The organism is Thalassobacterium sedimentorum (genome assembly GCF_031127905.1).
GTDB lineage: Bacteria > Verrucomicrobiota > Verrucomicrobiia > Opitutales > Coraliomargaritaceae > Thalassobacterium > Thalassobacterium sedimentorum.
This window is the reverse complement of sequence record NZ_JARXIC010000013.1, coordinates 1-115,343: the sequence shown is the minus strand read 5'-3', so window position 1 is coordinate 115,343 and position 115,343 is coordinate 1. Positions and strand designations below refer to the sequence as shown.

Below are 115,343 nucleotides of genomic sequence, written 5' to 3'. Positions count from 1 at the left end.
ATGGCTTGACACAAATTGTTATGTGAATGAAATTTTATTAATCATGAGATTAATAAATATCTGCATATCCCTATCACTCACATTACTATGCCTGACATTATCTGCCGAAACGGTACGTATTCTAGGTATTGGCAATAGTTTTACCTATAACTCGACACGCTACCTCCCCGGCATCATCCAATCAAATCCGAGACTCTCCGCAGAAGTCGGGCTGGTTGACATCGGCGGAAGCTCAATGCAACAGCATGCAACTTGGGCAAAAGAGCACGAAATGGATCCCTCGCAAGGTAGTTCCTATCGTTACGCAATCAACGGCGAAACACTGACACGGACCGCATCACTAAGAGATGTGCTACTAGATAAAGATTGGGACTACATCACAATCCAACAAGTCAGCACACAAAGCTATAAAATAGAAACTTACTACCCCTACGCCGAGGAATTGATCCACTACATCCAGAAATATGCGCCGGAAGCAGAAATTCACTTACATGAAACATGGGCGCATAATCCAGACAGTCATCGCAATATCAAATGGGGATTAGATCCAGATGAAACCTACGAGAAAATTCACGCGGCATATCATCAAATCGCTCGAGAATTTGGCTTAAAAACCGTCCCAGTAGGCACTGCATTTCAAAATGCCAAACAAGACCCACTCTGGGATTATCAACCGACAACTATCGATGTCTCAAAGCTCACCTACCCAGAAGACAAAGACAACTTACCTGACGAAAGCAAAAGCTTACACAAGATCTTCCAGTGGAAGAAAAATAAAGAGGGCGAGATGGAAGTGCGTAATGACGGGTTCCACGCCCGCGACCACGGTCAATACCTAGGCGCACTAGTCTGGTATGAAAGCTTCCTAGGAGCAGACGCACGCACAGTGACCTATATCCCGGAAGGAGTCACCACGGAACAGGCGAAATCACTTCAAGAGATTGCCCACGCCACTGTGCAAGCAAACCAGTCCGTAGAAAGAAAATAAAACTCACAGGTTCTTAAATCTATAGAAAAATAAAGCCCCCTGCAGGTCAGCAATGACCCACAGGGGGCTTTTTTGGATTCACGTATTATGCTAAAGTGATCGCGGTCGTAAACAACTTACAGCCATACCGACTGAATTTTCAATATCACTAAGCATCAGGATGCCGGGCGCAAAAGCCAAATGTTGCAAGCTTCGTCACTTGCAACATCCGCGGATTAGTCCCTGGAGAAACCACAAAATCTACGCCAGCATCTTGGCACCTGTTGCGTCTGCTCTGGGTAGCACCGTACCAGCGCCCAACAATAGAAACGCCGGTTGCTTTATGTTAATTGAAAGGAACGAGCAACTCGGTACGCATTAATGCCTTCTCGATCAACGCCTCCCTTAAAGCCAGGGCCTCCAGCCGCATTGTACCCCTGACTCGCCCCCGACTTGTCAGGACTCACCCAAAAAGAGTACAGCTTGCCTTTCTTAACATAAAACTTAAAGCGAACTTCTTTACCGATCAGAGAAGAAAGATCCTGAGCGCCTCTCCAGCCAATTTCAACAAGTGTACTATCCTTAGAAACACCGACACAATTACTCACCGAAAATGGCTCCAAAACTACACCGTTCTGATCCAAGACTTCCGCCCGGAACTCCCCCAGTGGACAGTCCACGTTCACAAACAAGTGCCTTCCCCTAAAGGTAACCGGTCGAGTCGTCAACGTGCCATATTCACCAACAGAGGACATAGAAGCAAAACCATCGCGTCGCAGCGTCGCGATGCCGGTACTTCCATTATGATACATCCCGTTCGCTCGATGCCCGCCTTGGGTCTTCTCAGTATCTCCGGCAAAGCCAGAATAATAGAACCACAATTCATCGCCCACAATAGAACAAATACCACCGACAGATTGGACATAGCCACGATCCCAATTCCCATCCACACGCGCGGCAGGAATAAATGCCTCACGATGCGAACGATCCCAATGAAAACCGTCGCGGCTAAATGAAACCTTTAGCTCCGTAATTTTGGGAATACCTTGCTTCGCACATTCATTGTTCCCCGGCCCTAAATGTATCTGATGCAGTCCAAGCATTAAACTCTCATAACCAACAGCCGATAAATTATAGAGCTGGGCATTATCGCCGATATCAGGATCCGGCAAATCCAAATGATCTGCGCCCGCCCAGAAAACTGCAGACTCGGCATCCCACTTTGCACCTTCAAAAAAATCATCATGCTCTCGATAGAATCGCGCACGCCCAGAAGGCACACGTGGCAAAGCCGATGAAGCAAAAGAACGAATACTGTAGACCCATTTCTTGCGAAATGGATTGTAAAACATAGTACTGCGGTCTCCACACGGCCCCGTTTCAACCGGCGTACTCCAGTGAATCCCATCCGGCGAGGTCATACTAAACCCACTCGGCAAGGTATTGCCCGGAGCGCGTGTAAACATTTTGAAGCGCTCCTGCGGATTCGTAGTAAAGTGATCCAAAAAAACGGTGGATGAATCAGGAACCAAATATGGCAAGATACGATTGGTGCCAGGAATAATCCCAAGGTCGGGACGTTCCCAGTGGATACCATCCCGACTGATCGCATACCCACTGGTAAGCAACCAACCGCACTCATACCACATCTTAAACACCTCATCTTTCGGATCCCACCAAACTCCACCGTCTTTGGGCGCAGCCACTGGATTACTTGCCTGCGTTCCATAAATCAGCCCTTTCTCAAAATCAGTTTCAGGCTGCAATATTGGATTATTTTCCAGCTTCTTTGCATTATGAAAGGTACGTTTTAAAGTCGTTTGCTCTATCAAAAAATCATCTACAAACATCTGCCGCCCGACATCAATAGGAACCACTGCAGGTGGCCGCTCCAAATAAGGCACTGGCATCGGAGCGTATGAACTCGGACTCATATCCTGCGGAGGCCAGACCTCTGGGAGCCGAATACCATTATACAAAAACTTACTCGAACTTAAATCCAAGTTCTGAGAAAAAGCGACTCGCGGGGTCAAGACAGCAGCAAGGCCACTTAATGCTGTTTTTTCAATAAAATCACGTCGATTCATAATAATTAAAGCAGGAACAATTGATACTAAAGTAGTTCATGCTTAACAATTAGTCGCATGCGTCAAGATTTCTTTACTATAAGAGGCAAAACTCACGACGAAGATTTTCCACAAAGCAACAAATAGCTTCAATACTCAAAATAAAAGTAAACAAGCCCCTCAATGATCACAAAAAGCAATCACCAATTGCGGTTCACAGACTAGTCATGACAATGAAAACCCTTGACCAAGTCTACTTAGAATTAAAAATTCACTCACAATTAATCATTTATTCCTAAATATATAAAATGAGCCCACTTCCTATCATGCGACACAAGTATCCCCAGCTCCTCATTCTCTCAATCACTTTATTATGCGCCAGTGCTCAAGCAACCCTGGAACAACTCGTCTACGACGATTTTGAATTCAGAGGCTCCATCAGCACTGGCGACACCTTATTTGGCCGTAGCACTGCGGTTGGACAAACGCTCTATGACTACCCTTCACGCCTCCCATTTCAATACTCTGAAATTAACGGAGATGAAGTCGCCAGCGCCAAACCACGGACACGAAACAGCGCCACATCTTTCGCAATCCCCAACATGCCTCAAACAGGCACCATTCGCATCGACGCAACAGTCAATTTGAACCAGAATAATTTCGATGGCATTGCGGGCGCCTGGATCGGCTTCACTGGGGACGACAGCATGGGCTTACTTTACGGAACCTCAAGCGAACATGTGGCACTACGCTTTCTGCCCACCACCAAAGATGCAGGGCGCATTCAACTGCGCTCTACAGTCAATTCTAAAAAGAATGCCTCACTCTCAACACAGGCCTTGGAGATTCACAATAATCACGACTACCAACTATCGCTGGAGTATGACCTCGATACAAACATAGCCACTGCCACAGTAACTAACACACACACTTCGCAATCCATATCCACCTCAAGCACGCCGCTACATTCGATCGTCCTAAGTAAGGGACAATTCGATTTCACCGCGATTAAAGCCAAAACCCCGCTGGAAGGCTTACCTTACTTCAAGGAAATTGCAGTTGCCCACAGCCCCCGATAAGCCACCCAACAGCACCCGCCCTCAATCACTTGGCAGGCCGGCAAAACTTATAATTATAGAGGTAGCGAGATGGTTTCCTGCCCTTAAAGGACCTCCATCAAGAGCAGGAAATAAAATCTCAGCCGATTTACAAGAACTCACAAAGACTGCTACTGCAGAACCCCCCCCCCCTACCAATCGTCAGTTCGGAACGGTGTTACTTGCAAACCATTACGATCTTCTAAATTCGCAACCGGATTAATGGCCCACGCATAACGCACGGCGACAGGTTCGGCAACCTGATCACTCGAAACCACCACCTGGTCTTTACCGACAATTTTAGCATCGGCCCAAACGAATTTTTGATCCGCACCTGCGATACTAAAGCCTTTAACCTCTGTCACATCAAAAGCGCGCAGTCCCCCATCACTGACGTGATCGAAGCGAAGCGTCACAGTGTTTCCCTCAACCTCCATCGATGCGTAACGCGGACTATCACTGGCGACATCAAAGCCATAATCCTTCGCCAACGCATGTCGCACCAAGCGATCGGCCACAGTTTGCTTATCACGAGGATGAATATCACGCCCCTCGCCCGCATCAATGATCACTGCCTCTCCTGTATTGGGCAATGAGAGTGTCATGGTCTGTGCCTCACGTAACTTCGCCCAAGAATGATCACTGGGTTCAGTTGTCTCTTTTTGGTAATCTGCCAATTGCACCCAGTAGAACGGAAAGTCTCCCTGCTGCCAAAGTTCACGCCAAGTCGTAATCATCAGCGGAAAGAGCTCGCGGTATTGCTGCGCGCGACCGGCATTACTTTCCCCTTGGTACCAAATTGTTCCACGTATGCCATAGCCGGCCAGGGGATAAACCATACCATTGTATATATTCCCCGGCCGATGCTGATTCGTGCGCGGATCGCTAGGCCAGCGTTTACGGGGATCGGGCTTACCAGCAGCCTCCCAGGCGCGATATTCCGCAACCTTTTCTGCGTGTATTTCATCACTATAAGCAGCGGCACGCTCAGCCCATAATTGTATATAATCACTAAAAGTATCGGATTGCTTCAGAACATCACGCGGAACCCAAGCTTCGGCAGAAGAGCCGCCCCACGAATTATCGATCAAGCCGATCGGCACATCCAATGCATGCTGCAAGCGTTTACCATAAAAATACCCAACGGCTGAAAAATCTGCAACCGTCTCCGAAGTAGCCAGCTGCCACTCGCCTTTAAAATCGTCTTGCAACTGCTGGGTTCCATTCTTCGAAACCGTGATCAGACGAATCTGTGGATTGTTTGCTGTCGCCAGCTCAACATCCGCGTGGTTGGAATTACGCACGCTCCACTCCATATTCGACTGACCGGAGCAAAACCAAACTTCCCCCACCAACACATCTACAAAGCTTAGGACATTATTCCCAGTCACACTCAAAGTATAGGGGCCTCCAACTTCCAGAGGACTCAAATTGACGCGCCATTTACCCTCCTCATCAGCAACAGCCTGATGCGACTGCCCACCGATTTCAACAGTGACCGCCTCCCCCGCATCGGCAGTTCCCCAGACGGGGTTGGCCTGCTCACGCTGGAGCACCATATGATCACCAAATATACTCGGCAGGCTCACGTCAGCTTGCGCCGTCAAGCACAAGCCAAGAATTGATAAATATGCGGGAAGAAGGGGTTTCATTTTTTGCATAAGATTGCTAGTCTTATGTAAAAAATTACGATGTGAAGCTTAATACAAAAAAAAGTTCTGTCGACCGCTGCCAAAGATCGCCCACAATACAGCGCTCAATAAGCATAGACTAATCCCAAAGAGCCTAGGCATAAGATTCGCTTATCAATAAGTTTGCTTCTTCTAAATCATAAAGATTACTTATTCACGAATCATTGACAGTTAAAGCAGGAGCTGCAAAACAACAGCCTTGTTGTCCAATTATTCGACTGCGTACGCAGGTGAAGGCAACAATTTCATCTCACATAGAAACCAAATCGCTTTTACTATGAGCACTATCATCACAGATATCCGCGCCCGCGAAGTCATCGATTCTCGGGGCAATCCAACCGTCGAAGTCGACGTCGAGCTTGACTCTGGCATCATCGGCCGGGCTGCAGTTCCATCCGGAGCCAGCACAGGTGAACACGAAGCTGTTGAGCTTCGCGATGGCGACAAGGCTCGTTACCTAGGTAAGGGCGTCTTGAAGGCCGTCGACAATGTCGATAACGTCATCGCTCCGGAACTAGTGGGCTTGGATGCTTGCGACCAACTCACCATTGACAAAACAATGCTGGCCCTCGACGGCACAGCCAACAAAGGAAAACTCGGTGCAAACGCGATGCTCGGTGTTTCGCTGGCAGTGGCTCACGCAGCAGCCGACGCACTCGGCCTACCACTTTACAAGTACATCGGCGGTCCCAATGCCAAGGTGCTTCCAGTGCCTATGATGAACGTTATCAACGGTGGCTCTCACTCCGACGCACCGATCGCATTCCAAGAGTTCATGATCCGTCCAATCGGCGCCAAGACATTCAGCGAAGCGATCCGCATGGGTGCTGAGTGCTTCCACAGCCTCAAGAAGGTGCTTCATGATCGTGGCCTCAGCACAGCTGTAGGTGACGAAGGTGGTTTCGCTCCTACATTCGAAGGCACTGAAGATGCGCTCGACACATTGAGCAAAGCTGTTGAAGCGGCTGGTTATAAGGTTGGCAGCGACATCACCTTCGCACTCGACTGTGCATCCTCAGAGTTCTTCAGCGACGGTGTTTACGACTACACCAAGTTTGAAGGCGAAGGCGGTGCAAAGCGCAACTCCGAAGAGCAAGCTGCTTACCTCAAGGAGCTCACCGAAAAATATCCAATCGATTCTATCGAAGACGGTTGCGACGAAAACGACTGGGATGGCTGGAAAGCGCTCACAGACGCGATCGGTGACAAAGTCCAACTCGTCGGCGACGACCTTTTCGTCACCAACGTGAAATTCCTACAAAAGGGCATCGATCTAGGCGTCGCCAACTCGATCCTCGTGAAGGTCAACCAAATCGGCACTCTCACCGAAACACTCGAAGCCATCGAACTGGGTAAGGTCAACGGCTACAACTCCGTCATCTCTCACCGTTCCGGTGAGACAGAAGACACTACAATCGCCGACATTGCTGTCGCGACGAATGCAGGTCAAATCAAGACTGGTTCGATGAGTCGCTCCGACCGTATCGCAAAATATAACCAACTTCTACGCATCGAAGAAGAGCTAGGTGAAAACGCGATCTACGCTGGAACACTCAAGTAATCTTTTCGATTCCATTTAAGCAAAGCCCTGCCGTGCCAACGGCAGGGCTTTTTTATGCAAGACAGGCGTCCTCCCTGTCACTCCAGCGCGACGCAGACGACAGACTTGAGTGTCTGTCTTACATAACCCTCTCATTTTTGACTTCTAAATTCCTCTGGCTAGCTTCTAACTCTGAAACACTATGAATTTAGAAGAAAAGAAAAACGCACTGGTCGAGGAGATCACCCTCATTCCCGATCCCTACGAACGGCTGGGCTATATCGTGGACCGTGGCAAGAAAGCCAAAGGTCTGCCCGAGGACTTACGGATCGATAGCTTTAAGATCGAGGGCTGCATGTCACAACTCTGGGTGGTACCTTGCTATCAAAACGGACTCTGCGAGTTTCAATCGGAGTCGGATTCTGCCATCGTCAAGGGTATCGCCAGCCTACTCTGTGATTTCTACAGCGATGCAACACCAGAGGATATCATTAAGACTGATGCCGACTTTCTAGCCGAGGTGGGCATCACCCAGCACCTGTCTCCCAATCGCCGCAACGGACTGAGCCGTATCGTGGAATCCATCCAACGCTTTGCTCAGTCCTGCCTAGCAGAATCCTAATTCGTTGGGGCTGCACCATGGCACTCAAGTTCGTATGGTCTTCACTAGTGTAGCCTCCGCTGATCAAATAGATGGCACCGAACCGAGCGACACAACCCAATGAAACTCTACGACGCTCATAGCCATCCACACGCAGCACTCAGTCATCCGGTCGTACTCAATGGAACATGTCCAGCAGATTGGCCGCAACTACTGAAGCTCGCGCATCAAGAGCCACAAATCATTCCCGCAATCGGTCTGCACCCTTGGCAGGTGAATGAGGCACCAAGCGATTGGCAAGCTAGCTTTCTCAAACACATCACTGCAGCCAGAGCAATCGGCGAAATCGGCCTCGACCAATGGGTAGACGGCTACGATATCCAACGGCAGCAATACGCGTTCATCTGGCAACTCAGGCAAGCCGCCACGCATAATTTACCAGTATCGATCCACTGCTTGAAAGCTCTTGACCCACTACTCGGCATCTTAAAAGCGCAACCCTGCCCCTCACGCGGCATTCACCTTCACGCGTATAGCGGCTCGGCCGAACAAGTGGCACAGTTGGCCCAACTCGGAGCCTATTTCTCATTTCACGCAGCTCAACTGAGTAACAATGCAAAGAAAGCGTCCGCCGCCGTTCGAGCCGTGCCCGCAGATCGGCTCTTGATTGAAACCGATGCACCGGACACGTTGAAAACTTCGACCAGTCCCACGGAATTCCTCTTAAATGGCTACCAACGTATCGCCAAACTGCGAGAAGTCGCAGTGGAAGCTCTCGCACAGCAAGTCGCCGACAATTTTACCCGCTATTTTATAGATGATTGACCACACACTCAAGCCTCTGCCCAAAGTTCGCCGCAGCGATATTGTAGATCGCGGCTTACGCTGCCAGTGTCCCAACTGTGGACAAGCTAAAATCTTTCGGTCGACTTTAAAGATCAACCATCGCTGCCCCTACTGCGGTATGACTTTAGAACGCGGCGATGGTTACTATCTCGGCCCACTCTGTATCAATTACGGAATCGCAGTTTTTGGCGTCGTCGCGCCGCTACTACTGGCGGGGTTTGCAGGCTGGATACCTTTTAGGCCAGCAATGATAGCAGCCGGAATCGCAGCGCTACTATTACCGCTGCTATTCTACCGTCTCTCTTGGAGTTTGTGGCTGATGAGCTACTATTTCTGCTTACCCGACGAATTGCATGCCAACCGCCCTGAAGACTGTGATGAATTATTATTCGAAGAAGAACAGAGGAACTTCGAACATTGAACGTCCGACATCCAATGGTGAATTGGAGATACGCGGGCTTGCATACACGACACGAGGGAGAATGGGGCGAACACTCGATTGTGAATTATTGATCATTCGACCTTCACCTATGACGTAGCCGAGTGCTTTAGCCTCGGTTCGAGCGTTCGACTAGCCGCAGCCGGCCCAACGCCAACGGGGTTAGAGTCCCCCGCTACAAGTTCACATTCAGAATTGGACGTTCGACGTTGGACGTTGGACGTTCTACATTCTAAACTTCGTTAGCCCAGATCTCTGCGAGCGTTTGACGACGGCGAATCAAGCGCGGCGCGTTCGATGTATCTAACATGACTTCCGCAGCTTCTGGATATGAATTGTAGTGCTTAGGCGTCATCGCCGAAGCATAGGCCCCGGAGCCATCGATCACGCAGTAGTCACCAATCGTGGCCTCGGGCAGCTCACGCGTCGCCAACAGTTCCGGATCGCCTGGCGCAGGTGTCAAAATATCCCCCGACTCACAGCAGTGGCCCACCACCACGTATTCTTTAGAGCTGGCGGATTCTTCACTCTGCAAAAGACAGATCGGATGTTGCGCCCCGTAAATGGAGGGACGCAGCAACTCAGTCATACCAGTGTTGAGTTTAATAAAATCATAGCCCGCCTCTCCGGTAGAGACCACGTCTTGCACCTTAGAAAGCAAAGCACAGGCATTGGCAACTAAGAAGGTGCCCGGCTCGACTTCGAGACGAATCTTGCGACCAGTCTCCGCTGCGAACTCCTCAAATTTCTCCTTAATCGGCTGCCCCACGATTTGCAGGTCGGTCGACTTCTCATCGGGCATACGCCCCACTTTAAAGCCTCCACCGAGGTTGAGTGTCACCACATCAGGAAATTGACGCACCATCTCAAAATTCATCTTCGACACTTTGAGCCAAACCTCGGGATCGCTGCCAGAGCCGATATGCGTATGAATGCGCACCGCGGTGAGCGAATACTTAGCCAAGAGCTCTTTGATCTGAGGAATCCACTCATACCAGATACCGAAACTGGAAGATGGGCCGCCCACATTGGTGCGATTGTTACCACCCGAGCCAGCACCAGGATTGATGCGAATGCCCACTTCGCCGCCGGGCTTAAGTTGACCAAAGCGCTCCAGCTGAGCCAACGAGCAAGCGTTCAGTTGAATACCTGCGTCCAAGAGCTCGCCCAAGTCCTCTGGCAATTCTTGCGCACTCAGACTGATTTTCTCTGCGGCAATACCTGCCGCCATCGCACGGTGCACCTCATGGCCGGACGACGCATCAATGTGCAAACCAGCCTGAGCAAAGAGCTTCAAGATCGCGGCATTCGGAGACGCTTTCATCGCATAACGAGCCGTCAAGCCGAAGGCATTAGGAAAAGCAAGCACCGCGGCCGCATTGGCCTCTAAAGTCTTTTGGTCATAGACATAGACGGGCGTGCCGAAGTCTTCGGCAACTGCATGAGCGGTCGTGAAATCGAGAAAACGGGGCTGTATTTTTTGCGCCATGAGTGAGAGCAAATGCGCTTCATCCGCTCAGGCAAGCGCGAAACCATGCAGCTTCGAACTTCCTCCACTCCTAATTCCTCCCCTGATTCGAGCATCAAACTTTTGTCCGTGGCTCTGCGCGTTCACAACCATAGCTCTCCAACATATCCGCAACCAAAGTCGGCAAATGTGTCAAATTCGCACCTGCACCAGCGGCCTCGCCCGCACAACACACATAGCCCAACTCATCCTCCAGCGACATCTCGAGCCCACGCGCATCCAACCACGCCCGCACCGTGCGCAAGGATTCCACCCATTGCCGCAGCGAGTAAGCGCTCTCATCCGTAGAATTAAAGAGCTGCTGGCGTACAGCAGCCCTCTCAGCTCCAGTAAAATTCGCCTCTAAAAACGCAAGTAACTGCGGCGAATCCGCAAACTGCTGCTTAAAAACTTCTGCACCTAAACTATCAATGATTTCAACCATGAGAGAGTCCTGACATAGAGAGCTACAAACCGCAAGCGACTCTAACGGCCTTAGCACAAATTTCACAGTATCTATGTTGAGTCTTGCTCCTGAGGTAATCTGCATTTGGCTGTATCCTACAACCATGCGTCATATTCGAACAGCGGCACGAGCTCTCATAATTTTAAACAAAAAAGTCCTTGCGATTAAAATGCGCGATCGGACGGGGGAATTCTACATCCTCCCGGGCGGCGGCCAACGCCACGGAGAGACCCTGCGCCAGGGGCTCAAGCGCGAGTGCCTGGAAGAAATCGGCACAGATGTCGAGGTTGGTGAGCTCCTATACGTCAGAGAATACATCGGCAGGAACCATGAATTTCGCGATTCACACCGTGCCTTTCACCAAGTCGAAAATGTTTTTCGCTGCTCACTGCCGAACCCCGACGGGATCGGCCCTGGCACGGAGCATGATAAAAAGCAAGTGGGCGTCGAATGGATCCCACTGGACGATTTGAATAATCGCCGTTTCCTACCAGAGGTCATCAAAGCTTTTTTCAAAGATGACGATTTTATCCCGGCCGGTAATTACCTTGGCGATGTGAATTAGTTGCCTCATTCGCAGTGCCTACTTTTTAATTTACCCACGTGTCCGTCTATCGCCGTATCTTTAGTAAAAAGTACCAGAACCTGATGTATCCAGGGGAGCGGCTACGCTTCGACATCATCAATCCACTGTGTATTTTCTTACTTTGTAGCATTGGACTGCTCTTTATCTATTCCGCGCAAATCTCTTACGACGGCGGACATTGGAAGCGGCAGCTATTCTTTATTCTAGTTGGTGTAGGCAGCTACACCACAATTTCAGCGGTCAATTACAAATTAATCCTACAATATGCTCATTTCATCTATATTGCGGGAATTTTTGGATTATTACTGACTATGCCCTTCAGTCCAATCAGCGTCGATCAAATGGGTGCCCGACGCTGGATTGACGTCGGTATAAGAATCCAACCGACCGAAGGCGCCAAAATCGGCACTCTGATTATGGCGGCCAGTATCCTAGCCCGATCCGAGATCGGAACCGTCAAAGATTCGCTGCTGGTGCTGACCAAAGTGGCCGCTGTCTTTTTACTTCCAATGTTGTTGATTTTCCTACAACCCGACCTAGGTTCCTCGCTTGTCTTTCCACCAATGATTTTCGCTCTGCTATATGTTTCCCGCTTGTCGGAGAAATTTTTCTTAAGTGCATTCGCCGCATTCGCGATCGCACTGGCAGTGTTGGGAGTCGATCTTTACGGTTATAGCCAGCATTTAGAAGCTCAGCGCGAAGCGAAAAATACTGGTAGTTCAGAGGTGATCAGCGACTACCAATCGTTGCTCCCCATTCACAATTATCAAAGAAACCGGATCCTCACCTTCGTCGCTCCCGACGTAGTGGATCCCACTGGCACCGGTGCAAGCTGGAATGCCAATCAAGCAAAAATTTCTGCCGCAACTGGTGGATGGTCGGGCAAAGGGTACCTCAAAGGTACTCAAGCGCAGCTCGGCTACCTCCCACAAGCGGTGGCACACAATGACTTTATTTTCTCCGTTATCGCGGAGGAAACAGGCTTTCTTGGAAGCGCGTTCGTCGTCGGGCTATTTTGCCTGATGGTCGCCAACGGCATACGTATTGCCGGACTCGCAAGAGATCGATTTGGAATGCAACTGGCCATCGGTGTCAGTATTCTATTCCTCGTCCACTTCTTCATCAACATTGGCATGACTATCGGCATCACCCCGATTACCGGACTACCGCTTCCGTTTTTAAGTTACGGAGGCTCCTTTGTTCTGAGCTGTTTTATTCTACAAGGTCTTGTACAAAGTGTATATCGGTATCGAAAGGATTTTTCATGATGCAGATGCACCCACACACATACAGATTCGATAGTCAAAACAGCCAGAACTTGGGATCCCCACCTCACCCACGGGAAACCAAGACCAATGAACGACGAATCAACTACTCAAAACACTTCTAACAGCGAAGCGAACAGCGACGATCAATATACTGAAGAGCTCACATCTGCTCCCAAGGAAAAAAAGACAGAACGCATCGACACCCGCGCACTCAAAGATGACGCTGCGAAACGCGAGAAAACACAACCGCTGATCACACGCATCGTCAAAGCAATCAAAGCTGAAAAGAAATCTTACACCGAACTCATCATCAATTCCGAACCCTTGGAAAAGCGCGTAGCCCTACTACAGGACGGCGTACTAGAAAAGTTCGAAGTCGAGCGTACTGGTGAAGCTCGCGAAGTCGGTGCAATCTTCAAAGGGCGCATTCAAAATTTGGAGCCGGGACTCAAAGCAGCCTTCGTCGACATCGGTGAAGATAAAAACGCCTTCCTGCACTATTGGGACATTCTGCCCGCTGCCAAAGACAATACGATCGAGATTGTCCGCGATAATAAATCGGAAAAGCAACGTAAGCGCGAAGCCGAAAAAATCACTGTTAAAGACATTCCAAAACTCTACCCCATCGGTAGTGAAATCGTACTGCAGATCACCAAGGGGCAAATTGGCACCAAAGGTCCACGCACAACCACTAATATTGCGCTCCCCGGCCGCTTCTTGGTATTGATGCCTTACACAGGCACGCTGGGCATTTCTCGCAAAATCGAAGATAAAAAGGAGCGCTCACGCCTCAAAGGTATCTTACGCGACCTCACCTTGCCCGAAGGTATGGGCATCATCGTGCGCACTGCAGGCGAAGGTAAAAAAGCCCGCTACTTCATACGTGACCTCCACATTCTACTCAAACGCTGGGAAGTTATCAACCAACGCATGGAGGCCACCAAGAAACCAGCTTGCCTCTATGTCGAGCCCGACATCGTCGGCCGTACTGTGCGCGACTTCCTGACAGAGGAAATCGACCGCGTGATGGTGGACAAGAAAGAAGACTACGACAATATCATCGAGGAAGTGACGAAGATTTCCCCGCGTTCGAAGTCGAAGATCCATCTGTTTAAAGACGACATTCCGGTATTCGAGCGCTTCAACATCGAACGCCAGATTGAACAGACTTACATGCGCTGCGTGCCACTCCCCGGCGGCGGTGAAATTGTGATCGAAGAAACGGAAGCACTCATCTCGATCGACGTGAATACTGGCTCCCACAAGAACAAGAATAAGGACGGCAAGGACTTTATACTTCAAGTCAACCTGGAAGCGGCCACAGAGATCTGCCGTCAAGTGCGTCTGCGCAATATTGGTGGTCTCATCATCCTCGATTTCATCGATATGAAGGCGAAAAAAGATCGCAACGCCGTGCTCGCACGCATGCGTCGCGAAATGGCGAGCGATAAGGCCAAAAACCACATTCTGCCAATTTCCACGCTCGGCATCATGCAAATGACTCGCCAGCGCCACTCCGAGAGTCACTCCAGTGGGATCTACACCGACTGCCCGTATTGCCACGGTCGCGGTTCGGTCAAGAGCTCCCGCACCATGAGCGTCGAAGTGCAACGTCGCCTAATCAGTGTCATCCGCCACATCCGTGCACGCGATGGCCACGATAAAGAGGTCGCCCTACGCGTGCTACTCCACCCGACCAACCTCGAACGCCTGCGCCAAGAGGATGAGGATCTGCTACTGGAGATCGAGCAATCCTACGGCGCACGCCTCTCCTTCCGTGCCGATCCGATCTATCACGTCGAGAATTTCAAGATCATCGACATCGAGAGCGGACAAGAACAGCGCTAAGCGGATAGGCCGAAACGAGCCATACGACACATTCTTCAATGGATCTAGGTGCACGCCACCTAGGTCCATTTTTTTTGAATGGGTATAAGCAGAAAAAATCACAATTCGCGCGCATAAGGCTGCTGCAAGGCATACCCTTCGCCGTCTTCCAACTTGCCCGGCCAATCGATCAGATTATATCCGGCCAATTTCGCGGCGCGAAGCACCACCGCATTGAGAAAGCGCTCGTAATAAAAAATCGCATAAGGCTCCGGCACCGGCGATTGGATGATCACGGGCGGGTTCACTCGCTCCAATAAAGGACTTAAACGCGCGACCAGATCCAGTGCCGCCGGCTGCTCACTGGTAAAAATCCAACGATGCCCGGGCTGCGCGCGTTCGGCTTGAAAGGGACCATGCGAATAATCAAACAAATCTCGAATACGTGGCGGTGCACAAAACACGGTCTCCAGCACCTTGGCCGCTAAATTTTGCGCATAGAGCGAGCTGCAATCACTAAAATAAAAATCAACACCCGCCAAAAGCTCGTGAGCGCAGCGCTCCAGCAGCTCGGTGTCGGGCAAGTCGACCGCCCAGACGGCATCCAGCATATCGGAGATCCTGGCCTGAGCTACAGTAGACTGAGCCTCCGCAACTGAGGCCGCGACCTTCCACGCCGCCAATAAAGCACAGGCAGGCCCGATGATGCGCGGCAAAATTTCAAATTCATCCTCCATCGGGTGCGTCACAATGGAAGCGCCCTCAGCTTCCAAATCCTGCAAGAGCTGCGCACGGTCAGTCTTGCCGGCTTGGCGCTGTCCCTCCAAGGTGGACGAAGTCACCAGCGTCAAACCCGCAAACTGTGATCGCCGCGCCAGCACGATCTGCGCGTTGGGCGAGAGCCCTTGGGTAAAAACGACCAAATGCTTACGCGCGCTGGCGGCCGGCAGCTCGCCATAAAATGCACAGGTCGGCAAAAATTCCGCATGTTGCTGCGGGATACGGTTCAGTTGCGCCTGCAAATACTTAGCGGCCGCCTCCGAACTCCCAATCCCAGTAGTGATCACCTCGCGGGCCGCACCGGCAAAGACAGGCGTCGGCAATGACGGAGCCAAAGTTTGCCGTAAACACTCCGGAACTTGTTCAATCCGTTGTGCCAAAATATCAAGTCCGCGTTGCAAGCTCATAGCCTCAAGTCTCAGACTCTAGAAAGATCCAATCAACTACATTTAAACCACTGCGGTGCAGCGCCTGTGCATACTCGTTTTTCTCTATCAAACTATTGGGCGAGTTCATGACCATCTGAATGTTCATGCTCGGGAGATGGCTTTTCAAAATTTGAAAGACACACTCGTAGTCACGCTGATCAAAAGGAACGCCGAGCTTACGGTAGGACTCGCGAGTATCATAGCTACGGTTTTGCTCGCGAAACATACGATCCAGCGAGAAAGCACCGAAACCTGCCCCACGCCCATCCTGATACACCAGCACCACCGCACCACTGCCATAACGCACGATGTGTTGAATCGCGCGGTTATACTTCGCCTTATTCTCGTCCACTTTTACAGGAAAACGATTCAGGATAGACTCACTCTGAATGCGCACGATTGGTCGATCATAAGACTTGGGGTTACCATGGGTCAGCACCACAAAGTCATCACCACTCACGATATCGTAATACACATGCACGCGAAACCAGTATGGCTCAAAGAGCAGGCGTGCGAATGGGTTCTCCTTAGGATCCTTGCCCCTGGCTTCGATCGCCTTGGAATCAATTTTCAAGATCAAGCGATTCCCTCGAATCGATTTAAATTCGCGAATCATCGGCTCGGGTCCCATGGTATACGGCTCCAGCTCCTCATCGCCCAAGATCTCACGCACCAGATCGTACGAGACCACGATCTCATCGTCGATCGGTCGAATCGGCAGCAGGTAACTCGCCATATATATAAAGCGCTCCGCGTGCTCTAAGCGCACAGGCTTAAAAGGCACTACGGCTTCGGGAAGGCGAATGTCCGCCAGCGGCAGCTCATTGGGCCGCGAGAGCACATGCCCGGACTCCTGCTTCGATTTCAAATAAAATAAATTAAAAGGCCCCGGCTCATACTCAATCGATTCGGTGCGCTCGACCGTCAATCCATTGCGTTGCATCGCCTCCACTTTGTCGGGATTATTCGTCAACACCACCCACTTGGCATCAATGTCCAAAATGTGCACGATATCGGCGATGTTGAGATACTGACGATAATCCTTCTTCAGCCCCAAAGTCTTATAAGCATCAAAGGTCGATAAGGTGTCGCCACTCGCCTGCACCAACATCCGGTCGCGTGCCTTCGCCGAGTAACCAACGCCGCGCCCCTCTTGCAGTAAATAGAACAAAATACCATGCCCACTCTCGGCAATCTTCTCCATCGCGCCCTCAAGTTGCTGCACACAATCGCAATCACATCCACCCAGTGTTTCACTGGTCACACAGCTCGAGTGCATGCGCGTATGCAAGAGGTCGGCCTCTTTAATGTCACCATAGGTCAGTGCGATGATATAGCCCTTATGGATAATATCCTGAAAGATACAGGCACAAAAATCGCCGTAGCGCGTAGGCACCTGAGTATGTGCTAGATAAACAGTCGTCCCATGCACGGGATGCCGATCAATTTCTGACTCATCCAAAACCGACGCATCTACCGAATAAGCACGTAGCCAGTCTGGCAAATTATGAATATCGATATGCGTTGGGTGCTGTTGAGTGGAAGATTCGGCGCTGGACGAAGGAAGAGTGCTCATAACGATAAATGGTTCTCAAAACCATTAGCATGCTTTATGCCAGCTAGCGAAGAAGCGGCACTCCAATTCCGTACGAGGTAATTTCAAATTATTCCACGAACAATGTTGGACCTTCGCCATTCGATGTTCATATTCGCGCCCATATGCACATCCTAGCCGCCTTCGATAAATTCAAAGATGCCATGCCAGCCGACTGTGCTTGCGATGCCGCACTGAGCGGCGCACGCGCAGCGCTGGGCGACCAACACACCTTCACTCGCGCCCCATTGACAGATGGCGGCGAAGGATTTTGCCCTATATTAACTCAGGCCGCCAATGGCTATATGGAGCACCATACGGTCTGCGGCCCACTCGGGGAAGAAGTCGAAGCCCCACTTGGCTGGGTTGCGATTGAAGCCATTCCCGCAAGTGCACGTCAATTTTTGGCAGTCAAGACAGGTCAATTAGCGATCATAGAAATGGCCTCCGTCGCTGGACTAGAGCAAGTGCCGCACGCCCAACGCCACCCCAAGCATTGCACCACACGCGGCGTAGGTGACCTGATTCGTATCGCGGTGGCCGAAGAGGCCAGTGCCATTCTGCTCGGCATCGGCGGCAGTGCCACCAGTGATCTCGGTCTCGGCGCTCTTGAAAGCCTCGGACTGAAATTTTGCCCCAGCGGCCAGATCACCCCAGCACAATGGGACGAAATCCAACAAATAACGGGTCAAATCGATATTGAAGTGCCTCCGATCTACATCGCCTGCGATGTAGACAACCCGCTGCTGGGCCCACAAGGTGCTGCCGCGATTTATGGCCCACAAAAAGGACTTAGCCCAGATGCAATCGAAGCGTTCGACGATGCCTCAGAACGTGTCGCCAAGCAACTTTGCCAATTTTTCAAACAGGACAATAGCCGCCTCAAAGTGCCCGGCAGCGGTGCCGCCGGTGGTTTAGGCTTCGGGCTCAACGTCGCTTTTGGCGCTAGCTATGTGCCAGGCTTCGAACTGGTCACCGCATGGCTAGACCTCGCCAATAAAATAAAGCACGCCGATCTCGTGCTCACAGGCGAAGGTAAATTTGACCAGAGTTCGCTCGCAGGCAAGGGCCCCTACGCGCTACTCGCAGCCGCCTACTCCAGCGACACAGCCGCCATTTTACTGGCAGGTTTGGCCGAAGATGACGCCGCCCAAAGCGTACGTGAGAGGTTTCCAGGCACCGCAGTGTATAGTATCACACCTGCAGGCACCCCCCTACCAGAAGCACTCAAAGGTGCCGCTCAATTTTTAACGCAAAAAGTGACCGAAGTCTTGCAGACCCAATACCGTAATGACGGCTGAGGAATCAGAATTCAACAAGACCAAATGGCGCCGCATACGAAGAGTTAAAAAATGGCTACGACCGCTCCCGCGGCGCGCCAACATACACCGCTATCCGATCTTAAAATTTTTCTCCGAAGCAGCCCGTAAGCGCATCTATATTTGGAGCTTTCGTGTCGAAAATGCAGTGCCTGCAATCTATGCAGGCAGCATACTCACACTCATGCCAATTTATGGCATACAGGTGCCGCTAGCATTTCTACTCGCACTCGTGCTCCGCGCAAACCTACCGATTCTAGTTGGACTACAAGTGGTATCCAATCCACTCACAGTCTTACCCATCTGGTATGCCGCCTACCAGATCGGACGCATCTTCCTAGGTTTTGTTGGCATACAAGTCGATCCACTGAACCATCAAGAGGTGCGCCTGCTACTAGACAATTTCATCCACGGAGCCTGGGGGAACAAATTTGACAATATCGCGATGGTATTCGGTGTCACCAATTTAGGCGCCTTGGTAATGGGCACCTTCTTCGGCTTGATCGGTAGTGTCATTTATCGCATCGTTGCCAACCGCACTGCCGCTAGCTATGCACTCTTACGTGCAAAAATGAACGACCACAAATCAAAGCCCGGCGCCTCAGCGTCCTCTAAAGACTCCATCAATGATTAAAAAGCTCTGCCTCTCATTACTCCCACTCTTTCTGTGGACTGGCCTCATCCGCGCAGAAACGATTTACCTAGGCATCGATGTGCTGGAACAAAGCGGCTTCCGTGCAATCGATGGCAAACGAATCGGCCTACTCACCCACCCCGCCGGACTCAACCGACGCGGAGAAAGTAGTATCGATGTGCTGCGCCGTGCCCCCAACATTCGACTCATGGCGCTCTTCGGACCGGAGCACGGTATTTACGGCGACGAACAAGCTAATGTCCCCGTCGACGATAAAATTGATCCTCGAACCGGGCTCCCCGTATACTCTCTGTATGGTCAGTATCGCAAGCCCACCGCAAAAATGCTTGCAGGTTTGGATGCACTGGTAGTCGACTTACAAGATATCGGCGTGCGCTCCTACACCTATGTCAGCTGCATGCGCTATGCAATGGAAGCCTGTTTTGAAAATGGCGTCGAAGTCGTGATACTGGACCGCCCCAACCCGCTCGGTGGTCTCAAAGTTGACGGCCCTCCACTCGATACCCAATGGCGCAGCTATGTAGGCGCCTTTCACGTACCCTATGTGCATGGCCTAACCATTGCCGAGTTGGCACGAATCGCCAAGAACTCTCCCGGTTGGATGGAAACCCCCAAAACAACACGCGAGCAAGGCAAATTAACTATAGTCCCCATGCAAGGCTGGAGTCGTGACATGCTCTGGACACAAACAGGACTGCGCTGGGTGCCCACCTCGCCTTATATTCCCGACCTCTCCGCCGTGCTCGGCTACGCGATGACTGGCCTCGGCGCACAAGAAGGTGGCTTTAGCCACGGCATTGGCACCCCTTATCCTTTTCGACTCTTACGCTATAAAGGCAAATCTCCAGCCCAACTGAAAGCCGCCCTAGAAGCCAAGCGCATTTCGGGACTCAATTACCGAATCGTACATACCAAGAGCGCCGCCGGAGCCTCACTCAGCGGACTTTACGTCAGTGTGGTGGATTGGAAGCGTGTACGCCCCACCGAACTCAGCTTCCACATGATGCAACTCTCAGCGGCATGGTCGACTAGCAATCCCTTCGCCGCGTCCAAGAACCCCACTCTATTCAATAAACATGTCGGTAGCACCGCATGGTGGAACGAAATCACTCAACGTGGCGCACAAGCTCGAGTCGCAGATTTCATGAATCAATGGACCCAACAAGCACAGAGTTTCCAAAATGAAGCCAAACGCTTCTGGCTCTATCGCTAATACGATGAAGTATATCTATTCACAAAAAGTGTGAACCTAATAGAGATGTTTCTCGTAGCCTCGCTTCTGAGAACAGGGAAGATCATGTCAAGAAGGCATCATAATGGTGGAGATCCATGTACAGTTTGAAACTAAGATTTGAGGGCTTATCTCTTCAAGCATGCCTTCCCCGCAAATGACGATGCCCCCCCCAAAAAAGCCCTCGGCTTACTGCATCCAGCAAACCGAGGGCGAAGTATAATGAACCACGCTCAATCGGCGTGGATTCAAAAAGCTAAACTAAAGCGGACGTGCCATGAAATTAACGCGACGCACAAAGACATCTCCGTGCTCACGAACGACGTCATCAACATCATCGTAACCACTACCAGCCATATTCTCTAAAATCTCTAAACCTTGGTCGGAGAGCACCGTCAATCGAATTTCTGCAAATAACAGAGGATTTGTAATCAAATCTTGGCTGGTACCACCAAAAGCAAATGCACCTCCAGCTCCTGCAACTAAACGCCCCTGAGCGGGATCCCAATTAATCGGTTCAGGCTCACCGCTGCCATCGTCTTCATAGAGAATCACTTTGAAATCTACAATATTACCCGCCAGATAATTCTTTTCGTCAGTAACTGCATCATCCCCCCAGAAGCCTGCAATCGCTCCGGTACTTGGTCCGACTAACTGAGACTGGGGGCTTTCGGTCATCGAAGAACTCCCCATCAAATGATTAAAAGTATCGTCGGGACGAGCGATGCTTCGATACAGCGCATAGACGTTATCCGTAGCTCCATCATAAGCAGGTTGATAAAACAGACGGTAAGCAATGCCACAGATATCACCAGCGGATGACTCATCACGATCCAAAGCAGGGGAAAATAGCTTTAAGGCCACCGTTTGATCCTCATAGGGTCCTCCTGGATTCTGTGGAGATTCCACGCGCAACCACTGCTGATCATTATTACGCAAGACAGCGGTTTCCAAATCCTGGGTGAGTAGTTCCATCGCAATACGGGCCTCGGCATTGGCCGACAGCTTACCGGAAGAACGATTCCAAACCTTGAGCACTTCGCTTGTAATCTGAATAACCAAGCCCACGAGCACCACCATGATGACCGTAGCCACCATGATTTCGATAAGTGTAAAGCCACGTGCCGATTTGTTTACCTTTAAATTTTTCATAGGAAATAATTAGCGAACGATTGCAGTGTTATAGGTAAAGATAGGATCCTTATCCTTGATGTTCACTAAGGTCGCATCCTTGGGGTCCTCTCCAGCGTTAGGCGGCAATTTCATAATGTCGTAGTTCGGAGAGGGATCCTCAACATAGATACGCACCTCCATCGCGAAGTATCCTTCTAAATAATTATCGAGTGTCTTATTTGAAAGGGTGTAGACTCCACTCGTAGTATTACGGTCAGGTGCGCCCGTGAGGTAGCTCTCAGGTGTCACCGAAGATGCTGACAAAACCACACGATAAATCGGCCCCGCGGCATAAACCTCTGTGCCATTAGTGATGTCGGCGTCCGTAACTGTAGCATTGGTCTCACCAATAAAACCGATTTTGAAGCCAATATTCTCCCCTTGTTCATACTGACGAAAGGCTAGAATTTGCGCGTAGTCATCGCCAACCACCGCATTAAAAATCGTCGCGAATTTAGACTCACCGGCATTAGCGATCTCAGGAGAATTCTGTAAAAACGCGTTCACCGAATTCACGATCGACGAAATTTCATCGGTCTTCTCCACATCATCTACTGATTTAAGAGTCGGTGCTAACAGTCCCACCAATGCCAGAACTGTAATCAGGAAGATTCCGATGGCCAAAACCACCTCAATGAGACTAAAGCCAGCTGAACGACTACGGTTGACCGACCGATGGAATGAATATTTTTTCACGTGCATGTTAAACTGAAATCAAAGGATTAAATTTTAGTGGGATCGTCGACCAGTGTTGTCGTGCCTACTTTGCGGAAGATGAGTGCAGCTTTCAGGCCAGCTTCCTCGCTTTCAGAATTATAAGCTTGCAGTTCACCATCCGCATTTAATTGGCCTGCTCGAATGACCAACCACTCATTGGCATTCTCCGAATTACCGTTCGACTTAAAAGTGTATTTATAATAAGGAACGGGATCGTCCGAAGAACCTGCCACAGTTCGACGCGGAAAATTCACACTCTCAGTCTCACCTCCATAATCCTTACTCAAGCTTGGATCAAAATAGATCCCTTCAGGCAGATAGACGCCTTGAGTTGCCGCGATCCAGCCCTCAGTGCCAACCTCATTGCCACTGCTGTCTGTATCATACCCCCTATAAATAATACCAATAAATCTACGATATTTCTCAAGGTCGGTAGGATCATTATTAATAATCAAGCAGGTCTTTGCATTTTTTAAAATGGCCTGTCCACGTGCGCCTTGTGCCACACCGGCAATGATACGCTGCGCCGAGCTTAGCTTAGCTCCAGCCCCTCCGTTCCCACCGATGAAAATAATCGATGACGCAATCAATATGATACTTATGACAACGAGGAGTTCAATCAGCGTAAATGCTGATTTCGAGCGCATAAGACTAGATTCTGTTCGTAGCATCATTTAATCGTTCAGGTAATAATCAGGTTCTTCCTCTTCTGTGCTAGGATCATCCAACACATAGGCGGTGGCACCAGCTTTGATTTGGCCCAAAACAGGAACGGTAAGTCGGCCGTCACCGTTCGCATCAATAAGGATCTTAATATTTGTATTATTAAAACGATCCGCCAATTGATTGGAGCTCACAACTTCCGTATCATTGTCGTAATAGAACTCTGAATCACTAAAACTGTGAAAGGCAATCATGCGGCGGTTGCCACCAAAGGCGACCTTCGCATTGGTAGAGCTATCGGGGTCACGCCCAGATAGCGTTTTAATAAAATCAACGCTGTCAGTGGACAACTCCACAGTTACATCCGTTGTCCCCGAACCAGTCACAAAGGGATAATAACCATATTCCCCCTTGAACATAGTGATCGCCGTCACGTAATTGGATAGTTGCGACTTAGAAGCTGCAATATTGGCCTGTTTACGCACCGCACCCACAGTCGGGATGAGAATCCCAGCAAGAATACCAATGATCGCAATGACCATCAACAATTCGATAAGTGTAAAACCTTTTACAGATGCGCTTGAGAATGAGTGTTTAGATATAGGTTGTTTCATAGTGCTTATTGACCCGCGTAAATGTTATCGACGTTTTCCGAATCCGTTTGTTCTTGGATACCTGAACTGTCGACAGCAACATGTTCGCCGTCCGGACCACGAGAATACAGGACGTAGCCAAAATTATCCCAGCCGGTAGTATTCGGACCAATATAATCATAAACATAAGGATTCCCCCAAGGATCCACGGGATAAATAGTCGTGGGTGCAGAATCAGCGGTATAATCACTGTTAAAAGTAAATTGCTCCATATCGACATACGACTTCCCGCGAGCTTGCTCCGGGTCAAAATCTAAGCGATATTTTAAATCAGCGGGCTTGCTACCACCGTTGTAGTTCCAATTCATCCAACCATCCAAAGCCAAAAGTAGACGGCTACCATTACTTTGAATCTGACCGTCAGAGGTCCCTCGGTTAGGAACCCATGGGTAATCACCGTAATCACTCTTAAATTGCTCCAAAGCCTGCGACAGCACAGCCAGCTCGGCCTTCGCTTTGGCACGAGCCTGCGCATTTTGCACGCCACGTGAAATACCAAAGGTAATTCCAGCCAGAATCAGAATGACGGAGATCACCATCAATAACTCAATTAGCGTGAAACCTTGCTGTTGCGAGCGAGGTCGAACCGATATAGGGGATTTAACTAGCATGGGGGATAATGTCATAGCTCTGTATTAACAGAATAAGTGAACGAGTGTCATAGCTTTAAGAAGCCCTGTCAACACTCGGTGTTGCGACAAGGGGGGTATTTCAACAGTTTTATCAAAAAGATTAAAAAACAAAAGCCAATGCCGCACTCCAAGGGCACCCAATTGCCTCGAAATGTGTTGGACTTCGTGTCACATTTGCGCTGAATCCCGAAGCATATGAAAATCGGCATTTATCCGGGATCCTTCGATCCAATCACGAATGGTCACCTCGACGTGATCAATCGCGCACGAAACATCTTCGACAAAGTCATCGTCGCCGTAGCGCGCAACGCAGCCAAGCAGCCTCTCTTTAGCAGCGAAGAACGGGTCAAATTAATCGAAGAGAATTTAGTCGATCGCCCCAACATCTCTGTCATCGCCTTCGAAGGCTTAATCGTCGATCTTGCCAAACAAACCCAAGCAGTGGCCTTAATACGCGGACTACGTGCCGTATCTGACTTCGAACATGAGTTCCAAATGGCACAGATGAACCGCCACCTAGACGACTCCATCGAAACTATCTTCCTGATGCCTAATGAGCAATTTTTCTTCACCAGTTCCAACTTGGTCAAACAAGTCTTCAAATTCACCGACCGCGAACGACGCTTAATTCCAGCCAATGTGCATGCCGCACTCTCCAAGAAATTTGGGCATGAAGGCAGCAGCGAAACACATATAGGCAATACAGTTGTCTGAATGCGCGGGCACGCCACACAGCTTGCGACACAGTAAATACAACTGAACCCACCCCGACTCGGCTATCAATTCAACTTGGAATCAGATTTACAATAGCTGCACACAAAACTTGCAGTCGAACACTTTAAAACATGTCAGAATCCAATCATTCAGAACCCGCTCCCAACAACCGCAGCCGCCTGGGCGTGATTTTTCTCACGCTGTTCTTAGATCTAGTCGGATTTTCGATCATTTTCCCGCTCTTTCCTTCGATGTTGGACTACTATCTCCCCAGTGGTGATGGCAGCCAGAATCTACTGGGACAACTGATCGCCCCCTTAGCCAGCATGGCTGAAAACAGTGGAGCCAGCGACCCACGCTTCATGACAGCAGTGTTATTTGGAGGCATACTCGGCTCACTCTATTCGATTCTGCAATTCATCTGCGCTCCACTCTGGGGCGCCTACTCCGACCGCGTGGGTCGACGCAAAGTGCTACTGATCACGATCAGCGGACTGGCGCTCAGTTATATAGCATGGTTTTTTGCCGCCTCATTCTGGATTCTGGTCTTAGCTCGTATTCTGGGAGGTGCCATGGGCGGCAACCTGTCAGTGGCCACTGCAGCAGTGGCCGACACCACGACTCGCGAAAAACGCTCAAGCGGACTGGCAATTATTGGAATCGCTTTTGGGCTGGGCTTCATAGTGGGACCAGCAATCGGAGGACTACTGGCCAAAATCGACCTCACTGAGCTTGCACCCTCGCTGAAAGCCCTGGGCGTCAACCCCTTCTCCATGCCAGCCTTGGTCAGCCTGATACTCACCATCATCAACCTAGTTTGGGTCAGTCGCCGCTTCACAGAAACGCTACCAGCCTCCAAACGTGACACACCCACGGTACGCAAAGGCTTAGCCGTATTCCAGATCTTCCAATGCCCCGAGCCCGCCACCCGTCGTACCAATTTTGTTTATTTAATCTACATGTTAGCTTTTAGCGGCATGGAGTTTACCCTCACATTCCTCGCCGTCGAGCGCTTCGGATTCTCCCCCGCCCAAAATGGAGGCATGTTCGTCTTTATCGGTTTGATTCTGGTATTGGTACAAGGTGGCATCGTACGTCGCCTAGCTGCTCCCGTCGGTGAGAAACGTCTCGCACTCGCCGGCTTAGCCTGTGGTGTCGCCGCCTTCTTAGCACTAGCCATGGCACTGCAACTGGGCCTCTTTTTTGGTGCACTCGCCTTAATGGCCTTCTCCATCGGTCTTGCATCGCCAACCTTGAGCGCGCTGGTCTCACTCTATTCCAAGGAGTCGGATCAAGGCGCCAATCTGGGCGTCTTCCGATCTGCAGGCTCACTGGCTCGCGCCATAGGCCCACTGCTGGCCGCCTTCGTCTATTTCGCCTACGGTTCACAAAGCGCTTACTTATTTGGCGCAATTGTGGTCATGATCCCACTACTCATGGCTTTCAAATTACCCACCCCCAGCAAAGGCCCAGCCTAAACAGGGAATTTCAAACTTATCGCGCACATACCGACACACATACCGATGCGGCAGCAATGCGGGCGTGTGATTCAGTGACGCTTGTCAATTCAGGCTCAACAAGCCCCAATCGCGTACCACAGCTTCAACGACTCAGCCCCAGACCAAGCAACTATTCTCCACCTTCACTATCACTGTTCTGCCGCTCTTTCGCGACATTCACCACTAATTGACGGCCGGCCAATGCTTGACCATCGAGCTGACGGATCGCTTCTTGCCCTGCGGCTTCGTCAGCCATAGTGACAAAACCAAAACCGCGCGGTCGACCGCCTCCGGGGCGAGTGACTATGACAGAATCTTCGACCTGCCCGGTTTGACCAAAGATCTCGCGGAGATCTTCAGCAGTGGCATCGAAAGAAAGGTTACCTACATAGAGTCGTACGGACATGAGAATATAATGACGGATAAATAGTATGGGAGAGTGAAAACAGAAAAAAATGCAGGATGCGCTCCGCTGACAACCTTTAATTCATATTCAGATTTGCCAAGGCTGGCAATCAGGGCTTGCGTGACAGATTAACCTTCCCGACACGTGAGCCAAACTACAGAGAAAACAAAGAAAAATACCATTTTGCGGGTCTCCGCCTACCTGTTCCGCTACAAGAGCCTTTTCTGGCTCACCATCGGACTTGCGGGCAGCATGGCCGCAATGGAGATCGCAGTACCGATCGCAATTCAACGCATTTTCGACGGCCTGCAAGCAACCGATGCACTCGACGGCCTACTCTACGGAGTGGGACTGATCGCACTCCTCTATTTGGGCAGCGAAGTGTTCAACAGCCTACGCATTCGGGTCAATAATACGCTTGAACAACGCGTGTTACTAGAAATGCGACGCGACCTACACAGCAAACTGCTGCGCCTGCCTGTATCGTTCTACGACCAGCGCAAGAGTGGCGAAATCTCCTCCCGGGTAATTGAAGACGTCGCCGCGGTGGAACGCGCCCTGCTCGATGGCACCGAACAAGGCACAGGCGCAATTCTACGCATCGTCGGCATAACGACCGTTCTATTCATCATGCAACCCTTCCTGGCGTGGTTTGTATTTTTACCCGTCCCCATTCTACTCATTGTAGGTGTTCTTTACTCCAAACGTTCACGCAAAGTGTGGAAGCGCGTACGCGAAAGTGCTGGCGACCTCAACAGCCTCTTAGTCGAAGACATTCAGGGTAATCGCCTGATACAGACCTTCGGCCTGCAAAAACGTGAATCGGCACGTTTTGAAACCAAGGCCCAAAAGCTAAGAGACAAAACGCTGTTTGCAATGTTTCGCTGGTCCATCTACAGCCCGGCGACTTCACTCGTCACCAAACTAGGCTTTCTAAGTATTGTGGGCGTAGGTGGCTATTTAGTATTACAGAACACTGCCGATTTTACCATGGGTAAGTTGATCGCGTTCTTCCTACTGGCAAATATGCTCTACCAGCCAATTTCGCAGCTGCACGGCCTCAACCACCTGATCGCCGCTGGTCGAGCCTCCGGAGAAAGAGTCTTTGAAGTCCTCGATGCACAAGTTGACGTCGACGAACCAGCCACCACCACCCCTCTACCTGCGGGCCCCATCGAAGTGACCTTTGAACAAGCCCGTTTTGAATACCCCGGCCGGCCGGCAGTGCTCGACCAATTCGAACTCACACTGGAAGCCAATCAAGTCACCGCACTCGTCGGCCACACAGGTGCCGGCAAGTCAACCGTCGCCAACCTCGCGATGCGCACCTACGATGTCAGCGGTGGCATCGTTAAGTTGTCAGGCGTCGACATTCGCCAGCTCAGCTTAAGCGAACTGCACGATAAAGTCGGCCACGTCGCCCAGGACCCCTTCCTCTTTGAAGGCACCGTCCGTGATAATCTCATGCTAGCCAAGGCAGATGCCACCGAAGACGAAATCGTCCACGCGCTCGAGCAGGCCTGCGCCTGGGAGTTTGTCGATGCCCTGCCAGAACGCTTGGATACCAATATAGGAGAAAAAGGCATCCGCCTGAGCCAAGGAGAAAAACAACGGCTCACCATCGCGCGAGTGCTGTTAAAAAATCCCCCCTTCGTCATTCTGGACGAAGCGACTGCCAGTGTCGATACAATCACCGAACGTAAGATCCAGGAGGCCCTGGACCGACTGGTACAACAGCGCACGGTACTTGTCATCGCGCACCGACTCTCCACCGTGCGGCGAGCGGATAAAATTGTGGTCATGGAGCAAGGTCGAATCATAGAGTCTGGCTCCCACGCCGCATTAATCCAGCAAGGCGGTCACTATGCCGACCTTTGGCAACATCAGAGTGATTTAATTCCTGAATATGATGGCTAGCGACGCTCAGCCTTAGGCCAGCCTCTCCGATTGACAATCCAAGTTACAGCCTCGACGCCTAATTCTTCAGTATAAGTACTACGTTTTCCCCCTTGACGGCAAATTTGCCTACAGACTTAATAAAAAAGTAACAGAGTCCGGAACGATTTAGAGAGAATTGGATTATTTCTTGCTAATATCGACAGTAACTCTTTTTTAGCGGCAATAAAACATGAGCACACCAGAAACAAGTGACAGCAGCGAAACCTTGAAAAAGGAACTCGTTGTGCAGAATAAGATGGGCATTCACGCCCGTCCGGCAGCCATGATCGTACGTATAGCAAACACATACGGCGGCGAAGTTTGGGTGGAGAAAGATGGTGAGCAGGTCAACGGCAAAAGCATTATGGGCCTCATGATGTTGGCAGCTGGCAAAGGCTCAAAGCTAGTCGTGCGCACAGAGGGTGCCGCTCAAGATGGCAAACGCATGCTCGATGAATTAGCCGATCTCTTTGATCGTCGCTTCGAGGAGGCTTAGGCCACGGCTCCAAATTCACCCGATCTCCCCGATGCAGTGCGCCCCCCGACTTTCGGGAAGCGCGGCTAGCCGCATACTCTCTAGAAAAGTCTGCAATCCCGGTTCCGAAGCGTGGCAGCAATCCAAAGACCATCTCCAGCGCAACAGTAAGCCATTACAAGTCGGCAGTCGTCGTTTCTGGAATCTCAACGCCCCTTTGGTGCAGGATTATCTCGACGAAAAACAGTAACGGATTTGGTCATTGAAAATTGCTCTTTCGGCGGACACCGGCTCGAACCTTCAATGATTTGAGCGATTAGCAAATGGCCATCGTCACAGGCGCAGTCAATTTCTACGAACAAGCCGCCCCCATAATCAAAAACGGCCACAGTCGTTTCTTGGGGCCCGGAGCCCGGGGCTGGAGCAATCCGACTGCTTGGCAAGGCCTGTGGCGCGAAAGCAACGATGACACTGAAGCCCTATTATTCATTCACACTTTTAATAAAACCGACTCTCGACATCTAGGTGTGAACGCCTAACTTTCTGCTCCTTTCAACCATGAAACCAAGCACTAAACCAAATCGCCCATTCTTCTCATCCGGTCCCTGCAGTAAGCGTCCCGGTTGGTCGCTCGACGCGCTCAACGACGCCCTGGTCGGCCGATCTCACCGAGCGAAGCCCGCAAAGGCACGCATTGAAGAAGTCATCGATAAGTCCGCTTCGATTCTGGGCCTGCCCGAGGGCTATGTCTGTGGGATCGTACCGGCCTCCGATACCGGTGCCGTAGAAATGGCGATGTGGTCGCTACTCGGCGAACGCGGTGTGGAAATGTGCGCATGGGAGTCATTCGGCTCTGGCTGGGTGAGCGATGTGCTCAAGCAACTGAAACTGGAAAATGTGACCAGGCACGAAGCAGACTATGGCCTGCTGCCCGACTTCTCAAAAGTCAATTGCGACAATGATGTAGTCTTTACTTACAACGGCACCACTTCCGGTGTAAAGGTGCCGAATTTGGACTGGATTCCTGCGGATCGCAAGGGCCTGACGATCTGCGACGCGACTTCGGCGGTATTCGCGATGGACATGGACTTCAGTAAGTTGGATGTGGTGACTTGGTCTTGGCAAAAAGTCATGGGCGGCGAAGGTGCCCACGGCATGATCGTGCTGAGCCCACGTGCAATTGAGCGTCTGGAAAACTACACTCCCGCTTGGCCGTTACCTAAGATCTTTCGTATGACCAAAGGCGGCAAATTGATCAGTGGTATCTTTAGCGGTGCAACCATCAACACCGTTTCGATGCTATGTATCGAAGACGCAGTGGACGGCCTGCGCTGGGCTGAGAGTATCGGCGGCCTTCCCACTTTGATCGAACGCTCCGAAGCCAATCTCAAAGCAATTGCCAACTGGGTCGCAAAGACGGACTGGATCGAATTTCTAGCTCAAGATCCAGCTACAATTTCCAATACATCGATCTGCCTAAAGATCACAGCCGACTGGTATCAAGCACTCTCGGCGGATGATCAAGCGGCCAAGGCCAAGCAACTGGTGAGCCTATTGGACAAAGAAGGCGTCGGCTACGACTTTGGCAGCTATCGCGACGCCCCCGCGGGCTTGCGCATTTGGGGCGGTGCCACAGTGGACGCCGCTGATATTGAAGCGCTCCTCCCCTGGTTGGATTGGGCCTTCGCTGAAATTCAAAAATAAGCGGCCTCAACACAATCACACAAAAGGTAAACGAAGCGCTCCGAAAGGAGCGCTTTTTTGTTGGTATAATATCATTCGACAGGATACTCAAGAGGAACAGCTGCTCCTTGCCGCAGCACAGTCTTCCCCGAGTTCCAGAGAGGTTCAACAGTGTGAATCATTCTGGATTCAGGAATCCCCCGTTCGTTGCGATCAATCATACCGCTAAGAATCTCAACCGCCTTCTGTCCCGAGTCCTCCTGACGTCCATCTGCATGCGCAAATTGGTCTAAATTTGCTTTAAATGGAGCCACATAGCCGACGTCTTTAGGAATCGAAATGCCCATTGCCTGTAAAAATTCCACACACTTATTTTGCCCGCAGATAATGGCGTCAGGACGATGCATGTAATACCAGGACGAGAAAGCTGAAGCATCGATATCATCTTCACACAATATTGGAATGCGTTGGTAGGTGCTGGGCATTTTATTTTGCACCGCCAAATACGCACCTGAATAACGATTTTCGACACGTTCATCCTGATGATGATTAAGCGCCAGCCCAATACGCCGATAGCCCAACCGGCATAATTCAAGCATGATGCGAAAAACAGCCTTATAAACATCTGCCCCAATCGTATGAAACTTAGGAGATTCCAAAGAAAAACCAATCTGAACGACGCAGAAATGCTGCCAATCAAGGATCAATTTCGAATGCGCACTCACTTGTGGCCCAAGAATCAAGCCTTGTATTCCCCGAGCCTGAAGTATCTGTGAAATTCGGTCTCGTTTCACACCTGGTTCATTGATCCAAAATTCCTCTACTTTATAACCGAGCTGTTTGCCACGCTCGGACGCTCCATCAAACAGGTTCTGATGATACCCTCCCCGCTTCACTAAATTCGGAGAAGCGGTATTATTAATATAAGCAATCGTCCCCGAGTAACTGGGGTTATTTTTCTGATGACGATATGAGACCAAAGCACGTAAAGCCGGGTCTGGTGAAAATCCCATCTCATCAGCCAACGCAAGAATGCGCCGTCGCGTAGCATTTGCACATCGTGGAGAATTCTTCAGGGCCAACGAAACCGTCATTACGCTGACATCTGCGGCTTTGGCGATATCCCGCATCGAGACACGTTGTTTCATGGTTGGGGTATTTTCTGTTTAATCGGAGTCAACGCCTAATCTAACGAGCATACGAATGGAATCAACGAGAAAGTAGTCAACAGCTATCGAACGCTTTCATTTAGCTTGGCATCCAATTCCGTCCATGCGGTTAAATCAGAACCTTTCCCAATAGACACTGGGGGCTGAGGCCTCAATTCAAAGTACTTAACCTCATAAGGCTTCAAGGCCCCCGCAAGCTGCAACTGACCATCCAGAGCGATCGCCTGAGCAACTGTCATCTCAGGCTCAGCCATATCCCGAAATGCCTGCACTTCGAATGGTGATAAATGATTGGGTCGATCAACTTCACACCAAGTCTCCCAGAAGCTTCCCTTGTGCGCACGAATCCACGCAGACGTCACAAGATACCTGACTGAATCGCGCGACTCCACAGGCAACTGAATATCGTATGCCCAAGTCTCGGCCTGCTCCACACTCACCAAAGGAGGATGATACCAAAGCAAGGCTTTAAGCACATCACCATCTCGAGTGACACAAGCCCCACGGTGCTCACCATATTGCGAGGACTGATTCGACTCGATCAACTCCCCGGTCATGCGTGCCAACAGACGAAATGCATTACAAGAAGCCTTCGGTAGCCCATGATTTGTTAACAGACCATAATTACAGGAAAAAGGATTCTGAGAATAACCGTACTCTTCGAAAATATCACTCGCAATCCACCACCCCAATGAATCGCAAGCCTCATCTAAAGCGAGCATATGTTTAACGATAAAAGATGCCGCAAAAGCGTTATCGACATAGATATTATTGCTCCAACTGACAGCCTCTTTGTTCAACGCGCTTTGGGTATTCCATTCGGTCCAGTGAATTTCCAGATCTGGCATCGCAGAACTCGCGACGGCTTCTTGAACCGAACGAACAATATCGATAAAATATTCTCCCGGCTGATGGGGGCTCAGCCCGTCTTCGAAAAGATTCTGCTCATCCTGTGGATAACTATGTGTGCTGACAAAATCAAGAGGCACATTGTTGTCGGCGCAATATTGAATCGTTTCTGAGACCCATGCCCCTCCCGCCGTCGCAGGTCCACCGATACGTAACTGAGCGTCCGCCTTTTTCACACCAGATGCGGCATGCGAATAGAGCTTAAAATACTCATCTCGATTACTCGACCAAAAATTCGATAGATTCGGCTCATTCCATACCTCAAAATACCATGTCCTGACTTCAGCAATCCCATAACGATCGATACAATGACGACTGAACGCCTCAATTAAATCTTCCCATTCTGTATAAGACTTAGGCGGCGTCACATTCATCTGATAAAAAAACATTGTTTTCGCACCACTTGCCATCGCCAGAGGCATGGAATTCAGTTCCACGAATGGCTTGAGTCCGATCGACAGCAAAGCGTCAAAAATCTTATCAATATGATGCCAATGAAAATGCAATCGACCATCTTGCATACGCTCGACAACAGCCATGTCGTCATGAAATAAGGCATGAAAACGGCAGTATCGATAGCCAATCTCCTGCTGTAAATAAGCCAGGTGTTGCATCACATCATGCCGCAGAAGGTCGTGCGCGCGCCCCATCGTAATTATAGATTTCCAAGGATGATTGAGTCGTTTAGCCATAGTCTACTAATTATTCGTTTCGCTAGAAGAGATCATTGCATTTTAAGTCATACGATCATAACGCTGCAGATCGACGAGATCCTCAGGAACTACGCCTGAAAAATAAGCCTGCATTCGTCTCAAGGCCATACGTCCCGCATAACGCCTGCTATCGACTGTATTGCCGCCTAGGTGCGGCATCACGACACTGAAGTCATTATCGCGAATTGCTCCATCGCTCGGATATGGTTCCACCCGAAAAACATCAACACCTGCCCGAATTCGTCCTGATGAAACCAACTCTGCTAATACCACTTCATCCACCAAACGCCCGCGAGCCACATTAACAAATACTGCGGTTTCAGGAAGGCGCTCTAGCAACGAACGATCCACAACTCCTTCTGTTTCTTCAGTCAACGCACAGCATTCAAAAAGAAAATCCGCACTGCTGAACAAGTCGGCCAAAGAGTCAGCTCTGCGCACTCCAGCAGCCACAAGCGACTCGTCTGAAACAAACGGATCCCACACCGAAATAGTTGTTTTAAATGGCGCAAGCAATTGGACTAATTCGCGCGATATATTCCCGAATCCATGCACTCCGACACGACGCTCGAAAAGGCTCCATGCTGGAATGTGTGGAGTGCGCCACATCCCACGTTCATGAAAATTCCGAGTATGGTGCCCTAGATTACGCGAAGCACTTAATCCCAACATCAAGGCAGCTTCCGCAACATAGCGTGAGATCGATGCGCCCCAATTAGTCACCACCATTCCCGCTTCGATCAAAGACCTAGGCACAGTTCGACGAATAGACCCCGCCAAGTGACAATAATACCTAGCCGGCAACTGACCATCAATGAATCGAAGCTCAGGTGTTTTCCACGCACCCACAATCATTTCAGGACGAAAGTCTCTCACAAGCCGCTCCAATTCATCTGAATTCCCCAGATGACATACGACTACACGATAATTATCTCCGAGTAAATCTTGCAGCGATTCATCTCCAAAAAAATCCTTTCGCTCTTGCTCGGTGAGTACAAACAAACAACTCCGCACAGCTTGATCGACTTCAGTCGGCTTGATTTTAAAACTATTATCTAACATACTAATACAGTTCTTGGTCAAAGGCAATCATCCGAACTGAACCATCTAAGAATAGGTAATGATTTCCTTCTTTATGATTTGGCTGCTCAGGTAAACGTATGTTACCACTTTGTAATTGACTGGCTTCGCGCAGAATCCAAATATCGTGAGGATTTTCCTGATATGCGTAAGTAATCGTTTTTGCGCCCTGTCCTTTATTAGGATCTGCATTTGCATAGCCAAAAAGATAGCCAGTCTCGCTTCCCGTTGGAATGACGTAACTCCTGGGATCTTCCTCAATCGGTTTTTCTGCAAGGTAAGCAGGACATGCAAAAACTTCTGCATACTGCTTCTCCTCTGTCGGCTCTGGAAGTCCCAAATATTCAGTAAGATGATACACCATCGCATTCGTGACACCTAACTTATAAGACGTGGGTTGAGCCCCAGTCAACGGACCGGGAAATCGTTGATTATGATCCTGCACGTACAAATTCAGTGCGACGCCAATTTGTCTCAAATTATTCCTGCATTCAACTTCATGAGATTTTTCTCTCACGCGGGTTATTACAGGAATTAAAATAGCAGCAAGCACGGCTATCACGGCAATAACCATCAGTAACTCAACTAAAGTAAAGCCTCTGAATCGATTTAACTTATATATATGCTGCATAATATATCAATCAGTGGTTTACCTTTCATGCGAGGGAATCGCGATTTCAACCGACTCAAAGGTGACATCGCTACGCCATGTCCGGAGACCAAAATTCCCATCACTCAAAGGATTCTCATCCGTCCAATCATGTAGCAGATGTCCGTCAAGCCACACTTGAATCCGATCAGCGATACGGATAAGAATAAGCTCATAAGTTTGCCCAACTTCTGACCGAGTATCAGCTTCAGAAACTAGATTGAAACCAGGGTTCTTCCGCAAGCGACTCCAACCAGGCTTAGCCCCTCCAGTCAACGTCATCGTGTAGTTTAAGATCGAATGATAGGCGGCATAATCACCGCTTCGACCGAAAATTAAAGCGCTGCCATCTGCTTCACGAGCATTCATAAATACATTAAGATTCGCAGCATTCGCCGAGTCCGATTCATTGACCTTTGCAATAATGCGAATCAAACAATCCTCGGGTAATTGAGGCCGCAGCCAAACCGTCGTGCCTCCAGCAGTCTCTGGATCAGCCCCCAGACTCACCCTCAAGCCCTCTGTATCCGCAAATACTGGCGAATTTTCACTTTCCACCATCCAGCGATTCATCCATGACGGAGATTGAAAATCCTCATGTAATATCCACGTTACAGGCATCGTCATGTCGCCGACCTGAATCGTATCATCCTGATTCCGACTTAACAATCGATATGGTTCTGTTTGTCTGCTATGCTCACGAATCAAATTCTGCGGTACAGCAATATCAGCCTCACTCGCCTCATCTGTAAATGATACCGTAATTTCACCAACTGCATCCCGGAGTGTAAAGACCCCATCTCCTTCAAAATCTACCTCAGCTTGCCTCACATTACTTGGGTCATTGTTCACCGAAAACACGGTTAGCATATGTGCTGTTCGTGTTGCTTCCGTCGTCACACATAAACGAGTCATCGTGTAATCTTGTTCTCCTAAGTTACGATTACGGCGCTCAAATGCTTCAACCAGCATTGGCTTATAGTTTGTCCCAGTGATTGGATTCACAAAAATTGATTCCCCCACATCCTTAAAAACAGTCACAGGTTCACTGGTATCCTGAAAAACCGTCGTCCGCACAGTCCCCATATCGTAGGCAGCAAGTATTCCAGATTCTGGATCTTCTCTAACTTCAGAAAGAGTCGGTATATTTAGCAGAAAAGAGAATCGCGCCGGATCCATATCAGCCCGACTTTCAAAGGTATCATACACTGCAAAAAATCGCTCATCCACCAGAACAAAACTGCGTATCCACTGCTTGAGCTTTAAATTCCCCCAATCATCAGGCAGCGGAGACAGGTATCCGTAATCCTCCTTTGCTTCCTTGGGAGGCACTAGGAACCCACCAGTTCCATCGATCGCTCCAATAGTCACTCCCTCACGAACATCCCAATACAATGGACGGGCGGCATAAGGATAACTCTTATTAAACCCTTGAAAGGCCTGTCCCTTACCATCAACCAGCACACTATTATGGCTCAGTGAATTCCTCGAATATGGGTCGGCATAAACTGTGGCACCCCCACCCGCAGCCAAGCTCTCTCCACCATATTGAAGCACAAAGGCACCTTCATGTGGATACGAATGGCTATAGCCTCCTTTAGGGCGAGCTAGCATCGTCATCCGAAGATCATTCCATGCGGTAGCTCGCTGATCGACCGGGTGACTCCCTGAAAAAAGCCAACCAGCCACTGGAAATATTCGAGATGCTTGCACGGGTTCTTTACGTGTCGTGGGTATCCCAAGAACATCGGCAGCAATGCAGAACACAGGGCCATCAAGATTCCTAGGTGCAACGCCTTCGGACTCGATCTGTGCAGTCAAATCGAAATAGCTCTGATCCTGAGACAATAACCCAAGCATCATCAAATTCCGTCTCAAATCCGCGCGTTTCTGATGATTGTTCATATCCAGCGTGTAATCACCAAATCCTTGACGCTCCATCCCCGGCGGCAAGAGATGCATCAGGAAGCGCCCCATTTTTTGAAACCAAGGCAATTCGCTGAAGCTGTAATCTTCCAGCAACACATCGCAAATCAAAGCAACTCGAATCGGATGCTCCGATTTGGAAATCGCATATGCGCCCGCCTCATTCCATGCTTCTTCTGGACCATACCCACTACCAACTCCAAGTAGATAGTTCAGCATCAGTGGAGCATAATGATCAGCAACTGAACTATCCCCGACTGTCAAAGCAATCGCAGCAGCCGCACTATAAAAATTCTCCAAAGGATGACTTTGCAAGAAACCAGCGACACCTTGTGAATGCACACTCCTCTCATCTTCCCAAGATGCAGCATTTCCCATAATAGCCTGTAAACGCCATTCGATAGCCGACAGCATTTCTGATCGTTGATTTGGCGTCATTTCATGATAATACCAGTCGTATATGTATGCGAGATAGAAGACCCAGCGGGTGCCCCATTTGTCCGACGCTCCGTTATACTCCGGTGTCGTTTCTCCCCGTTGAGGGTAGGCAGCAACCGTCAATGCACGCTCTAAAGCGCCTGCATACCGATCATCACCTGTAACATGATGTATAAAGGCAATTTGAATCAGTGCGTCGCCAATCTGCATGAATTTACGGGCGAGTTGCCGCCCCTTACCTTTGGTGGCACGGTCCGTTTGCGGAAAATCATGCCACCATTCTGTTTGCAAAGCTTGGTTCGCCTCGTCCTGCATACGTGTCAACACTGAGGCCGTGATCGTATTCGACATCAAGCGTTCCAGCAAGCCATCCCAGCGACCATCGCCAGGCGCTAGTCGTGGATGAGGCTTTTTCGACAACGCTTTTGACGCTTCAGTGAGCCAGCTACGGTCATCCACAACCGCATGATCTGGCACATAAAATTCACGCACAGCGCTCCATTGAACCGGACTGGCCCCTAGCGGTGCGTATCCGACACGCCAATACCACTTTCCATTGTCGATTGCAGGTAAGGCATTACCAAAATTGAATGCATAGGTCTGCTCGATTTCTGGAGAAACGAAAGAAGGCTCACGAGCAATCTGTAAGGTAAACTCCTGTTTCAAGAAACGCTCTCCACGCTCCCCCACCATTATCGGTGTATATGGCCAAGAAAAACGGGGCGGATTCACATCGACCTCAAAACCATGAGCAGGCCGAAACCCTAAATAGCGAGGCGAATCCCAGGTGCTATTAAAAGGGATAAAAGGGCCTGCTGAAACAGTAGCCCCAATCGCTGTTTCAATAAAAAAACAAACAGCTAATATAATTAATTTTATGAGAGCAGACATATTTTAAGCGTCAAAGTATGGGCATAGATCTATCGGCAAGAAATCCGCCTGCCGACAGAATCAACTAAAAAGAAACAGAAAAGCAGATAGGGATAAATATCGCTAGGATCCCTATACACGTTTCGAACGAGTGATACCTACCAAACTGACGACAAGTAGCCCCATGATTAAAGAAGCATAGCTCACCTCAGGAATCGCTGAAACAGACACAGAATCCAGCGAAAGGTCGGTATAACGATCTGCGTTTTCCGCAGCCTGTTCGGCCTGTATTGCTAAATGAAAATCACTGCCCCAAGAACTGCTCTCAAATGCGGTATCAAAAGTGCCGCTCGTTGAAATGTTAGTAGTTCCATCTAATGTACCGGTACTTATTTGCGCCTCCAGCGCCCAAGCATTCGCACTTACAGTCATCTCGATATAATCAAATGTCACAGATCCAAGACCACCTGAAAAATCAAATCCTAAATTCAAATTCTCAACACTCACAGAATCACCACCGATCCTCTGTACCAGTTCGAATGCGCTTCCATTACGATTCATTCGAATATAAATCGAATCGTCCGGGCCAGAATTCTTGATAAGATTACCGACATGCCCATTGGCGACACCAAAATTTGTCACATAAGTCGATCCACTAGAAGGCACGGACATTGTTAGGCCTTCAAAACGAACGACCTTCGCTTCACTAATAAAATCAAAATTAGAACTATAAGCTACATTAGAATAAATGGTCACGCTCGATGAACTAGGATTATCCGTAGAACTGCCTGCATGTAAATGTAACGACCCTCCACTCAACGAAACACTCGATTCATCTCCATAGAGCCAACGATTACTATCGTTCTCATTGTTACCCGATCCTACCGGAAAATTCGAATCAAATGCAGTCTGGTCGTTAAAATCAAATGTTACGTTGGCCTGAGTCAGCGTCAGTGTGGCAGTCAGTATAATGGTCACAGAGCAGAGTAATTTCTTCATAATCAGTTTAGAGGTTTGGGGTTCACACGGCTTTTCATTTAAGCCTAGAGAACTCTCATCTACGATCCCCTGAAATGCAATCGACACGTTTTTTTAACTGTAATACCAAACAATCTTACAGTTAAAAAAGCCGTGCCATTGTATCCTCCTGAGAAATGAGAATGACAGAAGCAAGACAGTGCACGCAGATAACTCCAGCCGCCTGATGGCACAGATTGCGCCCACCTCCAAAAGTATACTCATGCCGGAAAACCCTAATATCCTCTTTGTCATGTGCGACCAACTACGTGCCGACTTTCTGTCCATGTATGGTTGCGCAGCAATTTCGACTCCAAACTTGGATGCGCTCTCGGAACAATCCACTATTTATTCCAACGCCATCTCTCCATACCCGCTTTGCGTGCCCGCTAGAGCCGCACTATTGACTGGTCTCAACCCCCTCCAGTCGGGTGTCCTAACTAATCACCAATGGCTACGAACTGACCGATCAACGATTGGATACAAAACCTGGCCAGACCTGCTTCGCACAAAAGGCTACCGAACAGCATCTATAGGCAAGATGCACTTTCACCCTTTTGAAGCAGCTGAAGGATTTGATGAGCGTATTATCGCTGAGGATAAACGCTGGCCTAAGGTGCATGACGACTACGCCGAGTTTTTAGCCCAATCAGGTCGCAAGAAATTTGATGCGCGCACTCATCCAGATTACAAAAAAAACAAAGGATCCGTCGTCTATCCCGATACAGTTGAAACCACAGTTGATCATTTTGTAGCCAATGAAACCATTGAATTCATCCAACGACAGCCCGAAGGACGCTCTTTCGCAGTGATGGTCGGCTTTCCCAGTCCCCACTGTCCATATGATGCACTCCCCGAGTTTGCCAATACGGTGGACACCGAAAAGCTGCCAGAGTTAATCCACCGTTCCGCTCAGCCGACTCAAGAGGAAGAAAGCTTCTACCAAAACTTTTTAGAAAATCACCGCAAGGATTGGCATTCACTCGACTACGAAGAATTTACTCTAGCGCAAAGACTGTCGATACGCAAACAATACGCAGGCCTCATCAAACAAATCGATGAAGAATTCGGCCGCATCGTCCAAGCTTGTAAAGACAAAGGGGTGTGGGAAAACACGCTTGTGGTCTTTACCAGTGATCATGGCGACCACGTCGGCGATCGAAGCATGGTCGGCAAGGGCGATTTCTACCAGGAGTCGATTCATATTCCCCTGATAGTTAAAGCAGCGGATCAACAAACCTCATCTAGAGTGGACGCTCCTGTTGAGCTGCAGCAAGTTGCCGCAACTCTATTGGAAAGCAGCGGAAGCATGATTCCAGCCTGGTGGCACTACACCCCCCTACCTCTGAGCGATCGCCCCGACGTGACGCGCGATATTTTCGGAATTCTTGGAAATGGCTGCATGGTTCAACGTGGCTCATGGAAATTCGTTAGCTACCAACTCGGGCTGACCGAACTCTTTAATTTGGATGAAGACCCTACCGAGACGACGAATCTAGCGGATCATCCCGAGTATTTGGAGATCAGACTGAAGCTGGAAGCCTCAGTCCGGAAATGGTTGATGCAATCGGCCCTATCTGGACACCATGAGAAGCAGTTGACACATGGCATCGCTTTGTGTGAATCCGACAGCTTTGCTCAACGCGGCTGGGAACGAAACTACCCTCTACCACTCCCCCCTCAGTAAGTCCTACAGGCATAGCCCCTACATCTGTGAACATTATCGATCTCATCGTCATCGTCGCCTACCTAGCACTCATGGTCGGCGTCGGCTTTATCTTCAAGTCATTCAATAAGGATATCAGCGACTACTTTCGCGGTGGTTGCCGAGGCACGTGGTGGCTCGTCGGCATGAGCGCCTTTATGAATTCGTTCAGCGCGTGGACCTTCACAGGAGCTGCCGGTGTTGCCTTCCAATCCGGCTGGTCGGTCGCAATTATTTTCATAGCGAATTCACTCGGATTTTTCCTGAACTTCATCTGTTTTGCGCCATGGTTCCGTCAGCTACGCGCGACCACAGCACCAGAGGTCATTCGGAAACGTTTTGGGCCCGCCACACAACAATTCTATGCATGGGCGACACTCCCACTCGGCATCCTTTACTCCAGTCTCCACCTCTATGGTTTGGCCATCTTCAGCTCTGCTGTCTTCGGCTTTCCAGTCGAGGCTGTAATCATTATAATTGGCCTAGTCGTGCTGGCCTACTCAACTAGTGGTGGCAGTTGGGCAGTGATGGCTACCGACTTTTTGCAAAGTCTCATCCTATTCCCCATCACGGTCATCCTGGCATGCTTATGCTTACGCGAGCTTGGCGGCTGGGGTGAATTTTTGCAGGCCATTCATCTAGAAGGTCTAGAAAACAAATTCTCAATGATAAATTCCTATGGAGAGTTCGCTGCAGCTGCATTTACCTGGGGCTGGGCTTCGGCCATTATCTTTAAAAATATCATCACGGCGAACACCATGCAAAATGCGGTGCGCTACTTCTCAGCTAAAGACGGCTGGGAAGCTCGCAAGGCCGCTCTACTAGCCACGGTGCTCACACTTTTCGGCTCTTTCTTTTGGTTTATTCCACCAATGACTGGACGGCTACTCTACGCCGATCAGATCAATGCAGTCGACATCTCCAAACCAGCCGAAGCGGCTTATGCGATTACCAGCCTGAATCTACTGCCGACAGGAATGATCGGACTGGTGGTCGTCGCGATGCTGACCGCCACAATGAGCTCAATGGATTCCGGCCTCAATCGTAATGCCGCCATTTTCATAAAAGACATACTGCCTGCTCTCCGCCGACGCTTCCGTAAAGCTCAAATCAATGATAACCGACTTCTACTAGGCCAGAGCCAGCGTATCTCACTCATCTTTGGATTGATTATCATCACACTCGCCTTCTGGTTTTCACAACAAAGCGGCGTTGGTATTTTTGAAATCATGCTCAATATCGGCAGTTACCTGGCCATCCCCATGGCCATACCACTCCTGCTTGGTTTACTAATGAAGCGCGTCCCTTCCTGGGCAGCACTGGCTGGCATCGGCCTCGGCGCTACGAGTTCTATATCGCTCGTGCTGATAAAAAGCTTCACGGACATCGATCTTAACTTCCAACAAACGCTCTTCACAACAACATCCTGTAGCGCAACCGGATTCATACTCTCATCCCTCGCATGGCACACGACCAGTGCAGCCTATCACCAACAGGTGAAGGATTTTTTCAATGAAATGTTCAAACCAGTCGATTTCGAGAATGAAGTCGGCGGAGCCAACGACCTGAGACAGTTGATCTTAATCGGCACGCTAGCCACAACCATCGGCGCCCTCATACTTCCACTGCTAATCTACAGCCGTAATCACACAGATCAAATCGCGACACTCACCATTGCAGCCACACTGATCTCAACAGGACTTGCGATGGTTTACCTAGGAAAAAAAAGCCTACCTAAGTAAGTCGCGTGTTTCTTGAAAGGATTGACGCGTTGATCATTTATAACCGGAAACATCAGTTGTGTGCACTCAAAAATTCTAGAGCAACCGCTTCCAGACGTTCTCGAACTTCGGCACTCGCACGATTCTGATTGAAGAAACCATGAGTTTCTCCATCGAAAACTTCGAGTTTACAGGAAACACCGAACGCCTCTGCTTTCCTTTGAAAGGATCGAACCGAATCCATAGGAACAACAGGATCTTCACTACCGTGTAAAATGAGCATGGGAGCCGCTGAATTGCTTAGCTTCGCTATCGGATCATATTTAACTCCAAAATCTTCAAACAATGACTCGAAACGCTCAGACTGTGTAGTCACAACAGGATTGTAACCAATGTAACCTTGGAAGCGGCAAGCTCCAACCTCATTCAATTTAAGAAACACACACAGTGCTAAATGACCGCCCGCTGAGGCACCTCCAACAAACATACGAGAAACATCTATCCCTTCTTCTTCCGCATGCTCGACCAACCACTGATACACGGCTTCGGCATCTGCCACACAATCTTCCACCGAATCAGTATTCTTGCCCAGCAATCGATATTCTGCGGAGTAAGCCACATATCCAGCATCGGCAAATTCTGTAGCGTAAGGCGACAGTTGCCTTGGTCCACCCTTTTGCCAACTGCCCCCATGGAATAGGAGCACTGCTGGTAAGAGGCCATTCTCATGCTCTGGTCCGTAGCGAAGAACTTGGAGCGCCCCAACCTCTCCATCTGCATTCGGTACATGCAATGTTTTGAATGTGCTGGCTCCTAGAGTTGACAATAGCCCACACATACAGGCAATCGAGAGACTGAATAGAGAGTATAATCTGCGTATTTTATTCATAAATGATCACCAAAAGCGAAGCGCTTTTCCCTGCTGTAACATGGTATCCAAAGGTGCTACAGACGGATTCCAGTAACGCTCCCATTCCAGGCTGACTGGTCCAGAAAAACCATCCGATTTCAATCGACTAAATAATGCAGCCAACGGGAGCTCCCCTTCACCCAGCGGTAGATGCCGAGCTCCTTTAGGCGAAGTCGGGTCCAACACTGCATCCTTAAAATGAATGTGTGCAATGTAAGGTTTCAACAACTCCCAAGTCTCCAACACATCGCGACCACCGTGACGCCAAGTATGGAAAACATCCCATATAAAACGAATTTCACACGGAACAACCTCAACGAGTTTCAATACACTTTCAGGGGTCCATAAGCTCCAGTGGGTCTCAACCAACAACTCTGATTGAAATCCTTCTGCAGTTCGCACACGCTCCCACCAATCAAGGTTTTGACACATCTGATCTAATGTCTCCGTATCCACTAAATCACATTCCGCCCCACCATCAAACACACGCAAAGTCGGAATCCCTGCACCGCTCGCCCAATAAGCATACTTCATAAATGCATCTCGGTCTGCGTCCGACTCACTCGTCAACCGCAAGGAAGTGTTCAGCCCGCTCACAGACACAGGAGCATTCTGAATAATCGAAGCCAATTGGCTGGGACTGCCATACTTCGCCTCCAGGTAAGCGGGCAAGTCTAAGCGATTCTCCAGAACACGAACTTCAATCGAAGAGAATCCAAAAGTCGCCGCCAGTGCTGCAGCCGATTCAAAATCCAATTCTGGACAACCAAGCGTTGAGAAACACCAATTTAAAGGCATTGATAAAGACATCTTTTTATCACAACAATGGTAACATAAACATCAACTCTATCGAATTCTTAACTGTAAACATTGAATCTTACAGTTAAATAAACCCCTAGCTCGCGAGTGCCGAGGCATCCGACCATTCATGAACTAAAGCATTTCAAATGAATTTGAAATGCTTTGTTCTCGAGGCGACACCCCACTCGTCATTTCACCTCCTCAATTAATCCCCAACAGACTAAAACATATGCGTTCAGTGATTGTTATGTTCGATAGCCTCAACCGGCACATGCTGAAAAACTATGACTGCGATTGGACTCATACACCCAACTTCCAGCGACTGGCAGCGCGCACAGCCACCTTTGATCGCAGCTACGTGTGCTCGATGCCATGCATGCCAGCTCGCCGCGACCTACACACTGGCCGCCCCAACTTCCTCCATCGTTCATGGGGCCCATTAGAACCCTTCGATGATTCCGTCCCAGAGCTACTGAAAAACGCAGGGATCCACACACATCTGTCCACTGATCACCAACACTACTGGGAAGATGGCGGGGGCACTTACCACACACGTTTCAGCACATACGATTTAATACGTGGACAAGAAGGAGACCCATGGATCGGCCAAGTCGACAAGCCTGCCATTCCGGACCGTGCCATACCACGTTCCGAGCCAATGGTTCTTCAAGATGCCATCAATCGCCAAGAGACTCAGAAGCCTGAAAAATTCCCGATGCATGTCACTTTCGACAAGGGAATTGAATTTATACAACGCAACCAGGCGGCAGACGATTGGATGCTGCAAATCGAAACTTTTGATCCGCACGAACCTTTTTTTAGCCAAGAGGCCTTCCGAGCTCCCTACAAAGCACACTTCGACCAATACGGCGGTAAACCAGTCGAATGGCCTCCTTATCGTGAAGTCAGAGAGTCTGCAAACATTATCGAGCATGCCCGACACGAATATGCTTCTCTAATGAACGGGTGCGATCAACGACTCGGAAAGGTGCTCGACCTATTCGATGAGCTCAACCTATGGGAAGACACAATGCTCATTGTTTGCACGGATCATGGCTTCATGCTCGGTGAACACGACTGCTGGGCAAAGTGCTGGGCTCCATTCTATAACGAAATTGCCAACACTCCATTTTTCATCTGGGACCCCCGCTCACCCAGTTCTGCTGGCACACGCCGCCAAGCACTGGTTCAACCGTCCATCGATATCGGCCCAACCCTGCTGGGCTTTCATGGATTAAGCCCAACCGACGACATGCTGGGCTTTGACCTCGAACGCACCATAGCTGAGGACCAACAGGTTCGAGACTATGGCATTTTCGGCATTTTTGGGGGACATGTTAATATAACGGATGGCCACTACGTCTACATGTGTGGACCCGCCGAGGCAGAGAATCAGCCACTGAACGAGTATACTTTAATGCCCACACATATGAACCGCCGCTTTAGTCCGGAAGAACTCCGTCAGGTTAAGGAGCTCGCGCCCCCCTTTTCATTTACCAAAGAATGTCCCACTCTAATGATTCCGACCAGCTATGGTCTACCAGGTAACGAAGACACGCCCCTGCGATTACCCACTCAACTCTTCGACCTCAAGAGCGACCCGCAACAAATCATGCCACTTCAAAATGCAGCTCTAGAAAAACAATTTAGACAGGCCTTATCCGCAGAATTACAGCGCTGTAACGCACCTGTTGAGCAATACCAACGTCTAAACCTCGAACCATAAAGACTACTAAAAAAACTGCTGCTGAGAACACTTCAATTACGACTCACACATTCATTAATCAATTGCTTCGAATATGTATAAAACTATCAGATTACTCTTAATCTTGATTATGAGCACAGTCACTACGATGTATCATGCTAGGGGAGCTACCGGTGCGCCCATGATTGTGATCAAGGCGGACGACCTCCTTTACCGGTCAGATGGCACGATCTTCGGTAGTGGCTGGAATCGTTTTATCGAAATTGCTGCGGAATTAGATATCAAGATTTCCGTTGGCATCATCTGTAAATCGCTTGCCAATGGTGAGCCCGAATACTTCGATCGGATCCGAGCGTTACATAATTCTGGACAAATTGAATTTTGGAATCACGGGTTTACACATGCTAGGAATAAGGAAACGGGTGAAAGTGAATTTAGCGGGCCCGATTTTGAGACTCAATTAGACACAATTGCTCGCGGTCAGGCACTGGCACTTGAGAAGCTCGGTTTTGCTTTCAGGGCATTCGGATCTCCATTCAATGCCAACGATGCCAACACGACGCGAGCCATGCGTGAACACCCCGAGCTCATTAGTTGGCTCTATGGTCCTAAGAATGCAAACCTTTTGCCTGGGCAAATCATTTTAGGTCGAGTCGTTAATCTCGAGCATCCTGTGCACCATCCAAATTTTGAAGCTTTCAAACGTGGTTTTTTGAAAAATCCAAATCACCCATATTACGTCTTACAAGCCCACCCCAATAGTTGGGACTATGTCCGCTTTGAAGAGTTCGAAAAGATAGTGAATTTCCTCAAGGAAAGAGGCGCAGAGTTTATCACTCCAACTGAGTTAGTTCGGCGTCTTCGAGCAGAGAAATAAATAACGGTGGTGATTTGTTTCCCTTTCACCACAGCAGCTTTACTTGTCATAAACATAAAGGCGCAATACGGATCCATCATATACGGAAGCCACATGACTCCATGAATCGACGGGAATCGGTATATCCGAATAGCATCGGATTAAGCCTCGAATGTCGAATCGAACCATTCGCCATCCACCATCACGATCCGACTATCTTCAGGAACCCCGAGTTCATCATGCAATAAAAGGTCTGCCAACACGTTCATCGCGATTCGCCCAAGCTTTTGATACCCTAGGCGAACTCCCATACCAACCGCCTCACCATCGTCCGCCACCAAAGAGACTAAGGATAAAGATTCGGGGAGTCCGAACTTAGTCAACTGAGCTCTCGACAAATCAGTTCCGTTCAAAATGACATCCGGTTGATGCGCCTGAATCCATTTCGTAAAACCTTCCACCCCCGAACAAACAGGAAGACATTCAGTCGCAGACCACCCTTGCTGCTGGGTGAGCAGTGCCGCGAGATGGAGTTGCTTCATGGTAGGCTCAAGAACTGGATCGACCAACAATCCGAGCTTTCGATATCCCTGATCACGCATCTTGCCAATCGCTTGCAGTGCATTTTCATAATGATGTGTGACCACACGATGCAGGCGCGGCTTCATCACTGAATAACCTACTGTGACCGCGGCGAAACGATCCCAGGGAAATTCAAGGCAAGAGTTCGGGTGTCCCGTAGAGCCGACTAAAAGGCCCTGAATACCTCGAGCCTCTAATATCTGAGCCAAACGCTGTGACGACCTCCCAGGCTCATGGAGCCAAAACTCCTCGGTATCGTAGCCGTGCTCATTCGCGCGAGCTTGGGCACTCCCAAAGAAATCCATCAGAGCTGAAGTGCGTTGAATATAATCAACCGATTCACCCACATTCAAGAACGCGATCCGACTGCCGGATGCCCGGATACCTCCTTCATGAAGACGCAGCATTAGCTTCGATAAAACCGGGTCCGGTCGATAACCGATTTCCTTGGCAATGGCTTGCACTCGAGCTCGCGTCTTAGGCGCTGCATTCGGATCATTCCGGAGCGCGTAGGATGTGGCGGCACGCGAAAGCCCCGCCGCCTTGGCGACATCTGCCAAGGTCACTCGTCGACCTGAGTCGTGATTCATCTTTGCCATGCTCAACTCCAAAGCATCCACGATAATAGCAAAAGACAACTTCTTTTCTGAACGAGTCAGATTCGTAGCAATTGCTAAATCACCCACTCCTTGGAAAACTAAATGCATTCTGATATTGCGATTCTTTTGCGCGATAAAACCACCAATCAAAGACTCAAGATATGACTACGCCACCCGACCTCCCCACCGACACATTTGACATCATCATTATGGGCGGAGGCCCCTCTGGCACTCACGCTGGCATCGCGGCAGCACGTGCAGGGCATCAGGTACTCGTGGTGGAAAAGCATGCATTCCTAGGCGGATCACTGACAGCGATGGGCGTCGGCCCAATGATGAGTTTTCACAATCCGGCAGGAGAGCAAGTCGTGATGGGACAACCGGAAGAGTTGATTCAACGGCTCATGAAAAAAAATGCCAGCCCGGGCCACATCCCAGACAGTGTGACCTACTGCAGCACCGTCACCCCCTTTGACAGTGAAGCCCTGAAGATCGAGCTAGAGACCATGCTACTCGAAGCAGGCGGTCACCTACTCTACCACACTCATTTCGCTGGAGCCGAAACAGACGAATCCGGAAAAATCGTCGACGTGACATTATGCAATAAGGCAGGCCTTCGACGCTACAAAGCTAAAGTCTTTATCGATGCGACGGGCGACGGTGATCTGGCTGCTGCTCTCGGAGCCAAATTTGCCCAAGGTCGAGCAAGTGACCACGCAACCCAGCCAATGACAATGAATCTGAAAATTGGCAACGTCGACATACAAGCCGTTCGTCAAAACGTATTTGAAGATCCAGATAATTTTGAATTCGATTTGGGAGCTGAAGAAGGCCTACGACGACTGAAGAACACCCCACGTGTCAGCCTCAAAGCTTACAAAAAGACATGGAAAGACGCCCAAGAACGCGGCGAAGTCAACGTGCCACGTGAGTGTGTTTTGTTTTTCGAAACAGCGACTCCCGGGGTTGTCATCGTCAACACATCACGAATACAAGGTCTGGATGGAACCAACCCCTACCACTTAAGCAAAGCCGAAGTCATTGGGCGTAAACAAAATCTGGAAATCTTCAACTTCCTGAAAACTCACTGCAAAGGCTTCGAAAATGCAATTCAAATGGACGGCGCGGCACAAATCGGCATTCGAGAAACACGACGTATCGAAGGGCTCTATACACTGACAGCGGAAGATGTGCTTAATGAAGTTCAATTCCCCGATCCGATCGCCTTGGGCGGATATCCCATAGACATTCATTCGCCGGACAAAGTTGAGACAAATTCCAACCACCTAGCGCAGGGAACGAAATATCAAATACCGATGCGCTGTCTATTGCCCCAACAGCCCAACAACCTGATTGTGGCTGGTCGCTGTATCAGTGCCACCCATGAAGCGATGGCCGCCTTTCGAGTCAGCCCGATTGCCATGGCAATCGGGCAAGCCGCCGGCACCATGGCTGCCGTAGCGGTTGAAAAGTCCACGTCGACCCACTTGGTTGACTATCAATTGGTTCGTCAGCGACTAATCGCGTCTCAAGCAAAGCTACCAGAACTCACATAAGCCTATAGCGAGAAAACGGTTCCAGTTTTCCTGCATACCATATAAATAGTCACAACAAGTGAAGTGAACACATACAAGTTTACTTTGCGAAAACAGTATTTTTCGAGGCCATGCCTTCCTTTTCGAGAAATTATATGCTAAGTGTTGTGTGACATGAAACTACCGACAGACGCCATCACACATAATATTGCTGAACTGATATCCCATCCCGAAACGGGACAACGAGTGATTAGCCGTATTCCGCAAGAGTTACGTGAGCACCTAAATGAGCACGCCCAACAACGCGCATTGCATAGCAGTGGCTGCGAACTACGCTTTCGACTCACAGGTCCGACAGCCACTCTACGCTTACAGGCCAGTGAGGTGATCGCCAGTCACCACGGTGGCGGTTTGGCCCAAATCCTGTTCGGCGATTTCAGCCATACTTATTTTCCTGTCTTAGAAAATAAACTTATTGAATACGAAATCACGGCTCCTAATTACAATGACTTGGAACAGGCATCCGCTGGCCAACAACTCTTCAACCCTCACCTAGTCCGCATCCTGCTACCGACCCACGCCGCAATCAATCACCTCGAAATCGTTGGCGCCATCGCCCCCCCCGCCCCTGGCGACATACCGACCAAACGCGTGCTCAATTACGGATCTTCGATTACTCAAGGTACGGGTGCACTCAGCTCACGAGAAACTTGGGCGGGCCGCTGCGCACATCTACTTGGAGCCGACTTAATCAATCTTGGGTTTGGCGGTGGATGCCACTGCGAACCTGAAATGACTGAATATTTATGCCAGCGTAATGACTTTGATGTCGCGATACTCGAGACCGGTATCAACATGCTTGCTTTGGACCCGAAGGTTACCGATCAGCGAATTGAGCACTTGATTCGTGAGTTCAGTGCCGCCCATAGCGATAAGCCGGTCTTCTGCCTCGGTGTCTTCCCTTGCAACGAAGACTCAGAAACAAACTTCCAAGGCCGTGCCCAACAAATTCGTAAACTAGTTCAAGGCGTCGTTCAGGAGATACAGTCACCTACGCTCACTTTCATAGACGGCCGCGAAGCACTCACGCACTCGCTGAATATGAGCGTTGACCTCACGCATCCCTCACAAGCTGGGATGATAGAAATCGGAGCCTACGTAGCCGCACGTATTCAAGCCTCCGGCCAAATCTAAGCTGTAGCGCAGTGGATTTCCACGAATTCTCCACATATCATCTGTATTTATATTGATACCGTTCCCTGAAAATCTTTACCCGGATGATACGTATGACGAAGAAAATCGCTTGCTATAATTGATGCGCCTAGAGAACTCGAGCAACAGAAAGACAACAATCGAAGGAGTGAACACGTTCTATGCGAGTGAAACCATCATCACCTGCCATCTTATTTTACGATGGCGACTGCGGACTCTGCAACCGCGCGGTGCACGTTTTACTCAGACAAGACCGGGGCGAGCGATTGTATTTCGCCCCGATCCAAGGGGTGACAGCGCAAGAGTGCTTACCGATAGCCCTTCGTAGCACTCTATCAACTGTGGTCTATCAGCGCCCGAACTCCGATGGCACTGTGACCACCTGGACACGCTCCGAAGCACTACTTTGCGCACTGATCGATCTCCAGGGTTCCTTACGTTGGCCAGCCACCATAAGTCGCTGGCTACCGATTTCTTGGCGTGATGCCGTATACAACTGGATTGCACGTAATCGGCATCACTGGGGCAAGCGTCAAGTCTGTGCAGTGCCCAGCCCAAGCGAGCGGATGCGCTTCCTGCCCTAACCGACCCAATCGAAGGAGGCATGCGCCTCGAGCTCTTCGACTGTGGTGAAACCAAGCAAAACCTTCTTTAGACCATCGTAACGAAGCGGACGATAGCCCACCTTCTTCGCGGCTGCAGCGAGTTCGGCATCACTACCACCCGAAGAAATCAAGGCACGCATCTCATCCGTCACCAGCGCCATCTCGTGAAATGCAATCCGTCCACGATAGCCGGTTTTACGGCAATGTGGGCAGCCTTGTCCTTCATAAAAGACAGGTGCTTCCACTTCTTTATAGTCATAGAAAAATTTACGAAGCACATCCTCATCCGGAGTGTAGGATCGCTTGCAATGCTCACAGATACGAGCCGCCAAGCGCTGTGCCAAGACTGCCAGTAAGGACGGTGCCACCATGTAGGGCTCAATGCCTAACTCAATCAAACGCACCACGGCCTGAATGGCATTGTTCGTGTGCAAGGTGGAAAAAACCAAATGCCCGGTAAGAGCCGCTTCAGTGGCGATCTTAGCGGTCTCTAGATCACGAATCTCACCAACGAGAATTACGTCGGGATCTTGACGCAGTAAGGAGCGCAGAAGTGACGAAAAGTTCAGCTCAATACTTGCGTTGACCTGCGATTGAATGATGCCGGTCATCTGCGTTTCGACTGGATCTTCGATGGTGCAAATATTTACCTCCGGTGAATTAATTTCATGCAAGGCCGCATACAGCGTAGTCGACTTCCCAGACCCCGTGGGTCCAGTCACGAATATCATGCCATTGGGATTACGAATGACCTGCTTGAATGGCTCCAGGATCGACTGCGAAATAAGCATTTGATCCAAAGTTCGAAAATCCTTTTTCCCCGTCAGTGCTAGAATACGTAGTACTAGTTTCTCGCCATAAATAGTCGGAATTACAGAAACACGAAAATTGACTTGTTCAGCTCCCAAAGGCACCGAAAAACGTCCATCCTGTGGAAAGCGCGACTCGGCGATGTTCAAATTGCTAAGAATTTTAATGCGTGACTTGAGCGGCGCATGCAATGCCGCGGCGATGGTAAAAACATGCTGTAAGCGACCATCGATACGAAAACGTATATTCGTAGAATCCTCCCGCGGCTCCATGTGAATATCCGAGGCACGCTCTTTAATAGCCAGATAAAGCAAAGCATCACAGAGTCCAACAATCGATTTCGACTCACTCATGCCCTCCAATTCGTCCGGTCTCAGTTTCGCGAGAATTGCCCCCTGGCTTTTCTCCAGCTGATCAATTAACTCTTCAACGCTCTTATCGGTGCTATAGTGCAACTCGATCGCATCGTGCACCTCCGAAGTGAGGCAAAAAACCGGGCTAATATCCTTGCCTGTAATCGCAGCCAAACGATCGATCAAAGGCTGATTATAGGGGTCTGGCATGGCAACAGTCAGTGCCGACTCGATCTCATAAAGTGGCATAATATTGCCCTTACGAGCAATCTCGATCGGAATGCTACAGATCGCCTCTTCACTAATAATAGTGGACAGCGGATCCACGTAAGCAGATTCGATACGATCACTCCACAATCGGCAACCGACCTCTTTACTGATCAGCCCCTCCTCGATCAGATATTCCACTAGGTCCAAGGTCCCCTCCTCCGCACTCAATAAAGCACGCTGATAAACCTCGTCAGAGAGCGTGACGTGATGCGCCAGCTGAAGCTGTTCACGAATCGTCATACTCATTTTTTCTTCTTCTTTCGCACCTGTTTGCCAAACATCTTTTCGATTTCAGTCGCGTCCACCAGTTCACGACCAAAAACGGAATCCCGTCGATCAATGGCCACCTCAGCCATCATCTCTGCCAGCGAATAGCGCACGCCCTTTAGGGTGTTGCTGGAGGGCTGCGGATGCTCTTGATTCATAACAATAGAGTGCTACTCTCCCCAAATTTCCTCGATCAAATGATTAATCGTATCGATCACGATCTCCTTCTTCATATCCTTACGTAAATAGTAGGAAGCACCATATTCCACACTGGTTTCGACCGCTTGACGCGAAGCAACTGAGGAGGCCATCACTACAATGGCCTCTTCATCGTAGTCTACAATCTCTTTAAGCGCTTCCAGCCCTTCCTTAACAGGCATGTTCACATCCATCAATACGAAGTCCGGCTTCCAGCGTTTATACAGGTCAATCCCCTCCTGACCGTTGATCGCTTCGTAGATACGCTCAAAACCCAGCTGCTTGAGAATTAGTTTTAAATACGCACGCAAGTGAGCTTCATCATCAACAATCAGTGCAGTGGTCGGTCGGCTCATATATAATTAGCTTTTTTCATGTGATACGCTCTGTCGAGCACGAATCTAAGTAAAAGTCTCTACATAGGACTCGCTATAAGGCGCTCGCTAGCCTAGCTCCCGCACAATAATAAAAGAAGTGCCACGCCCCAATTGGCTGCGCACTAAAATTTGCATCCCAAGGCGGTTGCACATTTCTTTAGCAATATAGAGCCCGAGTCCCAAGGAAGGCTCATTGCCAGTTGGGCGCGAAGACAAACGGACAAATTTCCCAAAAAGTTTGCGCTGATCTTCTTCGCTAATGCCAGATCCAGTATCCGAAATTTCCAATTCGACACGTGTATCGACACAACGTGTCACAATACCAACCTGCCCGTACTGTGGCGTGTATTTGACTGCATTACTAACTAGATTACTAATACAGATATCCAGCCAATCGCGGTTGCTGTCGAATTGCAGCTCTTCGCTGGCAGCTAAATTAAGGTGCAAGCTAATCTTCTTTTTCTGAGCCTGACTATGAAACTGATCGACCACCGACTTAATCACTGAATTGAAGCATACAAGCTCAGTTCGGAGCTGACCGTTAAAACTTTCCAAACGAGAGACGTCCAGCAACCGATTCGTCAAATCCAACATTCGCTCACCGGACTTTTTGATATCGGATACAAAATCATCCTTGGAGAAATCTGAAAAATCTTCCTCGGCCAGATCACAAAGCCCAATCACCGAATTCAGTGGGTTACGTAAATCATGTGCCAGCACCCCAATAAACTCGTCCTTTTCTTTATTCAAACTCTTCAACTGTTCGTTGGCTTGAGCCAGCTCTTCCGTAGTCACCAATAGCTCAGATTTCTGAGCCTCATTGGTCGCATTAATGCGGGAGAGTTCCAGATTGCGCCGCTCGAGTCGCGACTGATGGCGGCGAATCGCAGAAATACAGATGTAGGACACAATAAAAGTAACCAACAGTGCCAGTATAATATTTATCAACAACTGCTCCTTAATCGGCGCAAGCATCATCGATTCACTTTGCTCCACAATCAAATACCAATCCAGCTCGGGCACATAGCGGCAGTGCAGTAAGCGAGTTTGTCCCTCACGCCGATAGCTCAACCGGTTGCGTTTGTCGCTGAGTAAATCAGGGACATGTTCGCTAAGCCCTTCAATTTCAGATAAGTTTGAATATTTTAACAGAGGGCTATTCATCGGACGCAGCACCATCTTACCACTGGAATCACTAAAATATATCTGTCGCTCAAACTTAGCTTCGTAACGACTGATCAGCTGATTCACACTGTTAACCGTCAAGCCCACCCCAGTGGCACCAATGAAATTCCCCTTATAATCGAAAGTCCGGTAGTTGATGAAAATCGTCATCTCGTCTGCATTGGCCAAATCAGCATCCACATTGATCTCGTATGGTGCCTCGATATCGCGTACGCGATAATACCACACGTCACGCGGCTCATCCGGATGCACATACTTCAATAATCCATGTGAATGATAATATTTACTAGTATGCTCCGACACAAAAAAAGAAGTGACCGTACCATACTTCACCTTAATCTCGTGCAAATAGCGGGTAATCGCATCCTCGTCCAATTCTCCCGCAATCACCCAATCCCGCAAAAAAGTATCGTGAGCCATCAAAGAAGCGATAAAGACCGGTCGCAAAAGATCGCGCTGTATCTCGGAATAGACATTATCGGATGTCAGCGGCAAGGTGCTCTCTTGAATCGTCTCACGAATATTACCGCGGGTCACCCAATAGCTACTAATGCTAATCAACATGAAGCCCGTGAGCAAAAGTAAGCTCACAAACCACGCCCAACCAAACCGTTTTGAAAAAATCGTGTCCACGGTCTAGAATGGTTGCTGATTTTCCTCTGCAGCCATCTCTGGACGTTTACTGTCTTTATTAAATCGCATAGATAGTAGTGTAGAGACCCCCTTCTCTGGCATCGTAACCCCAAAAACGGTGTCAGCATTAGAAATGGTACGCTTATTGTGCGTAATAATCAGAAACTGAGACTTATCGGTAAAGCCATGCAGGGTATCGCAGAAGCGCCCAATATTCGCATCATCAAGTGCAGCGTCAATTTCGTCCAGCACACAAAACGGACTGGGCTTAACCATATAAATAGCAAATAACAAGGCCACAGCAGCCATGGTGCGTTGGCCACCGGACAGCAGTGTCACACTTTTGAGACGGGTGCCCGGAGGTCGCGCAATAATATCAATGCCCGACTCCAGTGGGTCTTCTGAATCGACCAATTTCAGATCGGAATCGCCTCCTCCAGAAATTTTACCATAGGTAAATGCGAAGTTTTTCTTCACCTGCTCAAATGTTTCCCGGAAAAGTGTCTGCGAGGTCTCATTAATCTGCTCAATGGTCTCCACCAAACTATTCTTCGAATTCCAGAGGTCTTCACTCTGGCCTTTAAGGAAGTCATGACGTTCTTTCAGGTCAGTGTACTCACTAATCGCATCCAGATTCACTGGTCCCATATTGGAAATCCGGCTTTTTAGCTCGCTCACCTCCTCTTCAATACTGGTCCAGTTAGTGGCATCCATTTCGGCCAATTCCTCCTCTGTGGGATCTCGCCGCTCGTGCTTAGGTTGTGCTGACAACTTATCCGGATCATCCAAATCGTCTAAGTTCACCCGTTTCTCGAATTCAACGTTCCCTTCCCAGAGTTCCGCCTTCCAATTGACTTGAGACAGATCAACTTGATACTCGTCCAAAGCCGTGCTTTGGATAAAACCGAGCTGCGAGCGTTCTTCTGCCAAACGAATTTCCAACTTAGTCAATTCTTTATCAAAGGAACGACTTTCATTACGGCGTCCGGATAATCCTTCATCAATTTCATTGATAATCGCATCAATACCCTGCAATTGCTCCCGGTCTTTATCCAGTTCATCAGAGGCGATCGCAAGTGTCTTTGCCAGCTCTTCACTCTTACTGGCTTGGTGTGCGCTGGTCTGCTGGAGCTGCACAATCTGCTCATTAATGGTATCAATCTCCTGATTACGGCGCAGGATACGGTGTTGTAGATTGGCGGTTTCACGCTGCACCTCACTCAGTGCACGATCGGCCGACTCCAGACGCTGCTTCTTCTCCGCCAGCTCCAGGCGCACATCAGAAAGTGCTTCCCGCTTAAGGTCCCGCTCCTGACGTGCAAGGTCGATGGCAGCTTCCAAGTCAGTCCCCCCCTGACGCTCGTCTTTCAGTCCCTGTTCCGCACCTGCCAACTCGTCCCTTGCCGCCTCTAATTCGGCAAGTGAGTCGCCATGCTTAGCGTCCAAGCGATCAATTTCATCCTCCGCCTGTGTGCGAGTGCGGGCATTTTGTTCAATCTTTTGAGTTTGATTACGTTCTTCCGCAACCAAGCCCGACACTTCACTGGCAAGATCACCTAAGCGCTTGCGCTGCTCTTCGACGATCGCCTCCGCGACATTACGCCGCTCATCAAGCGCATCTGCCTCCTCACGCAAGACCTGCAATGCCGTCCGTTCGACCTCAATTTCCTTGCGTAGACTGCGAATCTCAGACTCACGCTCCAGAACACTGGCCGATTTTTTACCACTGGTGCGTCCACCATGGATCAGACCACGGCAATCGATAATCTCACCATCGCGCGTAGCAGCGAACAGAAAGCTAAAATTCGGGTGCGACTGCCAATACTCGATAAATAGGTCCAAGCGATCGACAAAATAGCATCCCTGCAGCAGACGCTCGACCGCATTTTGCAATTGTGGGTCTCTGACCGTGACGACTGATTGCGCGGTCACTATCCCAGTCTGTAACTCAGCCACGGCGATCGGCTCAGGTATCGCTGTAGCTGCGGGCAGATCGATCTGCAAACAAGCGCGCCCTAGAAAGTTTGTATCCAGCTGACCGATGACTGCCAACGCTTTTTGAGCATCGCCAATATAAAGTGTATCTGCCGCTGTCCCCAGTAAAGTTTTCAACGCGGTGGTATACGTACTATCGACCGTTAACTCTTTGGAAATAATCGAAATATCGTCCTTAGACACAACTTCGCTCAGCTTATCACCAAGAATGGCCTTCGCTCCTTCACCGAAACCTTCAAACTTAGCCTGCAAGCTTTCCAACACGTTCAGTTGCGCTGATTTACGAGCCACTCCCCGGTCCTGCTCTTGTATGCGTTCCTGTACACTCCGATACTGCGCAGTGATCTCGCGCGATTCCCCCCGCGCCTGCTCCACAGCTTGCTCACTGGCGGCTTGCTCAGCGCGGCGGCGTTCTAACAAACGCTGGATCTCGGCCAGTCCCTGCTCCAGGCCCACAACTTCTTCCTTCAAGCTCGCAGCACTTTCAGTCAGCGAAGCATGCTTGACCTGATAGGTCCTCAGATCGACCTCCAGAGTGGTGCAACGTGAACGTGCTCGATTAATCCGATTCTCTGCCGCCAGCAGATCTTGACGACGCTTTTGTAGCTGGCCCTCCATCGCGCTCAATTGCTCCTGCGCATAAACAAGTTCGTTATTTCGCTCGTGAAAAATACGGTCAGAGTCGTCAACCACGTCGAGCTGCAGCTGCTTATTCTCGCTCTCATCCTTCGCTCGCTCGGCTAAGGCAGACTTTTGCTCTTCTAAATCGGCGATCTCTTTTTGATATTCAGCAATGCGCGCCACCATATCCTTTGAGCGAATCACGGAAAATTCAGACTGATTCTCTGCATGCTCCTTTTCGGAGCGCAGGTTCGCGACACGCTGCTGGAGCTCTTCCATTTTCTGAGAAAGACCAGCGCGTTGCGCCTTCTTTTCCATTAAAATAGACTCATCGCGTTCGAGCGATCCGGTATGCACCTCAACTTGCTTGCGCAATTCAGCTGCCCGCTCAGCCAGTTTTTGAATAGATTGGCTCAAATCCGAATGACGGTATGCACTAAACGCGAGATCCAGATGGGTGAGACGATGCTTAATGCGCTGGTAGCGCAAAGCCTTACTTGCTTGACGCTTAAGTGAGCCGATTTGCCGTGAAACCTCGTCAATCACATCCGTAACGCGAGCGAGGTTGGCATCCACCAGCGCCAGCTTACTCAGCGCCTCTTTGCGCTGCGCCTTATACAAGGTGATACCAGCTGCCTCTTCAAAAATGGTTCGGCGCTCAGCCGGATTGGTAGAAAGAATCTGGTCAATCTGCCCCTGTAACATGAAGGAGTAGGACACACGCCCCACTCCAGTATTGGCAAACAGTCGCTGAATATCCTTCAAACGAGAAACTTTGCCATTAATATAGTAATCACTACCTCCATCGCGAGTCACACGGCGTGCAATGGCCACTTCATTGAACTGAGTACCCAATTCGGCTTCACAATCGGTAAAGGTCAAAGTTACTTCACAGGTTGGCAGCCCCTTACGCTTATCCGTGCCCTCAAAAATGACATCTTGCATGGAAGCACCCCGCAGGGCTTTAGCACTCTGCTCTCCCAGCACCCATCGGATCGCATCCACGATATTACTCTTCCCACAGCCATTTGGCCCCACGACAGCAGTGACCCCCTGACGCAGATCCAAACGTGTTCGGTCGGCGAAACTCTTAAAGCCACTAATGACGATCTCTTTAAGATACATATTTCAAATAAAAGCTGTGCAGGTGTGCGTCTAAAAGGCGATAAGAACAATGCGCCGAGCAAGCTCCCGCAACTCAAAAAACTGCCGAGCAGAAGGCCTACAGCCATTTATTTATAAATACGCACGCTGACCATAAAGCGCAGTGCCCACGCGAATCTGAGTTGAGCCAGCGGCAATAGCGGCCTCCAAATCCCCCGTCATCCCCATCGAAAGTTCACTCAATGGCACTCCAAAACTACCCGCCAATTCATCCCGCAAGTCCCGCAAACGCTGAAATGCCGCACTCGCAACTGTAGGATCCTCATCCAATGGCGCGATCGTCATCAGCCCCTCGACCTCTAAATGAGCAGCCTCCAAGCCTGCTTCAAGCACCTCCTCTGCCTGCGACACCAAAAATCCAAATTTATTAGGATCCTCTCCAGTATTACACTGTAACAAAATCCGCAGTAATTTGCCCTGCTCGCCCGCAATCCGATTCAGACGCCGCAATAACTTGAGCGAGTCCACCGACTGAATACGATCAAAAATCGCAACCGCATCCTGCGCCTTATTACTCTGTAAATGCCCTATTAGCTCCCAGCTTACCGGCTGTAAGCATGAGCCCTGCTTATCAGCCGCCTCTTGCACCCGATTCTCACCCACCGCCAATAAACCGCTGCGCAAGGCATAATCCACCGCAGCCACCGGATGATTCTTGGTCACTGGTAACAGACTCACCGTATCGGATGCACGACCACAGGACTCACATGCAAGAGCGATACGTGCTCGCACCTGCGATAAGTTTTTCTCAAAAATCGAATATTCAATCATTAGTTAGTCAGAAAGTTTACTTAATGGAAAACAACCCATAAGAATAGCTTAATTTATCATTGCATTTAAATTAGTCAGGGTTATACATTGAATCATGCACGTTGAAAATTTCAAAATATTCTCAGATTTAGTTGAGAGCGAGAGCTTCTCTCGCGCGGCCAAGCTCAATGGCATTACCCAGTCTGCGGTGAGTCAGCAGTTGCGAGCGATGGAGAAGCATTTTAGCATACTAATAGTGGATCGTAGTCAAAAGCAATTTCGTCTGACTCGCGAAGGACAAAAACTTTACGAGTCAGCTAAGGAGATTCTTTATCTTTACGACAAGCTAAACAGTGAGTTGCAAGAAATGAAGAAGGTGATCAGCGGGACCATTCATATTTCAACAGTCTATAGTATTGGTCTCCACGAACTGCCACCTTACGTGAAAGCATTTTTGACCAAATATCCAGAGGTCAACATCCGGGTGGAATATCGCCGCGCGAACAATGTGTATGAAGACATACTCACCAACTCCATTGATCTAGGTCTTGTCGCTTATCCACAAAAGCACAAGCAGTTGGAAGTCCTCCCCTTCCACGACGACATATTGATTCTAGTGGTGAGCCCGGAGCACCCACTCGCCAACCAAAAGCACGTAACGATTGAAGAAATCTCCGGGCAAAAGTTTGTAGGCTTCGAGCCCGACATTCCCACTCGCAAGGCGACCGATCAAATATTCCGCGAGGCCAACATCGAAATGGAACCCGTGATGGAGTTCGACAATGTGGAAACCGTCAAACGCGCCGTCGAAATCAACGCCGGCATCGCCATCCTTCCCCAAACCACCGTCACGCGTGAAGAAGCGCAAGGCCTACTGAAAGTCCTCAAATTCAAAAACAAAGTCTACAAGCGACCACTCGCACTCATCCATCGCAAAGGCCGCGTGCTAACTCCGGCCATGAAGAAGTTGATCGACCTGTTAACATCCAAAGATCTCAACAGTCTAGAAAACACTTCAGAAGACGAAGTCTAGCCACATATCAATTCATGAAAAATTCGAACTAAATAGAGCTAGTTTTCGTAGCCTCGGTTCTTAGAGCCAGGAAGTTCCCAGCAGACTTCCTCTTGCACCGCTCCTCTTACACCGTCCCTCTTTACCGGCCGGCGCCCCACACAGAAATTTACTCTGCAATAGCGCCGCGACGGTATTGGGTGAAGCCGTTCTTCATTGAGCTGTAAGGATCGATCGCACTTCCCTTAAATTGCTTATAGCGCTCCAGGATATCCGGACTTTTTACGATAAACTCTGTCCCACTGAGTGCTAAATGCGACTCCCAACGCCAATCGTCGATCAAACTGAATGGCTCTTTTAATGGATTCACTGCACGATCTCCAATCATTCCCCCGAGGTCACGTAAATTGGACGGCCCCAGTAAAGGTAAAACCAAATAAGGCCCTTCTCCAATCCCCCAGCTTCCCAATGCTTGCCCAATATCCTCGGGCTTAATGGGAGCCAAACCATTGATCGAATCCGCAGGTGTCATAATCCCGGCCACCCCGACAGTGGAATTCACCACAAAACGTCCAGTTTCAACCCAGGCACCTTGCATGCGCCCCTGCAACAGATTCCCCACCAGACGTACGGGATACTTCAGGTTCCTGAAAAAGTTACTGGCTCCCGTTTCCACTGGATCTGGAGTAATCGCAGTATAGCCGTCTACAATCGGCTGCAGAACCTTCATGTAGACATAGTCATTAAACTCAAAGGTATAGCGATTCATGCCTTCAAAAGGATCATAAATGCTCGTCGCCGAAACGACCTCCTCGTTATAGAAATCCTCATCCGACATCGCAGATCCCTGTGCACCCTGTGCAGCAAAGGCTGACACAGTGACCAAGCTAAATAATGCGGTCCAAGTAAGTGGTGATTTAAATTTTCGTATCTTCATTGATTTCCTCATGTTGAAGCAGTTCTTTAAGGCGTGCAATCAGTTCTGCGCCACTCCCTTTACGGAAATGATCATCCAATTGCTCACGGTAGTTGGAAACGACACTCACATTCTCGGCTACAATATCATAAATCTGCCAACCGGAATGCATTTCCCGCAGACGATAGAGCACATAATAGGTCTGCCCATCCAACACAATTGTCGACTGAATTTCCATACGCGATGACGAGGTCGAAGTCACCTCGCCCAAGCTCACCTTAGGCCGACTTTTCCCATCCAATCCTTTGACGTAAGCCTTCAGCACGAGTTGCTTCACCAGCTCAAGAACTTCTTCCTGCTCAGCCTCACTCATCAAACGCCAATTGCGCCCGATGGCGCGCCGAATGATGACATCCAAGTCATAGTTCGCCTCGACGACCTGCCTCACTTTAGACTGTTTCTCTTGGTCGGACAGGCTGGAACTACCGCTGGAATAAATCGCATCCAGCGCAGCATCGATCGTCGACTGCAGCTTTTCACGCTGTGCTTCCTGAGCTGACACAGAGCTGCCCGCAATCAAGCACAATAGTATAATAAATCGATAGAAATAGTGTAACATAATAGTGCTGATAGCTTATTCTGACTTCTCGTCAATACCTCCGAGTGCAAAGCGACTAATCAGACTTTCGATATCCATTGCAGACTCCGTATCCACAATCTCATATCCGGGCTCCATCGGCATGCCCCCTCCTGGAGAAAGATTGATGTAACGATCGCCTATCAAGCCTGCGGTTTTCACCGATGCAATCGTGTCTTCGTCCAACTCCAAGCTCTTCGGCAATTCCAGTGTAACAATGGCATCAAAGCGTTCATTCAAACTCACATCTTTGACAGTGCCCACACGCACGCCTGCGATTTCAACCCGACTACCGGCATTCACACCGCTGGCACTACTAAAACGAGCGGTAATCGTATAGTGATCACTCCCGAAAAAGCGGGCACTCCCTACCTGAATCGCGAGATAGAGCACAGCCGCCAGACCGACGAGCACAAAACAGCCCACGAGAAATTCAATGCTTCGATTTTTCATAAATTACTTGGCTCCTCCATGCGATGATATCCGTCGACCATAATTTGCCTTACTTAAAAAACCTGACAAGGCCGATTGAGCATCCGCATTCAATTCATCCGGTTTTCCAAAAAACTTAATTTTGCCAGCATCCAACCAGGCCACACGGTCACTAATCTCAAAGACCTCCGGTATATCATGGCTAACCAACAAGGCGGTAAACCCAAAACGTTCACGATAGTCAGCAATCATTTCAAAAACACTAAACTTACGCTCTGGATCCAGGCCCGTCGTCGGCTCATCAAACAGCACCACCTGCGGCTTGGTAATCAAGGCACGGCCCAAAGCAACACGCTTCTTCATACCTCCGGACAGCTCGCCCGGGAAACGCATGGCTGAAGCGCTCAACTCCAACTGCGCCAACATAGCATCCACCCGCTCCTGTATCTCCCGCGGTTTCAAGGCAGTGGCCTCACGCAAGGGCAAAGCCACATTCTCATATGCAGTCAGCGAGTCAAACAACGCATTATTCTGAAACATGTAGCTGAACGATACACCCGCATCGCTATGCGCACGACGACGGCTCTGCGAGATCGCCTGCCCATCCAACTCAATGCTACCTGCATCTGCTTGTAGCAGATTTGCGATGCACTTCAACAACACCGACTTACCGATACCACTCTTCCCGATAATCGTCGTCACCGAAGCAGCCGCCACATCCAGATCAACCCCATCCAGCACTCGATTCTCACCAAAATGCTTCTTTAACCCACGAATTTTCAAAAAAGCATCCATACTACAAAAGAAACGAAGTGATTAAATAGTCTGCCGCCAATACCGTCACGCTCGACCAAACCACCGCTCGAGTCGCCGATTCACTTACACCACGCACCCCTGGAAACCCCGCCTTACGATGCGTATTAAAACCACGGTAAGCACAAATTGAAATCGTCAAAACTCCGAAGACCAAAGCCTTGATATAGCCCCCCTGCACATCCGCCCAAGTTACGCTTTCAAACACACGGTTCCAATACACGCCCGCATCCACATTGAGCAACACACAGCCCGTCAAATAACCTCCAAAAATCCCAATTAAATCAAATACGGCGGTTAAAATAGGGAAACAAATCAAAGCGGCCACCAGACGCGGCCCCACCAGAAAGCCCAGGGGGTCAATACTCATCGTTTGCAGGGCATCAATTTGCTCATCATTTCGTTGAATCCCCAGTTCCGATGCCATCGCAGAGCCCGCCTGTCCAACCACCATCAAAGCAGTCAGCACCGGACCTAATTCACGAATCAAGGACAGCGCCACCGCAGTCCCCAAAGCCGATTCAGCTCCAAATTTCACCAGAGTATAATAAAGCTGCAAGCCCATGACCAAGCCAGTAAACAGCCCCACTGTTGCAATGATTGGAAAACAACGCACCCCGATTTCATGAATCGCCAGTGTTAATTTAGCCAAGCGACTACGTTGCGCGAAAAATCCGCGCAAAGCCCCCAAGCCAAAGAGTGAGAGCTCTCCCAACTCAAAGACCACACTGAGTGCTGAACGTCCAAGCGTGCGTATCATAATAAAAGGTTTAGGTATCTAAAAAGGCGCGTTAAAAACAGCAAACCAAGACTTATGGCACAGATCCCCCTGTCATTGGAAGCCGAACTTTAGAAAAGTTCTAGGGTAAAAGAAGAATTGTTACAAAATTCAGCTAATATCAATTCTAACAATACATGATCAATTCGGCAGTCCGCAAGCTCGCCTCCTGCGGGTTCTGCGAGCTAGGCAACGCAGTCGAAACGAAGTTTCAGCTGCGACGCGCCATCTCCCCCGATTCTAAAAACCAAAGCCACGAGAAACATCTCTATTCAGTTCAAACTTTTGCGAATTGGTATAATAACGCCCAAACTTCCGGTAACACAGCAGAGTGCTGGAGTAAGGTAGTCTTGTCGCCTTCCCCAATCGCGGGAGGCAAGGCCCTCGCCTAAAAGTGGCACGGGCGCTGGGATTCGAACCCAGGACCGTCGGTTTAGAAAACCGATGCTCTATCCAGCTGAGCTACACCCGCATCTAATTGACAACCAACAATTTCAACGACAAGAAAGGCAAGCTTAAATTAGCACCAGTCACCTTTTTTGGTAAGCCGATAAATTTAGAGCATGTCAAAAGCATCAAATTCAGCAGTTTTTAAAAAAGTAACAGAATGCCTGTATCGTAATGAGTCATCGAGCGACTACTATGTTTTGCTCAAGCAGTCAGGCAAGCAAATCCGTCGATCATTAATGACTAAAGCTCCCCGCTCGTCGCAAAGTCGCATATAAACAACACATAAGAGCTCGACTCTCCGTATCCGACTAAAGGCGAATTGCCCGCGATAGAATTCTGCGCCTTACGCCCTAAATGACTTAAGGATGATTGCGATCTGACTCTGCATTCCTAATAATCATTGCTAACTATGCGGCGTCAGCACCGCTGCCATATGGCGGCGGTAGCCTGTGGGCGACATCCCTGTCACTGTGCGAAAAGTACGACTAAAGAAGGACAGCGAATGAAAACCACAACGAGTTGCAACCTCACTCAAACTCAGCGATGGATCTAAAATCAGAGTCCGCGCACGATTGACTCTAACCTCCCGGACATAATCAAAAACCGTCTGGCCGGTCTCACGCTTAAAGACACGAGCCAGATGCTCTTCCCCTTTCCCAACATGCCAGGCGATTTCCCCCAAGGTCATATCCTCCGAAAGATGCTTTAAAATATACTCCTTAACCCCCAAAACCAGACTGGAAGGTGTCGCCCCTGATTCGATCGCCTCCTCATTCTTGGTATCGGTCAATTTACGAGCGACAGCTACGATCAAATCTGTGCAAATAGAACGCACACGATGCCGATAACCCACTGATTGTTGATCTGTTTCTCGACGCAAATCAACCAGTAAGTCTGTAATCTCAGTGTCGATCCCCCCATTCAATTGCACCACTGACGCAAAATGGTGCAAAATGAAATCGACAAAGTTCACCTCCGGCTTGCGCACTCGCCGCCGGGCCTGCTTTGCGAGATGTTCGGCATCCAGAAACAAACGGACTAAATGTAGATGATGCGCCTGTTTGGAGTGCTTATTAATGTATGCATGCTCATCGACCACTGGTGCAACTAAGATGTCACCACTGGATAAACTCACCCGACCTTCAATTCCCTCTATCTCATGCTCAATCGAACCCTCCAAAATAAATAAAAACTTGAAGTGGTTCTTTCTCAAACGCACCTCCCCTCCCTTGGGGATCACAAATGTCGCTTCATCCACCATCAGAAAAGGTGGTCCAAAGTTTTCAACGGGATGCCAGGAATAACTCATAAAGAAGCGGGTAGTATAAATGTGGCAAATACGCATAGCAGCAAACAGAGCCGACATAAAGCTTCAAGTCAAAATAGTGCAAACAATGTCAAATGCGCCTATAGCCAGCTTAGAAATAATATGATTTAATAGATTTAATGATAACCCACTCATCAATAGCCCCCCTGACTGTGGCCCAACTGGCCTACCAGCGCGCGAAAGAACTGCACTCGTTCGCGCACTACACAGGCATTCTAACTTTAAACGGACTAGCGCGCCTAGCGCTCTGCGCTGAATCAGCTGAGCTGCGTGCGCAACTCCTGGAAGAAGCCCAGTTGCAATACCGTCCTTTTTTGAGCGGCGAAGCTGAGATTTCATTTTGTAATTTTGATTGCTATCGCTGCGGTGGCAGTGGCGCGGCCTACCTATGGTGGAAAGACGCCCTACCGAATGCCGATGCTTCGACTTTTGAACCCTTCATCAATCAGTTACTCAACGAAGCTCCACGCGACAAGAATGGAGCGCTATGCCACCCGGAAGATGCGGCAAGCGAGCGAATCTGGATCGACATCGCTTTTGCAGTCACCCCATTTCTACTTTATTGTGGTCTCAAACTGGAACGCGACGATCTCATCAGCCAAGCATGGAAAGAGACTCGTTTGTTAATTGAAGCGCTTTACGTCCCTGAAACCGGTCTCGTCAATCAGGCGATTAATTTCCGCGGGCCAGGGCATCGCACTGACGACCATTGGTCACGTGGTAACGGGTGGGCGATACACGGTCTAGCAGCACTGATCGAATCAATGCCCAAGCAGCATCCGGATCGCCCTACAGTGGAGAAGATGTATGTCAAATTTGTCGATGCCTGCCTCAAATATCAAAACCCGAACAACGGACTTTGGCACCAGGAAATGACGAATCCGGAATCCTACATCGAGACCTCAGGCTCCGGACTGCTCCTGCACGGGATCGGGATCGGTTTGGCCGATGGTATTCTAAATGCCTCCTATCAGGAATCCTTCGACCGTGGGCTTAAAGGCTACCTCAGCTACATTGCCCTCAATGGCTCGGTGCACAATACCTGCACCGGCTGCCTCTGTCCGAATCAGGGAACTAAAGAGGATTACATTCAACGCACACATAAGACCGACGACTGCCATGCCCATGGTCCAGTAATCTTTGCTTATGCACAGGCATACGCAAACGGCATTAAAACCATCAAACTGTAAAACATTATGAACTTAGAGGAATTAGAAGCGGACCGCGAGATCGATCCCAACGCCCCATTGTCGCTTCCTGAAAAGGAAATTTGCGACCGCTACGAGAAAGTATTTACAGCAGCGGTCAATGATGCGCTACGCGAGAAGCGCTTGACCAATCAAACATTGCCCAACGGTCTTGTGCCCTTGCGTGAGCGAATGCGTTCAGCTGGTTTTGCTTTCACCATTAAGGGAGCAAAGAACCTGACATTAAAAAACGAAATGGCTGAACGTGCCCGCATGCTCGACGACATTCCGGAGGATTCTTTCATCGTCTGGGACACCTCCTTGGATCGCGATTCTGCTCACTGGGGCGAATGCATGACAATGGCAGCACAACGAAAGAACTGTCGCGGTGCGGTCGTCGATGGCGGCGTGCGTGACACCGATCAAGTCATCGACTTAGGCTTCCCGCTGTGGGTCCGCTATCGTAGCTCAAATGGCATGCTAGGGCGCTTCCGCATCAGTGCATGGCAAACTCCGATCCAAATGGGCGATGTCATCGTACGCCCCGGCGATCTTATTTTCGCAGATATTGACGGCGCACTTTGCGTACCACGCCACATGGCTGTGGATATCCTTATTCGCGCCGAAGAGCTCGCCAACGGCGAATCTGAGCTCAAGCAGTGGATCAAAGAAGGCATGTCCGCCGTCGAAATCGTGGAGCGCGGCGGCTATTTCTAAGTCAGCACTCCCTAAAACAAACTAAACAATACTGTAATAATTTTATGAATACACTTAAAGACAGAACAATCGTTCTCATCGGCGCAACTGGTGGTATCGGCCAGGCCGTAGTATCTAAGCTAGCCAAACATGGTGCCAACTTGGCATTAGGGGGCCGCAATCAATCCGCGCTCAACAGCTTAGCCGATAGCGCACGCGACGCAGGTGCCGGCACCGTAAGTGCCCAGACAATCGACGTAATCGACGAAGTCTCGGTGGCGAGCTTCTATAAGTCGGTCAGCGACACGTTTGGTCACGCGGACATTCTGTTGTATTTACCAGGCATGTCGATTGCCGCTCCAGTGACTGAAATGGACCTAAGCGACTACGACCAGATCGTAGATGTTAATGTAAAGGGACTCTTCCTTTCCGCAAAGTACTACTTGCCGATCACTCAGCCCGAGCGCAATCCGATACTCAGCTTTGTCAGCTCGCAAGCGGCAACACGCGCGAATCCCAATGCACCGGTTTACTGCGCAGCCAAGGCAGCCGCAGCCATGCTGGGACAAGGACTGGGCCTGCAAGCAATGTCCAAGAATGTGCGTGTCACCAACTTTAAGCCAGGCCCGGTCGACACTGATGGTTTCTGGGGCGACCGCCCGGTGCCTCGTGAAAAATTCATGCAGCCTTCAGATGTCGCGGAGATCATCGAATTTGTCTTCTCGCTACCTAGCCACGTGGCCATGCACGAAGTCAGCTTCGAGTCCTTCACTTTCATGAAGAAATAACACTCACCTCGGTCCTCCGCCACTCACCATGCCCCTATTTCTTAGCGACAGCGAACGCGCGGCATTTCGCGCGTTGCAATACGAAGATCCGCTCTCATCGATCTACTGGGCACTAAGCAGTCGCGTTGAGAAACGCGCAAGTGCGCCTGGATTGATCGATGCCCAAACAACGGTGCACTGGTGGCACTGTGCATCCGAATACTTGACAGATGCGGCCATGGTGTACGCGCTCAAGCCGTCGGAGCCCTTGGCTTGCTGGCTGCGCAATTGCACTATGGAAATCGTGCGTCGCCCTGTCTCAGATTGGGTCGGCCCGCCCTTTCGCGATCATACTGCAGAGCCTCCACTCGGACACTTAGAGACCGCGCACCTCACATGGAGCGTGGCCATCGTCTTGGACTTGGCTGCCGACTTGTTTGAGCCAGTCGAGTTGGACGAAATCCGGAGCGCACTCCGCGATAAAGGCATCGCTCTTTGCCAACGTTGGATTGATAAGACCACATATCTAAATAACTGGCGCTGCGTCATGAATGCAGGCATCGCCACCGCTGCGGCTGTCCTCGATGATAGTGTAGCACTCAGCGAAGCTATCGCTGCCTTTCAGCGTGATGTCGATGTCTTTCAAAAAGACGGCAGCTACGGGGAATCGCTGCAATATGGAAACTACACGAGCTACTGTCTAATGCTGACGCGAGAGGCGATCGTGCGTCACAGCCCGAGCCTAGATGCCGACCTAGCACTCGATCCATATGTTAAAAAGCCGCGATGGGATGTAGCTTCGCTCTTCTACAAAAAACCTCTACAAGGTTGGGGCATCCACCCCCGCCCTCGGAGTGCAAACTTCAACGACAGTGCGGCCATGTATCGCGCCTCTGGCGACTTTCTACTACACGTCGCAGTCCGCGCCCAGAAAAGTCACCCCATCGAAGCAGGACTCGCTCGCTGGCTCTTTGATACACTCTATCTCCCAAGTTTCGAGCAAGGCCCACACGATCAAGCCAGCTTCGGTTTCATCAACGACTTCGGCTTTCTCACGCTGCCACTGTTTGCACAAGCGTGCGCTGCGATCAGCCCTGAAGCCGCCGAGTTGCCACTAACCGATGCTTTCAGCTGTGGCGATGTGCTGGTGCGTGATGATTGGCCCTCGCGCGGCGGACGCACTGTGCTAGCCATCCATGGAGCCGATCAAGGACTCCACGCGCCAGGTCACCTGCACGGCGATTTAAATAGTTTCATTCTGGTACATAATAACGAACGCATGCTGGTCGACCCTGGGCACAGCTGCTACCGAGGGCTGGTGCACGGCATCGAAACATCCACCAATACGCATAACACCTGCACCTTCAGTGAAGCGGGCAAAAGTATGCTCCAGTCCAAATACTTGCGCCGCCAGTATGACCCGAAAACGAAACAAGCAGGCCCACTCGTCACTCGCGGTGGAAAGCAATTGCTGGTCGCCCGCAAAGGAGAAGTGAGTGTGGTCGCGTCCGAAGTCTCGGCTCTTTACGGCGACCCGATACAGGAGTTTACTCGATTTTGGTTTCAATGCGGAACGCATGCACTCTTTATTGTCGATCACATCGAAGCCAGTCGTCCCGTTCGCACTCACTGGAATTGGCTGCTCAACAATCGTGATAACGCACTCGACCTCAAACTGGTTCAACCGGATCGCTTGGTTGCACGCCGCGCCAATGCTGGCATGAAGCTCTTCCATTTAGGCGGTCATGAAATGCAAGGCCCTACCGCCTCTTATGTGCATGACGCCTACCACCCCCTTCCCAATCAGAACAGTGAAGGCAAAGCCAACAGCGGTCAATTGATCACCTGGAGTGAGCGTGAGCCCCAGCTCTCCCGCACAGTCACCCACGCTATCTGCTTGGACAGTTACGGCCCAATTACCAGATGGCATTTACACTGCGACGACACAAGCACTGCGCTCGAAAGCGAGGGCGCAAAGGTCAATTGGAAACTCTCCGGCGATGTGGATACTGACGGCTTCACGCTCAGTGAAACCGTCTCCAATATCAGCTATCGCATTTCTCAAGAACAAGGAACCTGGCAACTCCGCCGCAAATAATCACTCACTTAATATTATGAAAGCAGCCCTCTACGAAGGTAAGCAAAAATTTAGCATTCAATCGGTCGATCCAATCGCACCAGGCCCGGATGAAATCCGCCTAAGCGTCGCCTACGTAGGTATTTGCGGAACCGATACGCATATTTACCACGGTGCAATGGACGCACGCGTGCAGCCGCCACAAGTAATCGGGCATGAGATGTCGGGTACCGTCGCCGAACTCGGCTCTAATGTGCAAGGCTTTGCGATTGGTGACCCCGTGGTGGTGCGTCCACTCGACAATAGAGCAGAAACTGCCGCAGATCGTGGGCATAGTCACATCTGTCGCGACTTAAAATTTATCGGGATCGATTCTCCAGGAGCTTTTCAAAACTCATGGACTGTGCCAGCCTTCGCGGTTCACAAAGCACCACATGGTGTCGACCTGCAATTAGCAGCATTGAGCGAACCACTGGCAGTCGCCTGCCATGATGTGCGCTTGGGTGAAGTGCAGGCGGGTGAATTGGCAGTTGTCATGGGAGGCGGCCCGATTGGTATGCTCGTCGCGATAGTCGCTCGCGCGACAGGTGCACGGGTGATTCTATCGGAAGTAAACGAGAACCGGCTCGCCTTCGCCCGTGAGTTGGGCTTTGAAGCGGTCAGCCCGATTGACACCGACCTAGCTAAGCTTTGTCGCGAACGCAGCGACGGCGCAGGCGCGGACATCGTTTTTGAAGTTTCCGGAGCCAAAGCGGCCGCTGCTGGAATGACAGATGTCTTGGCCATTCGCGGGCGAATCGTGCTCGTCGCCATCTACCCGCAGCCAGTTGAATTGAACTTATTTCAGTTTTTCTGGAAGGAACTTAAGCTCTGTGGGGCCCGCGTATATGAGCCACAAGACTACGAGCAAGCACTACAGTTGATCTCAGAAAAGTCATTGCCACTGGATAAAATGATTACCCGCGTCGAACCACTCGATAATATTCAAGCCGCCTTCGAAAACCTGGACAGTTCGCCCAACGCCATGAAGGTGCTCATCGATTGCCAAGCATAAGCATTTCAACACTCAATTTATATGACGACTTCAAACACATTTGATCTCAAAGGAAAAACCGCCCTGGTCACGGGCTGTAAACGCGGTATCGGACTCGCCATGGCGGAAGCACTTGCCGAAGCGGGCGCCAATATCATCGGCGTTAGTGCCAGTTTGGAACAATCCGGTAGCAATGTCGAAAAGCGCGTCACTGCCCTCGGTCGTAGCTTCAGTGCCTACACTTGTGACTTTGGCGACCGGACCGCGCTCAAGTCCTTCACCGCACAAGTCAAAGAAGATCATCCAAAGATCGATATCCTCATTAACAACGCAGGCACCATTCTCCGCCAACCCGCAGTAGAACACTCTGACGAATATTGGGATCAAGTGATTGAAATCAACCAGAGTGCACAATTCATTTTGAGCCGTGAAATCGGCAAAGAAATGGTAGCTCGAGGCCAGGGTAAAATCATCTTTACCGCCTCCCTGCTGACCTTCCAAGGCGGCATCACCGTTCCCGGATACGCAGCCAGCAAGGGGGCGATCGGTCAGCTCACCAAAGCCCTGGCAAATGAGTGGGCTAGCAAGGGTGTCAACGTCAACGCGATCGCGCCCGGTTATATCGCCACCGATAACACTGAAGCCCTACGCAATGATGAAACTCGCAGCCGCCAAATACTCGAACGCATTCCCGCGGGTCGTTGGGGGACCCCCGAAGACTTCAAAGGGCCAGTCGTCTTTCTTGCATCGGATGCGTCCAACTATGTCCACGGCACCACCCTTTTAGTCGACGGCGGCTGGATGGGGCGATAATCGACGATTCATTTGATCACAAAAACAAAGTTACTCTGTTCTCTAAACCAATTATGAAAATTCTATTTGCCTGCAGCATCGCAGACTCAGAAGCCCGCCAACGCATGAGCTCATTAGGCGAGATCATCGAAACCCCTGAAGCCGATACTCCAGAAAAATTACTGGCGGCCGCTGCAGGTGCGGAAATCATCATCGTTCCCTACACCGCTCAAATGCTGGTGACCCAAGCCGTCATCGACGGCCTGCCACAATTGAAGCTAATCGGCAGCACTTATGGCGGTGTCCGACAGAATATTGACGAACTGTATGCTTTGGAGAAAGGGATCTGTGTGATTCATACTGGCCCGACACGTATTCGTCCGATGGCGGAGTATACTTTGGGCTTAGCGCTGAGCGCCTTGACCCAGATCTCCAACTACCACCACTACATGCGTAGCGGTGAAGCTTGGCCGCGGGCAAACTTTGGTCGCACTCGTATTCTGCACAATCGCAAGGTCGGTGTGATCGGATTCGGCTGGATTGGAAAAGGTATTGCGGAACTGTTCCAAGCCTTCACCAAAGACATCCAAGTCTACTCCCAGCACGCAAGTGAAACGAGCTTGCAAGCTGCTGGCTATCAGAAGGCAGAATCACTGGAAGCCGTTTTTAAAGAATGTGAAGTCATCGTATTGGCCGGTGGCTATAACCCAGCAACCCACCACATGATACGTGCTCAACATTTCGAAGCAATGGCCGACGAAGCGCTCTTCATCAATATCGCACGTGGTAAGATGGTCCATCAAGCAGAGATGATCGAAGTCGCTGAACGCAAGAACATCTATCTGGCTCTTGATGTTTTCGAAAACGAACCCTTGGAAGCCGACAGCCCACTCCGCGAAAACGACCGCTACTTGATCACGCCGCACCGTGCCAATGCCCCACGCGAATTTGAAGAACGTTGGAAGTATCTTGCTGACGAATTGGAACGTTTCACTGCAGGTCAATCTCCTGAAACTGCACTCAATCCAGAGCGTGCAAAGGTAATGAGCGAATCATGAGCATCTGGAACCTACTGGATGGGGGCATGAGTAATCCCGCCCCGCCCACCAATTGGCGACAACGCTTTGTGTTCTGGTGCGGACGACGCCTCGCACGGCGCTATAAGAATGTCCATGTGCCGAAGAGTTGTCGCATTCACCCAGGCGCTAAAATCAATCCACGCGACGGTGCTATTTACTTTGGCGAAGACTGTATCGTCGCTGACGGTGCCATCATTCAAGGTAATGTTCGCTTCGGTGATCACTGCTCTGTGCAGCCCTATACCATTTTGACAGGTACAGGGACACGTGAAAACCCAATCGGACAGATTACAATCGGCAACTACGTACGCATCGCATCTCATGGCATGATGATCGCCGCCAATCACAATTTCTCGGATCCGAAAAAGCCAATTCATCATCAAGGCCTCACGCTGGGCCCCATCACCATCGAAGACGACGTATGGATCGGAGGCCGCGTCAACATCACCGCTGGCACCACCATCGCCCATGGATCCGTCATCGGCAGCGGGTCAGTTGTGACAAAAGATATCCCCGCGATGTCAATCGCGGTGGGAGTTCCCGCCAAAGTGATTAAATCTCGGAATGATGTCAGTTGAGAAACACTCGATATACCCCAAACAACTTTGCGAAATAGAACGAATAAGTTCAAGTTCGCAAAGTCTTCCCCTCGCTCCAACTTCCCTCGACCAACAGACACTTGGGGACTTTAGGTAAACCAATTTCATTTCTTTGTATTTGCGCAACTACAATATCCACAGCACCCAATCCAATCGCTCGAATCGGCACATTCATTCCACTCACTCCTGTAGAATCCCCCCGAAGGCTCAAAGAAACAAAGCCTAGATCCTCTGGAATTTGGACGTTCAATTGCTGAACCCAATTCCAACCAAACATCCAACTGCTAACAATCACATCCGGCTTATTCTGATGATACCATTGTTGGAATTTTTCGCGTGTCATTCCATCCATCCATAAAGGATCAATTCGATTCTGCGCAGATACCTGATAATTATGCCGCAAGAATACCATAAGTGGTATGTGTTCGCTGCGTGAATCTGAATCTTCCCATACCAAAAAACCGATCCGTTGATAGCCGCGTGCTTTGATTTCAGACAAGGCACGACTCATGGCATGTTGAAAATGCATCATTACATAGCTAATCGTTGGTGCCAGTAAAGAACGGCCGATAGTTGCCGCGGCGTAACGATTCCATGGGAAATTAGTATCTTCACTAGGATGACTCTTTGGCGCAATGATCACCCCATGGGTACCACGCGCGTTCAAAATCGTATCAATTCGACTCGAACTGAATTCACCTGGCACATAATATAACGTGTCAAAACCAAACCCAAGTTCATCCGCTCGACGACGAGCTTGATCACGAAATTGTGCGATCGCGTTATGTGCTTGCCCAACCAGTTCTTCTTCGATCCACACTATGTTAGAGTCCAGGTTCACATTTTTACGCCGCACCTGACTCATTAATGCCTGCACCATTGGATTTCGACGGTAGCCCAAGGCTTGGATTGATGCTTCAACCCGTGCCGCTGTCGCCGCTTTAACGTATCCCGATTTATTTAAGAAACGAGAAACCGTCATATGGGACACGCCGGCATGGCGAGCGACATCGGTAATACTGGGGGTCGTAGCTTTCCGGTTCTGTTTGCCTGAACACATTATATGTTACGTTGAACATACAATACCGTTCGACTCAAGCGTATAAGTTTATGAAGTATTAACTATTGCACTTATCATGAGTGTCAAAGACCCACAACCCCAATCTAAATCTGCGATCTGCTATGAAATTACACACCTCGTATTCCCCCCTAAAATTCTCACTAGCTCATGCCGGTTTACTCGGTTTTGCGATGCTCAGCAGCTTATCAGCCTTGAGCGCAAACACAGTAATACCACTGCTATCAGATGCCCGAATCACCGACGACAATGAGAATGGATCAGGCAATTTTCTTACCTTCGATCCGCCAATGTATGTTGGTGACAGTAGTAACAACAAAACTGTTTTTTCAACTGCATGGCGATTCGACATTACCAGTTTCTCTACAGAAATCAGTGATGCCACTTCTATTATCTTTCAAGTCGAAGTCGATAGCCTACTAGGCGATGCCAATACAGTTTTCCCAAGCTTGGATTTTCTATCATTAGACACCCCAGACTCGGGCACATCATCCAGTGACTACCAAAATAACAGCCTATTGGGTACAATTGATATGAGCACCGCGGGCGATGGCACGATCGTGACTTTTGATGTGACAAACATAGTCAAAAGTGCGACTACAGATAGAGTCGGCTTCATTCTCAAAATTCCAAATGCAACTGATGGCGACGGTACCAGTGCGATTCTCGGCAACAATGAGAATGGCGCTGCCGACCTCTATATATTTGTTGAAAACAACGCAACGCTTTCACTGATTCCCGAGCCATCCAGTTTCGCCTTGTTCGCGGGTAGCCTGTGCCTTTCAAGCATGTTGCTTCGTCGTAGAGCAAAGAGATAAGCTCATAAAATCATCGGTCGGCCAAACGCCTGCTGGTAGAATCATCAACCCGGTTCAATCGCACACTTCTGCAAGGAGGCATGCGACAGGAAGCCATAGTAACACGGCGTCCCCGTGAAGGCGCAAAGGTCTACGTGTAGACGCATTGTAGACTAAATTATGCAACACATAATGCAAACGATCGAAAACAAAAAAATTCAGGAATTAGGCATTCCCAACAGATGGTGCCTACATAGTTATTACACACTATGCCCTTATGCACCCGATGGATCTGGACGCCTATTAATTGCGGGAGCTGATTTAGACAAAGATAAAGCAGAAGTGTTTGTACTCGATTCAAATGGAGCAATTTTAAATCGCTTTGGAAACATCCCGACATCCCCCAGTTTTTGGCACACTGGACTTTGGCAGAGCTGGTCTCGGGACGGCCAACAAATTTACTTTCAGAGTGGCTCTCAACAAAAGCCACAAAGTACACGTATACACCTCCAAACAGGCAAACACGTCGTAATTGATGGTGATATCGAAGGAATGCCTCCGCTGGGTGAACCTGCCTTATCCTGTAGTCATGGTATGCTATATGCCGCCGGTTATGGCAGCAATCGATATCAGCCGGAACGTGCCCCAATCCCCTTTCAAAATAGAACGAAACATGGCATTTCTCAGCTCTCCTTTGAACATCCAGAACACAACAAACTCAAACTCAGCACGCAGCAAATCTTAGATCAGCATCCACAACGCGAACGCATCTTACAAGCAGACGAAGCGATCAAGGAACGTCTGGGATCGCATGAGGGCTTAACACTGATGACCTATTGCGTGCGTTGGAATCGAGCTGGAGATCGCTTATTATTTTTCTTTGGTAACCATTGTGTGGTGTCGGAGAGGAACGAGCCTAAAATCACCTCAATCTTTACGGCCAACCGAGACCTTGAGGATTTGCAACTCGCAGTGGATTTAAGTTTTGAGCGCCGAGGTGTGCACTGGGGGTGGCAGGCCGACAACAAGCACTTAATCGGCTATGGCCCCTCCCCCGATGACCCAAACAAGCTATGTTTGGCAGAGGTTTTATATGACGGCACTGGCTATCGCAAAATTAGTGACCATCAGAGCGGTGGGCATCCGTCAACGAGCCCCCGAAACTCCGACTTAATTGTCACGGATGAGTGCACGCCTTCAGGCGGGAACGTGGTTTTCATTTCGAAGCAGACGGGAGAGATTATCGAGCGTATTGCATTGCCTAAGTTCATCGGTGATGTTGAGCCAGCAGGCCGCAATCCACAACGCATTTGCCACCACCCGGTATTCAATCATGACGGCACACGTGTGTTATCTAATACCCTACCAAATCGGTATTCAAGCTTGGTAGAAATCGAACCTCCACTCTGAGAAGCATTTCCTCTTCAAGAGTGCTAATCATCCGTCAGGAGTTTCCTCTGTCTCCAAAAAACTACGTCAATGTAATCGTATTTATACATTAAGAACAATCCGCCGTCTTATCATCTTTCTATGAAACTAGTATCAATGAAAACCTTATCGTTGCTCACGTGTATTCTAGCTATATCCCAGCAGGCACTTATTGCGGCTCAGCTACCCGAATCCTCGTCTCGCATGACAGTCTTAACAGGAGTCGATGTCGCCCAAAACGTCAAAGCTGACCTGATTAAAGACCCGACTGCCATCAGTGGATATTACGCAAGCCCTGCCCTCGACTACAAACCATTCGCAACGGCCAACATTCCAGAAGAAGGCGAGGAATTCAACGTCTGGGTACACTATCGTCAAGCTGCTTTGCAGATGAAAACAATGATCCATAATAAGTGGATACAAGATGATTGGAACTGGAACAAACATCCTAATAGTTTCTCCTGGCGCAAGGTCGGCACATTCCAACGTGATGAACTCGGCAATCGTATCATATTCATCACGCCCACCCAGCACTCCCCGCAAAGGCGGTATCGACGCTGTGGTTGTCACTGCTGATTTGAATTGGGAACCCAGCTCGAGTAACAACACATCACGTCGTCAGTTCGATGCCCCGGATGCAGCCAATGCAACTGTCCAATTAACTTCTTCAGATTCCAATGATAGAAACCTAGCAGCTGAATCCGAAATATCCATTGACTGGCAAACATCGTGGGGTCCAATACATGAGGATCTTTATTCAATCAATACTTCGGCAATGGTCATTAAAGATCGTATCGACGGTCCCGAATGGCCTGCCTTGATTGAATATCTGCAACCCAGATTACTGCGCCTACACAGTTCTGGCCAAAACAAAATTTGGGTCAATGACACGAAGGATGGATGGAATTACCAGAAGGTTAAAGAATCGATCATGACTGCTCAACTACCTGAAAACTGTAAACTCATGATCAACATCTATCGCTGGCCAGATAGCTTCGATGCAGATGAAGATGGACGCTTAGACAAACATCGTATCGATGATTTTGCAGACTTTTGCGCAGATCTCGTTCGATACGTCAATATTGAGCTAAAGCAAGATGTTGAATATTGGGAAGTTACCAATGAGCGTGATTTTGCCTATTGGCGAGCTCCCAAGGCTAACAATGCCCCAGACCCACAAGCCCTAGCCGACCTATACAATCGCGCCGCCAATGCAATGCGTCGAGTCGACCCAAGTATTAAAATTGGTGGGCCAGCGGCATGCAGTCCACTTCCGATCGCCCCACTAATTGAGTTCGCGGAGCATGCGAAAGATAATCTCGATTTCTTCTCATTTCATGCCTATGCATCCGGCAATAATAGTGAAAGCGATCAAGTGATTTATGATAAAGCTGCCATCATCGCAGAACAGTCCAGAGACCTTGCTGATCAACTCCAGCAGGTGATGGGCGATCGCACCTTCGGTGTGCATCTGAATGAATACAACATTTGCTACAATTGGCGTATCCCAGAACCTCGTATGAGGAATCATAAAGGAGCGGTCTTTGATGCACTGCTGCTAATTCATTTGTCTCGCGTATCAGGCATAACTGCAGCCAATGCTTGGAATGATACAGAGCCGACCTACGGTAAAGCCGACCGTGAAGGCAATCTTCGGCCAGGCGCACACGTTTACCATTATCTGAATGAATACTTTCAAGGTGATCAGGTAGCAGCGCAGTCAAATAATCCTGACGCAGTCGTCCCCTTCGCGGTGAACCGCCCCGATGGCACTCAAAGCTTCGCACTCGTCAACCGTAGCGGTATCGAACAAATGATCACGCTCAAAGCAAATTCTGATACCCCTTCAACTTGGTATTCGGCCACAATTGATGCAGATGGATTACATCAGAGTGGACCCATAGCTCCATTCTCCCATACCTTCGATCTACCAGTCGACAGTGTGCGCTTTTTCTGGCAAGCAGCTAAATATAATCCCTAATAAATGCCTCAATGCCCTCACACACCACATATTCACGTCCATGCCATCAAAAACCCATAGCAAACACCGGATTCGCGCTGGTGACCTCGCTGCTACTGATGTCTTTCATCATTCTTCTGATTGTCGGTCTAAGTGCATTGGTGAGTGTTGAAACTCAAAGAGCCTCAAGCTCTCAAAAGCAGCTCGAAGCTCGGAGCAATGCACTGTTGGCATTAAAGATGGCAGTCGGGCAGCTACAACAACATGTAGGTCCCGATCAAAGAATCACTGCACCTTCAGACATCAATGAAGCGTCTAATCCCAATTCAGACAACCATTCACATTGGACCGGCGTATGGCGCCAAGCCCCAGGCTCCAACATCCGCAGCCCGGCCTTGCTGACTTGGTTGGTGAGCGGTAACGAGAACGGAATAGACCTCACCCCTTCCACTACAATCGCTGAGCCTACCGGAGTCACCTCCTCCAGCGTTTGGTTAGTCGGCGATGGCAGTGTAGATAACACTGACAAACAGATCAAACTTCCAAAGCAGTCGGTGCTCAATAGAAATGGAACAGCTTCTGGACACTATGCCTGGTGGACCGGCGATGAAGGTGCCAAAGCACATCTCGCGCTAGTCGACCCAGCAGAAATCCGACCTGATAATGAACGTATCTATAGTTTTCTAGCCGCTCAGCGTAGCGGAGGAGAACTGATCGAAGACGCCGAGAATACTCTCTTAGGAAGCCACTACCCAGCGAATAACTCTGAACTAAACAATGTAGTCAGCCCTGCTCAACTCCCTTTAGCTACAACTGACGTTAATACAGTATTAACAAATACACTACGTAGTCGCTTCCACGATGTCACTGTTAGTTCCGAGAGCTTACTAGTTGATACTGCACAAGGCGGACTAAAGAAAGATTTATCCGCATGGCTAAATAGCGCACCCAATTCAGTCGGCCCTGACGACGAGGACTTCATAATCTCACCAATCGGCAACGACGAAGAGGGGCTGCCGCGCTGGGGCTTGATCCGTTCCTACAATAGCATTCGAGAAAACGGCAGCATTGCACTCGCAGCCCGAAATCAATCGGAAACCGAACATGGGCTGTATCCAGTCATTACTTACGCGAATCTGGGCTTTAACCTGTCGTGTTCGGGACAAGATATGAGCTTACAAGTTAGGCTCTTTCCGGAAGTAGTCATCTGGAATCCGTACAATGTACCCATTGCAGCCGCCACCTATGAATGTGGTATGGGGGTCTCCAACCCAACTAACCGCGCCATCAATTTTGAAGTCGATGGTAACACTAAAACAACTCTGTATCTCAATAAAGCAGTACTCGACAATTCCTCAGCCCCCTCCCGCGCATTTAGCTTCACTCTTGAAGCACCCGAAATTCCCCCTGGCGCGAGTCTCCTCTTCAGCCTAAGCGACACCGAACACAATAATGAATATACACATGGCGAAAACATCATGACGGCTGACAGCACTCCCGGTATCAACTCTGTCGCGATGACCCCGGCAGTAGGCAGTGGGGCCAGTATTCATTTCACAGAAGACGGAGGGGATTTGCAACCAGCCACCGTGACTTGGAACTTTCTCGGCAACAGTGGTCGACTCAATGCCGCCCTCCGCCTAAAACCCTCTGTCCCGGATAACGCTGAAGGTTTCACCTTCGGTGACGACGCGCTTCATATAGTGGATGCCGTCGGTTACAGTGCGACTAGCGGTAGTCAAGACACCTTAGTCGCCGCAGGCCAAGAAGCCTCGGGAACCCATTACAATATTTTTCTTGAAATCGCGATGCGCGGAGGAGCGAGCAATGCCCGAATGGCCTGGGTGAGTCAAAGTAATTTCCGTGCCCCCGAATCCAAGCGTTTTGGTCGTGACTCAGAAAACCCAGCCTACTACGCAAATGATTCTCCGGCAACTTTGACAACACCAGTCGCTCCTAATGCCAATAGCTCCTATTGGCGAGCATCCACTGGCGAATTGATCAACTCGCCATCAGGTAAGGCTCAGGACACGGTACTTGCCGAGTTTCAACCATCGGGAGTTCCCTTGTTTTCCATCGCTCAATTACAACATGCAAATTTATCGCTCATTAGCGGCTACCCGACCTACCCCGTCGGCAATTCGTTGGCACCGATACGCATCGCACTCGATGCGACCAGCGATACACAAATGAATTATGGTGCGGGGATCGACCGCACTTACGACATCGCATACTTGCTCAACGAGCAACTTTGGGACAGATATTTCTTCTCTACCCTGCCGTCCAATCTGACTCAAGCAGAACTCGATGCAGGCTATCAAGCTCCCAACAGTAGACTTGCTATCGAACAAAACACAACACTCACAGATCTCATTGGTACAGGCGCATACAACACAGCCGCAGAAAAATTAACGATTCGAGGTGGCTTCAACATTAACTCTACTTCGGAAAACGCATGGCGTGCGCTCTTCGCCAGCCTCAACGGACTCGCCTACGATCCAGTTGAACGCCAAGTTAGTAACTCCCTATTGGACTCCCCTTTTTCCCGTTATGCACTACCTCAGTATGACACAGAAACCACTTGGGATGCTAGCTATCGCCAACTCACGGAAGAGCAAATCGAAGATCTGGCTCAAAGAATGGTCGAAGAAATTCGAGAACGTGGACCTTTTCTATCTCTAGCTGACTTCGTCAACCGTCGCCTAGTGGACGGCGAACACGGCTTCAAAGGTCCACTTCAAGCTGCGATCGATCAGCAAAGTTCCAATCCTGCCACCGGCACCACGGGCATCAACGCACTCTCAGACTTTCCAACCGGCAATCTAGCTGGTGTCAGTAGCTATATGTGGGGAGAGGATAACTACTTCCTCCCACAGCTACAAGGTGGCGAGAATGCAGAACTGCCAGCAGCGTCCCGCTTCGCCTTTGCTCCAAGCTATCTGACACAAGCTGACATGCTGTCCGCGCTAGGACCAGTGCTAACTGCGCGCTCCGATACTTTTCTGATCCGCACCTATGGAGATGCCACGAATCCCACCACTGGCAACGTTGAAGGTCGAGCATGGTGTGAGGCGATCGTTCAACGTACCTCCGACTATATAGATCAAAGCCTAGATGCATCAGCTTTACCGACCTCCGGATCCAACAACGAGCGGTTCGGTCGCAATTTTCGCATTCTCTCCATCCGCTGGCTTACCGAAAATGAAGTTTAAATCTATCATCAAATCCCTTCGCCCTCTAACTATTGCTCTTTTTTTGTCTTTTTTCGCAGCCATTCCAGAGCTCAAAGCGATTGAATTCCGCCTACTTAGTTGGAGCGAAAGTATTGAAGACCTAAACTACACCAATCAGGGCGAAACAATTTCCGTGATTGCCCGGGAAAATCTACTGTCACGCACCTATAACTACAAAGGTTCCGCAGTGCTGGAGTTCTATCGCATAATTGAAACCGAAGCAGGTGCTCAACGAGTCCCCCAGCTCCAAACAGAGGTCCCTGAGGGCATGGAAGAAGCGATTCTTCTCATTCGTCGCCTGGAAGACAACAGCTTAAAAGCTGTCTGGTTCAACCACTCATTTGACTACACGCCGCTCGGCACCATTCGCTTTCATAATCTATCGAGCTATCCAGTCGCTCTTGATCTAGGCGATGAACCCGTGATGATGTCTACGCGAGATACGTATGCCCACCTCGCTCCAGCAGGCGCTCGTTACGTAATGCTACGAGCCGCGACCGCAGAGGTCGCCAACGAGTGGCAGTTATTTTCAACACGGCCGCTACCAACTCAGGCGAATCTACGTACAATCGTGATTATGCGTAATGCACGCAGTCGTGATGCCAAAGAAGCTGGTCCAGTTGAAATGCTAATCTTGCGAGACAGCAAACAACCACCAAAGCAAGCGCAGTAATCCCGATTTACAACAGTTGGAATTATTAAGGCTGATATACAGAAGAAAAGAAGCCAATCATACGCGGTTTTAACCGCAGAGAGCACAGAGGAAAGAATCTCCCCAACGACTCAGCGCCCTCGGCGAACTCCGCGGTTTAAAAATCCCAGAGAAGATAATTGAAGGAATCGACATTCTAACCATCATTAACCTATCAAAATTAATCCAAGAAATGAATACTGAGGAGGCAGGACAGATCGAGCGCATTGGGACTGACCGAGCGTATATCCAGACGAGAGTGGTTAACTTCGTTCGTGCCTCACTACGTGCCCCCTCTTGACGTTGACCTCAGTTGGCCAACGGCGCGCTCGGCGGGCACGCCTGACCACATGAGACTAAGTTCACACAGAATACTTGTAGGTTCGTCACTACTGGTCTGCCAACAATCTAAAGCACAGCCCCGCAGCCCCACCTGCTCAGCCGATTCTATTTATCGAAAAACACAAAGCGTATTGAGAAAGGAGGCATCACGACAGTGTGCGTTTGCCCAGGCATTGGTTGCAAGTGCGTGGTGAATGTGGTCTCTTCTGCTTGAATCGTCCAAATCTCCATGCCTCGAAAAAAGGGGCTGGGATCTCCGATCGGATCAAAGTTTAGTAGCTCGACCTCTACGGGGATCTCACGGTCGCTTCGGTTGGTCAACGCGAATACATATTCTTCCGGTGTGACCGCCGCAAAACCTTCAACCTGATTAGGTAAATCTGAATTCACAGCACTTAGCCGCGTTCCTTGCGGCAAGCGATTGTTAATCAAACGGAAGAGTTCGCCGGATGGCCGGATACGTTCCACACCTACTGAATCGTACTGCACGCTACCGTATGTGCGCCCTGTAAAATGCCAAGAGTGAGCCATTTCAGCCTCACCATCATAAAGTAAATTACGCAACACCGACCAAGTCCAAACCGCAGCATGCCCATCTCGCAAGCGCAGGTCACTAGGCCGCCAAGCGCTATAATTCATACTGTATTCCGAGATGACCTGTGGCAGTATTCGGTCTGGCATCACGGCTCTATTCACATCCTGAATACGACGCGTAAACATCGCATAGCGATCGGTGCGATCCATTAGTTCTGCAAATGGAGTGGCGGCGTCGCCCGTTGGATACATTTGCCATGAAATAAATTCCGTGACTTCTCCACACTCTTCCAGAAATTCTCCGATCACATTGTGACAGGGCCAGCACTCAGACATGCCACCGACCAGCAACTCCGGATATGCTGCTTTAACTCGACGAGCGAGTGCGTTGTAAAATTGATACTGTTTCATACGTACCGCTTGAGTGCGACCGATGCCGATTTCATTATACAAAGCGACATGAGTAATCGGCAAACCATGATGTTCATACACATGACGCAGCAAATCCATATACCAATCCACCACGGCATCAAAAATCTCAGGATGGTCGGTGGTGCTCTCCCCTGAAAGCGAACCATCATCTTTCCATAGATATGGCTTACGAATCAGCGTATAAAAAATGGGGGTTACTGACTGTTCTTTATGCCCCGCATATTTTTCCTCAAAATTTTCAAGGACACGAATGAAGTCCGGTCGATTACGTCGTAATTCCTCATCTTTTAAGTCTCGTTCCACATCAAAGCCCCTCAGATAATCCTCTCGCGTGGGTTTCATCGAGTTCCACATTCGGATGTTGGGAAATTTCATATCTGCCAACAATTTGAAATATTCTTCACTAGAACCAAACTCTGGGGCATTCATGGAGAATAAGCCGCCTTTAAACTCCCGCGGATGCACCGCAAAGTTAGCGGTCACATATGCCTTTCCACCAGATGCCTCTGAAATTCCCTCACTGATATCTTGTTCATACAAAGCCAGCCCCAACAGAAACGCGATCATTCGAGAAGAGGCGGACATGTTGATCTGAACAATTGTTTTATCCGGACGCGGGTTCTTCCATTGAGTGAAGAATACATTGACCGAAGCTCCATCGATCAGCGAAGAATACACCAGAACACCATCTTTAATAAAATAATCCATTAGATGTCCAGCTACCCGTTCGCCCTCACGGACAGGAATCAAAATCTTTTCACCATCTTCATACTCGATTTCGTAGGCAAAGAGTTCGTCCAGTAACTTAGCCGAGCCACGAACTCCATGTAGAAAGCCGATATACTCGCCACTTATATTTACAGGGACAGAAAGTTCAGATGGCAGCATAGAAGGAATCACCCGCAATAGATCCTCTCCTTGTGGCACTTCAGCATCATCCTCCTCTTCCGTCTGAGTCTCGCCCTGCGCGATAGCCATAAAAGCAGCGCCCTCTGATTGTAACGGAAAGCGGAAGTCTAAGATATCGAGGCTCGACTGTGCACGCAGTTCGGCATCCACAATATGCAAGGCCGGATCATCTGGCAGCATTGGCACATTGGCAGACGCGCTCAAGTCGACATAATGCACTTCGCCTGCCTGAACGCCATCGTCCTTCGCCGCTGCATCAGGATCATAAACCTCAACTTCAATCCAGAGGTCTTGCGAGACTCCCGTCACAGGATCTTGCGCGGTGATTCGTAGTGGATGCACACCTACACTGGATCGATTCGTATTCCAAATCAGATAAGGATCAGTATCTGCATTCGGTTTAAAATCGGGATCCGTACTGATGACTGCTTGCTTCAACTCACCAGAGATGTGTGCGGGAACTAGGCAGTCCACTTGAGCGACTGCTGCATCCGCTGGAATCTCACTGGCCAGCACCCACTTCCAATCTTGATCAACGCGCACGCGACGCCCACCACCACCGCCACCGCCGTAATAAGTCACGGTGCCAGATATTGCCGAGCGGATACCATCGCCCCCAAAGGAGCCCATGCGCGTATCACCATCAAGCCCAACAGCGCCGGCACCACCGCCGCCGCCGCCCGCTTCTGCGTGGGTCGGATGATAACGACCAGTTCCGCCCGCATATCCCTGCCCAGCAGTGCCCTGACCACCGGAAAAATCCGAATCCTCAACATGTCCTCCCGCTCCGCCACCGCCAGAGCCACCACTGGCACCTGGGTGATTACGCGATCCACCAGCGCCACCTCCCAGTGCCTGAATAGATCCAAAATGCGAGGGCTCACCATTTTCACCGGGGCCTCCTCCCGCGCCGACCACAACTGGAGTGGATGTAGAATGAACTGCCAGCTCGGTTTGAAGCACACCACCGCCGCCACCGCCGCCGCCGGATCCTGCTCCGCCACCACCGCCACCGCCAACGACTAGCACCTCAACCTCAAGCTTGCCATTCGTCTCGAAAACGTCGTCTTCGTAAAACGTGTGTATGGTATATCCATCAAGATGCTGAACCCTTCCACCCTTTGCTAGCGAACGGGCGTCGTTCTGTGGATATCGTACAATCACAAGACCGGATCCACCTGCGTAACCAGCGTGACGCTTATAAGGTGCGCCAACATCCATCCCCCCCCCGCCACCGCCGCCGCCGGTATGCGGATATCCAGTAGTGCCGGAATCAATCCCAGTGAAAGTACCCTTTGCGCCTGTGCCCCCCACGCCGCCGCCTCCCAAACCTCCGGCTGCGCCGCGGCCCGCAGGAATCCAATCGATCTGCGCGACATCTCCTTGGCAACGAGTCTCCAATCCTGCACCGCGCATTTGCACCCATAAATACAGGGTCTCTGAACGATCCTCGGGAAGTTCAATCGATAGTATAGCTGCGCTCATATCATTCGTAGATGCATCTTGTTCAGCCACAATAAATCTTGGAAACAAACGCTGCTGATCACCTAATGAAACTAAGACGTCGCTAAATACATCATCTGTTGGCGCCACTTCGATACGAACCGTTTCTCCTGCCGCCACACGTTCGGGTGCATCCACTGTAATTAGAGAAGTCGCGGCAATCACTTCCATTGGAAATGCCCAGACGATCAAGAATGTACACAACACCTGCGCAGTGTAAGATGATAGACGAATGATAGAATTCATTATAGCTAAAGATATGAGGCAAATGCTCGCTGGAGTCTCAGCGAAGTAGTCAAGTAACTTTAACTTACATGCACTTCTTTATAGGTCTAGTCACCATCCTCGCACACTGGTGCGAAATTAATTGATAGCCACATAAAACACAGTCACATAGCCACTTGGATAGGCATAAATTAATCTACAGTTTCAACCGCCCGTGGGCGCAAAGTCCCGCAGTCAATCCAAGTGTCATCAATCAGTAGCGTATGCGGAAACTCGGGAATACCACGCTCTTGACGGTTAATCATAGCGACTACCACATCCACTGCCACCGCGCCTACAGCATTTCGATTACCCACAATTCCAGTAATGACGTCCGCATGTTCAGGCTGAACCAGAGCGACCAGCCCGATATCCTCTGGCACACGCAAACCACTCTTACGAATTGAATCCGGAATCAAATCATCCCCCACAGCGATGATAGCATCTGGCGCATAACGATCTATCCATGTACAAAATGATTCGTGTGTAAACGCATCGAATAACAGTGGAGGAACACGCGTATCTGTAGGCAACTCATTCTGCTCTCTAAAAAAAGCAGCGGACCAGTGATAATTCACACGGATATCCATACGCTTGGAAATACATAGCCCTGGACGTCGATAGCCCCGGGCCCGCAACTCCGCCATCACCTTGAGCATGCCCCCATGATGGTTCGAAGTAATCGCGTGCAAACGTGGTTTACTTAGAGAATGCCCAATACGTACGGCTGACAAATGCTCCCAATCAATGTCCTCGAGACTCGTCTGCGAAACAGGAGCCGGCACAACTATTGCCGCATGAATACTGCGGGCCCTAAGCATAGAAGTAACACGAGCGAGGGCATCGCCGGATGGAGCGACCGTGATCTCTTCCAATTTAAAACCGAGCTTCTGCGCTCGATCTGAAGCACAGGCAAAATACTCGCGATACGTACGATGACACTGCCACGAGGCGGCTTCACTGCTCGGATTTAACCAGGCAATCACCGAATGAAACGCCATCGGACGGCGCCCTCCGCGATAAGCAGCGAGAGCGCGCAACATAGGATCTGGCACATAGCCCATTTTCCGAGCGAACTCCCGCAGATACTCTGCCTTCGCAGCCGCAATCTCAGGGTGATGACGCAGCGCACGCGACAAAGTAGTGTGATGCACTCCAGCTGCTTCGGCAACCTGACGTAATGTTGGAGAGGGGCCGGACATAAAACTTTAGCAATTATAGATCCTGCTTGAGAGTAAAAACAAACAGCTCTCGCACCAGTGAGCGAAGCTAGTAGCTTGATTGCAAGATTTATTTACCACACATCTATTCTGAACCTCAACTGTGCAGTTTCAACAATCTCGAGGAACCGCACTTCCCCAAACCTCACGGAAAAATATACAATGAAAAACCATCGTTTACTTCCCCCTGCCCTCATACTCATCTCCAGCTGCGCGCTGTCCCTATCAGCTCAAGTAAACTACGAATGGACTGGCACCACCGACGGACAATGGGACCTTGCCTCTAACTGGAATCCCAATACTGCTGCTCCCGGAGGCGCTACGACCGACATTGCTAACTTCGATACTGCTTCGGCGAATAGTTCGATTACATTGGACACAGCCATCTCCATCGGAGCATTAAACTTTAATGCAGGCGCAGGCGCTTATACCTTGTCAGGCGAAGCACTGACACTCAGCAGTGGCGACAGTATTTCAAATACTTCAGGCAATCATCAGATCATCAATACGAATATGAGCCTCGCCGGCGCAAATACAATTAACGTAAGTAGCGGCAGTTCCCTGACACTAAGCGGAACTATTTACAATACCACTAGCGGCGGCAACTTTGATATTACCGGAAGCGGCATTGTTAATTTGACAGGAAAATTCGCTAATTACACGACCTTTACTAATTTACAAGTAATGCAAGCTAGCACAGTCAACTACGACACAACATCATTCAATGGGGTTAATAATTACATCGCAGACAGTGGACGCTTGAATCTGCATCGCAATCCAGCATCTGGTGGCATCACATTGCAACTGAAAGGTGACGGCAGCGAAATCTACCTATCTCAAGCCGGTATGGCGACAGCAACCACACTGCGTTTCCGAGGTGACGGCGATGACGGAAAAACGCTAAGTTTTGGTGCTGATTTTTCTGGAACTGGTATTTCGACCCACAGTGGCGCCATTCAACTCAACGATGGGGGATCGGGGGTCAATAATAACTACCGCTTCGATGCAGCCGCGGATAATACATTGAGTTTAACTGGTACTATCACCGATACGAATGCATCTGGCAGCGGAACAAAAGTACAGATTATCGGCGACGGCATCGTCCGCTTTGCTGGAAGCGACGCCAACACCAGCCAGACTCCGATCGAAGTGCTCGGCACACTTGAATTAGCCAAAGACGACGAAGTAAACGCAATCGGCGGCGGCTCCATCACAATTATGACAGACGGTCACCTGCAAATGGCCGCCAACAATCAAATCGCAGACACCGCCTCATTGCATTTATCCGGTGGCAGTTATGTGATCAACGGATTTGACGAATCAATGGGAGAGCTAAGTGTTGCAGCCTCCGGCGGTACAATCGATTTCGGTGGGCTGGCCGCCACCTTGAACTTCGACTCCCTTGCAACAATTGTCGGCACCCTAACTATCGAAGGCTGGTCAGAAGAAGTGGACATTTTCTTCTCCGACGGGTCAGGTTGGGACACCGCAGCGCTGGGCAAGGTGAACTTCTCGGGATTCGGCACGGCACAGTACGACAGTGAAACCGGTCGCCTGAGCGCGATCCCCGAGCCATCTGCGACTGCGGCCATCATGGGGATCGCCGGGTTGCTCTTTATTTCCCAGCGTCGGATAGGTCTCCTTCAGACCAACTAATAAATAACTTGGTACTGAGAGTCAGTAAAGAGAATAGCAAGCCTCGGCGCTAGCGCTTCTTGCCACGCTTACTATTATGGGCATTATGAGCCGCTTTGACTTGTGTGATACGCTTGCGGCGCTCGGGGTGTTTGGTGTCAATCTTAGCGGCATCAGGACCCATTTTCTTAATACGTGCCTTGTTCTGCACAGTATCACTATGACGCGGAGCCACGATGCCTTCACCTTCCTCATAGCGGCGTTCTTTACCGACCAGATCAAATCGTACAGGACAGCCATTAAGACGAAACTCGTGGATAATGGCCTTCTCGAGATAACGACGATAACCAGGGTCGAGGCGTTCGATGCGGTTACAGAAAAAGCGAATACGTAAGGGCCGGGATCCAGTCTGAACAGCGTAGAAGACCTTGAAACGCTTAGTGCCGATAATTTTCGGCGCGCGTGCCTCAAAGAGGTTTTGAATGACATTGTTAAGTTTGCCTGTCGGCAACTTCATATCAAGAGTGGCCTGCATCGCTGCAGCGACATTCAGCATGGACTCAATCTCAAATCCAGTGCGCGCAGACACGAAAAGAACTGGAGGATTGGGCAAAAAGAACATCTCCTTACGCAAGGACTCTTCATAACTTTTCAAGAAATGCTTGAGATTTTTAAAGCCTTCGATCGGGTCGTGTGTCCAGCGATCAATAATGAGGTCCCACTTATTGACTACGATGATCAGTGCACGACCGGCATCAAGGATTTCGCCAGCCAAGGCCTGATCCTGCTTGGTCACACCGTCCACGGCGTCGATAACCAAAAAGACCACATCGGAACGTTCCATTGCCGCTTGCGTACGAACACTGGAGAAATACTCCACTGGACTATCGACCTTACGTTTCATGCGCAGACCTGCCGTATCTGCGAGACGAAATTTAAGCAGCTCTCCATCCTTATGCTTATAATCCAAATCCAGCTCCACCGAATCGCGGGTGGTACCAGGTACATCGCTGACGATGAGACGGGTCGAATTCAACAAACGATTACCGATGGAGGACTTGCCGACATTGGGACGCCCCAACAAGGAAATACGAATCCGCTGAGACTGATCAGCCTCACTCCCCTCTGGCTTCGGCCCCAATTTCTCGTCGATCGCTGTTTCTAGCTCTGCGATACCGCGCCCATGCTCGGCAGAAACACGGAGTGGTTCGCCGAGACCGAGGCTGATAAATTCGTCCGCAGCTTCTTCGTTCTCTTCCAAATCAACCTTATTGGTCACCAGTAACACGTGCTTACCATAGCGGCGAAGTTTCTGAGCAACGATTTCGTCAAGGGTGGTGATGCCCTCACGCACATCGACCACAAAGAGAATTACAGAGGCCGCCTGAATCGCAAATTCAACCTGCTCTTCGGCAGCCACTGAGATTTTCTTGGAGGTCATCTCAATCTCCATACCAATACCACCGGTATCAAGTAAGACATAATCGTCACGCACTTCTGTGGAAATGAGGTCGCGGGTGACTCCGGGCATATCATGCACGATGGACATGCGTTTACCGCAAAGCCGATTGAAGAGACGGCTTTTCCCGACATTAGGGCGCCCAACAAGGGCGACGGTTCTGGATGGATCGATCATATTTAGTGGGAAGATTGAACGCAGTACGTCCAATATCAAATTTTGAATGAATACAGTTATTGCGGCGGCGTCCACCCCCAAGCTTGTGAATTGGAGTCAGGACCTTCGACATGAATGACAAGCTTAAGCCTTTTTGCTTAATTTTTCAACATATCGTTCGATACGGTCGGTGGCTTCCAAAATACGCTCATAACTGGTAGAAAAACTAGCACGCACGAAGCCCGCACCACTAGGCCCAAAAGCAGTCCCCGGAACGACGGCAACTTCCTGCTGATCGAGCAAGCCCTTACAGAAGGTCAAGGAATCCAGTCCAGTGGACTGAATCGACGGAAAAGCGTAAAAAGAGCCCTTGGGTGAGTGACAATTTAAGCCTGCCTCATTGAAGCGGCGCACGATCAAGTCACGACGGCGATGGTATTGTTCCTTCATTTTAGCCACTGCAGGCGCGCCATGCCGAAGCGCTTCGATCGCCGCTTCTTGCGAAAGTATCGGTGCACACAACATACTGTATTGGTGTACCTTCATCATGGCTTCAATTAGCGGTTGCGGTCCACAGGCATATCCAATTCGGAACCCAGTCATCGCAAATGCTTTGGAAAAGCCGTGCAAAAAGATGGTGCGTTCCTGCATTCCAGGCAACGATGCGATGCTGGTGTGCTCTCCCTCAAAGGTAAGCTCCGAATAAATTTCATCGCTGATGACCAAAAGATCTTTCTCGATGGCAAACTTAGCTAATCGCTCTAATTTGGCACGCTCGGTCACCCCACCGGTCGGATTGGTGGGAAAGTTTAGCATCAGCACCTTGCAACCTGGCTCCCAAGCAGCTTCCACTCGCTCAGGATCGATTCCAAATTGATCCTCCGCCGATGTACCCACGGCGATGGGCTGTGCATGCGCCAAGACAATGCTAGGGCTATAGGACACATAACATGGCTCGTGGTAGAGCACCTTGTCTCCCGGATTAAGTACCGCACGCAATGCGATATCCAAGGCCTCGGAAACACCGACTGCAACCAAGACATCCGTCTCAGGATGATAGCTAACACCAAAATTATCTTCTACGTAGCTACTGATTTCACGACGCAGGCGAATGAGCCCCAGATTATCAGTGTAACTGGTCTTCCCCTTTTCGAGGGCAAAAATCGCAGCTTCACGAATATGCCATGGCGTTACGAAATCAGGCTCACCGATACCTAGCGAAATCGCTTGTGGCATCGCAGCCACAATTGCAAAGAAATCGCGAATACCCGAACGAGGCAGACCTTTTACGTGGTCTGCCACAAAATGTTGACCATTATCACTCATTATGGACTTACCGCTGGTTTATCTTCGCCATCACTGGGAGCAAGAAGAAGGTAGCCTTGTTCCTTATACGCACGCAGCATGAAGTGCGTCGCCGTCGAAAGCACCCCCTCCACAGTCGAGAGACGCTCAGAAACGAATGATGCAACATCGCGCAAGTCGTTGCCTACGGCAAAAACCAATAAATCATAGGCTCCAGACATCAAAAAGCAGGATTCCACAGCATCAAAACGTGCAATACGGGTCGCCAAGCGATCGAAACCACCATCGCGTTCCGGACTGATCTTAACTTCAATCACTGCGCGCACATTCCCTTCTTGCGCTCGATCGGCGTTGATCACTGGACGCCATCCGAGAAGAATCTCTTCGGCTTTGAGACGTGTTAATTCGGCTTCGATCTCGGACTCGGACATGCCGAGCACCTGCGCCATTTGCGCAGTATCGAGACGCTCACCTTCGAGGAGCAATTGCAGGACGGAACTCATAAGCGCGCGAGTAAAGAGGGATTCTCAAAAAAAGCAATTGTGCAAACAGCCGATTTTTCAGCTCCTCGATCCAGCCATATGTAGCACGCCAGACTCAGCACAACAGCACTAAATCGCAGAAAATTCGACTTCGTTGGCGAGCGCACGCATTGCCTCAGAAAGCGCGGCAGCCGTGATTTCCAAATTCTCAGCATCTTCAGCTTGGCTAGCAGCTTCCATATCCTCCGCCAATTTCATGCATTGCTTACAACCAAAAATCCCCGCCACACCTTTCATAGTATGCGCAATAAAATAGCATTCTTTAAATGCTTTTTGACTGACTGCATTCTGTAACTTGAGCATATCCTTAGGAAAGGATTTCAAAAAGATTGGTGCCGTAGCCAACACATCTTCACGATCGTCTGGATCCATTTGTTGAAGTCGTTCACCAAAATCGCCTCCACGCGACTCACTTGTCGTCGGTTCATGCTGCATAGCGACACTGGTCGCTTCAGCTAAAACCTCCTTCAAAATCTCCACTCGAAAGGGTTTTGGGATATAGTTATTCATTCCCGCCTCTAAACAAAGCTCGCGATCTCCCTTCATCGCATGTGCGGTCATCGCCACAATGTACTGAGGTGGCAATTTACACTCAGCCTCATAGGCACGAATTATCCTCGTCGCCTCAAAGCCATCCATTCCCGGCATCTGAATATCCATCAAGATACAATCAAAGGATCTTTTCTGAACTAGATCTACAGCTTGATGCCCATTCTCAGCCAAAGTCACGCTATGCCCGAGCTTCTCTAAGCGGCGAAAAGCTAGGTCCTGATTGATCGGATTGTCCTCGACTAAAAGCACGCGCAGCGAAGTTGCATGCTTCGCCCCCGGCAAAACAGACCGCACACCGGAACGTCCAGTCGAGCCCCCGATTCCAAAAGTTTCTAAAATGACCTCTTGCAAGGTCGTACGCTTGACTGGCTTGGCCAAGGCCCGCGACACACCGATTTCCTGTGCGCGTGTGGATTCCTCACGATTCAGTGACGAAGACAGCAAAATAATTTCAGTATCGCGCAGGTCGGGGCGAGAGCGAACCAAGCTGGCCAAATCCAAGCCGGTAAGACCTGGCATTTGCTGATCCAATAAGATCAAACGATACGGATCCCCTGCGCGAATCGCCTCTTCCATTGCAGCCAGCCCTGAGACGCCATCATTCGCAAAGTGGCTGCGATACCCCCACCCTGCACACATTTGCCGGTAAAGATCACAATTGGTCTGATTGTCATCTACAATCAAGACACGTAAGCCTGCCAGTTCAGCATTAAAAGGCACCGCATCCGCCCCAGGACAGGCAGTGAGCGAAAAGGGAATTTCAAATTCAAAACGCGCCCCCTGCCCCGGCTCGCTCAGCACATCAATAGAGCCCTGCATCAAGCGAATCAACTCCTTACAAATCGAAAGCCCTAAACCGCTACCACCGTATTTACGGGTTGTAGACATATCCGCTTGAGTGAAACTACGGAAAATTGCATCCTGCCGGTCTTTGGAAATACCAATACCAGTATCAGTCACAGAGAAGAGCACCCGCACATGGTCTACATCTAGGTCGATGACCTCCGCACGCACCGCAACTTCTCCCGCATCGGTAAACTTAACAGCATTTCCCACCAAGTTATAAAATACTTGTTTCACTCGCGTAGGATCTCCCAACATATACTCAGGCAAGTCAGAATCGTATCCCACAACGAGTTCGATCCCCTTGGTCCGAGCTGCTGGCGCAAACTCCTCAAGCACTGATTCGATCAAATTACGCGGGCTAAAGTTAAGACTCTCTAAATTTAGTTGCCCGGCCTCAATCTTAGAAAAATCCAGTACATCGTTAACCAAGCCCAACAATGTGGAGCCACACTGAATGACAGTATCCAAGTAACCGCGTTGCTCAATATCCAGCGGTGTCTCACGACACAGTTCGGAGGCCCCAATGATTCCATTGATCGGCGTTCGTATTTCATGACTCATCGCCGCAAGAAAGTCTCCCTTCGCCCGGCTCGCCTCGTGTGCCTCGGCAATCGCCGTGCGCAATTCCGATTCGGTGCGCTTCAAATCACTAATATCACGCGCCACACTCAACGAACCGATGATGCTCCCCTCTCCATTGCGCACGGGAACAGTGGTCAGCTGTAACCAATGCTTGGTACCATTTTGAAATACAAAGAGTGAGACCTCGTTGACCACAGGCTTTCCTGTTTCAATCATACGCATGTCCAGTGATTTAACCCACGCTGCGCTTTTTACTGACACAAAATCTTCGATCTTCGAGTCCACGCCTGGACTGCGATTCCCCACTGCGACGACCGAACGAAATGCCTCATTCGCCAAAATGAAACTGCCATTCAGGTCACGAAAAAACACATATTCCAAGGTATGGTCCAGTAACACACGCAGCATTTTAAGCTCACTACGACTGCTAAATCGAACCTCGTCGTTCACCAGTGGGTGCTCCAAAACGTACAACCAGACTTGCTCTGATTCAGCAGCCAAGCGCTCTAATATAATTTCGACTGAACTAATACCGTGTTCGTTATTCTGTGGGTAGACCCGCCCAGTCCACTTCCCCCCCGGTTGTAGTGACGTCACTTTCGCGCAAAAAGACTCTTCCACAGATAGGCTAAATAAATCTGCTGCAACACTGGATTCATGACAACCGTAGATCGTCTGCATATAATGATTTGCCACTAAAATCCGCCCAGTTTGATACGAAAGTACAGCAATGCCCCACGGACAATGTTCCGGCAACGAAATCAAAGATTTTGAGACATCAGGCATTAGGATAAGTTAGTTGCGAATCGGTACAAAATCACAATCTCGCAGCAAATAAGGGGAAAGCCTCAGTAAGACTCAAGTCTGGATATCGCAAGATGTAGCCTGGCAGTCAATAAGACTAGCGAAGCCATTTAAGTAGAAGGTAGATTAATCAGAACCATCACAACACCCCCCAGAACAAACAAATTAACCAACAACGGCTTACGACAATATAAAAGCACAGTTACTGAGTCAAAAATTTACAAACCTGCTGCCACACCTCCGAACCACCGTCCTCAAGTATGTAATGACCGTGCTGTGAATAGACAGCTGATTCCGCTTGTGGGAAAAACTGTTGGAAGCGTCGGTAAAAATGCATATTAAAACAAAAGTCTTTCGCGCCCCAGACTAATTGGACTGGTTTATCCTTTAACTGCGACAGCCCTGCCTCTACCTCACTTAGTGTTTGATAGGAGTGATGTGATGCGTGCAAGGGAATATCTTTTACAAAATTCCAAACAGCCACCCTATCGGCCCATGAACGATAAGGCCATAGTAGTCCACGCTTCACAGCTGGCTTTAGCGGCACCTTGGCCGCCATGATCGCCGCGGGCCCCGCAAAGCCATTCAGTGCACGAATAACAAATTCACCAAAGACCGGCACTTTAATCGCTGCAATCCGAAGCGGAATTCGCTTGGAACGGAAAGCACCCGTATTGAGTAGCACGAGTTTATCCAAAGCGTCTGGTCGTCGACCAGCGACACCACAACCAATCGCTCCGCCCCAATCATGAACAACCAAACTGAAGCGATCTATTGCAAGCTGGTCCAACAGTGCCTCCACATCTTCGATCCGTTGCTCCAGGGTATAAGTATATGTGGCAGGCTTGTCTGAAAGGCCACAGCCGATATGATCAGGCACAATGCAGCGATAACCGACAGCAACCATAGTCTGCACTAAGTTACGATAATAAAACGACCACGTCGGATTACCATGCAGCATCAACACGACCGGGCCCGTGCCCTCATCCAAATAGTGCATCGTAGCACCATTCTTCAGTCTCAGTTCATTACTGGCAAAAGGATATTCCAACCGAACATCAGCTGGGAGTTGAGTTGCACGTGCGACACTCATGACTTAGGCCACTCCACGGCCATCATTATGCTACTTAAACCACTGCCGATTCCCAGCAACGCAGCCTTCTCACCTTCACAATAGGCCCCCTGCTCCATTGCTCGCGCCAGCGTGATTGGACATGATACGGAACCAATATTGCCCAAGCTTTCAAAAGTCGTAAAATCTTTAGCCAAGTCGAGCCCCAGTGCTTTAAAAAGTTCACGCGAATGTGCCTTCCCCACTTGATGAGTGATAATACGGTCTATCGTATCCGCCGTCCACCCAGTCGCATTCACAAACTGCGCCCATGCTCGTGTGGCCACACCAATCCCCGCCACCAGTAATTCCTCCGAATTCGTCAGCATCTCCAGCGCATCGCCCGCACTGTCTCCTTGGCAGAGTTCATTGTGAGAGGTGTCCGTCTCGACCACTGCCGCCGTCATCAGTGGACAGGACTTAGCGGTAAGGCCACGACGACACAGTACTGCCGAAACCGCACCAGCTCCAATAGTGAGATTCGCAAAATACGGCTTAATCGACTGGCGTGTTAGCTCAGGATTCAGCAATTGCTGTAAGGTATGCTCCACCAAAGGCCGACCATTCTCTCCCGAGCAAATAAGTGCCCGCTCGATCTGTCCACTTTCGATCATACTCCCCGCCACCACCATGGCATTCAAAAAACCGAGACAGGCATTCGAAACATCAAAGATCTGTGCCTGACCTGATAATTTGAGTAAACCATGCACATAGGCAGCCGTCGCTGGTTCCAAGCGATCACGACAAACAGCTGAATGGATCAAGAGATCGATTTGCTCTCGTTTGAAGGACGACTTGGCCAAAGCCGCCTCCCCTGCCTGTGCCGAAGCGACAGAGGCAGGCGTGCCTGCCGGATAGAAGCGTCGCTCCTGAATACCCGTCATCAGCTCTAAGCGCCCTTCGGGTAAGCGCAAGCGTTCATAAACAGGCGCCAGCTTCGCCTCCACATCCGCGGAGGTCCAGACCTCTTCCGGAAGTGCATACGCGATTGATTCGATGGCTACATTTTTAAAATTCACAGTAGAGGAGATACGCCAAACGAGATGCGAGTTGCGAGTGAAAAGTTAGGAAACGACAGACTCAGGCAATTCGCAGGCTGGAAGACTGCTCGCAAAGACGCCGCAGACGCGACCTCCCTGCGAATCTCATACCGCTAAAAATTCAGTATTACCGCGACACAGGCTGTAACCACGTCCGAACGAATTCGAGCGGCTACTCATTAGCTACGCCAGCTTTTAAGCACGCGCATATAGTTTGCCCGCTCAAGAGCATCTGGATCCGGACAACGGAGGAAGTTCATACAACCACGCAACTCATCCAATGATGTATATTCCTTTTCCTGCATCCACCCCTGCAATTCGTCGAGCATCTCCTTTACTTGCTCGGGACCATTAATCAGCAGACAGGAGACTATTTGAACCACATCCGCACCTGCCATCAATGATTTCACAGCATCAATTCCCGTGTGCACACCTCCGGAGACTGCAAGCTTCGCATCAATACGACCACTTAAATAAGCCAGCCAGCGCAAACGCATCCGTAGTTCATGAGAATGCGACAGATCCAGCATCGGCCGAATATCAAGTTCCTCAGTGTCGATATCAGGCTGATAGAAACGATTGAAACAAACGAGACTATCCGCCCCCGCCGCAGCTAAACGTTTGGCAAAATGTGGCAAAGCCGTAAAGAAAGGCGAAAGCTTCACGGCCAAAGGTACTGTAATCCGCGCCTTGACTGACTCGACGATGCGAATACAGCGATCTTCCAACTGGGCGGCACTCTCATCCATATCTGTGGGCAGAAAGTATAGATTCAGTTCCAGTGCATCAGCCCCGGCACTCTCAATCAGGCTGGCGTAATTCACCCACTCGCCTTCACGCGTGCCATTGAGCGACCCGATGACTGGCACAGCAACAGCTGCCTTCACTTTGACTAGCTGGTCGAGGTAATTATCCACACCGCGCTCCAACAAATCGACATCCGGAAAATAGGAAGCCGCCTCCGCAAAGGAATTCTCATAGCTGCCGACATGCGCTTCAGCTCCTATGCTATTTTGAGTAATCTGCTCCTCAAAGAGCGAATACATCGTAATCGCGGCGATCCCCCCGTCTTCAAGTGCACGGACTTTATCGAGGTCATCCGGCAGCGGCGAGGCGCCAGCAATGATCGGATGCTTCAAGTCAAGGCCGAGATATTTAGTTTCTAAGTTCATAACTATGGATTAGGTTCGACGTGAGATTATTCTGCGTCCGCGGTTTCAAAAGGCTTGGAGAGGCGATCGTAGAGTTGGAAACGTTGATCAACGAATGTCTGTGCAGCCTGCCCCAACTCTTTAGCACGTGCAGGATCCTTCATCTTCAACATTCGGAAGCGCGCTTCGTTATCAGTGTAGGCATAGAGCGGCTGCTTTGGTTTACGTGAATCAAGCTTAAGCGGATTATCACCCTGAGCTGCACGAGAAGGGTCATAGCGATAGAGTGGCCACGCACCGCTATCCACTGCGAGTTTCTGCTGATCAAAGCCGCTGGAGAGATTATAGCCGTGAGCAATACAGTGACTATAGGCAATGATCAGCGAAGGCCCGGGATGGCGCATGGCCTCATAAATGGCGTTGACTGTCTGCGTGTCCTTCGCTCCGAGAGCGACGCGCGCCACATACACATTGCCATAATTCATCGCAATCAGCCCGAGATCTTTCTTCCCAGTCACCTTGCCGGAAGCTGCAAACTTAGCAATGGCCCCGATCGGAGTCGACTTACTCGCTTGTCCACCGGTGTTGGAATAAACTTCCGTATCCAAAACCATGATATTGATATTGCGTCCTGATGCCAGCACATGGTCCACACCACCAAACCCAATGTCATAGGCCCAACCGTCACCTCCCACAATCCAGACAGATTTCTCGACGAGATAATCCGCAACATCCAATAAGCGCTTAGCTTTCGGTGTGTCCAAATTGGCCAGCTCAGCTTTGACTTGAGCCACACGGGCACGCTGCTCAGCAATGCCTGCTTCCGTGGATTGATCAGCCTCTAAAATCGCCTCGACCAAGTTGGCATCCAAGGAAGCAGCCAAGCCACGTAATAGATCCTGCGCGATCACAACCTGTTTATCCACTGCAACCCGCATACCGAGTCCAAACTCGGCATTATCCTCAAAGAGCGAATTGGCCCATGCAGGCCCACGCCCGTCGTCATTACATGTGTAAGGTGTCGTCGGCAAATTACCGCCATAAATCGAAGAGCAACCGGTTGCGTTAGCCATCAACAGGCGGTCACCGCAGATCTGAGTCAGCATTTTCAGATAAGGTGTTTCCCCGCAACCAGCACAGGCGCCCGAGTATTCAAACAGTGGTTCTTTGAACTGTGTAAACTTCACGTCATCCTTCAAGGTCGCACGATCCGGCTTTGGTAATTGAAGAAAGAAGTCATAGTTGGCACGCTCTTGCTCTAACAGTGGATTCTGCATGCGCATATTGATCGCCTTCTCTCTTGGGTTCGTCTTGTTTTTGGCGGGACAAACCGCGACACAAAGGGAACAGCCGGTGCAATCTTCAGGGGCAACTTGTATCGTGAATTTCTTATCGACGAAATCACGCACCCGAAAATCACTCGAACGGAAACAGTCCGGCGCATTGTCCAATGCCTGCGCATCGTAAAAATTAGAGCGAATTGCGGCATGTGGACAGGCCTGCACACATTTATTACACTGAATGCAAACTTCAGGATCCCAGATCGGTATTTCCTGGGCGATATTGCGCTTCTCCCATTGGCTAGTGCCAACATCCCACACACCATCCGGCCGGAAGACGCTAACAGGCAGCGAATCTCCCTTGTTTTGCAGCATAACCGAAGTCACCCGCTGCACAAAGTCTGGCGCAGCGGCAGGAACTACAGGAGGCAATTCCAAAGTCGAACTCACTGCAGCCGGCACCACCACTTGTTCCAAAGCTGCTAGCGTTTGATCCACTGCGGCAAAATTCTTCTGCACAATTTCGGGTCCCTTTTTACCATAGGTCTTTTCAATCGCTTGCTTAATTTTAGCAATCGCTTCGTCCTTAGGCAATACCCCTGAAATCGCAAAAAAACAGGTCTGCATAATTGTATTGATACGTCCACCCATACCAGCAGCACGTCCAACCTTGTATGCATCAATCACATAAAACTGTAATTCTTTTTCAATCACCGCCTGCTGCACAGTGCGCGGAAGGTGGTCCCATACCGTATCCGCGGAATAAATCGAATTCAGTAGAAAGACACCTTTCGGTGCGGCATATTCAAGCACATCGTATTGCTCTAAGAACTGAGCTTGGTGACAGCCAACAAAGCTGGCATTCTTAATCAAATATGGCGCACGAATCACTTCAGGCCCGAAGCGCAAGTGTGAAATAGTAACAGCACCTGATTTCTTGGAATCGTAAACAAAATACCCCTGAGCATAATTCGGCGTGCCCTCCCCAATAATCTTCACACTGTTCTTATTGGCACCCACCGTGCCATCTGAACCGAGTCCGAAAAAGACCGCACGGATGACATCGCTCTTCTCCAGATCGAAGTCATCATCCACCTTGAGTGAAAGACCAGTGACATCGTCGACAATACCAACCGTGAAACGGCGCTTAGGTGTGTCAACCAACAATTCATCAAAGATCGCCTTGACCATCGCAGGTGTAAAATCTTTAGAACCGAGCCCGTAACGTCCACCAATCACGGTCGGACAAAAAGAATCCGGCACGAGGCCAGCCTGACGAGCCTCTTCAATGCATGCCATGACCTCCAATAGTAATGGCTCCGCAAGTGCACCCGACTCTTTGCAACGATCTAGCACGGCGATACGCCGTAACGACTTAGGCATGGCTGCGACCAAACGCTTCAAATCCAAGGGACGATACAAGCGAATTTTCAACACACCGGTCTTACGGCCTTGCGCATTTAAGTACGCAGCAGTTTCCACAGCTGTTTCCGACCCGGATCCCATAATGACAATTAATTCTTCCGCATCCTCGGCACCTTCGTATTCATAAAGTGAATACTGACGCCCGGTCAGATCAGCAAATTTATTCATTTCAGCCTCCACTACATCAGCGCAAGCATCATAGAACGGATTGGCAGCTTCACGCGCTTGAAAGAAAACGTCCGGGTTCTGAGCAGTGCCACGAATAGTAGGATGGTCCGGCGACAAGCTGTTCTCACGGATACGCGAAATCGCATCGGTATCCAGCATCGCCTCTATGATCGAATCATCCAGCAATTCAATCTTATTAATCTCATGCGAAGTACGAAAACCATCGAAAAAATGCATAAAAGGCACCCGACACTTCAAGGTAGCCGCATGTGCGATTAAAGCGATATCCTGCGCTTCCTGCACCGTATTGGAAGCCAACATCGCAAACCCGGTTTGACGACATGCCATCACATCCGAATGATCTCCAAATATGGACAGCCCATGCGTGGCCAAGGCCCGCGCAGCCACGTGCATACAAAAAGGTGTCAGCTCACCGGCAATTTTATACATATTGGGGATCATCAACAGTAAGCCCTGCGACGAAGTAAACGTCGTACACAGCGCACCTGCCTGCAAAGAGCCATGAAGTGCACCGGCCACCCCGCCCTCCGATTGCAACTGCACCACTTCAGGCACATCCGCCCACACATTGGGGCGACTTGCAGATGACCACTCGTCGCAGACTTCAGCCATACTCGTGGACGGGGTGATGGGATAAATCGCAATGACTTCTGACGCGCGGTAGGCCACAGAGGCCACCGCTTCGTTCGCATCCAACATACTAACAGAGGAAGGGTTCTTTTTTTCTTTCACGATAAGAAACCCTAAAGATAAAGCTCCAAGAAGTAAAGCGTATCTAATACTGAAATGCGCGAGTTTAGCAAAACTTATAATTAAAATTAGCCAATTTCCAAAGATCAAGCCACAGGTACAGATTAAATTCCCTGACTGCGCAGGCCATAATCACGGTCTCACTTTCTAGGCTCGGTAAAGCGATAAAAACCACGGCCGAGCTCAGCCCCTCCCCCAAACTAGAATTTTCTGAGGAACAAGCCGGCACTCAGCACTCAGGAGACTGCCCGATTTGGGCTATTTATCGCCTGCATTGTAACGCTCGATCCATGCAGTGCTCCAACGAGCATAGTCCCCTGCCTCAATATGAGCACGCGCTTGCGCCATTAAATCGAGGAAAAAGTGGGTATTATGTAGCGAAAGCAGGGTATGCGCGAGCAGCTCCTTTGCCATAATCAGATGCCTCAAATAGGCACGGCTAAAATTCTGACAGGTATAGTTATCCGCATCCATAATTGGATTAGGATCATGCTTAAAGCGTTCATTTTTAAGATTCAGCACACCGTTGGGCGTAAAAACAGTAGCATGTCGCGCCAGACGTGTGGGCATGACGCAGTCAAACATGTCCATTCCCAAGCCAACCATTTTCAATAACTGCGGTGGAGTGCCAACTCCCATGACATAGCGAGGCTTCGCTTTCGGCATGGCAGGTGCCGTAGCCGCCACCTGCCGGATCATTTCCTCTTCCGGTTCTCCTACACTGACACCTCCGATGGCATAGCCGGGAAAGTTCATTTCAGCCAGTGCCTGACCACAATGTTGGCGTAAATCATCATAAATAGAGCCCTGAATAATACCAAACACATGATGCCCGGATGCAATAAAACCGTCATCTGTAGCATGCTCTAAAAACTCACCGGCCCAGCGAATGGTACGAGCAACAGCACGCTCACACTCATCGCGTTCACAAGGATAAGGTGGGCATTCATCCAAGACCATCGCAATATCAGTATCCAGATTCTTCTGAATCTCATAGCAATTCTGAGGCCCGAGGAAGAGCTTACGTCCATCCAAGTGCGATCGAAATTCGATCCCCTTTTCTGTAATTTTGCGCAGTTTGGATAAACTAAAAACCTGAAAGCCACCACTATCGGTCAAAATTGGCTTCTTCCAGTTCATAAATTGATGCAATCCGCCCATTGCATGCACCAGCTCCGCCCCCGGACGTATATTAAGGTGGTAGGTATTGCCTAAAATAATCTGTGCACCCACCTCTTCGATCTGCGCGGGCGTCATGCCCTTGACCGTAGCCTGAGTGCCCACGGGCATGAAAATAGGAGTCTGGATATCACCATGCCGAGTCTTAAGAACTCCACGCCGGGCCTGACCGTCTTCTTTAAGCAATGTAAACATTGAAAGAACGTTGAACATCCGACACAAAACTTCCAATATCCAATATTAGAAATCGCTGTAAATTACAGCTCCACCAGTCCAGTGAGCCAAAGAGTACACAGGAGATAAAGACAGTCACTGCCATTTCGCTCAATACATTCAAAGTTCGACGTTGTATGTTCAACGTTCGGCGTTCTTATTCATTCACCCTTATGAGTCTCGACATACCAAGTATTCAGGAAATAGACGGCAGCGGCCTCCGCATTGCTATTATCGCCTCTCGCTACAATGAAGCGTTGGTTGATTCGCTGGTGCGACATGCATGCGCCACCATAGAGGCCTCGGGCGCAGACTCTCCCGTAATTGAACGTGTACCCGGTGCAGCCGAACTCCCCTTCGCTGCGGCAACACTGGCCGAGCATTCCCGCTTTGATGCAATCATCTGTATCGGTGTGGTCATCGCCGGCGACACAAATCACCACGAAATCATTGGAGACAGCACGGCAAGCGCGCTACTGGACCTGAGCATTGCACAGAAAGTGCCTGTTATGAATGGCATTCTGGTGGTCAACAATTTGGCTCAAGCTGAAGCTCGGGCCGGCCAAGAAATCAATCGTGGCAAAGAATTTGCCCAAGCTGCCCTGGAAATGGCACAATTTACAAAAAAATGGACGACGAAGTAAAACCAGCCAAACGCGCCTCACAGCGCCGCGAAAATCGCATGTTTGCGATACAATTCCTGTATCAATGGGAACTCAACAAGCCGGAGCAATTAAACGATGCCTTGCGAGTCTTTGTCGAAACGAAAGAGGAAGCGCGCGAGTACTACGCCTTTGCGGAAGAGCTCATTCACGGAGTGATCGAACACATTGATGCCGTCGATGAACAAATCAAAGTCCACGCAGCCAATTGGACTTTCGATCGCATCGCGAAAGTGGACCTCTCTGTTCTACGCCTGGCCATTTACGAACTACTTCAACGACGTGACATCCCACCGATTGTCAGCATTAATGAAGCGATTGAACTTGGTAAGATTTTTTCCAATCCTGACTCAAAGCGCTTTATTAACGGTATTCTCGATCAAATGAAAAACAAGATCGACCGTCCACTTCGTAGTGCGGCCGAATAAGTTTGAAACACCCTCGATTATGCGCGGACTCTTTAAAAAGTTCAAAGAAGGCCTCAAGCGGCAAACCCCCACTTTCCAGAAAGCATTCAACGGCATCTTTGCTGCCGGGAAGCTGGACGATGCCGCCTTGGAACAATTGGAAGAAGCTCTCTACACCGCCGACTTTGGCCATGAAACCGTAGAGGAAATCATTGAAGAAATCAAAGCGGCCTATCGTGCAGACAAGGAAATACGCGGCGAAGATGCAGCTAAAATTGGTGCAACAGTGCTAGCCCGTGTGCTGGAAGGTGCTGAAGGTCGTGTAGAAGTCGGTCAACACAAGCCGGAAGTCATCTGCTTGGTCGGCGTCAATGGTTCCGGCAAAACAACAACTTCAGCAAAACTGGCTCATCTTTACCAAAATAATGGCTATAGCATGCTACTTGGCGCTTGTGACACCTTCCGTGCTGCAGCCAATGAACAGATCAAGCACTGGGCAGAACGTCTAAATATCGACATCGTAGCCAGCCAACACGGAGCCGACTCTGCCGCAGTTGCTTTTGACGCTTTGGAAGCCGCGAAAAAGCGCTCACGCGATATAGTCATTCTCGACACCGCAGGACGGCTCCACACAAAAGGCAACTTAATGAAGGAGCTAGAGAAAATGCACCGCGTCATTAAGAAACAAGAGCCCAGTGCGCCCCATCACAGTTGGCTCGTCGTAGATGGCAGTCTGGGCTCCAACTCAATCGAACAGGCACGCGTCTTTCACAAAAGTTTCCCGCTGACAGGGCTCATAATCACTAAGCTCGATGGCACCAGTCGCGGTGGAGCCTTGGTGGGCATCTATCGCGAACTCAAACTTCCCATCTACTTTGTCGGCCTAGGCGAACAGCCTGATGACTTACAACCATTTTCGGCCCAGAACTACGCAAACGCAATCTTTGGACTCACAGAATAAATGACTACAGCTGAGCCCTGCCACATCTAAACAGCCACTCCCAATGTCCACAGAAGCTCTCACCGTCCGTCTCGCTGAACGCAGCTATCCGATACACTTCAGTCAAATAGCGGAGACGCTCAAGACGGATGTTGCTGCACTGCGCGCAGCGGGTCGCAGCGTCCGAGTAGTGAGCGACGCACGCGTGCTACACGCACATCCCAGTTACCTTGCTCAAGCTGGCTTTCAAGATGAGGAGATCCTCTCACTACCAGCAGGCGAACCAACCAAATCCGTCGAATTCTTCAGCCAATGTCTCAGTTTCCTTGCGAGTGCTGCCGCTAACCGAGACTGCGCACTCTTCGCCTTTGGTGGCGGCGTCATAGGCGATTTGACCGGCTATGTCGCAGCTAGCTACTTGCGCGGCATCGATTTTTACCAAATTCCCACCACTTTACTCTCAATGGTAGATAGTTCGGTAGGCGGCAAGACGGGAATTAACCTACCGGAGGGGAAAAACTTGGTGGGGGCCTTCTGGCAGCCCAAGGCCGTCTATATTGACACTGCCCTACTTCAAACACTTCCCGCCCGTGAATTCGCAGCTGGAATGGCCGAAGTAATCAAATACGGAATGTTGGCCGACCTCGAGTTGTTTAATGACCTGAACGCACTCGATGGGCTCAATGCCGAATCGCCCGAACTGCCTGGCATAGTGCGTCGTTGCTGTGCAATCAAAGCGCAAGTCGTTACTGACGATGAAACAGAAACTGCCGCCACAGGCGGACGCGCACTCTTAAATCTAGGCCATACTTTCGCTCATGCCATCGAAAATGTAGCCGGCTACGGCCAGTATCTACATGGAGAAGCAGTTGCCATCGGGCTAAGCCTGGCCACCCACCTCTCTGTAGGACTGAATCAACTTCCGAATAGTGACATCGCTCTGGCGAATCGACTCATACAACAATTTCAACTGCCAATTCGCCTCAACCATGCATTGCCAGTCCAAGAGTTGATGGCCGCCATGCAACGCGATAAAAAAAATCGTGGCGGCCGCTTACGTTTCGTCACGATGACCGCGCTCGGAACGGCCGTCACTACCAGCGGGATCGACCCCGAATTGATCGCAACTCTCTGGCGGGAAGCTGGCGCCGAATAGTCCTCAGTTCGCAAGAATTGACTCAACCTCAGCAATCAAACAATCCGCCGTGTATGGCTTCCTTAAAAAGCCCTGCACCCCACAAAGCTGAATGCCTTTGAGCCGGGCAGCCGATTGCTTTCCTGTTGAAATTATAATTTTCACATCTGGATTCAACTTGTTCAAGGCACGGCAAAGCTCAGGCCCTTCTAAATAGGGCATTTCCAAATTAGTCATCACTAAATCAATCTCACTAAAACGTTTGGCATATAAAGCGAGTGCTTCAACCCCATCCTGCGCAACCAATACTTGATAACCGCGATCTTCAAGCGTTCGCTTAATTGCTTCGCGCACAAACATAGCATCATCGACCACTAAGATCCGCTCTCCCCGGCCACGCACCAACGAATCTGAAGTGCGCTGAGCATCCAGCTCTCGAGCGACCTCTGCAGCTGCCGGAATACAGATACGAACGGTAGTTCCCTCGCCGCGCTCGCTTTCAATCACCATGAAGCCATGGTGCCCCTTAATGGTTGCATGTGCTTGCGCCAGACCAAAGCCAAAGCCTTGCTTAGGCATTTTAGTGGTAAAAAATGGTTCGGCAACATATGGCAAGACTTCGGCATCAATACCTGAGCCTGAATCAGTGAATTTGATTTCAATATACGCACCCGCTTTCGCCTCTGGAGCTAAACTTTGATAGTTATCATCGAAAAAACGATTCTGAACATCGATCGATAAGATCCCTCCCGTGGGCATCGCCTCACAAGCATTTTGTACCACGGACTCGAATGCACACTTCAACTCAGATAATTTGCCGCGGCACTCCCACAGGTCCTCCGCGACCTTTAACTCCAAACTCACTCCGTCAGATAGCAAAGCTTCGCCGATTCCAAGCAATCCGCGCCGGATTTGCGCGCCTCGTATCGCGTCATTTCCCCCACCACGTCCTCGCTCAAATGCCAATAGATCCGAAACTAACGCAGCTCCCTTCGACGCGCACTTCTCAATCATACCCAACATATTCTGGGCTTTTGCATCCTCCACCGTGCGCTTGAGCATCGCAGAAGATAGCATAATGGGTGCCAACGCATTATTCAACTCATGCGCCACACCCCCCGCAAGCAGACTCGACGACTTGACTTGACGTGCCCGCTTGCGCGCATCGGCCTGCCGCCGCTTCTTGGTGACATCTGTATTAAACGAAACGATGGCCTGTGGCGAACCATCCAAATCACGCTGCAAATACTGACGAACTTGAACCAAATACTCATCACCATTACGGTCCACATGACGCAACTCACGCTGCCATGTCATACCTTTATGCAAGGCTTCCATAGCCTCAGCACGCTCATCGCGATCCATATAGAAAATCTGCGAAATTTGACGGCCCAAGATCTCTTCCTCATCCCAGCCATACAGCAATTCAGCTGCCCGGTTCCAAAAGAGCACACAATCATTCAGGTCATGAACGACCACTGCGTCGGGAGCCGCTGACAATAATGCCTTAAAATCAATTGTAGCTGATGCATGCAAATCACTCATTATTATAAAAATTTAAGATATAAGGCTGTTCTTCGACAATCTAATACCAATTCGAAAAAAGTTTGGTCCTAATAGATATATCTTTTGTAACCTCGGTTCTCGGAACCGGGGCGATGTCAATCGCTCCCCGAAACAAAGTTTCGAGGTTACGCTAAGGCCAAGCTTATAGATCATATATTCTTAGAAGTGGTATAAGACGCTGCACTCAAAACGACTAAAATATCGGTGACAGTTCCAATACTTGCCCCGGCTGCAAACTAAATTGCCCACAAGTGTCAGGATCTTCGTCATTACGAAAAATCTGAATATCGATCGGCTCCTGAAAATCGACCGAAGTCAACCAACGCCATTTACCGATTTCCTCAAATTCCATGGCGATCCCAACCTCCCAACTCAAGCCCGCACCGCTTCCACGTATATATGGCTTATTGCCAATCCCAATGAATACGGACGCAATGACTGAGGTATCTGTTTTCTTTGTACGCTGATGCACTGGAGTCGCTTCAACCACAGATGACTCGCTGAATAATGTCGGTTCAACTTCCAGCCGCTCGCCTGTCGCCTCAGTCAAGTTTGATTCACTAAGCGATAACTCCGGGATCACAACAGGATCGCTTTGGGCGGCGACTGCGCCGTCCAGCACCGTTTGTTGTAGTTCTTGTGGTGGCGCGTCCTCATCGAGCTTCGTAGGCGATGGTCTCGACTTCGCCTCTATGATTCGACTAACAGCCTCGGATGAGGCATCTTGCTTCTGCTCAATAGCACGTTGCAACAGCCGAGGTTCGGGATTGCGCCGACGCCGCGAAGCGCGCACTTTCTTTGTCGCCGACGACTCCGATTCCGCAAGATCTGCCTTTTGTTCTTCCACACTTACCGCAACTGCTTCAACACGCACAGCAAGCTCGGACAGTTCAGTCTGCAGCTTCTCAATCGCCACTGGTTCTATTGGTGATTGTTGCGATGTCTGCAAAGTAGTTACTTTCTTTAGCAAGTCATCCAGTGCAGTCGCCTGTTGAGCTTGTAGATCACCAAATTGCGTAACCTGCTCCGTAAGTAGTTTCAATTCTTGTTTGAAACTGTCCAGTAACTGAGCCAAGGCCTGCATCCGCGTCGATTGCTGCGCATGCTCCGACTGCATGGAGGCAAATTTCTCTGCTGCAGCTTCACGCTCACCAGTGTATTCTGCCTGTGCCAGTGTCAAATTCTGAACCGCCACACTTAAAGATTCAATTCGTGCATCGCTGGCATCCAACTGCGCTTCCGCAGCGATCAAGTGACGACGCATAATTCGCAGATCCGCACTCCGGTCGTCAGACTCCTCACGTACACGCACTTGGTACTCCACAATATACGGCAGTACAAATAAGCCACAGCCCAGAGCTACTGAAATCACGCAGGCTCCAACCTGCCAATTGGTCAGCCGCCAGTCCCCGAGGATAGCGATGGCCAAAGCAGTCGCCACCAAAAGCACATCACAAAGAATAAATGGCCATTTAGAAAGCGTCGTAGGAAGGTCGTCGTCCGATTGCATAGGGGCGTAATGTTTCTGAAAGCAGACTGTGAAAGCAGCTTAGTCGCACAATCAAAAAAAAAGGCCGCCCCGACTAGGACGGCCTTTCTAAGAAAAGAGAGCGATACTTACTTACGGCCCGCTTCGACCAAGCGTTTTTCCTTAACTTGGTTCGCAGCCTTACCGATACGGTCACGCATGTAATACATACGTGCACGCATTGTGACAGACTCGCGGTCAATTTCAATTTTTTCGATTGTTGGGCTGTGCACAGGGAATACTTTTTCTACACCCACACCAGATGCGATACGACGCACAGTAAAGGCTTCTTGGATGCCGCCGCCCTTACGGGAAATGACGATACCAGCAAAGATCTGGATACGTGTCTTATCACCTTCTTTAACCTTAAGGTGAACGCGAACGCCATCGCCTACTTTGAAGTCGGCGCGGTCGTCGGTAAGTTGATCTTTAGTGATTTCTTCGAGGATTGCTTGGCTCATGGGATTACTCCGGTTTATTGTATAAAAGTTATGTATCTAAAAGGTCGGGGCGTAATTGCCGCGTTTTTTCTATCTGTTGCTCGTGCCGCCATTTTGCAATCGCCGCATGATCTCCGGATAGGAGAACCTCTGGAACGCGCATCCCGCGGAAGTCAGCTGGACGCGTGTATTGAGGAAAGCCGAGCAAAGTGCTCATGAATGATTCCTCCGTCAAGGATTTTTCGTCACCTAAAAATCCGGGAATAAATCGGCTGATAGAGTCGATCATGACTGCAGCCGCTAAAGTACCATTTGTCAGCACATAGTCACCGATACTGACCTCCAAGTCAACCAATTCATCGCGCACCCGCTGATCCACCCCCTCGTAATGACCACTGAGAATAATCAAATGCTCTTCCTTCACTAACTCCCGGGCAAATTGACTGCTCAAAGGCACGCCATCCGGCGCCATATAAACAACTTTTGTCTGCGGCTTCCGCAATGCTTCAACCGCCGCAAAAATTGGCTCAGGCTTCATCACCATGCCAGCTCCACCACCATAAGGCAGCTCATCGGTCTTATTATGCTTATCGCTCGTCCAATTGCGCAACTGATGCGTACGAATATCAATTAGACCGTTCTTCTGACCACGTGCCAGCATACTGGACGTAAAAAAACCCTCCACCATTTCTGGAAAGAGGGTTAAAATGTCAAACTCGAGGTGCATGATTGCAATGTACCTCCGCGCGAAGACGCGGACAATAGACCGAGTAACAAGAAATGCCTACGCTTCGGCAGTCGCCTCAGCTGGAGCTTCGCGGCGAGCCTTACGAATCAAGCTGGCAGCAGTATCGGTTGGCTTCGCGCCAACAGACTTCCAGTAATCAACACGATCAAGCTTTACGCTAAGTTCGTCCTCAGGGCGCTTAGCCTGCGGCTCGTATGTGCCGAGAACTTCGACAAAACGACCATCACGACGAGCCAAAGCTTCGGTGACGACCATGCGGTAGAAAGGACGGTGGCTTGCGCCGTGACGTTGGAGACGGATTTTAAGTGCCATAATAGAAAAGTGTTGAATAGAGTCGGCAGTACGCCGGAATTTGGGAAAAGCGAAGAAAAAAGGTGTTTGCTAAGCGACTGTCAAGCGCAGAGCCAGATAAAATTATGAATCCGCCTCCACTACATCTGGCGAATCCGTCCACGGCAATGGAAAAGCGCTCTTTTGCCAATCCTTACGCTCATCCCCTATTTTAGCAAATGCATCTTCTTCTCCAGCGACCAGAACTCCCGAAAATTTGTAACGCGTCTCCTCCCCCGTGATCCGCACACGACGCTTCCCACTATAAGCGACCAGCGTGCGCGGCGTGGTATAATCGATTTGGCGAATTTTAGATACTTTCGAATCCATCATTTGTAATTGAAATAAAAGCAGTCAGAAAAAGCACTGATGCCTAAAACAAATCAGGCAGCTCAGCCCATTCTGCATCCCCGTCAGCGCTAATTCGTGCAATCTTGGCATCAAAGGCATCCCACTCCGCTTCGGTGCAGAGTTCGTAGCTATGCCCCCAGAAATAAAAGACGCCCGCTTCGGAAGTCTTTGCCTGCTCATATAAATCCCAAAAACGCTCGTTATGAAAATGACAATCCGCATGCAGCATCATCGGATCTGCCACTGGCATACAAGGCGTCGCATTTTTCGTCGTACGCGCATACAAGTGCCCCGCCTCCCGCACGACATCCGCAGTCGCCGCATCGCAATCACCGTAAGGGTACACAAAACCTAGAATCTCCTGCTGAAACCAGTCCTGTAAAATCTTTCTCGCATCCACCACCTCAGTTCGCCAATCAGCCAAGGGTATTTGAGTCGGCCACGGATGCGTCATGGAATGATTGGCAATCGTGAAGCCCGCATACACATCATTCAGCTCATGACGCGCCAAACGCTCAATTCGTTTCCCCCAACGTTCGTTATATGCCCCCTGCCGCAATTCACCATGCGTCGCGGGATTCAGATTAAAAGAGGCCTTGGCGCCATGTTTACGTAAAATTCCGATCAAGCGAATGTCGTCATTCACTCCATCATCCCAGCATTGTACGACTTTAAGCATATTTAAGTGAGTCAATTAAAGACAGCGCATGCAATCAAGCTTCTATTAAACCCGAACTATGCAAACGGACTTTTTGAGCGATAGGATTTTATCTGTAAGTGTTTCTATATCAGACACATTTCTAATGCATTGCATTGGAAATGTGCTCACCAAGATGGTGCTCAAAAATTCCTTAGGCGACCAAGGCACATGGCTGCCTGTCAGGCCAGCAGTCACGTATGCTTATACGCTCCTTCGGCCTTCAGTTGCCGAGCACCTTGCTCATC

99 protein-coding genes and 1 tRNA gene are annotated in these 115,343 nt (G+C 49.8%); 47 read left to right on the top strand and 53 right to left on the bottom strand.

The annotated features are described in order from the left end of the window. Positions 1-43: 43 nt before the first annotated feature. A complete protein-coding gene (locus QEH59_RS09800; protein WP_308985191.1) occupies positions 44-988 on the top strand; it encodes a DUF4886 domain-containing protein in 945 nt (314 codons plus the stop codon). Positions 989-1,308: 320 nt separating this feature from the next. On the opposite strand, the gene QEH59_RS09795 is transcribed toward QEH59_RS09800, so the two are convergent. Then, positions 1,309-3,054 (bottom strand): hypothetical protein, encoded by a 1,746-nt coding sequence (locus tag QEH59_RS09795; RefSeq protein ID WP_308985190.1) that lies wholly within the window; start codon positions 3,052-3,054, stop codon positions 1,309-1,311. 287 nt (positions 3,055-3,341) lie between these two features. Here QEH59_RS09795 and QEH59_RS09790 point away from each other — a divergent pair, with 287 nt between their 5' ends. Continuing rightward, on the top strand, positions 3,342-4,112 hold the full coding sequence (locus tag QEH59_RS09790; RefSeq protein ID WP_308985189.1) for a hypothetical protein: 771 nt from the start codon (positions 3,342-3,344) through the stop codon (positions 4,110-4,112). Between the two features lie 170 nt (positions 4,113-4,282). Here the strand turns inward: QEH59_RS09790 and QEH59_RS09785 are convergent, their stop codons facing one another. Next, positions 4,283-5,791: a sialate O-acetylesterase gene (locus tag QEH59_RS09785; RefSeq protein WP_425609239.1), complete on the bottom strand. Its 1,509-nt coding sequence runs from the start codon at positions 5,789-5,791 to the stop codon at positions 4,283-4,285. Positions 5,792-6,098: 307 nt separating this feature from the next. Here QEH59_RS09785 and eno point away from each other — a divergent pair, with 307 nt between their 5' ends. The 4 genes from eno to QEH59_RS09765 all read left to right on the top strand — a co-directional run bounded on the left by eno (position 6,099) and on the right by QEH59_RS09765 (position 9,229). Further along, positions 6,099-7,382, top strand: a complete 1,284-nt coding sequence (gene eno / locus QEH59_RS09780; RefSeq protein ID WP_308985187.1) for a phosphopyruvate hydratase — start codon at positions 6,099-6,101, stop codon at positions 7,380-7,382. A gap of 181 nt (positions 7,383-7,563) precedes the next feature. Beyond that, positions 7,564-7,983, top strand: coding sequence for a SufE family protein (locus QEH59_RS09775; protein WP_308985186.1), 420 nt, complete (start codon positions 7,564-7,566; stop codon positions 7,981-7,983). A 99-nt stretch (positions 7,984-8,082) separates the two neighbouring features. After that, positions 8,083-8,787 carry a TatD family hydrolase gene (locus tag QEH59_RS09770; RefSeq protein WP_308985185.1) on the top strand — a complete coding sequence of 235 codons (705 nt, stop codon included), beginning with the start codon at positions 8,083-8,085 and terminating at the stop codon, positions 8,785-8,787. Beyond that, positions 8,780-9,229: a DUF983 domain-containing protein gene (locus tag QEH59_RS09765; RefSeq protein ID WP_308985184.1), complete on the top strand. Its 450-nt coding sequence runs from the start codon at positions 8,780-8,782 to the stop codon at positions 9,227-9,229. The genes QEH59_RS09770 and QEH59_RS09765 overlap by 8 nt, the downstream gene beginning before the upstream one ends. 250 nt (positions 9,230-9,479) lie before the next feature. Here QEH59_RS09765 and QEH59_RS09760 read toward each other — a convergent pair whose 3' ends face one another. Further along, a complete protein-coding gene (locus QEH59_RS09760) occupies positions 9,480-10,736 on the bottom strand; it encodes a diaminopimelate decarboxylase (RefSeq protein WP_308985183.1) in 1,257 nt (418 codons plus the stop codon). Between the two features lie 94 nt (positions 10,737-10,830). Continuing rightward, a complete protein-coding gene (locus QEH59_RS09755) occupies positions 10,831-11,199 on the bottom strand; it encodes a hypothetical protein (RefSeq protein ID WP_308985182.1) in 369 nt (122 codons plus the stop codon). A 73-nt stretch (positions 11,200-11,272) separates the two neighbouring features. Here QEH59_RS09755 and QEH59_RS09750 point away from each other — a divergent pair, with 73 nt between their 5' ends. The 3 genes from QEH59_RS09750 (at position 11,273) to QEH59_RS09740 (ending at position 14,922) form a co-directional block, all read left to right on the top strand. Next, positions 11,273-11,785 (top strand): NUDIX domain-containing protein, encoded by a 513-nt coding sequence (locus tag QEH59_RS09750; RefSeq protein ID WP_308985181.1) that lies wholly within the window; start codon positions 11,273-11,275, stop codon positions 11,783-11,785. 38 nt (positions 11,786-11,823) lie between these two features. Continuing rightward, entirely contained in the window at positions 11,824-13,074 is a 1,251-nt protein-coding gene (locus tag QEH59_RS09745; protein WP_308985180.1) for an FtsW/RodA/SpoVE family cell cycle protein, read from the top strand. A gap of 87 nt (positions 13,075-13,161) precedes the next feature. Next, positions 13,162-14,922: an Rne/Rng family ribonuclease gene (locus tag QEH59_RS09740; RefSeq protein ID WP_308985179.1), complete on the top strand. Its 1,761-nt coding sequence runs from the start codon at positions 13,162-13,164 to the stop codon at positions 14,920-14,922. 98 nt (positions 14,923-15,020) lie between these two features. Here the strand turns inward: QEH59_RS09740 and QEH59_RS09735 are convergent, their stop codons facing one another. Further along, positions 15,021-16,088, bottom strand: a complete 1,068-nt coding sequence (locus tag QEH59_RS09735; RefSeq protein ID WP_308985178.1) for a hypothetical protein — start codon at positions 16,086-16,088, stop codon at positions 15,021-15,023. Between the two features lie 4 nt (positions 16,089-16,092). Then, the gene (locus tag QEH59_RS09730; RefSeq protein WP_308985177.1) at positions 16,093-17,685 is read right to left on the bottom strand and encodes a hypothetical protein; all 1,593 of its coding nucleotides are present in this window, start codon (positions 17,683-17,685) and stop codon (positions 16,093-16,095) included. Positions 17,686-17,828: 143 nt separating this feature from the next. On the opposite strand from QEH59_RS09730, the gene QEH59_RS09725 reads away from it, so the two are divergent. From QEH59_RS09725 to QEH59_RS09715, 3 genes are read left to right on the top strand one after another with little or no spacing between them, the layout of a single operon-like run. Continuing rightward, on the top strand, positions 17,829-19,004 hold the full coding sequence (locus tag QEH59_RS09725; protein ID WP_308985176.1) for a glycerate kinase family protein: 1,176 nt from the start codon (positions 17,829-17,831) through the stop codon (positions 19,002-19,004). Beyond that, positions 18,994-19,656 carry a DUF2062 domain-containing protein gene (locus QEH59_RS09720; RefSeq protein ID WP_308985175.1) on the top strand — a complete coding sequence of 221 codons (663 nt, stop codon included), beginning with the start codon at positions 18,994-18,996 and terminating at the stop codon, positions 19,654-19,656. The genes QEH59_RS09725 and QEH59_RS09720 overlap by 11 nt, the downstream gene beginning before the upstream one ends. Continuing rightward, positions 19,649-20,890: a DUF1343 domain-containing protein gene (locus QEH59_RS09715; protein WP_308985174.1), complete on the top strand. Its 1,242-nt coding sequence runs from the start codon at positions 19,649-19,651 to the stop codon at positions 20,888-20,890. Before QEH59_RS09720 ends, QEH59_RS09715 begins: the two co-directional genes overlap by 8 nt. Positions 20,891-21,169: 279 nt before the next feature. Here the strand turns inward: QEH59_RS09715 and QEH59_RS09710 are convergent, their stop codons facing one another. Genes QEH59_RS09710 through QEH59_RS09690 form a run of 5 tightly spaced genes read right to left on the bottom strand, consistent with a single transcriptional unit; the run spans position 21,170 to position 24,725 of the window. Next, complete coding sequence (locus QEH59_RS09710) at positions 21,170-22,060, bottom strand: prepilin-type N-terminal cleavage/methylation domain-containing protein (RefSeq protein WP_308985173.1); 891 nt, start codon at positions 22,058-22,060, stop codon at positions 21,170-21,172. A gap of 9 nt (positions 22,061-22,069) precedes the next feature. Then, complete coding sequence (locus QEH59_RS09705) at positions 22,070-22,777, bottom strand: type IV pilus modification PilV family protein (protein WP_308985172.1); 708 nt, start codon at positions 22,775-22,777, stop codon at positions 22,070-22,072. A 26-nt stretch (positions 22,778-22,803) separates the two neighbouring features. After that, positions 22,804-23,445, bottom strand: coding sequence for a prepilin-type N-terminal cleavage/methylation domain-containing protein (locus QEH59_RS09700; protein ID WP_308985171.1), 642 nt, complete (start codon positions 23,443-23,445; stop codon positions 22,804-22,806). 27 nt (positions 23,446-23,472) lie between these two features. Beyond that, positions 23,473-24,075: a type II secretion system protein gene (locus QEH59_RS09695; protein WP_308985170.1), complete on the bottom strand. Its 603-nt coding sequence runs from the start codon at positions 24,073-24,075 to the stop codon at positions 23,473-23,475. Between the two features lie 5 nt (positions 24,076-24,080). Beyond that, on the bottom strand, positions 24,081-24,725 hold the full coding sequence (locus tag QEH59_RS09690; RefSeq protein WP_308985169.1) for a prepilin-type N-terminal cleavage/methylation domain-containing protein: 645 nt from the start codon (positions 24,723-24,725) through the stop codon (positions 24,081-24,083). Between the two features lie 216 nt (positions 24,726-24,941). Between QEH59_RS09690 and coaD the strand changes: the two genes are divergently transcribed. Both coaD and QEH59_RS09680 read left to right on the top strand, forming a co-directional pair. After that, positions 24,942-25,460: a pantetheine-phosphate adenylyltransferase gene (gene coaD / locus QEH59_RS09685; RefSeq protein ID WP_308985168.1), complete on the top strand. Its 519-nt coding sequence runs from the start codon at positions 24,942-24,944 to the stop codon at positions 25,458-25,460. 131 nt (positions 25,461-25,591) lie between these two features. Beyond that, entirely contained in the window at positions 25,592-26,938 is a 1,347-nt protein-coding gene (locus tag QEH59_RS09680) for an MFS transporter (protein WP_308985167.1), read from the top strand. Between the two features lie 151 nt (positions 26,939-27,089). Here the strand turns inward: QEH59_RS09680 and QEH59_RS09675 are convergent, their stop codons facing one another. After that, positions 27,090-27,365, bottom strand: a complete 276-nt coding sequence (locus tag QEH59_RS09675) for an RNA recognition motif domain-containing protein (protein ID WP_308985166.1) — start codon at positions 27,363-27,365, stop codon at positions 27,090-27,092. A 144-nt stretch (positions 27,366-27,509) separates the two neighbouring features. On the opposite strand from QEH59_RS09675, the gene QEH59_RS09670 reads away from it, so the two are divergent. The 5 genes from QEH59_RS09670 to QEH59_RS09650 all read left to right on the top strand — a co-directional run bounded on the left by QEH59_RS09670 (position 27,510) and on the right by QEH59_RS09650 (position 31,482). Further along, complete coding sequence (locus QEH59_RS09670) at positions 27,510-29,282, top strand: ABC transporter ATP-binding protein (protein WP_308985165.1); 1,773 nt, start codon at positions 27,510-27,512, stop codon at positions 29,280-29,282. 211 nt (positions 29,283-29,493) lie between these two features. Beyond that, entirely contained in the window at positions 29,494-29,799 is a 306-nt protein-coding gene (locus QEH59_RS09665; RefSeq protein WP_308985164.1) for an HPr family phosphocarrier protein, read from the top strand. A gap of 31 nt (positions 29,800-29,830) precedes the next feature. Further along, on the top strand, positions 29,831-30,028 hold the full coding sequence (locus QEH59_RS09660) for a hypothetical protein (RefSeq protein WP_308985163.1): 198 nt from the start codon (positions 29,831-29,833) through the stop codon (positions 30,026-30,028). A gap of 73 nt (positions 30,029-30,101) precedes the next feature. Then, a complete protein-coding gene (locus QEH59_RS09655) occupies positions 30,102-30,317 on the top strand; it encodes a hypothetical protein (RefSeq protein ID WP_308985162.1) in 216 nt (71 codons plus the stop codon). Positions 30,318-30,336: 19 nt separating this feature from the next. Next, positions 30,337-31,482: a phosphoserine transaminase gene (locus QEH59_RS09650; RefSeq protein ID WP_308985161.1), complete on the top strand. Its 1,146-nt coding sequence runs from the start codon at positions 30,337-30,339 to the stop codon at positions 31,480-31,482. Positions 31,483-31,553: 71 nt separating this feature from the next. On the opposite strand, the gene QEH59_RS09645 is transcribed toward QEH59_RS09650, so the two are convergent. The 6 genes from QEH59_RS09645 to QEH59_RS09620 all read right to left on the bottom strand — a co-directional run bounded on the left by QEH59_RS09645 (position 31,554) and on the right by QEH59_RS09620 (position 40,214). Beyond that, positions 31,554-32,609 (bottom strand): LacI family DNA-binding transcriptional regulator, encoded by a 1,056-nt coding sequence (locus tag QEH59_RS09645; RefSeq protein WP_308985160.1) that lies wholly within the window; start codon positions 32,607-32,609, stop codon positions 31,554-31,556. An 83-nt stretch (positions 32,610-32,692) separates the two neighbouring features. Beyond that, positions 32,693-34,231, bottom strand: coding sequence for a GH39 family glycosyl hydrolase (locus QEH59_RS09640; protein WP_308985159.1), 1,539 nt, complete (start codon positions 34,229-34,231; stop codon positions 32,693-32,695). A 42-nt stretch (positions 34,232-34,273) separates the two neighbouring features. Further along, positions 34,274-35,314: an NAD(P)-dependent oxidoreductase gene (locus QEH59_RS09635; protein WP_308985158.1), complete on the bottom strand. Its 1,041-nt coding sequence runs from the start codon at positions 35,312-35,314 to the stop codon at positions 34,274-34,276. 1 nt (position 35,315) lies between these two features. Then, the gene (locus QEH59_RS09630) at positions 35,316-35,963 is read right to left on the bottom strand and encodes a type II secretion system protein (RefSeq protein ID WP_308985157.1); all 648 of its coding nucleotides are present in this window, start codon (positions 35,961-35,963) and stop codon (positions 35,316-35,318) included. 18 nt (positions 35,964-35,981) lie between these two features. Beyond that, positions 35,982-39,236: a DUF4962 domain-containing protein gene (locus QEH59_RS09625; RefSeq protein WP_308985156.1), complete on the bottom strand. Its 3,255-nt coding sequence runs from the start codon at positions 39,234-39,236 to the stop codon at positions 35,982-35,984. Positions 39,237-39,347: 111 nt separating this feature from the next. Further along, positions 39,348-40,214 (bottom strand): hypothetical protein, encoded by an 867-nt coding sequence (locus QEH59_RS09620; RefSeq protein WP_308985155.1) that lies wholly within the window; start codon positions 40,212-40,214, stop codon positions 39,348-39,350. Between the two features lie 178 nt (positions 40,215-40,392). On the opposite strand from QEH59_RS09620, the gene QEH59_RS09615 reads away from it, so the two are divergent. Continuing rightward, the gene (locus QEH59_RS09615; RefSeq protein ID WP_308985154.1) at positions 40,393-41,919 is read left to right on the top strand and encodes a sulfatase family protein; all 1,527 of its coding nucleotides are present in this window, start codon (positions 40,393-40,395) and stop codon (positions 41,917-41,919) included. Positions 41,920-41,945: 26 nt separating this feature from the next. Next, the gene (locus QEH59_RS09610) at positions 41,946-43,679 is read left to right on the top strand and encodes a sodium:solute symporter family transporter (RefSeq protein WP_308985153.1); all 1,734 of its coding nucleotides are present in this window, start codon (positions 41,946-41,948) and stop codon (positions 43,677-43,679) included. A 52-nt stretch (positions 43,680-43,731) separates the two neighbouring features. Here the strand turns inward: QEH59_RS09610 and QEH59_RS09605 are convergent, their stop codons facing one another. Continuing rightward, positions 43,732-44,451, bottom strand: coding sequence for an alpha/beta hydrolase (locus QEH59_RS09605; protein WP_308985152.1), 720 nt, complete (start codon positions 44,449-44,451; stop codon positions 43,732-43,734). 102 nt (positions 44,452-44,553) lie between these two features. Beyond that, entirely contained in the window at positions 44,554-45,366 is an 813-nt protein-coding gene (locus QEH59_RS09600) for a sugar phosphate isomerase/epimerase family protein (RefSeq protein ID WP_308985151.1), read from the bottom strand. 232 nt (positions 45,367-45,598) lie between these two features. Between QEH59_RS09600 and QEH59_RS09595 the strand changes: the two genes are divergently transcribed. Continuing rightward, positions 45,599-47,095: a sulfatase gene (locus QEH59_RS09595; RefSeq protein WP_308985150.1), complete on the top strand. Its 1,497-nt coding sequence runs from the start codon at positions 45,599-45,601 to the stop codon at positions 47,093-47,095. Positions 47,096-47,204: 109 nt separating this feature from the next. Continuing rightward, positions 47,205-47,951 carry a DUF2334 domain-containing protein gene (locus QEH59_RS09590; protein WP_308985149.1) on the top strand — a complete coding sequence of 249 codons (747 nt, stop codon included), beginning with the start codon at positions 47,205-47,207 and terminating at the stop codon, positions 47,949-47,951. A gap of 140 nt (positions 47,952-48,091) precedes the next feature. On the opposite strand, the gene QEH59_RS09585 is transcribed toward QEH59_RS09590, so the two are convergent. Further along, the gene (locus QEH59_RS09585; RefSeq protein ID WP_308985148.1) at positions 48,092-49,219 is read right to left on the bottom strand and encodes a LacI family DNA-binding transcriptional regulator; all 1,128 of its coding nucleotides are present in this window, start codon (positions 49,217-49,219) and stop codon (positions 48,092-48,094) included. Between the two features lie 53 nt (positions 49,220-49,272). Between QEH59_RS09585 and QEH59_RS09580 the strand changes: the two genes are divergently transcribed. The 3 genes from QEH59_RS09580 to QEH59_RS09570 all read left to right on the top strand — a co-directional run bounded on the left by QEH59_RS09580 (position 49,273) and on the right by QEH59_RS09570 (position 52,442). Beyond that, a complete protein-coding gene (locus QEH59_RS09580) occupies positions 49,273-50,667 on the top strand; it encodes an FAD-dependent oxidoreductase (RefSeq protein ID WP_308985147.1) in 1,395 nt (464 codons plus the stop codon). A gap of 153 nt (positions 50,668-50,820) precedes the next feature. Further along, entirely contained in the window at positions 50,821-51,840 is a 1,020-nt protein-coding gene (locus QEH59_RS09575; protein WP_308985146.1) for a GDSL-type esterase/lipase family protein, read from the top strand. A 185-nt stretch (positions 51,841-52,025) separates the two neighbouring features. Further along, positions 52,026-52,442: a thiol-disulfide oxidoreductase DCC family protein gene (locus QEH59_RS09570; RefSeq protein WP_308985145.1), complete on the top strand. Its 417-nt coding sequence runs from the start codon at positions 52,026-52,028 to the stop codon at positions 52,440-52,442. On the opposite strand, the gene QEH59_RS09565 is transcribed toward QEH59_RS09570, so the two are convergent. The 6 genes from QEH59_RS09565 to QEH59_RS09540 all read right to left on the bottom strand — a co-directional run bounded on the left by QEH59_RS09565 (position 52,439) and on the right by QEH59_RS09540 (position 61,107). Next, the gene (locus QEH59_RS09565) at positions 52,439-54,142 is read right to left on the bottom strand and encodes a GspE/PulE family protein (protein ID WP_308985144.1); all 1,704 of its coding nucleotides are present in this window, start codon (positions 54,140-54,142) and stop codon (positions 52,439-52,441) included. The genes QEH59_RS09570 and QEH59_RS09565 overlap by 4 nt on opposite strands. Next, positions 54,139-54,321 (bottom strand): hypothetical protein, encoded by a 183-nt coding sequence (locus QEH59_RS09560; protein WP_308985143.1) that lies wholly within the window; start codon positions 54,319-54,321, stop codon positions 54,139-54,141. The genes QEH59_RS09565 and QEH59_RS09560 overlap by 4 nt, the downstream gene beginning before the upstream one ends. A 12-nt stretch (positions 54,322-54,333) precedes the next feature. Next, positions 54,334-54,717, bottom strand: coding sequence for a response regulator transcription factor (locus QEH59_RS09555; protein ID WP_308985142.1), 384 nt, complete (start codon positions 54,715-54,717; stop codon positions 54,334-54,336). 87 nt (positions 54,718-54,804) lie between these two features. Then, a complete protein-coding gene (locus tag QEH59_RS09550) occupies positions 54,805-56,514 on the bottom strand; it encodes a sensor histidine kinase (protein WP_308985141.1) in 1,710 nt (569 codons plus the stop codon). Between the two features lie 45 nt (positions 56,515-56,559). Next, positions 56,560-60,297 (bottom strand): chromosome segregation protein SMC, encoded by a 3,738-nt coding sequence (smc, locus tag QEH59_RS09545; RefSeq protein ID WP_308985140.1) that lies wholly within the window; start codon positions 60,295-60,297, stop codon positions 56,560-56,562. A gap of 111 nt (positions 60,298-60,408) precedes the next feature. Then, the gene (locus QEH59_RS09540; RefSeq protein ID WP_308985139.1) at positions 60,409-61,107 is read right to left on the bottom strand and encodes a YggS family pyridoxal phosphate-dependent enzyme; all 699 of its coding nucleotides are present in this window, start codon (positions 61,105-61,107) and stop codon (positions 60,409-60,411) included. A gap of 94 nt (positions 61,108-61,201) precedes the next feature. Between QEH59_RS09540 and QEH59_RS09535 the strand changes: the two genes are divergently transcribed. Continuing rightward, a complete protein-coding gene (locus QEH59_RS09535) occupies positions 61,202-62,119 on the top strand; it encodes a LysR family transcriptional regulator (protein WP_308985138.1) in 918 nt (305 codons plus the stop codon). Positions 62,120-62,267: 148 nt separating this feature from the next. Here QEH59_RS09535 and QEH59_RS09530 read toward each other — a convergent pair whose 3' ends face one another. Genes QEH59_RS09530 through QEH59_RS09510 form a run of 5 tightly spaced genes read right to left on the bottom strand, consistent with a single transcriptional unit; the run spans position 62,268 to position 65,656 of the window. After that, the gene (locus QEH59_RS09530; RefSeq protein WP_308985137.1) at positions 62,268-63,035 is read right to left on the bottom strand and encodes an MlaA family lipoprotein; all 768 of its coding nucleotides are present in this window, start codon (positions 63,033-63,035) and stop codon (positions 62,268-62,270) included. Then, positions 63,016-63,633: an MlaC/ttg2D family ABC transporter substrate-binding protein gene (locus QEH59_RS09525; RefSeq protein ID WP_308985136.1), complete on the bottom strand. Its 618-nt coding sequence runs from the start codon at positions 63,631-63,633 to the stop codon at positions 63,016-63,018. The genes QEH59_RS09530 and QEH59_RS09525 overlap by 20 nt, the downstream gene beginning before the upstream one ends. A 15-nt stretch (positions 63,634-63,648) precedes the next feature. Continuing rightward, entirely contained in the window at positions 63,649-64,104 is a 456-nt protein-coding gene (gene mlaD / locus QEH59_RS09520; RefSeq protein ID WP_308985135.1) for an outer membrane lipid asymmetry maintenance protein MlaD, read from the bottom strand. 3 nt (positions 64,105-64,107) lie between these two features. Next, complete coding sequence (locus tag QEH59_RS09515) at positions 64,108-64,878, bottom strand: ABC transporter ATP-binding protein (protein WP_308985134.1); 771 nt, start codon at positions 64,876-64,878, stop codon at positions 64,108-64,110. A gap of 1 nt (position 64,879) precedes the next feature. Next, positions 64,880-65,656, bottom strand: a complete 777-nt coding sequence (locus tag QEH59_RS09510; protein ID WP_308985133.1) for an MlaE family ABC transporter permease — start codon at positions 65,654-65,656, stop codon at positions 64,880-64,882. Between the two features lie 155 nt (positions 65,657-65,811). Here QEH59_RS09510 and QEH59_RS09505 point away from each other — a divergent pair, with 155 nt between their 5' ends. Further along, positions 65,812-66,066, top strand: coding sequence for a hypothetical protein (locus QEH59_RS09505; RefSeq protein WP_308985132.1), 255 nt, complete (start codon positions 65,812-65,814; stop codon positions 66,064-66,066). Positions 66,067-66,069: 3 nt separating this feature from the next. Here QEH59_RS09505 and QEH59_RS09500 read toward each other — a convergent pair. After that, positions 66,070-66,146, bottom strand: a tRNA-Arg gene (locus tag QEH59_RS09500). A 381-nt stretch (positions 66,147-66,527) separates the two neighbouring features. Then, positions 66,528-67,433 (bottom strand): AraC family transcriptional regulator, encoded by a 906-nt coding sequence (locus QEH59_RS09495; RefSeq protein WP_308985131.1) that lies wholly within the window; start codon positions 67,431-67,433, stop codon positions 66,528-66,530. Between the two features lie 137 nt (positions 67,434-67,570). Here QEH59_RS09495 and QEH59_RS09490 point away from each other — a divergent pair, with 137 nt between their 5' ends. Genes QEH59_RS09490 through QEH59_RS09455 form a run of 8 tightly spaced genes read left to right on the top strand, consistent with a single transcriptional unit; the run spans position 67,571 to position 75,660 of the window. Further along, complete coding sequence (locus QEH59_RS09490; protein WP_308985130.1) at positions 67,571-68,641, top strand: glycoside hydrolase family 88 protein; 1,071 nt, start codon at positions 67,571-67,573, stop codon at positions 68,639-68,641. A 6-nt stretch (positions 68,642-68,647) separates the two neighbouring features. Beyond that, the gene (locus tag QEH59_RS09485) at positions 68,648-69,355 is read left to right on the top strand and encodes an RraA family protein (protein ID WP_308985129.1); all 708 of its coding nucleotides are present in this window, start codon (positions 68,648-68,650) and stop codon (positions 69,353-69,355) included. A 44-nt stretch (positions 69,356-69,399) separates the two neighbouring features. Then, positions 69,400-70,122 carry an SDR family oxidoreductase gene (locus QEH59_RS09480; RefSeq protein ID WP_308985128.1) on the top strand — a complete coding sequence of 241 codons (723 nt, stop codon included), beginning with the start codon at positions 69,400-69,402 and terminating at the stop codon, positions 70,120-70,122. A 28-nt stretch (positions 70,123-70,150) separates the two neighbouring features. Beyond that, positions 70,151-72,199 carry a heparinase II/III domain-containing protein gene (locus QEH59_RS09475; protein ID WP_308985127.1) on the top strand — a complete coding sequence of 683 codons (2,049 nt, stop codon included), beginning with the start codon at positions 70,151-70,153 and terminating at the stop codon, positions 72,197-72,199. 16 nt (positions 72,200-72,215) lie between these two features. Continuing rightward, positions 72,216-73,232, top strand: a complete 1,017-nt coding sequence (locus tag QEH59_RS09470) for a zinc-dependent alcohol dehydrogenase (RefSeq protein WP_308985126.1) — start codon at positions 72,216-72,218, stop codon at positions 73,230-73,232. 21 nt (positions 73,233-73,253) lie between these two features. After that, the gene (locus tag QEH59_RS09465) at positions 73,254-74,024 is read left to right on the top strand and encodes an SDR family oxidoreductase (RefSeq protein WP_308985125.1); all 771 of its coding nucleotides are present in this window, start codon (positions 73,254-73,256) and stop codon (positions 74,022-74,024) included. 53 nt (positions 74,025-74,077) lie between these two features. After that, positions 74,078-75,061 (top strand): NAD(P)-dependent oxidoreductase, encoded by a 984-nt coding sequence (locus tag QEH59_RS09460; protein ID WP_308985124.1) that lies wholly within the window; start codon positions 74,078-74,080, stop codon positions 75,059-75,061. Beyond that, positions 75,058-75,660, top strand: coding sequence for an acyltransferase (locus tag QEH59_RS09455; RefSeq protein ID WP_308985123.1), 603 nt, complete (start codon positions 75,058-75,060; stop codon positions 75,658-75,660). Before QEH59_RS09460 ends, QEH59_RS09455 begins: the two co-directional genes overlap by 4 nt. Before the next feature lie 49 nt (positions 75,661-75,709). On the opposite strand, the gene QEH59_RS09450 is transcribed toward QEH59_RS09455, so the two are convergent. Next, entirely contained in the window at positions 75,710-76,741 is a 1,032-nt protein-coding gene (locus QEH59_RS09450) for a LacI family DNA-binding transcriptional regulator (protein WP_308985122.1), read from the bottom strand. Positions 76,742-76,863: 122 nt separating this feature from the next. Between QEH59_RS09450 and QEH59_RS09445 the strand changes: the two genes are divergently transcribed. The 6 genes from QEH59_RS09445 (at position 76,864) to QEH59_RS09420 (ending at position 84,850) form a co-directional block, all read left to right on the top strand. Beyond that, positions 76,864-77,577: a PEP-CTERM sorting domain-containing protein gene (locus tag QEH59_RS09445; protein WP_308985121.1), complete on the top strand. Its 714-nt coding sequence runs from the start codon at positions 76,864-76,866 to the stop codon at positions 77,575-77,577. A gap of 159 nt (positions 77,578-77,736) precedes the next feature. After that, positions 77,737-78,966 carry a TolB-like translocation protein gene (locus tag QEH59_RS09440; protein WP_308985120.1) on the top strand — a complete coding sequence of 410 codons (1,230 nt, stop codon included), beginning with the start codon at positions 77,737-77,739 and terminating at the stop codon, positions 78,964-78,966. A gap of 135 nt (positions 78,967-79,101) precedes the next feature. Then, the gene (locus QEH59_RS09435; RefSeq protein WP_308985119.1) at positions 79,102-79,560 is read left to right on the top strand and encodes a hypothetical protein; all 459 of its coding nucleotides are present in this window, start codon (positions 79,102-79,104) and stop codon (positions 79,558-79,560) included. Then, positions 79,475-80,965: a GH39 family glycosyl hydrolase gene (locus tag QEH59_RS09430; RefSeq protein ID WP_308985118.1), complete on the top strand. Its 1,491-nt coding sequence runs from the start codon at positions 79,475-79,477 to the stop codon at positions 80,963-80,965. Before QEH59_RS09435 ends, QEH59_RS09430 begins: the two co-directional genes overlap by 86 nt. A gap of 11 nt (positions 80,966-80,976) precedes the next feature. Next, complete coding sequence (locus tag QEH59_RS09425; protein ID WP_308985117.1) at positions 80,977-84,156, top strand: helix-hairpin-helix domain-containing protein; 3,180 nt, start codon at positions 80,977-80,979, stop codon at positions 84,154-84,156. Between the two features lie 43 nt (positions 84,157-84,199). Continuing rightward, the gene (locus tag QEH59_RS09420) at positions 84,200-84,850 is read left to right on the top strand and encodes a hypothetical protein (RefSeq protein ID WP_308985116.1); all 651 of its coding nucleotides are present in this window, start codon (positions 84,200-84,202) and stop codon (positions 84,848-84,850) included. A 465-nt stretch (positions 84,851-85,315) separates the two neighbouring features. On the opposite strand, the gene QEH59_RS09415 is transcribed toward QEH59_RS09420, so the two are convergent. After that, a complete protein-coding gene (locus tag QEH59_RS09415; protein ID WP_308985115.1) occupies positions 85,316-88,834 on the bottom strand; it encodes a glycine-rich domain-containing protein in 3,519 nt (1,172 codons plus the stop codon). Between the two features lie 170 nt (positions 88,835-89,004). Next, positions 89,005-90,054 (bottom strand): LacI family DNA-binding transcriptional regulator, encoded by a 1,050-nt coding sequence (locus QEH59_RS09410; protein WP_308985114.1) that lies wholly within the window; start codon positions 90,052-90,054, stop codon positions 89,005-89,007. Between the two features lie 180 nt (positions 90,055-90,234). Here QEH59_RS09410 and QEH59_RS09405 point away from each other — a divergent pair, with 180 nt between their 5' ends. Further along, positions 90,235-91,728: an autotransporter outer membrane beta-barrel domain-containing protein gene (locus tag QEH59_RS09405; protein WP_308985113.1), complete on the top strand. Its 1,494-nt coding sequence runs from the start codon at positions 90,235-90,237 to the stop codon at positions 91,726-91,728. A 49-nt stretch (positions 91,729-91,777) separates the two neighbouring features. On the opposite strand, the gene der is transcribed toward QEH59_RS09405, so the two are convergent. The 9 genes from der to tgt form a co-directional block, all read right to left on the bottom strand. Beyond that, the gene (gene der, locus QEH59_RS09400) at positions 91,778-93,343 is read right to left on the bottom strand and encodes a ribosome biogenesis GTPase Der (protein WP_308985112.1); all 1,566 of its coding nucleotides are present in this window, start codon (positions 93,341-93,343) and stop codon (positions 91,778-91,780) included. Between the two features lie 123 nt (positions 93,344-93,466). Continuing rightward, positions 93,467-94,648, bottom strand: a complete 1,182-nt coding sequence (locus tag QEH59_RS09395) for an aminotransferase class I/II-fold pyridoxal phosphate-dependent enzyme (protein ID WP_308985111.1) — start codon at positions 94,646-94,648, stop codon at positions 93,467-93,469. After that, a complete protein-coding gene (locus tag QEH59_RS09390) occupies positions 94,648-95,130 on the bottom strand; it encodes an Lrp/AsnC family transcriptional regulator (protein WP_308985110.1) in 483 nt (160 codons plus the stop codon). Before QEH59_RS09390 ends, QEH59_RS09395 begins: the two co-directional genes overlap by 1 nt. Positions 95,131-95,238: 108 nt before the next feature. Continuing rightward, a complete protein-coding gene (locus QEH59_RS09385) occupies positions 95,239-97,845 on the bottom strand; it encodes a response regulator (RefSeq protein WP_308985109.1) in 2,607 nt (868 codons plus the stop codon). Positions 97,846-98,155: 310 nt separating this feature from the next. Then, complete coding sequence (locus tag QEH59_RS09380) at positions 98,156-99,046, bottom strand: alpha/beta fold hydrolase (protein WP_308985108.1); 891 nt, start codon at positions 99,044-99,046, stop codon at positions 98,156-98,158. After that, a complete protein-coding gene (locus QEH59_RS09375) occupies positions 99,043-100,083 on the bottom strand; it encodes a 3-oxoacyl-ACP synthase III (protein WP_308985107.1) in 1,041 nt (346 codons plus the stop codon). The genes QEH59_RS09380 and QEH59_RS09375 overlap by 4 nt, the downstream gene beginning before the upstream one ends. A gap of 200 nt (positions 100,084-100,283) precedes the next feature. Further along, positions 100,284-101,276, bottom strand: a complete 993-nt coding sequence (locus QEH59_RS09370; protein ID WP_308985106.1) for a dihydroorotate dehydrogenase-like protein — start codon at positions 101,274-101,276, stop codon at positions 100,284-100,286. 26 nt (positions 101,277-101,302) lie between these two features. Then, complete coding sequence (gene nifJ, locus QEH59_RS09365) at positions 101,303-104,848, bottom strand: pyruvate:ferredoxin (flavodoxin) oxidoreductase (protein WP_345785337.1); 3,546 nt, start codon at positions 104,846-104,848, stop codon at positions 101,303-101,305. Between the two features lie 309 nt (positions 104,849-105,157). After that, on the bottom strand, positions 105,158-106,273 hold the full coding sequence (tgt, locus tag QEH59_RS09360) for a tRNA guanosine(34) transglycosylase Tgt (protein WP_308985104.1): 1,116 nt from the start codon (positions 106,271-106,273) through the stop codon (positions 105,158-105,160). Positions 106,274-106,464: 191 nt separating this feature from the next. On the opposite strand from tgt, the gene ribH reads away from it, so the two are divergent. From ribH to aroB, 4 genes are read left to right on the top strand one after another with little or no spacing between them, the layout of a single operon-like run. Then, positions 106,465-106,935 (top strand): 6,7-dimethyl-8-ribityllumazine synthase, encoded by a 471-nt coding sequence (gene ribH, locus QEH59_RS09355; protein ID WP_308985103.1) that lies wholly within the window; start codon positions 106,465-106,467, stop codon positions 106,933-106,935. After that, the gene (gene nusB, locus QEH59_RS09350; RefSeq protein ID WP_308985102.1) at positions 106,920-107,381 is read left to right on the top strand and encodes a transcription antitermination factor NusB; all 462 of its coding nucleotides are present in this window, start codon (positions 106,920-106,922) and stop codon (positions 107,379-107,381) included. Before ribH ends, nusB begins: the two co-directional genes overlap by 16 nt. Before the next feature lie 19 nt (positions 107,382-107,400). After that, the gene (ftsY, locus tag QEH59_RS09345) at positions 107,401-108,321 is read left to right on the top strand and encodes a signal recognition particle-docking protein FtsY (RefSeq protein WP_308985101.1); all 921 of its coding nucleotides are present in this window, start codon (positions 107,401-107,403) and stop codon (positions 108,319-108,321) included. Positions 108,322-108,364: 43 nt separating this feature from the next. After that, a complete protein-coding gene (aroB, locus tag QEH59_RS09340) occupies positions 108,365-109,456 on the top strand; it encodes a 3-dehydroquinate synthase (protein ID WP_308985100.1) in 1,092 nt (363 codons plus the stop codon). Between the two features lie 3 nt (positions 109,457-109,459). On the opposite strand, the gene QEH59_RS09335 is transcribed toward aroB, so the two are convergent. The 7 genes from QEH59_RS09335 to QEH59_RS09305 form a co-directional block, all read right to left on the bottom strand. Beyond that, positions 109,460-110,980 (bottom strand): hybrid sensor histidine kinase/response regulator, encoded by a 1,521-nt coding sequence (locus QEH59_RS09335; protein ID WP_308985099.1) that lies wholly within the window; start codon positions 110,978-110,980, stop codon positions 109,460-109,462. Positions 110,981-111,194: 214 nt separating this feature from the next. Beyond that, on the bottom strand, positions 111,195-112,511 hold the full coding sequence (locus tag QEH59_RS09330) for a hypothetical protein (protein ID WP_308985098.1): 1,317 nt from the start codon (positions 112,509-112,511) through the stop codon (positions 111,195-111,197). Positions 112,512-112,618: 107 nt separating this feature from the next. Next, on the bottom strand, positions 112,619-112,990 hold the full coding sequence (gene rplS, locus QEH59_RS09325) for a 50S ribosomal protein L19 (RefSeq protein WP_308985097.1): 372 nt from the start codon (positions 112,988-112,990) through the stop codon (positions 112,619-112,621). A 28-nt stretch (positions 112,991-113,018) separates the two neighbouring features. Then, a complete protein-coding gene (trmD, locus tag QEH59_RS09320; RefSeq protein WP_308985096.1) occupies positions 113,019-113,696 on the bottom strand; it encodes a tRNA (guanosine(37)-N1)-methyltransferase TrmD in 678 nt (225 codons plus the stop codon). 57 nt (positions 113,697-113,753) lie between these two features. Beyond that, positions 113,754-114,029, bottom strand: coding sequence for a 30S ribosomal protein S16 (gene rpsP, locus QEH59_RS09315; protein ID WP_308985095.1), 276 nt, complete (start codon positions 114,027-114,029; stop codon positions 113,754-113,756). Between the two features lie 102 nt (positions 114,030-114,131). Then, positions 114,132-114,380 (bottom strand): hypothetical protein, encoded by a 249-nt coding sequence (locus tag QEH59_RS09310; protein ID WP_308985094.1) that lies wholly within the window; start codon positions 114,378-114,380, stop codon positions 114,132-114,134. Between the two features lie 40 nt (positions 114,381-114,420). Beyond that, complete coding sequence (locus QEH59_RS09305) at positions 114,421-115,077, bottom strand: polysaccharide deacetylase family protein (protein WP_308985093.1); 657 nt, start codon at positions 115,075-115,077, stop codon at positions 114,421-114,423. Positions 115,078-115,343 lie beyond the last annotated feature (266 nt).

Excerpts from the sequence above, each read along its gene's own strand:
- QEH59_RS09800 (WP_308985191.1), top strand. The coding sequence starts at position 44 with ATGAGATTAATAAATATCTGCATATCCCTATCACTCACATTACTATGC.
- QEH59_RS09795 (WP_308985190.1), bottom strand. The coding sequence starts at position 3,054 with ATGAATCGACGTGATTTTATTGAAAAAACAGCATTAAGTGGCCTTGCT.
- QEH59_RS09790 (WP_308985189.1), top strand. The coding sequence starts at position 3,342 with ATGAGCCCACTTCCTATCATGCGACACAAGTATCCCCAGCTCCTCATT.
- QEH59_RS09785 (WP_425609239.1), bottom strand. The coding sequence starts at position 5,791 with ATGCAAAAAATGAAACCCCTTCTTCCCGCATATTTATCAATTCTTGGC.
- eno (WP_308985187.1), top strand. The coding sequence starts at position 6,099 with ATGAGCACTATCATCACAGATATCCGCGCCCGCGAAGTCATCGATTCT.
- QEH59_RS09775 (WP_308985186.1), top strand. The coding sequence starts at position 7,564 with ATGAATTTAGAAGAAAAGAAAAACGCACTGGTCGAGGAGATCACCCTC.
- QEH59_RS09770 (WP_308985185.1), top strand. The coding sequence starts at position 8,083 with ATGAAACTCTACGACGCTCATAGCCATCCACACGCAGCACTCAGTCAT.
- QEH59_RS09765 (WP_308985184.1), top strand. The coding sequence starts at position 8,780 with ATGATTGACCACACACTCAAGCCTCTGCCCAAAGTTCGCCGCAGCGAT.
- QEH59_RS09760 (WP_308985183.1), bottom strand. The coding sequence starts at position 10,736 with ATGGCGCAAAAAATACAGCCCCGTTTTCTCGATTTCACGACCGCTCAT.
- QEH59_RS09755 (WP_308985182.1), bottom strand. The coding sequence starts at position 11,199 with ATGGTTGAAATCATTGATAGTTTAGGTGCAGAAGTTTTTAAGCAGCAG.
- QEH59_RS09750 (WP_308985181.1), top strand. The coding sequence starts at position 11,273 with ATGTTGAGTCTTGCTCCTGAGGTAATCTGCATTTGGCTGTATCCTACA.
- QEH59_RS09740 (WP_308985179.1), top strand. The coding sequence starts at position 13,162 with ATGAACGACGAATCAACTACTCAAAACACTTCTAACAGCGAAGCGAAC.
- QEH59_RS09735 (WP_308985178.1), bottom strand. The coding sequence starts at position 16,088 with ATGAGCTTGCAACGCGGACTTGATATTTTGGCACAACGGATTGAACAA.
- QEH59_RS09730 (WP_308985177.1), bottom strand. The coding sequence starts at position 17,685 with ATGAGCACTCTTCCTTCGTCCAGCGCCGAATCTTCCACTCAACAGCAC.
- QEH59_RS09725 (WP_308985176.1), top strand. The coding sequence starts at position 17,829 with ATGCACATCCTAGCCGCCTTCGATAAATTCAAAGATGCCATGCCAGCC.
- QEH59_RS09720 (WP_308985175.1), top strand. The coding sequence starts at position 18,994 with ATGACGGCTGAGGAATCAGAATTCAACAAGACCAAATGGCGCCGCATA.
- QEH59_RS09715 (WP_308985174.1), top strand. The coding sequence starts at position 19,649 with ATGATTAAAAAGCTCTGCCTCTCATTACTCCCACTCTTTCTGTGGACT.
- QEH59_RS09710 (WP_308985173.1), bottom strand. The coding sequence starts at position 22,060 with ATGAAAAATTTAAAGGTAAACAAATCGGCACGTGGCTTTACACTTATC.
- QEH59_RS09700 (WP_308985171.1), bottom strand. The coding sequence starts at position 23,445 with ATGCGCTCGAAATCAGCATTTACGCTGATTGAACTCCTCGTTGTCATA.
- QEH59_RS09695 (WP_308985170.1), bottom strand. The coding sequence starts at position 24,075 with ATGAAACAACCTATATCTAAACACTCATTCTCAAGCGCATCTGTAAAA.
- QEH59_RS09690 (WP_308985169.1), bottom strand. The coding sequence starts at position 24,725 with ATGCTAGTTAAATCCCCTATATCGGTTCGACCTCGCTCGCAACAGCAA.
- coaD (WP_308985168.1), top strand. The coding sequence starts at position 24,942 with ATGAAAATCGGCATTTATCCGGGATCCTTCGATCCAATCACGAATGGT.
- QEH59_RS09680 (WP_308985167.1), top strand. The coding sequence starts at position 25,592 with ATGTCAGAATCCAATCATTCAGAACCCGCTCCCAACAACCGCAGCCGC.
- QEH59_RS09675 (WP_308985166.1), bottom strand. The coding sequence starts at position 27,365 with ATGTCCGTACGACTCTATGTAGGTAACCTTTCTTTCGATGCCACTGCT.
- QEH59_RS09665 (WP_308985164.1), top strand. The coding sequence starts at position 29,494 with ATGAGCACACCAGAAACAAGTGACAGCAGCGAAACCTTGAAAAAGGAA.
- QEH59_RS09660 (WP_308985163.1), top strand. The coding sequence starts at position 29,831 with ATGCAGTGCGCCCCCCGACTTTCGGGAAGCGCGGCTAGCCGCATACTC.
- QEH59_RS09655 (WP_308985162.1), top strand. The coding sequence starts at position 30,102 with ATGGCCATCGTCACAGGCGCAGTCAATTTCTACGAACAAGCCGCCCCC.
- QEH59_RS09650 (WP_308985161.1), top strand. The coding sequence starts at position 30,337 with ATGAAACCAAGCACTAAACCAAATCGCCCATTCTTCTCATCCGGTCCC.
- QEH59_RS09645 (WP_308985160.1), bottom strand. The coding sequence starts at position 32,609 with ATGAAACAACGTGTCTCGATGCGGGATATCGCCAAAGCCGCAGATGTC.
- QEH59_RS09640 (WP_308985159.1), bottom strand. The coding sequence starts at position 34,231 with ATGGCTAAACGACTCAATCATCCTTGGAAATCTATAATTACGATGGGG.
- QEH59_RS09635 (WP_308985158.1), bottom strand. The coding sequence starts at position 35,314 with ATGTTAGATAATAGTTTTAAAATCAAGCCGACTGAAGTCGATCAAGCT.
- QEH59_RS09630 (WP_308985157.1), bottom strand. The coding sequence starts at position 35,963 with ATGCAGCATATATATAAGTTAAATCGATTCAGAGGCTTTACTTTAGTT.
- QEH59_RS09625 (WP_308985156.1), bottom strand. The coding sequence starts at position 39,236 with ATGTCTGCTCTCATAAAATTAATTATATTAGCTGTTTGTTTTTTTATT.
- QEH59_RS09620 (WP_308985155.1), bottom strand. The coding sequence starts at position 40,214 with ATGAAGAAATTACTCTGCTCTGTGACCATTATACTGACTGCCACACTG.
- QEH59_RS09600 (WP_308985151.1), bottom strand. The coding sequence starts at position 45,366 with ATGCCTTTAAATTGGTGTTTCTCAACGCTTGGTTGTCCAGAATTGGAT.
- QEH59_RS09595 (WP_308985150.1), top strand. The coding sequence starts at position 45,599 with ATGCGTTCAGTGATTGTTATGTTCGATAGCCTCAACCGGCACATGCTG.
- QEH59_RS09590 (WP_308985149.1), top strand. The coding sequence starts at position 47,205 with ATGAGCACAGTCACTACGATGTATCATGCTAGGGGAGCTACCGGTGCG.
- QEH59_RS09585 (WP_308985148.1), bottom strand. The coding sequence starts at position 49,219 with ATGCATTTAGTTTTCCAAGGAGTGGGTGATTTAGCAATTGCTACGAAT.
- QEH59_RS09580 (WP_308985147.1), top strand. The coding sequence starts at position 49,273 with ATGACTACGCCACCCGACCTCCCCACCGACACATTTGACATCATCATT.
- QEH59_RS09575 (WP_308985146.1), top strand. The coding sequence starts at position 50,821 with ATGAAACTACCGACAGACGCCATCACACATAATATTGCTGAACTGATA.
- QEH59_RS09565 (WP_308985144.1), bottom strand. The coding sequence starts at position 54,142 with ATGAGTATGACGATTCGTGAACAGCTTCAGCTGGCGCATCACGTCACG.
- QEH59_RS09560 (WP_308985143.1), bottom strand. The coding sequence starts at position 54,321 with ATGAATCAAGAGCATCCGCAGCCCTCCAGCAACACCCTAAAGGGCGTG.
- QEH59_RS09555 (WP_308985142.1), bottom strand. The coding sequence starts at position 54,717 with ATGAGCCGACCGACCACTGCACTGATTGTTGATGATGAAGCTCACTTG.
- smc (WP_308985140.1), bottom strand. The coding sequence starts at position 60,297 with ATGTATCTTAAAGAGATCGTCATTAGTGGCTTTAAGAGTTTCGCCGAC.
- QEH59_RS09540 (WP_308985139.1), bottom strand. The coding sequence starts at position 61,107 with ATGATTGAATATTCGATTTTTGAGAAAAACTTATCGCAGGTGCGAGCA.
- QEH59_RS09535 (WP_308985138.1), top strand. The coding sequence starts at position 61,202 with ATGCACGTTGAAAATTTCAAAATATTCTCAGATTTAGTTGAGAGCGAG.
- QEH59_RS09530 (WP_308985137.1), bottom strand. The coding sequence starts at position 63,035 with ATGAAGATACGAAAATTTAAATCACCACTTACTTGGACCGCATTATTT.
- QEH59_RS09525 (WP_308985136.1), bottom strand. The coding sequence starts at position 63,633 with ATGTTACACTATTTCTATCGATTTATTATACTATTGTGCTTGATTGCG.
- mlaD (WP_308985135.1), bottom strand. The coding sequence starts at position 64,104 with ATGAAAAATCGAAGCATTGAATTTCTCGTGGGCTGTTTTGTGCTCGTC.
- QEH59_RS09515 (WP_308985134.1), bottom strand. The coding sequence starts at position 64,878 with ATGGATGCTTTTTTGAAAATTCGTGGGTTAAAGAAGCATTTTGGTGAG.
- QEH59_RS09510 (WP_308985133.1), bottom strand. The coding sequence starts at position 65,656 with ATGATACGCACGCTTGGACGTTCAGCACTCAGTGTGGTCTTTGAGTTG.
- QEH59_RS09505 (WP_308985132.1), top strand. The coding sequence starts at position 65,812 with ATGATCAATTCGGCAGTCCGCAAGCTCGCCTCCTGCGGGTTCTGCGAG.
- QEH59_RS09495 (WP_308985131.1), bottom strand. The coding sequence starts at position 67,433 with ATGAGTTATTCCTGGCATCCCGTTGAAAACTTTGGACCACCTTTTCTG.
- QEH59_RS09490 (WP_308985130.1), top strand. The coding sequence starts at position 67,571 with ATGATAACCCACTCATCAATAGCCCCCCTGACTGTGGCCCAACTGGCC.
- QEH59_RS09485 (WP_308985129.1), top strand. The coding sequence starts at position 68,648 with ATGAACTTAGAGGAATTAGAAGCGGACCGCGAGATCGATCCCAACGCC.
- QEH59_RS09480 (WP_308985128.1), top strand. The coding sequence starts at position 69,400 with ATGAATACACTTAAAGACAGAACAATCGTTCTCATCGGCGCAACTGGT.
- QEH59_RS09475 (WP_308985127.1), top strand. The coding sequence starts at position 70,151 with ATGCCCCTATTTCTTAGCGACAGCGAACGCGCGGCATTTCGCGCGTTG.
- QEH59_RS09470 (WP_308985126.1), top strand. The coding sequence starts at position 72,216 with ATGAAAGCAGCCCTCTACGAAGGTAAGCAAAAATTTAGCATTCAATCG.
- QEH59_RS09465 (WP_308985125.1), top strand. The coding sequence starts at position 73,254 with ATGACGACTTCAAACACATTTGATCTCAAAGGAAAAACCGCCCTGGTC.
- QEH59_RS09460 (WP_308985124.1), top strand. The coding sequence starts at position 74,078 with ATGAAAATTCTATTTGCCTGCAGCATCGCAGACTCAGAAGCCCGCCAA.
- QEH59_RS09455 (WP_308985123.1), top strand. The coding sequence starts at position 75,058 with ATGAGCATCTGGAACCTACTGGATGGGGGCATGAGTAATCCCGCCCCG.
- QEH59_RS09450 (WP_308985122.1), bottom strand. The coding sequence starts at position 76,741 with ATGTGTTCAGGCAAACAGAACCGGAAAGCTACGACCCCCAGTATTACC.
- QEH59_RS09445 (WP_308985121.1), top strand. The coding sequence starts at position 76,864 with ATGAAATTACACACCTCGTATTCCCCCCTAAAATTCTCACTAGCTCAT.
- QEH59_RS09440 (WP_308985120.1), top strand. The coding sequence starts at position 77,737 with ATGCAACACATAATGCAAACGATCGAAAACAAAAAAATTCAGGAATTA.
- QEH59_RS09435 (WP_308985119.1), top strand. The coding sequence starts at position 79,102 with ATGAAAACCTTATCGTTGCTCACGTGTATTCTAGCTATATCCCAGCAG.
- QEH59_RS09430 (WP_308985118.1), top strand. The coding sequence starts at position 79,475 with ATGAACTCGGCAATCGTATCATATTCATCACGCCCACCCAGCACTCCC.
- QEH59_RS09425 (WP_308985117.1), top strand. The coding sequence starts at position 80,977 with ATGCCCTCACACACCACATATTCACGTCCATGCCATCAAAAACCCATA.
- QEH59_RS09415 (WP_308985115.1), bottom strand. The coding sequence starts at position 88,834 with ATGAATTCTATCATTCGTCTATCATCTTACACTGCGCAGGTGTTGTGT.
- QEH59_RS09410 (WP_308985114.1), bottom strand. The coding sequence starts at position 90,054 with ATGTCCGGCCCCTCTCCAACATTACGTCAGGTTGCCGAAGCAGCTGGA.
- QEH59_RS09405 (WP_308985113.1), top strand. The coding sequence starts at position 90,235 with ATGAAAAACCATCGTTTACTTCCCCCTGCCCTCATACTCATCTCCAGC.
- der (WP_308985112.1), bottom strand. The coding sequence starts at position 93,343 with ATGATCGATCCATCCAGAACCGTCGCCCTTGTTGGGCGCCCTAATGTC.
- QEH59_RS09395 (WP_308985111.1), bottom strand. The coding sequence starts at position 94,648 with ATGAGTGATAATGGTCAACATTTTGTGGCAGACCACGTAAAAGGTCTG.
- QEH59_RS09390 (WP_308985110.1), bottom strand. The coding sequence starts at position 95,130 with ATGAGTTCCGTCCTGCAATTGCTCCTCGAAGGTGAGCGTCTCGATACT.
- QEH59_RS09380 (WP_308985108.1), bottom strand. The coding sequence starts at position 99,046 with ATGAGTGTCGCACGTGCAACTCAACTCCCAGCTGATGTTCGGTTGGAA.
- QEH59_RS09370 (WP_308985106.1), bottom strand. The coding sequence starts at position 101,276 with ATGAACTTAGAAACTAAATATCTCGGCCTTGACTTGAAGCATCCGATC.
- nifJ (WP_345785337.1), bottom strand. The coding sequence starts at position 104,848 with ATGTTGGATGCGAACGAAGCGGTGGCCTCTGTGGCCTACCGCGCGTCA.
- tgt (WP_308985104.1), bottom strand. The coding sequence starts at position 106,273 with ATGTTTACATTGCTTAAAGAAGACGGTCAGGCCCGGCGTGGAGTTCTT.
- ribH (WP_308985103.1), top strand. The coding sequence starts at position 106,465 with ATGAGTCTCGACATACCAAGTATTCAGGAAATAGACGGCAGCGGCCTC.
- nusB (WP_308985102.1), top strand. The coding sequence starts at position 106,920 with ATGGACGACGAAGTAAAACCAGCCAAACGCGCCTCACAGCGCCGCGAA.
- ftsY (WP_308985101.1), top strand. The coding sequence starts at position 107,401 with ATGCGCGGACTCTTTAAAAAGTTCAAAGAAGGCCTCAAGCGGCAAACC.
- aroB (WP_308985100.1), top strand. The coding sequence starts at position 108,365 with ATGTCCACAGAAGCTCTCACCGTCCGTCTCGCTGAACGCAGCTATCCG.
- QEH59_RS09335 (WP_308985099.1), bottom strand. The coding sequence starts at position 110,980 with ATGAGTGATTTGCATGCATCAGCTACAATTGATTTTAAGGCATTATTG.
- QEH59_RS09330 (WP_308985098.1), bottom strand. The coding sequence starts at position 112,511 with ATGCAATCGGACGACGACCTTCCTACGACGCTTTCTAAATGGCCATTT.
- rplS (WP_308985097.1), bottom strand. The coding sequence starts at position 112,990 with ATGAGCCAAGCAATCCTCGAAGAAATCACTAAAGATCAACTTACCGAC.
- trmD (WP_308985096.1), bottom strand. The coding sequence starts at position 113,696 with ATGCACCTCGAGTTTGACATTTTAACCCTCTTTCCAGAAATGGTGGAG.
- rpsP (WP_308985095.1), bottom strand. The coding sequence starts at position 114,029 with ATGGCACTTAAAATCCGTCTCCAACGTCACGGCGCAAGCCACCGTCCT.
- QEH59_RS09310 (WP_308985094.1), bottom strand. The coding sequence starts at position 114,380 with ATGATGGATTCGAAAGTATCTAAAATTCGCCAAATCGATTATACCACG.
- QEH59_RS09305 (WP_308985093.1), bottom strand. The coding sequence starts at position 115,077 with ATGCTTAAAGTCGTACAATGCTGGGATGATGGAGTGAATGACGACATT.